Below are 111,518 nucleotides of genomic sequence, written 5' to 3'. Positions count from 1 at the left end.
TCGCCGCCGCCGATGATCAGGCCGTCGAGGCGCTCGGGCAGAGGGCGCGAGGGCGACAGCCGCCGCGGCCGACCGCCGTGGCGCCACACCGCGAACCAGTCGAAGAGCCAGGCGATCTGGCTCTTGTCGTCGGAGGTAGTGATGCCGATCAGGGGGCGGGGATCGCTCACGAGGTGCCCGCCCAGCCGCGCATGCGCAGCCACAGTCGGGCCAGCGGCGAGCGGGTGTGCTTGGCCACGTAGCCGGCGCTGCGCTTGGCCAGCAGCTCCTTGTCGGCGGCCAGCTTCTCCACCTCCAGCCAGCGGTTCCACTCCGTCACCGAGCCCCAGCCGGGCTCCGAGAGCCGGGCGTCGGGCAGCCGGTAGTGGAAGGTGGGGCGTGCCTTGACCAGCTTGTTGCGAAACAGCGGGTGGGGGTAGCCGGGGCGCAGGTGGGCAAACAGCGGGGTCATGTCGAGCTCGCGGTTGCGGGTCGGGTTGTCCTCGAGATAGTCGCCGATCAGGGTGTCGAGATCCGGCGCATAGCGGGGGTCGAGCACCTTGAGGGCATATGGCTTGGGGAAGGGGTTGGCGTGGGGCAGCACCTCGCGGGTGATGTCCACGTCGATCTGCTCGCGCAGCCACTCGGCGGTGAGCAGGTAGGCACGCAGGTGGTCGAGGAGGCTCTCCACCGAGAGGCTCGCCGCTTCGGGATTGAGGTGCAGGCCGAAGCCGTAGAGCAGGCTGGCGTCGGTGCCCTTGGCGCCGTGCTGGCGCAGGGCGTCGAAGAGGGCGTCGAGCTCGTCGAGCTCGTCCCAGGGTACCGCTGGGCAGACGATCTCGGTGGGCACCAGGCCCGTGACCACGTCGCCGATCAGCTCCCGGGTGCGGGTGTGGAAGTCGACGCGCATCTGGTGGCGCTGGCGCTCCCACTCGGTATCGTCCTTAGGACGGGCGTCGAGCACCTCGCGGTCGGGATGGGCATACTGGGTATCGAGCTCGATGACGAAATCGCCCCAGCGGGTCTCCTGCACCTTGAGACGGTGGGGGCTGATGACCGTCAGTTCGCCGCCGAACAGCTCGCGCACCAGCTCGGCGGTGTCGCGGGGCGGCAGACCGGCGAACTCGATCTCGACCCCGACGCGGCGCGTCTCGCCGTCTGGATTGCGGGGCTCGGGTGGCGGGAGAGGCGTCATGGCGGCATCCTGTGCGTGACCGATGGGCTCGCGTGGAGCCTAACATATCAGCGGCCTGCGTCGCCGACCGAACACGGAGAAACGATGTCCCTACCACTGCGCCGAACCCTCTTCACCTGCCTGGCCTGGCTGCTGCTGCTCCTGCTGGCGCTGCCCGCCCAGGCCCAGCAGCTGGGCCTGACGGGGCTGGTCGGAGGCGGGGAGGCCACCGCCGAGCATGACCCCCAGGCGTTCCAGGAATCCCTCGAGCAGGTGATTGCCACCCTGGAGGACGCCGAGCGGCGCGGCCAGCTGCTGGAGGGCCTGCGCGAGCTGCAGGCGGTGCACGGCGAGGCGGCCGAGGAGGCGGCCCTGGCGCCGCGCCAGGGGCTGCTCGGGGCCCTGGCCGAGACCCTGAGCGACCTGGGCGAGCAGGCCGAGGCAGGGCACTCGCCCGTCGACCAGTGGCAGGACCAGCTGGAGCAGGGCTGGGAGGACCTCAGCGGCCTGGTGACCGGCACCGGCAATGCCGACCTGATGCGCTTCCTGGTGGAGGGGGCCGTGCTGCTGGGCATCTGGGTCGGCCTGCTGGTGATCCTGATCGCCCTGGGGCGCCTGCTGGCCCGTCGCCGCGGCTGGCCGCTCGACCTGCCCCGGGACCCGCGGGCCTGGTTGCTCACCGTGCATTTCCTGCGCCGCATGCTGCCCTGGGCGCTGGCCTTCTTCCTGGTGCTGGGCATGGCGCAGCTGATCCCCAAGAGCTCCGGTCGCACCATGGCCCTGGTGGTGGCCTATATCGCCCTGTGTGGTCGTACCCTCTCGGTGGTGGTGGAGACCTTCGTCTCGGTGTTTACCCGCGGGCATCGCTTCGTGGCGGTGCAGATCCTGCAGCAGCGCGCGCTGCGGCCGCTGTTCGTGATCGGCGCGCTGATCGCGCTGGGCGATGCCTTCAACTCCGGACGCCTGACCGACCTGATCGGCGACGAGCTGGCCGGCCTGCTCTCGGTGCTGGCCAACATGCTGGCCGCGCTGCTCAGCATTCGCTTCATCCTGCGCTTCCAGCGCCCCATCCAGCACATCATCAGGAACCGCCCCTGGCGCGAGCGCCGCGAGAGCAGCGGCAGTGCCAGCGTGGTGGGCGTGATCGGCAGCCTCTGGCACGTGCCGGCGCTGTTGCTGGTGGGCGCTTCGCTGGTGGCGATCTTCGTCACCGGCGGCGACGTGGGCACGGCGCTGGCCCGTTCGATCATCTCCGCCTCGCTGCTGGTGCTGGCGCTGGTGGTCACCGGCCTGCTGCGTCGCCACGGCGAGCGGCGCAGCAAGCGCCACCGGCGGCGGCGCATCAGCCAGTACCGCCAGCGCCTGGAGCGCTTCGGCTATGTGCTGGCTCATGCCGCCACCTGGCTGGCCTTCGCCGAGCTCTCCACCCAGGTGTGGGGCGGGTCGCTGATCGGCATCGGCCAGCAGGGGGTGGCGAGCGCACGCATCGGCCAGGCGCTGCTGGCCGTGGCCTTTACCGTGCTGCTGGCCTGGCTGGCGTGGATCTTCGCCGATACTGCTATCCAGCGTGCCCTGACCAGCTCGACCCGCTCCCGGGGGCGGCGGGTCAACCAGGCTCGTGCCCAGACCATCACCCCGATGATCCGCAACGTCATCTTCACCACCATCGTGATCATCGCCGCCATCGTCGGGCTCGCCAACCTGGGCGTGAACGTCACCCCGCTGCTGGCCGGTGCCGGTGTGATCGGCCTGGCCATCGGCCTGGCCATCGGCTTCGGTGCCCAGACCCTGGTGCAGGACCTGATCACCGGCATCTTCATCCTCATCGAGGACTCCCTGGCGGTGGATGACTTCGTCGAGATCAACGGCCACATGGGCACGGTAGAGGGGCTGACCCTGCGCACCGTGCGCCTGCGTGACCTGGACGGGGTGGTGCATATCATCACCTTCAGCCGCATCGCCTCGATCCACAACATGTCGCGCCAGTTCGGCATCGCCCTGATGCGTATCCGCATCCCCCACGAGATGAAGATCGACGATGCCATCAGCCTGATGCAGGAGACCGCCCAGGCACTGCGCCAGGACCCGATGATGCGCCACTACATCTGGTCGCCGCTGGAGATGCAGGGCATCCAGGCCTTCGAGGAGGGTTGTCCGGTGCTGCGCATGCGCTTTCGCACCGCCCCCGAGATGCAGTGGGACGTGGCCCGCGCCTTCAACCTGCTGCTCAAGCAGCGCATGGAGGAGCAGGGCCTCGACCTGGCCATGCCGCGCCTCAACATCAGCATGCAGGGCCGCGGTGGCGGTCGCCTGGACGGCAGCGACGAGGCCATCGCCCGGGCCAGCGAGTCTCACGATGCCCCCCGCGACGCCGCCGGGCGCGAGCCCGGTGAGGCCCAGGTGGCCGACCCCGAGGGCGACACCAACCCCCGCGGTGCCTCACCGGATCCCGGCCAATGATCAGCGTGGATCGTGCGGATGCGCTCTCCCTGCGCATCTCCAGGGTGCTGCAGGAGGAGACCGCCCACCAGCTGGATCTCTACCTGTTCGTGCCCGGGGAGCTGGGGCTCGGCCCCCAGGTGCTCGCCGAGGAGGCCTTCTACCACGCGGCGATCCACGTCAAGCGCACCTACTACAGCGATCGCTACCGGCTGCCGCTGGTGCTCAGCCGGCTGGCCGAACGGGGGCGCCTCGACCCGGCGCAGTACCGCCTGGGGATGAGCCTCTACGCCTACCAGTACGTGGTGGCCCTCGAGGGCTCCAACCAGCCGCTGCTGGACGCCGCCCGCCGGGTGCGCCGGGCCGAGAAGGCCGCCGCCGGCAAGGAGAAGTCACCCGGCAAGGAGAAGGCTGTCGCTGGGAAGGAGCCAGCCGCTGCCGGCAAGGAGAGCGCCGCGGGCGCCAGGGAACCCTCCGCCTCCGGCAAGGGTAGCGCCGCCGCCCACAAGCCCGCCGGCGGCCAGGCGAAGGAGCGCGAGGGGCAGAAGGAGGAGGCCTCCCTGGAGACGCGGCTGGAGGAGCACGCGGAGCTTGCCACCGGGATTCTCAAGCGGCTGCGTCGCCAGGAGCCCGCCGAGGAGAGCCTCAGCCGCTACTACGTCACCATCGACAACTATCTCTCCTGGTTCACCGAGCAGCGCCTGCTGGCGCTGGTGGCCAACCTGCCCAGGGGCGCGCGCTTTCGCGAGATTCGCAAGCGGCTCCTGGCCATCTGCCGGGAGGAGGGCGCCCATCGGGAGGCGCAGCAGTACAACTACAACAACTCCGAGCGGGTCACCCGGGACCCGACCCGCATGTCCAACAAGATGCGGCTGCTGCGCCGCTTGATCGAGTACCCGGTGACCCTCAAGCAGAAGACCCAGGAGCTCGGCGGGGGCGAGCAGAAGGCGGTCAAGGCGCTGGCCACCGCGGTGGTGATGGTGTTCGTCTCGCTGGGGCTCTTGCGGGTGCGTGACGCCCTGTCCGATATCACAGCGCTCTTCGTGCTGGCCATGGCGGTGCTCTATGCCCTGCGCGAGGTGTTCAAGGACGACCTGCGCAACACCCTGTGGCGCCTCCTGCGCCGGGGGGGGCCCAAGTGGCGACGCCAGTACCTGGACCCCACCCGCAACGTGACGGTGGGCCATCAGCTCGAGTGGTTCGACTATCAGCGCTTCCTCAAGCTGGACGAGGAGATCAAGCGGGTGCGCAAGCGCAACGTGGCACAGCGCGAGGAGGTGGTGCTGCACTATCGCTCCCGCTCGCGGATGTCACCGACGCGCTTCCTCAGCGGCTACTAGCACACCCGCGAGACCCTGACCCTGGACCTCTCGCCGCTGGCGCGGCTGATGGACAAGGGCAGCCACCGGGTCTACCGGCTGGAGGAGGGGCAGGTGGTGCGCGAGGAGGTGGAGAAGCGCCATCTGATCAATCTGGTGATTCGCGAGGTGCAGGGCGACCGGCCGCCGACCCTGCAGCGCTGGAAGGTAGTGATGAGCCGTTCGCGGATCGTCGACGTGGAGCGGGTCCATGCCGAGGGGGCGGGCCAGGCAGACTGAACCGGGGCAAGGGTTGAAACGGCGTCCAGCAAACCCGGCCCCGGTCAATGCGTCGCCGCCGGCAAGTTGCTATCTTCAGGGTGTATTCCCATAAATCCGTGGAGAACGCCCGATGCAAGCTGCAGATGTCATGACCCAGAACGTCATCACCGTGTCGCCGGACAGCGAGGTGCGCGAGATCGCCAGCCTGCTGCTGGAGCACGGCATCAGCGCGGTCCCCGTCGTGGATGATGGGGGCAAGGTGCTCGGCATCGTCAGCGAGGGTGACCTGATGCGCCGGGTGGAGAACGACACCGCGCGCCGCAAGTCCTGGTGGCTGAAGCTGTTCGCCGGCCACGACGCCGCCGACTACGTGAAGTCACACGGACGCCGTGCCCACGAGATCATGACCAAGGACCCGATCACCATCGAAGGCGACATGCCGCTGCACAAGATCTCGCGGCTGCTCGAGAAGCATCACATCAAGCGGGTGCCGGTGGTTCAGGAGGGCAAGCTGGTGGGTGTCGTCAGCCGCTCCAACCTGCTGCGCGGCTTCTCCGTGGTGGCCACCGAGGCCAGCGTGACCGCGGATGACCGCGAGATCCGCGAGGCCATCCTCAAGGAGGTCGACGCCAACACCGGCGTGCTGGTCGACCGGATCAACGTCATGGTCTCCGACGGCAAGGTGCAGCTGTGGGGCCTGGTCGAGAACCAGCAGGAGAAGATGGCCGTGCAGGTGGCCGCCGAGAATACCGCGGGCGTCAAGGAGGTCGACAACAACCTCGGCTTCGTGCCGCGCGGCGTCGGCAGCCTCTGAGGCTCGGCGCGGCTCCGGCGCGCAACGCAAGCACGCGCTAAACAAGCACGAACTACGCAAACACGAGAGGGGCGGCCAACTGGCCGCCCCTCTTCTTATGGTGGGCTTTGTCGTTGCAGGCTGGCCCTATCAGGCCTCGCCGGGGGGTACCGGTTGCGCCCGGGCGATGGTCTCGAGGGCACCGCGCAGGTGGGCCAGGCTGCGCTCGCGGTCGTGGAGCTTCTCCAGGCCGAACAGGCCGATGCGGAAGGTCAGGAAGCCCTCGCCCTCGTCGCACATCAGCGGCACGCCGCCGGCCACCTGCAGGCCCGCCTCGGCAAACTTGCCGACCAGGCCGGCGTCATCGGTGTAGCTGACCACCACGCCGGGGGCCTCGAAGCCGGGGGCCGCCACGCTCCGATAGCCGAACTCTGCCAGCAGCTCGCGGACGCCGTCGCCCAGCGCCTGCTGCTCGTCGCGCACCTTCTCCAGGCCATAGGCCTCTATCTCGACCATCACGTCGCGAAGCGTCACCAGCCCGTCGGTGGGCAGGGTGGCGTGGTAGGCGTGGCCGCCGCCCTCGTAGGCCTCCATGATCTGAAGCCACTTCTTGAGGTCGCAGGCGAAGCTCGAGCTGGTGGTGTCGTCGATGACCTCGCGGGCCTGGCGCGAGAGCATCACCATGGCGCAGCAGGGCGAGGCGCTCCAGCCCTTCTGGGGGGCGCTGACCAGCACATCGACGCCGAGGTCCTGCATATCGACCCAGATGGCGCCGGAGGCGATGCAGTCGAGCACCAGCAGGCCACCCTCCTGATGGATGGCATCGGCCACCTGGCGGATGTAGTCGTCGGGCAGGATGATCCCCGCGGCGGTCTCCACGTGGGGCATGAAGACGATGTCCGGCTGCTGGTCGCGGATCGCCTCGATCACCTCCTCGACGGGCGCCGGGGCGAAGGGCGAGGCGGGGTTGCTCTCGTCGAGGCGGCGCGCCTTGAGCACGTTGATGTCGGCGGGGATGCGGCCCATCTCGAGGATCTGGCTCCAGCGGTAGCTGAACCAGCCGTTGCGGATCACCAGGCAGCGCCGCTCCTTGGCGAACTGGCGGGCCACCGCCTCCATGCCGAAGGTGCCGCTGCCGGGCACGATCACCGCACTGTGGGCGTGGTAGACCCGCTTGAGCTGGCCGGAGATATCGCGCATCACCTCCTGGAAGCGGGAGGACATGTGGTTCAGGGCGCGGTCGGTATAGACCACCGAGTATTCGAGCAGACCATCGGGGTCGACGTCGGGAAGCAGGCCGGGCATGTGAGTCTCCGTCATGAAGCGGGGAGCCTTCAGGTTAGCGAAGGCGGGTCCATGGACTGAGGATATGCCCATTCGCCACCCGGGGCCAGCGGCCCGGATCAGGGGCTTGAGGCGGGTCAAGTGAGACGCGAGCGCCCCGTCGGTTACCCTGACGGGGCGCTGCTGTTTTCAGAGGGCCGCCGGCTCAGTCGCCCTGGGCGGCCTGGATGGCGGTCAGCGCGATGGTGTAGACGATGTCGTCGACCAGCGCCCCGCGGGAGAGGTCGTTCACAGGCTTGTTGAGGCCCTGCAGCATGGGGCCGACGCTGACCACCCGGGCGCTGCGCTGCACCGCCTTGTAGGTGGTGTTGCCGGTGTTGAGGTCCGGGAAGACGAACACCGTGGCGCGCCCCGCCACCGGGGAGTCCGGCGCCTTCTGGCGGCCGACGCTCTCGATGGCGGCGGCGTCGTACTGCAGCGGGCCATCGATCGAGAGCTCGGGGGCCCGTTCCCGGGCCAGGCGGGTGGCCTGACGCACCTTCTCCACGTCGGCGCCTGAGCCGGACTCCCCCGTGGAGTAGCTGATCATTGCCACCCGCGGCTCGATGCCGAAGGCCTGGGCGGAGCGGGCGCTCTGCAGGGCGATCTCGGCCAGGGTCTCGGCGTCCGGGTCGGGGTTCACCGCGCAGTCGCCGTAGACCACCACCTGCTCGGGCAGCAGCATGAAGAAGAACGACGAGACCTGCTCATAGCCCGGGGCGGTCTTGATCAGCTGGAAGGCCGGACGCACGGTGTTGGCGGTGGTGTGGATGGCGCCGGAGACCAGGCCATCCACCTCGTCGAGGGCCAGCATCATGGTGCCGAGCACCACGTTGTCCTGGAGCTGGGCCTCGGCGGTCAGCTCGTTCACCTTGCCGGTGCGCCTCTCCACCATGGGCGCCACGTAGCGCGCCCGGATGCTGTCCGGGTCGATGATCTCGAGCCCCTCGGGCAGCTCGATGCCGCGCTGGCGGGCCACCTCCATGATCTCCTCGCGCTTGCCCAGCAGCACACAGCGGGCGATGCCGCGACGCTGGCAGATGGCGGCGGCCTCCACGGTGCGCGGCTCGCTGCCCTCGGGCAGGATGATGCGCCGGTCGGCCTGCTGGGCCAGCTTGACCAGCTGGTGGCGGAAGGCGGAGGGGGAGAGACGGCGGGTATAGCCGCGGCTCAGGTGGTCCTTGAGCCACTGCAGATCGATATGGGCGGCCACGAAGTTGGCCACCCGCTCGGCGCGCTCGAAGTCGTCGATGGGGATGTCGTTGCCCATCTGGCCGAGGTTCTTGGCGGTGGTGAAGCTGTCGGTGTCGACGCTGATCACCGGCAGGCCGGTCTTCAGCGCCGGGCGGCACATCTCGATCATGTTGTCGCCCGGGATGAAGCCGTTGGTAAGCAGGACGCCGGCCAGGGGGACGCCGTTCATGGTGGCCAGGGCCGAGGCCAGCACCACGTCGTCGCGATCGCCGGAGGCCACCACCAGCCCGCCGGGCTTGAAGATGTGCAGGGCGTTGGAGGCGCTGCGCGCGCAGAGGCTGGTGGAGAGCACCCGCCGTTCGGGTTCCCCCTCGTTGAGGAAGCGGGCCCCCAGGGCGCGGGCCACGTCCAGCACCCGCGGGGCGGAGAGCGCCGGGGGGTAGGGCACCATGCCGATCAGGTGGAAGCGTTCGGTGGCGAGCGCGGGGGAGTGGCGGCGCAGCTCGGCGAGCAGGGCCTCCTCCAGGGCCGGCGCGGCGGTTCCGGGGGCCAGTCCACTGGCGTCCTCGCCCCCGGGCATGTTGTGCATGCGCATCAGGATGCAGCCCAGGGTGCGGGCCGAGCCGACCCCGCCGAAGGCGCGGGCGTGCATATCGAGCTGCTCGGCCAGCGCCTGGGGATCGGCCAGGTCGCCGCTGCCCACCAGGATGATCCGGGCGTTCAGCGCGTGGGCCAGCTGGGCATTGACCTGGGCGGCGTAGCTGGCGTGGCGCGTCGGCACCAGCCCCTCCATTACCAGCAGCTCCGGGGCGCCGTCGGGGAAGGCCTCGAGGGCGGCCTCCTGGAGCTCCACCACCTGCTCCATCAGCACGTCGAGGCGGTCCTGGCGCAGCAGGCGCTCCATCTCGGACTGGGGGATCGGCGCCGGCGGGCGCAGCCCCAGGGTACTGTTGACCAGGGCGCAGGAGCGGTCCGGCCCCGAGCCGTTGAGCTCGTCCTGGCGCAGCGGCTTGAGGAAGCCGGCCTTGAGGCCGATGGTGTCCAGCGCCTGGATCAGGCCCAGGCAGGCCGAGGTGAGGCCGGCGCCCTCGCCGGTGGGCACCAGCAGGATGGCCTGGGGAGCGGGGCGGGCGGGGCGGGGCGTCATCGGGCGGTCTCTCCCAGCAGCTGGCGGGTCTCGTCGGCGATGCGGCCCTCCTCGTCGGTGGGGATCACCCACAGGGCGGGGCGGTTCGGGGCCGGCGCGTCGATGCGGCCCTCGTGGCCGCGAATCGTCTCGCGGTTGGCCTCGGGGTCCAGGGCGAGGCCGAAGTGGGGCAGCAGCGCCACCACCTGCTCGCGCACCCGTGGCGAATTCTCGCCGATGCCGCCGGTGAAGACGATGCCGTCCAGGCGGGGCAGGGCGCAGGAGAGGGCGGCCAGGGACTTGGCGATGCGGGAGCAGAACACCTCCACGGCGAGTGCCGCGCCGGCGTGGCCCGCCTCGGCGGCGGCCTCCAGCTCGCGCATGTCGTTGGAGAGCCCGGAGAGCCCGAGCAGGCCGCTACCTCGGTTGAGGACATCGTTGATGCGCTCGAGGGACCAGCCCAGCTCGCGGGCCAGGTGGGCGTGCAGCCCGGGGTCGACGTCGCCGCTGCGGGTGCCCATGACGAGCCCCTCCAGCGGGGTGAGGCCCATGCTGGTGTCGAGGCTCTGCCCCTGCCACACCGCGGCGGTGGAGCAACCGTTGCCCAGGTGGGCGGTCAGCCAGCCGCCTTCGATGCCGGCGAGGGCATCGGCGCGCGCGCTCACGTAGGCATGGCTGGTGCCGTGGAAGCCGTAGCGGCGGATGCCGTGCTCGCGATAGAGCGCCTCGGGCAGGGCATAGCGGTAGGCGCGGGGCGGCAGGCTCTGGTGGAAGGCGGTATCGAAGACCGCCACCTGGGGCAGTTCGGCAAAAAGCGCGCGGGTGGCGGCGACCCCCTGGAGGTTGGCCGGGTTGTGCAGCGGCGCGAGCGCGCTGGTGGCCTCGATGGCGGCCACCACCTCATCGTCGATCAGCGCGGCGCGGGTGAACTGCTCGCCGCCGTGGACGATGCGGTGCCCCACGGCGCCGGGCCGGCGCCCCTCCAGTCCCTCGAGGATCGCGGCGAGAGCCTCGACGTGGCCGGCGTCACCCAGGTCGCGGGTGAAGGCCTCGCCGCGGCTGTCGACGCCCTTGAGGCGGGCATCGCCGCTGCCCAGCCGCTCGGCCAGGCCGGTCAGGCGCGGCTGGTCGGCAGCCGCCGGCACCAGCGCATACTTGATGGAGGAGGACCCGCAGTTGATCACCAGCACCGGCTCGTTCATCGACGCCTCTTGTGGGATGGAGGGTGAGAGAAGGTTTGGACTTTAGTCTAACATGAGGCCGCCGCCGGTGGTCGCCTCTCGGCTTGACGCCCATCATGATGTGCTGCCCTTGTCCCCTACACTCTGCATGGAAGCCGTGACATGTCGACCCCCTCTGGCGCTTCGGTGGCCCCCGCTCCTTTCCCGCGGCCCCTCGCCCTGGCCCTGATGTGCGGCCTCGCCACCCTGTTTGCCGCCAACCACGTGGCCGCCCGGGTCGCCTTCGATGCCGGTGCCGGCCTGCTGCTGCCCATCGTGCTGCGCTCCGGCGTGGCCGCCCTGGCACTGGCGGCGCTGGTGGTGTTCCAGCGCAAGTCGTGGCGACTGCCCGCAGGCTCCGGACGCTGGCAGCTGGCGGTGGGCCTGCTGGTGGCGGTGCAGAGCCTCTGCCTCTATTCGGCGGTGGCGCGCATTCCGGTGGTGGTGGCGCTGCTTTTGATGAACACCCTGCCGATCCAGCTGGCGCTGCTCTCCTGGGCGCTGGGGGGGCCGCGGCCGACGGCGCGGGCGACGCTGGTCATGGGTGTGATCCTCATCGGCCTGGTGGTGGTGCTGGACGTGCCGACCTGGCTCGCCGACCCCGGGGCCATGGGACCGGACTGGTTCGCCGGGGTGGCCTTCGGCCTGGCCGCCGCCACCGCCTTCTCCTGCGCCCTGTGGATCACCGAACACCGCCTGGCCGGCGTCGGCAGCACCCTGCGCAGCCTGCTGACCATGCTCACCGTGCTGGCGGCCATGGTCATCGCCGGGGGCCTGGGGCTCGTGCCGGGCGGCATGGCGCCGCCCCAGTCGCTGGCCGGCTGGACGGGGCTCGCGCTGCTGACGCTCTGCTATGCGCTGGCCTTCTCGGTGCTCTTCATCACGGTGCCCAGGCTCGACATGGCGCGCAACGCCCCGGCCATGAACATGGAGCCGGTGGCGGCCCTGCTGCTGGGCTACCTGGTGCTGGGGCAGGCGCTCACCCCGGTGCAGCTGGTGGGCGGCGGCATCGTGCTCGCGGGGATCCTGTTCCTGGGCCTGTCGAAGCGGGCGTGAGACCAGGCGGCGTCGCCGCCGGGCGACGCCGCTTGGCGCACATTTGCACATTCCCACCTTGAAGAGTGGCGTTCCCGGGACCACACTGTAGGCGTTATAGAACGGTGTTCATTAACGAGGAGAGCCCCATGAAACGCATCACGCTTGCCGCCGCAACCGCGGCCATCCTGGCCGCCGGCGCGGCTACCAGTGCCCAGGCCCAGCAGGCCTTCTATCCCCAGCCCTACATCGGCGGCGACGCCATGTTCTGGGACCTCAACCCCGATGGGCCCGCCTCCAGCCGCGATAGCGTCGGCCTGCGCCTCAACGGCGGCATGCAGTTCAACGAGTACTTCGCCGTGGAGGGCCACCTGGGTGGCGGCGGCTCCGATGGCCCCGTCGAGCTCGACTACCTGATCGGCGCCTATGCCAAGGGTATCCTGCCGGTGGCCCCGGAGTTCCGCCTCTATGGCCTGGCCGGCTTCACCGAGGTGGACTTCGATATCGACCGCGAAAGCGGCTTCTCCTACGGCGCCGGCGCCGAGTTCGATGTGTCGCCCCAGCTGTCGATAGGTGCGGACTATATGCGCTACCTGGACAAGTCTGACTACACCTTCGATGCGGCAAGCGTGGGTCTTCGCTACCGCTTCTGATCGGCAGCCAGCGCCTTCCGCTCTGGTTCGGCCAGAGCATCCTGCACCCCGAGGCCCTGCGTCTCGGGGTGCACTTTTTTGGTGCGTTGCGTTGCTCCTGCGTGGTGCAGGTGAGGCCCGCCGGTGCGCGTTATCCACTCATTGCGACGCTTGGCACGCCCTGTGCAAGGTCCTGGGAGAGAGACCTGACCTGTCTGCCCCGGGAGCTGCCATGATCGATTCACCTGGAACCCCATCTGGAAAGGCGCCGGATGCCGGCCTCGACGCCTTTACCCCGCGCCTGCTGTTCACCGACCTGGATGGCTCGCTGCTCGACCACCACAGCTACGACTGGCAACCCGCCAGGCCCTGGCTTGCACGGCTCAAGCAGCTGGGTGTGCCGGTGATTCCGGTGACCAGCAAGACCCGCAGCGAGATCGTGCCGCTGCGCCGGGAGCTGGGCCTGACCGATACCCCCTTCATCGCCGAGAACGGCGCCGTGGTGGGGCTGCCGCCGGCCTGGTGCCATGCGCGCGTCGACCGCCCGGGCCCCGATGGGCTCGGGATCCGCACCCTGGGGGTGGACATCGGCTTCGTTCGCAAGCGCCTGGCGGTATGGCGCGAGCGTCTCGGGGTGCGCTTCACCACCATCAGCGAGATGACCCTGGATGAGCTGGTCGACTTCACCGGCCTGCCCGAGCCCGAGGCCCGCCTGGCGCGGATGCGCGAGGGCAGCGAGCCGCTGATCTGGGAGGAGGATGAGGCGCGCCTCGAGGGCTTCCGCGTGGGGCTCGCCGGCGACGGCCTGCAGCTGGTGCGGGGCGGGCGCTTCTGGCACGCCACCGGTACCTCCCACAAGGGCAACGCGGTGAGCTGGCTGATCTCCCGCTTCGAGGCGCTGCGCGGCCGGCGGCCGGTGACCCTGGCCCTGGGCGACGGCCCCAACGACATCCCCATGCTGGAAGCGGTGGATCAGGCGGTGGTGATCCGCGGCTGCCATGGCCTGGACGTATTGCCGGACCAGCCATCGCTCTACCGCAGCGAGGCGACGGGACCCGCCGGCTGGGCCGAGGGGGTGGCCTACTGGTGGGGGCGAGCCGACCGCCGGGTAATTCCGGCGGCACTGCGTGAGACCGTCGAGGCGGCCGAGGAGGCAGCGGCATGAGCGACTTCCATCAGAACGGCATCATCACCGACTTCCACAACCTGACCCGGCGGCCGGTGGCGGCGTTGGAGGCGGAGCTCTGCGAGTTCGGCCGTCGTCGGCCCATGAGCCTGATCCTGCCGTCGCTCTTCTCGGAGCTGGAGGGGCCCGCCCTCGAGGCGATCGTCGAGGAGCTACGTCGGGTGCCCTACCTGGCCGAGGTGGTGATCGGGCTCGACCGGGCCGACCGCGAGCAGTTCCTGCACGCCCGGAAGTTCTTCGCCCGGCTGCCCCAGCGCCATCGCATCCTCTGGAACGATGGCCCGCGGCTGCGCGCCCTGGATGCCGAGCTGGAGGAGCACGGCCTCTCGCCCCGGGAACCCGGCAAGGGGCGCAACGTCTGGTTTTGCGCGGGCTACGTGCAGGCCTCGGCCCGCGGTGCGGTGGTGGGGCTCCACGACTGCGATATCCTCACCTACGACCGGGGCCTGCTGGCGCGGCTCTTCTACCCGGTGGCCCACCCCCACTTCAACTACGAGTTCTGCAAGGGCTACTACCCTCGCATCGCCGAGGGCAAGCTCAACGGCCGGGTGTCGCGGCTGATGGTCACGCCGCTGCTGCGGGCGCTCAAGCAGATGCATGGGCCGCTGCCCTACCTCCAGTATCTGGACAGCTACCGCTATCCGCTCTCCGGTGAGTTCGCCATGCGCGCCGAGGTGCTCGACGGCATCCGCATCCCCGCCGACTGGGGGCTCGAGATCGGGGTACTCTCCGAGGTGCACCGCAACCACTCCACCAAGCGGCTCTGCCAGGTGGACCTGGCCGATGCCTACGACCACAAGCACCAGCCGGTCTCGGAGGAGGATGCCTCGGCGGGGCTCAACCGCATGAGCCTGGACATCGCCAAGGCGCTCTACCGCAAGCTGGCTACCCAGGGGGTGACCTTCAGCGCCGAGGGGTTCCGCACCCTCAAGGCCACCTACTACCGCCTCGCCCTGGACCTGATCGAGGCCTACCATCACGACGCGGTGATGAACGGCCTCGCCCTGGACCGCCACGCCGAGGAGCGCGCCGTGGAGCTGTTCGCCGCCAACCTGCTGGAGGCCGGCAACGCCTTCCTCGACAATCCCGGCGAGCGCCCCTTCATCCCGAGCTGGAACCGGGTGCGCTCGGCGATTCCCGACCTCCTGAGCCGCCTCCACGACGCCGTGGAGGCCGACAACCGCGGCGAGGTGTAGTCGGGTTGGTCCATGGCGGCACACGATAGCGAGAGGCCTGTCGCCGTAATAGCCTCGAGCCGATCTTGCTATCACTCAGGGCGTCTGGACCAGCCATAGGGTGCGGTAGGGGGCGAGGCTCTCCACCGGCGTCCAGGGCCCATTTTCCAGCAGGTCGAACCACTCCCCCTCGGCCAGCGCCGCCACCGCCAGTGGCTGGCGCTGGTCGCTGACGTTATGGATCGCCAGCAGGCGGCGGCCGTCGGCCAGCGGGCCACGCTCCACCACCAGCAGTGCCGGCGGGGCGGGCAGCACCCGCTGGGGGGCGTCGGGGTGGAAGCAGGGCTCGGCACGGCGGATGGCCAGGCGTCGCTTGAGCGCCAGGAAGACCTCCCGGGTGGGGGTATTGCGGCTGTCGAGCAGCTCGTCGAGCTCGTCCAGGTGCCAGCGGCGGCGGTTGATCGAACGCAGCCGGCCGCTGCGCTCCACGCCCTCCAGGTCGTTGAGGGTACCGGTCAGGCAGTGCAGGTAGAGCGCCGGGATGCCCTGCAGGGCCAGCATCAGGTGCTGGCTGCACAGGAAGCGCTCGATCTGCCAGGGATCACGGCCGCGCCGGGTGCCCTGCATGGCGTCGAACCAGGTGATGTTGATCTCGTAGGGTGCGTCCTCGCCGTCGGGGCGCTTGCGCATGCTGACGAAGCCGCCGAAGCGATGCATCAGCTCCAGCAGCGCCTCGATCTCATGGGGGGGCAGCCAGCCCTCCAGGGGGCGCACGCCGATGCCGTCGTGGCTGGCGGTGAAGTTGAGGTAGCTGCAGCCGGGCGGCAGCTCGGGCAGGCTTTCGAGCCAGCTGGCCAGCAGGGTGGCGTCGCCGCCGGTGAGGGTGTGCAGCAGCAGTGGCGGCAGCGAGAACTGGTAGACCAGATGCGCCTCGTCGGGCTCCCCGCCCTCTGCCAGGCGCTCCAGGCCAAAGTAGCTGAGGTTCTCGTGGTGGGGCACGTTGGTCTCGGTGAGCAGCAGGGTGCCCGGTGCCACGTGGTCCACCACGGCCCGCAGCAGGCGCACCACCTCGTGGGTCTCGGGCAGGTGAATGCAGGGGGTGCCTACCCGCTTCCACAGGTAGGCGATGGCATCGAGGCGGACGATGCGAGCGCCCTGGCTGAGGTAGAAGATCAGGATGCCGATGAACTCCAGCAGCACGTCCGGGTTGGCGAAGTTCAGGTCGATCTGGTCCTCGGAGAAGGTCGCCCAGAGATGGCGGGTGCCGCGGCGGGTGGGCACCGGCACCAGCAGCGGCGAGCTGCGCGGGCGCACCACCGCCGAGAGATCGGTCTCCGGGTCCAGCTCGATGAAGTAGTCGCGCCCGGGCTGGCTGCCGGTCAGGTAGTCGACGAACCACAGCGATTCCCGGGAGACATGGTTGAGCACCAGGTCCACCGCCAGGTCGCGCCGCTCGGCCAGGGCACGCACCTGGGGCCAGTCGCCCAGCGCCGGGTCCACCTCCCGGTAGTGGATCACCGAGAAGCCGTCGTCGCTGCTCCAGGGGAAGAAGGGCAGCACATGCACGCCGCTGAAGGTGTCGGGCAGCCGGGTATCGAGGAAGTCTCCCAGCACCGCAAGGGGCGGGCGCTCGCCGTCGAGCAGGCTGTCGCCGTAGCTGATCAGCCACTGGTCGCGCTCGCTCCACAGCGGCACGCGGGTCTCGCCCGGGGAGGGGGCCGGCGGCGCCTGATGGGCCAGCAGCGTCAGCAGCCGGCGCAGCACCTCGTCGGCGCGGGGGCCGTACAGCATCGCCAGGTGCTCACGGGCGCGGCGCTGAAAGGCCGCGGCGTCGAGCGGCGTGGCCAGGGAGGGGGTGAAGGTCGGACGGTCGGGCATGGTCGGGCTCCTGTCGGATCGGGCATTGCCCGATCCATGCAGGGAGCGTGCCAGCGCTAACGATCCGGATCGAAGAGACTCATGCGTGCCATCACGCCGTCGCGACGGATCAGCCAGTGGTAGAGCGCACCGCTGATGTGCAGGGTGATCAGGCCGAGGATCACCCAGCCCAGCCAGCCGTGCCATTCGAACAGCCGCTCCGAGAGCGCCTCGTTCACCGGCACGATGCCGGGCAGGTGCCAGTGCAGGAACTGCACCGGAAAGTCGCCGCTGGCGGTGGCGGCCCAGCCCAGCATCGGCTGGGCCAGCAGCGCCAGGTAGAGGAGGTGGTGCACCGCGGTGCTTAGGATGCGCTGGAAGGGGTGCAGCGGCGGGTCATGGTCGGGCACCACATAGAGCAGCCGCGTCATCACCCGCAGGGTCATCAGCGCGAGCAGGGCCACGCCGAGGGACTTGTGGGAGGTGTAGAGAAAGTCGGTGCCGGCCCGGCCCAGGCGCTCCATGGCCCCTTCGAAGCCGAGAAACCCCAGGGTCAGGCCGCTGGCCAGCGACAGCAGCAGCACCGCGGCCACCAGCCAGTGCAGCACGCGGTGAGGGTAGGCGTAGCGGTCCGTCTCTGACAATTCCAACTCAGACATGGGGCGTCTCCCGGAATCGAGGTGGGGCACCGCTACAGCCTAGGGAGCGTTAACAATTAGGCCAGCCATATGACGGCGGATACAAGGTTGAGTAGCGACTGGTAGTTTCTCGCCAGTCGCTCATAGCGTGTTGCCAGCCGCCTGAACTGCTTGATTTTCTGGAAGAACCTTTCTACCAGGTTGCGATCCTTGTAACAGTGCCAATCTATCTCGGGGCATTCCAAGCGATTCTTTCTCGGCGGAATCACCGGCTCGGCGCCCACCGCTCGAATGATGTCCCTCAAAGCGGTGGAATCATACCCCTTGTCGCCAAGCACCGCCGCTGGAGAAAAGCCCGCCAGTAACGCTGGGGCGGCTCCGTACTCAGACGCTTGGCCCGGTGTGAGGATTAGCCGTACCGGGTTGCCGAGGGCATCGACCGCCGCGTGGATCTTGGTGCTCAATCCCCCACGCGATTTCCCCATGGCTTCGGTGCTCTGAGCCGTTTTTTTGCCGCCCCATGCTGATGAACTTTGACGATACTGCCATCTATATCATCAGCTGCTCCATGTCGGGATCATCGGCTAATGTGTCGATAACCTGCTGCCAGACCCCCTTCTTAGACCACCGGTTATAGCGCATGTAGACAGTGTGCCAGCGACCGAAGGCGTCGGGCAGATCACGCCAGGGAGCGCCTGTCCGGGCGATCCACAGGACGGCTTCCACGAACAAGCGATTGTCCTTGGCCGTCACCCCGCGATCTGAAGCTTTGCCGGGGAGCATGTGCTCGATGCGCTCCCATTGGTCATCACGTAGCATTAGCCGAGGCATAGATCACCGAAAAATGCTGATATTCTAAATCAGCCCGATCTCCATCGGCAATTGTTAACGCACCCTAGCCAAACTCAGCGTTGAGTGCGCTGCATGCGCCTGGCTTACACCACCTTCACACCTCCTGGTAGAGCTCACTGCCCTTCTGGCGGAACTTCTCCGCCTGCTCCTCCATGCCTTTCATCACCGCATCGGCGTCGCCGGTGAGGCCGTGCTCGGCGGGGTAGTCGCGCACTTCCTGGGTGATCTTCATGGAGCAGAACTTGGGGCCGCACATGGAGCAGAAGTGGGCCACCTTGGCGGAGTCCTTGGGCAGGGTCTCGTCGTGGTACTCCCGGGCGGTGTCCGGGTCGAGGCCGAGGTTGAACTGGTCCTCCCAGCGGAACTCGAAGCGCGCCTTGGAGAGCGCGTTGTCGCGGCGCTGGGCGGCCGGGTGACCCTTGGCGAGGTCCGCCGCATGGGCGGCGATCTTGTAGGTGATGATGCCGGTCTTGACGTCGTCCTTGTTGGGCAGGCCGAGGTGCTCCTTGGGCGTGACGTAGCAGAGCATGGCGCAGCCGAACCAGCCGATCATGGCCGCGCCGATACCGGAGGTGATGTGGTCGTAGCCCGGGGCGATGTCGGTGACCAGCGGGCCCAGGGTGTAGAAGGGCGCCTCGTCGCAGTACTCGAGCTGCTTGTCCATGTTCTCCTTCACGAGATGCATGGGCACGTGGCCGGGGCCTTCGATCATCACCTGGACGTCGTGCTTCCAGGCGATCCTGGTCAGCTCGCCCAGGGTCTTGAGCTCGGCCATCTGCGCCTCGTCGTTGGCGTCGGCCACCGAGCCGGGGCGCAGGCCGTCGCCCAGGGAGAAGGCCACGTCGTAACGCTTGCAGATCTCGCAGATCTCCTCGAAGTGCTCGTAGAGGAAGCTCTCACGGTGATGGTAGAGGCACCACTTGGCCATGATCGAGCCGCCCCGGGAGACGATGCCGGTGACCCGCTTGGCGGTGAGCGGCACGTAGCGCAGCAGCACGCCGGCGTGGATGGTGAAGTAGTCCACCCCTTGCTCGGCCTGCTCGATCAGGGTGTCGCGGAATACCTCCCAGGTGAGGTTCTCGGCGATGCCGTTGACCTTCTCCAGCGCCTGATAGATCGGCACGGTGCCGATGGGCACCGGCGAGTTGCGGATGATCCACTCGCGGGTCTCATGGATGTTCTGCCCGGTGGAGAGGTCCATGATGGTGTCCGCGCCCCAGCGGATGCCCCAGGTCATCTTGTCGACCTCCTCCTCGATGGAGGAGGTCACCGCAGAGTTGCCGAGGTTGCCGTTGATCTTCACCAGGAAGTTGCGGCCGATGATCATCGGCTCCGATTCCGGATGGTTGATGTTGCAGGGAATGATCGCCCGGCCGGCAGCGACTTCTGCGCGCACGAACTCCGGGGTGATCTCCTCGGGCAGCCGGGCGCCGAAGCCCTGGCCCGGGTGCTGGTGGCCCAGGATGCGCTCCACCTCTTCGGTGCCTGAGTACTTCGCAGAGAGCGCCTGCCGCCTCTGGTTTTCCCGGATGGCGATAAACTCCATCTCCGGGGTAATGATGCCCTGGCGGGCGTAGTGCAGCTGGGTAACGTTCTTCCCTTCCTTCGCGCGCCGCGGCGTGCGGGTCAGGTCGAAGCGCAGCTGGGCGAGCGTCGGGTCGTTGGCGCGGCGCTTGCCGTACTCGCTGGTGGGGCCGTCGAGCTGTTCCGTATCGCCGCGTGCCTCGATCCAGGCGCGGCGCAGCTCGGGCAGGCCGCGGCGCAGGTCGATCTCGGCATTCGGATCGGTATACGGGCCGGAAGTGTCGTAGACCAGCAGCGGCGGATTCTCCTCGTCGGCGCCGGAGGTTTTCGTCGGCGAGAGCGAGATCTCGCGGAAGGGCACGCGGATATCGGGGCGTGACCCCTCCACATAGATCTTGCGCGAGCCGGGCAGGGGCTGGATGGCGGCCTCGTCGACCTTGGCGGTTTCGGCGAGGAAGTGGGCGGTCTTGCTCATGGCGTGAATCCTTGTCGTGGCTGTTGTTGTCGGGGGGAGTGGCCTTGGGTGTCAGGGGTGTGGTGGGGCGGCGGCGCTAGAGGGCGCGGTCCAGCCCCATCTGCCAGAAATCGATCTCGAGCCGGGTGGCGTCGCGGAACACCTGGGTGAGCTCGGCGAAGCGCGCCGGGGTGACGTCGGTCAGGCGGGCGTCGAGCCAGGCCTCCTCGGCGCGGCGGGCGGCCTGGAACTCCTCGCTCTCGTACATGGCGATCCAGGCGTCATAGGGGTTGGCATCGCCGCGGACCGTTTCGGCGCGGGCGTTGATCCAGTCGGCGATCTCGCCGTAGCCCACCAGGCAGGGGGCCAGGGCCACGTGCAGGTCGAGCAGGTCGCCGCGGTTGCCGGTATCCAGCACGTAGCGGGTATAGGCCATGGTGGCGCGGGCCTCGGGCAGCTCGGCCAGGGACGCTTCGGAGATGCCCCACTCGCGGCAGTAGCCCACGTGCAGCCCCAGCTCCAGGTCGACGATGGCCTTGAGCCCCTCATGGGCCTGACGCAGGTCGTCCAGGGTGCGGCTCTTGTAGGCGGCCAGGGCGTAGGCCCGGGCAAAGTGGATCAGAAACAGGTAGTCCTGCTTCAGGTAGTGGCGAAAGGCGCCCTCCTCGAGGGTGCCCTCGGCGAGACCGCGCACGAAGTCGTGTTCGATATAGGCGCGCCAGTCGTCCTGGCAGGCGGCGGTGAGGTCGCTGAAGCGGTAGCCCATCTTGCCTCCGATTGTCGGGTGACGATCCGGAGTGCGGGCGAGGGAGGGAGTGGGGCCTGGGGGGCGCGCTACACGGGGGTAGCCGGGGGAGGCCGCCGCTTGATTCCTACGCCGGTACTAACCGGATCAGGTTCAACGGGCCCCGCCGTGACGACCGCGCCGGTGTGGCGCACTGTCGTATAGCGATCTCAGCCGGTTCCACCGGCACCCCGTCAAGCGAAGGCCCACTCTAGCAGGCCCGGGGACATTTGCCAGCCCCGAGGCTTATCGATGGTGGTAGAGCCAGCGCACGTCCACGGCGAAGGAGAGGGTGAGCCCCGCCAGGGCGGTGGCGGCCAGCCAGGTGGCGATCAGGCCGGGCGTGGCCGGCAGCAGGGCGAGCATCAGCGCCGCCACCTGCCACACGCAGACCGCCTTGCGTCGCTGGCTGTCCGGCAGCTCGCCGGCGAGCCAGGGCCAGCGCCAGCTCGCCGCCACGAAGGCGTAGCGCATGGCGCCAATGGCCAGCACCCAGGGGCCGACGCGCTCCAGCAGCAGCAGCGCCAGGCAGAGCACCAGGATGAAGAAGGCGTCGAGCTCCATGTCGAAGCGGGCCCCCACGGCGCTGGCGCTGCCACTGCGCCGGGCGACCCAGCCATCCACGCCGTCCAGGGCCAGGGCGACCAGGGCGACGCCGAAGAGCCACTCTGTGTGGCTGGCCAGCAGGGCCGGGTCGGCCAGGGTGCCGGCCAGCAGGGCCACCAGCACGCCTCGCGCCAGGGTGACCCGGTTGGCCGCGCCCAGCCCGCCCTGGCGCATGGGGCGGCGGCGCAGGGCGCGCCACAGCAGGGCCGCCATCCCCAGGTAGGTGGCGATGGCCAGCGGCGCTACCCATGACCCCACCAGCCCCAGCGTGGCCAGAAGCCCGAGCAGGGTGAGACCGCCCAGCGCCAGCTCCATGGCCAGGCGCCAAGGCCGCGTCGCCTCGGCGGTCCCTTGCGCAGGCGGGTGGGATGAGAGAGGAGAGGGCATCCGGGCTCCCTGATGGTTGTTGATCGCCGCTGTCGATGGCCGTTGTCGATGGCCGTTGTCGACGGCCATGGTGGCGAGGCATAGCCGCTATGCTGAACGCGATGGGCTCATGACCACCACACTAGCAGTCGGCACCGCCCTGGGCCGCCGGCAGCGATAAAATTGTTCATTTGCATGTTACTGTACCATTATTGTAGAAGTATTCGCCCGCCTCACCGCTGGAGCCGCCATGTCCGTCGACACCGCCACCGCCTTCTGGACCCTGGCCCCGGGTCACGGTGAACTGCGCGCGGAGCCGCTGCCCGCCGCCGGCGAGGGGGAGGTCCGGGTGAGGGCGCTGTTCGGCGGCATCAGCCGCGGCACCGAGGCGCTGGTCTTTCAGGGGCGGGTGCCCGAGAGCGAGCGGCAGCGCATGCGCGCCCCCTTCCAGGTCGGCGACTTCCCCTGGCCGGTGAAGTACGGCTATGTCAGCGTCGGGGGGGTCGAGGCAGGCCCCGCGGCGCTGCTGGGCCGGGAGGTGTTCTGCCTGCATCCCCACCAGGACCGCTACGTGGTGCCGGCCGCCTCCGTCACGCCGCTGCCGGCGGGCCTGCCCGCCGCCCGGGCGGTGCTCGCCGCCAACATGGAGACCGCGCTCAACGGCTGCTGGGACGCCGAGCCGCGCCTGGGCGACCGCATCGCGGTGATCGGTGCCGGCGTGGTGGGCGCCCTGGTGGCCTGGCTCTGCGCGGCAATTCCCGGCACCCGGGTACGGCTGGTGGACGTCTCGCCGGGGCGGGCCGAGCTCGCCCGCGCCCTGGGCGTCGATTTCTGCCTGGCCGGCGAGGCGCCGGGGGACAACGACCTGGTGATCCACGCCAGCGGCAACCCCGAGGGGCTGCGCCAGGCGCTGGCGCTGGCCGGCGATGAGGCGCGGGTGGTGGAGATGAGCTGGTACGGCGATCGCGAGGCGAGCCTGCCGCTGGGGGAGGCCTTCCATTCCCGGCGGCTCAAGCTGATCGGCAGCCAGGTGGGCCGCCTGCCCGCCGAGCGCATGCCGCGCTGGGGCCACGCCCGGCGCCTGGCGCTGGCGCTCGAGCTGCTGCGCGATTCTCGCCTCGACGCCCTGATCAGCGGCGAGAGCGATTTCTCCGAGCTGCCCGCCCTGATGCCTCGCCTTGCCGCCGGGGCCGGCGAGGTGCTCTGCCACCGGCTGCGCTATGCCTCGCCCGACCGATTCGACGCCGACGGATCCGAATCCGACCGACTGGAGCCCTGACATGTACCGACTCACCGTTCGCGACCACGTGATGATCGCCCACAGCTTTCGCGGCGAGGTCTTCGGGCCCGCCCAGCGGACCCACGGCGCCACCTACGTGGTGGACGTCACCTTCCAGCGCCGCGAGCTCGACGACCATGACCTGGTGGTGGACATCGGCCTGGCCAGCGAGGCGCTCAAGGCGGTGCTCGCCGAGTTCAATTTCCAGAACCTCGATGAACTGACGGAGTTCCAGGGCCGCAACACCACCACCGAGTTCATGGCCCGGGTGATCTTCGAGCGCCTGGCCACGGCGATCCAGCTGGGGCGGCTGGGGGAGGGCGCCGGCGGGCTCGAGGCGATGACCGTGACCCTCCACGAATCCCATATCGCCTGGGCCAGCTTCGAGGGCCCCCTGTGATGGCGAGCGCCACTCTGGCCCGGCCCGTGACGATGCCCGTCACGATGATCGTGGCCGGCGATCCCGGCCAGCTCACCGGCGGCTATCTCTATGACGCCCGCATCGCCGAAGCGCTCAGGGCCCGGGGCTGCCGTGTCGAGGTGGTGGGGCTCGAGGGGCGCTTTCCCGTGCCGGACGACCTGGCCCGGCGCAGCATGACCCGGGCGCTCGCGGCACTGCCCGACGGTGCCCGGGTGGTCATCGACGGCCTCGCCATGGGCGGGCTCCCCGAGGTGATCGCCCGCCATGCGGATCGCCTGGCGATCATCGCCCTGGTCCACCACCCCCTGGCCGACGAGACCGGCCTGGACGAGGCGACCCGCCGCTCGCTGCTCGACAGCGAGACCCGCGCCCTGGCCCTGGCGCGTCGGGTGATCGTTACCAGCCGCTTCACCGCCCGGGGCCTTGGGCGTTTTGGCGTGGCGCCCGAGCGGCTCCGCGTGGTCGAGCCTGGCGTCGAGCCGGTGCCGCTGGCGGCCAGCGCCCTGGATCTCGAATCCCCCGGCCCCCGGCGCCTGCTCTGCGTGGCGACCCTGGTCCCGCGCAAGGGCCACGATGTCCTGCTCAAGGCGCTGGCCGGCCTCGGGGAACGCGACTGGACCCTGACGGCCATCGGCAGCGCCGAGCGCGATTCCGCTCATGCCGCCCGGCTTTACGATGCCACTCGCCGTTACGGCTTCGAGGGGCGCATCGACTGGGCCGGGGAGCGCAGCACCGCCGAGCTGGCCGCCGCCTACCACCGGGCGGAGCTCTTCGTGCTGCCCTCGCGCTACGAGGGCTACGGCATGGTGGTCACCGAGGCGCTCTCCCGCGGCCTGCCGGTGCTCACCACCACCGGCGGCGCCCTGGTCGACACCCTGCCGCCGGGGGCCGGCCTGGCCGTGCCTCCGGTTGATGCCGACGCCCTGGGTGCGGCCCTGGCCGCCTGGCTCGATGACGCCGCGCTGCGTTGCCGGCTGCGCCGCGGCGCCCGGGAGGCCCGCGGCCACCTGGGCGACTGGCAGCAGGCCGGCGACCGCTTTCTGGCGGCCCTGGAGGACGCTGCGGCTCCCACTCCCGCACCCACCCCCGACCCAACCGACGCCGGCCAGGCGCCCGAGGAGAGCCCGCCATGACGCTACCCGCCCCCCCGGTCCGGTCGACGCCGAGGCCACCCGCCCAGGCGAGCGCTTCAGCGCCGACTGGCTCTCCCGCCGCGAGGCGCTCGACGCCCGCTCGCGCAGCCACTGCCTGACGGGCCTGGCCGCCGACTGGCTCGCCGGCCGGCCCGGAGCACACGACGGCGCGCATGGCATCCTCGATCTGGGATGCGGCAGCGGCAGCAACCTGCGCTTCCTCGCGCCGCGGCTGCCGGGGCCCCAGCGCTGGCGCCTGGTGGACCACGACCCGGCGCTGCTGGCGCTGGCCCGACGTCATGGCGCCACCCTGCGCGACCCCACCGGTGGCCGGCTGACCGTCGAGGCCAGCTGCCGCGACCTGGCGCCGGTGGATGATGGCCTGCTCGAGGGCGGCGACCTGGTGGTGGCCTCGGCGCTCTTCGACCTGGTATCGCGCCCCTGGGCCGAGGCGCTGGTGGCGGCCGCGGCCGGGCGCGGCCAGGCGCTGCTCTTCACGCTGAGCGTGGATGGCGACTGGGCCTTCCTGGATACCGCTGGAGAGCGAGTCGAGGATGAGGAGGACATCGCGGTCCGGGCGCTCTTCCAGGCCCACCAGCGCCGCGACAAGGGGCTTGGCCCGGCGCTGGGCGGCGACGCCCCCGGCGTGCTGGCGGCGGCCATGACCGCGGCCGGCTACCGGGTGGAGAGCGCGGCCACCCCCTGGCACCTGGCCGCTGGGGAGGAGGCGCAGTGGTCCCTGGCCGAGCCGCTGGTACGGGGATGCCATGACGCCGCCCTGGCCCAGGCCCCGGAAGAGCAGGCGCGTCTCGCGCGCTGGTGCGAGCGGCGGCTGGCCGGCCTCGCCGCCGGGGAGCTGGGGCTGGTCGTGGGGCATCGCGACCTGCTGGCGCTGCCGCCGCTGTCGGCCAGGGGCGCCTGAGCATGGCCCTTTCCCAACGAGCAGCCCGGCGAGCGCGCCGCCCCGCACGCCAGGGCCTGCTGCGCCCGCTGGTGGGGGTGGTACTGCTGGTCGGTCTCGTCGGGTGGCTTCAGCCGGGGGCGATCCTCGCCGAGGTGCAGCGGCTCTCGCCGGGCTGGGCCCTGTTGGCCCTGGCGCTGACCCTGCCGCCCCTCTTGCTGAGCGCCTGGCGCTGGCGGCTCACCGCTCGCCTGCTGGGGCTCTCGCTGGGGTTCCGCCGCGCTCTGCGGGAGTACTACCTGGCGCTCTTCCTCAATCAGGTGCTGCCGGGCGGGGTGGCCGGCGATGCCGCCCGGGCCTGGCGCCACTCCCGCGACAGCGGGCAGCTCGGCGGCGCCTGGCGGGCGGTGATCATCGAACGTGCCTCCGGTCAGCTCGCCATGGCGCTGCTGACCCTGGCCGTGCTGGCCGCCTCGCCGCTCTGGCATGAGCTGCTGAGCCGCGCCTTCCGGAGCGCGGTCGCATCGGTCTGGCTGCCGGCCGGGGGCGCCGCCCTGCTGCTGATGGTTCTGGTGGTCTGGCAACTGGCCAGGCGCCCGCCGGCGGCCCTGGTGGGCCTCGGTGGTGATCTCAGGCGCAGCCTGCTGGCCGCCTCGGTGTGGCCCAGGCAGCTCGCCGGGTCGCTGCTGGTGGTGGTGAGCTACGCCCTGGTGTTCGTCTGCGCCGCCCGGGCGATCGGCGTCCAGCTGCCGCTTGCCACCCTGCTGGCGCTGGTGCCGCCGGTGCTGCTGGCGATGCTGATCCCGATCACGCTCGCCGGCTGGGGGGTGCGCGAGGGAGCCGCCGCCCTGGTGTGGGGGCTTGCGGGGCTGCCGCCGGCCCAGGGGGTGGCGATCTCCATGGCCTACGGAATCATCGTGCTGCTGGCGAGTCTGCCCGGCGGCCTGGTGTTGCTGCATCGGGCGCTTCACGTCGTGCCGGGGAACGCCGGTGGCGAGCCCGAGGGCTCAGGGGGCCGGGGCGCCGAGCGCGAGATCGAAGAGGGTGTCGTCACCGCAGCGGAAGGTCCGCGACGTGGGGCGGCGCGCCTCGTGGAGGGTGGCGATGGGCGTCATGACCAGCCCCGGTCGGCCGGAGCCGATCAGCAGCGGGGCCACCAGCAGGTGCAGGCGATGGAGCACGCCGGCCTCGAGGAAGCGCGACACCGTGATGCCTCCGCCCTCGATCAGCACCCGGGCGAGGCCGCGCTCGGCCAGGATGTCGAGCACCGCCCGCGGGGCGAAGCCGCCCTCGACCAGCGGCAGCGCCAGGCGCTCCACATGCGCCCCCGACGGGCCTTGCGGAGGCGCCCCCTCGCCGTGCAGGTGCAGGGTCGGCGCCACGGGGTCGCGCAGCAGGCGGCGGTCCGGCGTTACCCGGCCGCGGGGGTCGAGGATCACCCGCACCGGGTGGGGCCCGGTCACATGGCGCACCGTGAGCAGGGGATCGTCCTCGCTGGCGGTGCCGGCGCCGACCACCACGGCGTCCACCAGGGCGCGCAGCCGGTGCAGGTGCACCAGGCTCTGCGGGCCGTTGACGTAGTGGGAGTGGCCGCTCTCGGTGGCGATGCGCCCGTCCAGGCTCTGCCCGAGCTGGGCGATGGCCAGCCGGCCGGGCCGGGCGGCCAGCGGGGCCAGGCACTCGAGCAGTTCGCGGGCCTCTGGCGCGACGGGGCGCGCGGCCTGCCAGCCGGCCGCCGAGAGGCGCAGGTCGGATGCCTGTGCGGGCGGCTCGCGGTCGGGGTGAGCGGCATGCACGAGGGCCTGCCAGGCCTCCTCCAGGGAGAGCGTCGAATCGGTGGCGCCCATGGGGCCTCCTGCCGGGGAGCTGACCACCACCATGCGCAGATCTTGGGCGCGACGCCAAGCGCATCGAAACCACCAGGAGAGAGCGATGCATCAGGTTGAACGGGCCATCTTTGATCTACGACGGGGGCTGCCGGTGCTGCTGGTGGCCGGTGAGTCCAGGGTGCTGGTCCAGGCCCTCGAGGGGGCCGCCGAGGCGGCCGTCGCGCGGCTGGGCGAGCTTGCCGGCACTTCCCCGGCGCTGGTGCTCAGCCGGCATCGTCTGGCGACCCTCGGCGCGGGGAAGGGCGGCACGGCGGCGCGGCTGCCGCTGCCGGCCGGGCGGGTGCGTCGGCGCCTCGAGTGCCTGGCCTACGGGGCCACGCCGGCGGCGAGCCTCGGCGAGGCGGGGCTGGACGAGTGCCGTTCGGCCCTGGAGGCAGCGGAGCCGGCCGATCTGGCGGCCCTGGCGCTGATGCGCCGGGCGCTGCTGATCCCCTCGGCCCTGGTGGCGCGGGTCGCCGAATCCCAGAGCGAGGCGGTGAAAGCGGCGGTGGCCGACGGCACCCTGCTGACGGTGAAGGCCGAGCAGGCGGCGCGCTGCCTGGACGGGGCCGGCGGGCTGCTGCGCCGGGTCAGCGAGGCCAGGATCCCCCTGGCCGATGCCGACGAGTGCCGCTTCATCCTGTTTCGCGAGCCCGACGGGCTGCGCGAGCACGTGGCGGTGGTGATCGGCGACCCGCCCCTCGAGGCGCCGGAGGCGGCCGTGCCGCTGCGCCTGCACTCCGCCTGCCTTACCGGCGACCTGTTCGGCAGCCTGCGCTGCGACTGCGGCGAGCAGCTGCGCAACGCCGTGGCCGAGATCGAGGCCCTGGGCGGCGGCGTGCTCCTCTACCTGGCCCAGGAGGGGCGCGGGATCGGCCTGGCCAACAAGCTGCGCGCCTACACCCTCCAGGACAGTGGGCTCGACACCCTGGATGCCGACCAGGTGCTCGGCTTCGGCGAGGACGAGCGGCGCTACGGCGTGGCGGTGGACATGCTCGACGCCCTGGGCATCCGCCGCGTGCAGCTGATGACCAACAACCCCCTGAAGATGGCGGCTCTGGCCCAGGGCGGAATCGAGGTGGTGGAGCGCCAGGCGCTCTACGGCAGCCTCAACGACCACAACCACCGCTACCTGAGCGCCAAGGCCGACCGTGCCGGCCACCTGCTCGACGAGGTGTTCCGGGCGCGACGCTGAGGCGACGAACCGGCGCCGTCAGGGCCCGCCGTGGGATCGCTCGAGGCGCATCGTGCGGGTCTCCTCGAGGATCCGGGCGATGCGCGAGGCGTAGTGGTCGGTCAGACGCGCGCCCAGTTCGGCGCTGCCGAGGTGGGCGTTGCCGACGACGCCCTCCGGATGCAGGTCCTCGGCCAGCCAGGCGAAGGCCGCTTCCCCCTCCGGGCCCAGCAGCTGGCCCTCCTCCGCCATGGCCTGGCCCCGGGAGATCGGGTGGTCCAGGTGCGCCAGGCGCACCTTGTGCGGCGCCAGGTGGCGCATCAGGGCGGTTTCCAGCGCACCGCCGTGCAGCCCGTGGCGTAGTTCCTCGGCGGGCAGCGTCGCGTCCGGGAGGTCATCCGGCAGCGGCATGCGCATGTAGTGAACCTTGACCACCAGCAGGCCGTGGCGGCGGCGCAGCCGCAGGGCGGCCAGGTCCATCACCGCCTTGTTGCCGCCGTGGCTGTTGAGCCATACCAGTCGCTGGAACCCGGCCCGGGCCACGGCATCGCCGTGGGCCTCCAGGGTGGCGATGGCGAGCTCCGGCGAGAGGCTCAGGGTGCCGCCAAAGCTCAGGTGCTCGTCGCTGGCGCCCACCGCCAGGGTCGGCAGCTGCACTAGCGGGAAGCCCGCCGGCAGCCGCGCGAGGGCGGCGGCCAGCAGCCCCTCGCCGATGTCGAGGTCGGTGGAGAGTGGCAGGTGGGCGCCGTGCTGCTCGATGGCACCGAGCACCATCACCACCACGCTCGCCTCAGGCAGCTCGGCGAGTTCGGGGGGCGTCAGGTCCTGCCAGCGCGGAAAGTCCTTTGGGGCCTGGGCGGGGGAGGAGCTCATGGGGTCGTCTCCGCGGTCGAGGTATCCGGGGGCGTGGTGGCGTTCGGGGTGTCCAGCCGCGCGTAGAGGTCGCCTGAAGGGAGGCCGTCGGCGCCCTGCGCGAGCCACCCGAGGGTGGCGTCCGCCGTTCGCCACTCGGGCCAGCGGAACTGACGGCGCTCTCCCTCGATGGCGTTGAAGCGATAGTCGCCCAGCGCGGCCAGGCGTGTCACGCAGCGCTCGGCCACCTCCAGGGCGCCGGCCACGAACTCCACCGAGACCCCCTCGATGGGCTGGGAGAGCCCCGCCAGCACCTCGGCCTCGAAGCCCTCCACGTCGATCTTGCAGAAGCGCGGGGTGCCGTGCTCGGCGATCAGCGCGTCCAGGGTGGTCACCGCGACCCGCCGGCGGCTCTCCCAGCGCACGTTCTGGAAGCCGGGGTTGCGCGCCCCGATGGTGGTACGCCACTCATGAGCCAGGGTGGAGACCGTGGGGTTGGCTTCGCTCACCGCGAGCTCTGCCTCACCGGGTTCGGCCCCGGCGGCCTGGGGCAGCAGGATGACCCCGGCCCGACCGCCCACCAGCCGCGCCAGCCAGCGGAAGAGCCCGGGCTGGGGCTCCAGGGCCACCACCCGTGCGCCCAGCGCCTGGAAGGCCGCGGTGCGGTCGCCGAGGTGGGCGCCCACGTCGAAGGCCAGGTCGCCGGGACCGATGAAGTCGGCGTAGAGGCGACGCAGCGCGCGCTGTCGCCCCGGGCGCCAGTAGATCAGCAGCGAGCGGGCAATGCCGGCGCCCTGGCGCAGGCGGGCCGGCGAGAGTAGAGCCGTCATCGAGGTTCCCTATGCAGGAGTTGGGTGGGCATCTCTCCGGGACATTCGGGAGGCGGTGGCCGTAGGGCCGGCGTGTCGGCCTCGGCCGCGTCGTTGGCGGCGAGGTCGCGGCGCTCTTCCAGCAGCTCGGCATGGGCCTGGGGCTCCGGGGTGCGCAGCAGCCCCCGTCTCGCCAGCCAGGCGGCCGCCCGGCGGCTGCCGCTCAAGCGCACCAGCAGCGGAGACAGGGCCAGCCCCACCCAGACCGGGGCCAGCCAGGCGACCAGCATCGGCACCTGCCAGTGGACAAGGGCGATCCACAGCCCCCCGAGCAGGGCGAAGGGCGCGGTGTGGCGCAGCGCCTCCCGCCAGGGCACGCGACGTCCCTCGCGGACCTGGGCGCCCCACTCGACGCTGGTGCCGGTCAGCACGCCGACCACGAAGGCGCTGTGGAAGGCCATCATGATCGGGGCAAGCAGAATGGCGGCGAGCCCCTCCAGCAGGGCGCTGAGGCAAAAGCGTGTTCGCCCGCCGTAGCCGGCGGCGCGTCGCCCCAGGGCCAGCAGCAGCCCCAGCAGCTTGGGCAGCAGCAGCAGGGTGGCGGTCATCGCCAGCAGGGCGGCGATCAGCTCGGGGCGCGCCCGGGGCCAGAAGGGGAAGAGCTGCTCGCCATGGCCGAAGTAGGCGGGCTCGCTGCGGGCGATCAGCACCGCATCCAGGCTGCCGGCGAGCAGGATGGCGAGCCACAGCAGCGAGGAGACGAAGGCGGTGGCGCCGAGCAGGAAGTGCAGCCGGCTCAGGCCGTGCAGGCCCGGCGCCGCCAGCAGGCGCAGGTGCTGCAGGTTGCCCTGGGTCCAGCGCCGGTCGCGGCGGGCATAGTCGAGCAGGTTGCCGGGCATCTCCTCGAAGCTGCCCGTCAGCCGGGTCTCGAGCTGCACCTCCCAGCCGGCGCGACGCAGCAGGGCGGCCTCCACGAAGTCGTGGCTCAAGATCTCGCCGCCCAGCGGCGGGCGGCCGGGCAGGGGCGGCAGGCCGGCGTGGTCCATGAAGGCGCGCAGGCGCAGGATGGCGTTGTGCCCCCAGTAGTTGGCGGCGTCGCCCTGCCAGGCGCTCTGGCCGGCGGCCAGCATGGGGGCATAGAGGCTGGCGGCGAACTGGGCCAGGCGGCCGAACAGGGTGTGCTGGCGCACCGGCAGCGGTACCGTCTGGATCAGCGCTACCCCGGGGCGGGCCTGCATGGCCCGCACCAGCCCCAGCAGCGTCTCGCCGTCCATGCGGCTGTCGGCATCCAGCACTACCATGAAGTCGAAGGCCGCCCCCCAGCGGCGGCAGAACTCGGCGAGGTTGCCCGCCTTGCGCCCGGCGTTGTCGGCGCGGCGCCGATAGTGCACGGCCAGGCGCCCTTCGAGGCGCCGCTGAAGGGCGGCCATGGCGCGGGCCTCCGCCACGGCGATGGCCGGGTCGGTGGTGTCGCTGAGCACGAAGAGCGTGAAGTGGTGCGCCTCGCCGGTGGCGATGAGCGATTCGGCGGTGGCCGAGAGGGCAGCGTCCACCTGCTCGGGCGACTCGTTGTGGATCGGCATGGCCAGCACGGTGCGCCGGGTGATCGGCAGCTGACGCTCGTCGGCGACCCGGGGCCGGCGGGCCAGGGTCAGGGGGTCGCGGTCGGCGAGCAGCAGCAGAAGAAAAAAACCGGCCACGGAGCTCCAGAAGCCCACGGCGACCCAGGCGAAGGTGAGGGTGAAGAGCGCGAGGATGCCCCCGCGCAGCGGCGTGATGCCGCCGGGCGAGAGGATGTGCCACATGAGCCCCGTGCCGACGAGGGTGGTGAGCAGCGCCAGGCCGCCCAGCAGTGCCCGGCGCAGTGCCAGCCCCGGGAGCCGGGCACCGGCGTGGCGGCCGCGGCGGGCGGCTAGGCTAGCGCCGCTCGTCGGGGTGCCAGACATGGTTCCAGGTCTCGCTGATCACCTCGTCGCGCAGGCGGAGCCGCAGGCGCAGGTCGCTGGACTGCTGGCCGTCGGGGTCGAGGCGGAAGGAGGCGCGCCAGCCGCGGCCGTCCGGCAGCGGGCGTGTCTGCAGGTGGTGGATCTCGCCGCGGCTCGCCGTGAGCTCGGCCTCCACCGGCTGGTCGGGGGAGAGGTTCTCGAGCTCGCCGCCGGCGAAGTCCACCATGAAGTGGCGTCGGCTGCGCGGCGGCGGGCTGGGATCGCCGGGCACGCCGCCCCAGCCCTGGCGGGTGCGGATGACCCGGGCCGGTGCCGCCGCGGCGGGCTCGGCGCCGAAGGTGTGGGTGCGGTAGCGCAGCTCGCGGCGCTCGCCGGCGCGCAGGGGCGTGTTGCTGACCCAGAAGGCGACGATGTTGTCGTGGGTCTCGTCCGGCGCGGGGATCTCGATGAGCTGCACGCGCCCCGCCCCCCAGGGGACGAGCGGTTCCACCCACTGGCTGGGGCGGCGATCGTAGCGGGCCTCGAGGTCCAGGTAGCGGTCGAAGTTTCGCTCCCGCTGGGCCAGGCCGGGCCAGGCCGAAGCCACCGGGGTCGCGGTCGAGCAGCGAGGAGACGCGCAGCGAGCGCGGGTTGGTGAGCGGACGCCAGATCCATTCGCCGCTCCCGGTGTGTACCAGCAGGCCGTCGGAGTCGTGCACCGCCGGGCGGTGGTCGTCCACGGTCCGGGGGGTGGTATCGCCGTGGGCGAACATGCTGGTCAGCGGCGCCACGCCAAGCCGCTCCACATCGCGGCGGGCGAAGAGCCGGGCGGTCACCTCCACCTGGATATTGCGCCCCGGTGCGATATCGAAGCGGTAGGCGCCGGCAAGCGAGGGGCTGTCGAGCAGGGCCAGCACCGTCATGCGGCTGGCCTCCGGAGCCGGGCGCACCAGCCAGAACTCGCGGAAGGCCGGAAACTCCTCGCCCCGGGGCAGGGCGGTATCGATGGCCAGGCCCCTGGCGGAGAGGCCGTAGCCCTGGCCGCGGCCTACCAGGCGGAAGTAGGAGGCGCCGAGGAATACCGCGAACTCGTCCTGGTAGTCGGCCCGGTTGAGGGGGAAGTGCAGCCGGAAGCCGGCGTGGCCGGCGCCGGAGAGGTCCCGCTCCGGCAGGGCGGCGGCGGCGTCGTCGTAGCGGAAGCGGGCGGGGTCGAAGTCCAGCGCGGTCACCTCGCCGCCCTCCACCGCATGCAGCCGGACCGGCGATTCGAACAGGAAGCCGGTATGGAAGAGCTGCACCGAGAAGAGGCCCTCGTCTCCCCACAGGGCGGCCTCCGGGCGGAAGCGGATCTGTCGGTAGGTGTCGTAGTCCAGGTCGCGCAGCGCCTCGGGCAGCTCGCCGGTGCCGGGGTCGTGGGGGCGGCCGGCCAGCGCCTCGGCCCTGTCGGTGACGCGCTCGAAGAGGGCATCGACCTCCCCGGGGGCGGTCTCGGCGGCGGCCGGCAGGGCCAGCAGCAGCGCCATGGCCAGGCACGCCGTCAGGCGAGGGTGTCGTCTCAGGGGCATCGCGTCTCTCCCGGGCTTCCTGGCTCGTTCTCGCAGACCCGCTCGCAGACCCGCTCCTGCACAACAGTGTCGTCGCGGAGGGGGGATCCTGCACGTGTGGCGGGCGGATCCTTGTGAGACGATCCTTGTACATGGTAGGTCATATGTACACTGTTTTCCCGTGGGCTACCCTGTCAGGGTGGTGCATGTCTCCTTCCCGCCGCCCCACCCCGGCCATCCCGACTCGAGGATTCCCACGCGATGCTCCGACTGCTGGGCCTTGCCGTCCTGCTCAACCTGCTGCTGCTGCTGCCCCTGTGGCTGCGCTTCGGGGAGATCGCCACCCGCTGGGTCGCCCTGGAGGCGCTGCTGCTGGCGGCCCTGCTGGTGGTGCTGCCGGCCGGTCGACTGGGCTGGCTGCGCCCGCTCTTGACCGTCGTCGTGATGGTGGCGGTGCTCGCCGGCCTCGGCGATGCGGCCACCCACCTGGCCCTCGGCCGTTCGCTGAACCTCTATCTGGACCTGCCGCTGCTGCGTTCGGTGTTTCACCTGCTGGAGGGCAACCTGGGCACCGGGATGGCCTGGGCCACCACCCTGGCGGCCCTGCTGCTTGTCGGCCTGGTTGGCTGGGCGCTGAATCGAGCACTGCGTGCCGGACAGCGGCAGGCGACGGGCGGGGCGGTGTCGCTGATCGCGCTCCTGCTGCTTCTGGCCAGTACTACCCTGATGGCGGCCCAGTGGCATCATCAGCGCTGGCTGCCCGTGGCCCGGGCGCCGGCCATGGATACCCTGCGCTTCCAGGGCCAGCAGCTGGTGGAGACGCGCCGCGCCCATCGCGACTTCGCCGCGCGCATGGCGGCGTCGCCCACCCGGGCCACCGCGCTGCCGGGGCTTGCCGGGCGTGATGTGCTGCTGGTCTTCGTGGAGTCCTATGGCGAGTCTTCGGTGTTCGATCCACGCTTCAGCGAGGTGACCCTCCCGCGGCTGGCGGCCATGGAGGCGCGCCTGGCAGAGGCAGGGCTTGTGATGGCCACGGGGCTGCTGGACGCGCCGATCCGCGGCGGACAGTCCTGGCTCGCCCATGCCAGCACCCTGAGCGGCCTGAGGATCGACAACTCGCTCTGGTACCGGCTGATGCTGGCAAGCGAGCGGCCGACCCTGGTGGACGACTTCCGGGCCAGTGGGCATCGCACCCTGACGGTGATGCCCGCCATCACCCTGGCCTGGCCGGAGGGCGAGGCCTACGGCTTCGACGAGATCCACGCCGCCGCCGACATCGACTACGCCGGGCCGCCCCTCAACTGGGTGACCATGCCCGACCAGTTCACCCTGCACCACTTCGAGCAGCGCATCCGCGCCCCGGCCGAGGCGCCGCTGTTTGCCCAGGTCGCCCTGATCTCGAGCCACGCGCCCTGGACGCCGATCCTGCCGGTGCTCGACGACTGGGACGCGGTGGGGGACGGCAGCATCTTCTATCAGTGGGAGGACGCCGGCATCCCGCCGGACGAGCTGTGGCAGGATCTCGAGCGGGTGCGCGAGCACTATGCGCACTCGGTGGACTACGCCCTGGAGGTCAGCGCCCGCTGGGCGGCGGACGCGCTCGGCGACGAGGCCCTGCTGATCCTGCTGGGCGACCACCAGGCCGCCCCCCTGATCATCGGTGACGAGGCGGGCTTCGGGGTGCCGGTGCATGTGATCAGCGCAGACGCTTCCCTGCTTGCCCCCTTCCTGGCGCGGGGCTTCGAGCCCGGCATGATGCCGGCGCCGGGCCCTGCCGAGCACGGCCTGGAGGCCCTGCGCGGCTGGCTGCATGAGGACTTTGGCGAATGATGACTCCCGTGATCCTGGCCGGCGGCAACGGCGTGCGGCTCTGGCCGCTGTCGCGTCGGGCGCGCCCCAAGCAGTTCCTCGCCCTCGAGGAGGAGGGCAGCCTGCTGGCCCGCACCATCGCTCGCCTGGAGGGGCTCGCGCTGGCGCCGCCCATCGTCATCTGCCACGAGGCGCATCGCTTCCTGGCCGCCGAGCAGCTGCGCCGGGCCGGCGTGGAGGGGGCGACCCTGCTGCTCGAACCCGAGGGGCGCGGCACCGCCCCGGCCATCGCCCTGGCGGCCCTGCTGGCCCATGGCGAGGGGCGCGAGGGGCCGCTTCTGGTGCTGCCCTCGGACCACCACCTGGGTGACGAGACCGCCTTCCACGGGGCGGTGGCCCGCGCCGTCGACCTGGCCGAGGCGGGCTACCTGACCACCTTCGGGGTGGTGCCGACCCGCGCCGAGACCGGCTTCGGCTACCTGCAGGCGGGTGGCCCCCTGGGCGGGAAAGGCTTCGCGGTGGCGCGCTTCGTGGAGAAGCCCGACGCGGCGCGGGCCGAGCAGTTCCTGGCCGCCGGCGACCACTACTGGAACAGTGGCATCTTCGTGATGCGCCCGGCGGACGCCCTGGCGGCCCTGGCCACCCACGCCCCGATGATCCTCGCGGCGTGCCGCGAGGCCCTGGCGGGCGCCACCACCGACCTGGACTTCCTGCGTCCCGCCGAGGCGGCCTTCCTGGCCTGCCCGGCGGACTCCATCGACGTGGCGGTGATGGAGCGCACCGACCGGGCGGCCATGGTGCCGCTGGAGGCGGGCTGGAGCGACATCGGCTCCTGGCAGGCGCTCTGGGAGGTGCTGCCCCGCGATGGTGACGGCAACGCCCTGCATGGCGACGTCGTCTGCGAGGCGAGCCGGGGGCTTCTGGTTCACGCCGAGTCGCGGCTGGTGGCGACCCTGGGGGTGTCGGACCTGGTGGTCGTCGAGACCCGTGACGCCGTGCTGGTGGCCGATCGCGCCAGCAGCCAGGCCCTGCGCGGCCTGGTCGATCGCCTCGAGGCCGCGGGCCGCCCGGAGACCCGCCAAAGCGCCACGGTCTTCCGCCCCTGGGGGCACTACGAGACGCTGGACGCCGGCGAGCGCCACCGGGTCAAGCACATCACGGTGAAGCCCGGCGCCCGGCTGTCGAGGCAGCTCCACCACCATCGCGCCGAGCACTGGATCGTGGTCAGCGGCACCGCCCGGGTGACCCTGGACGACGAGACCTTCCTGGTGGGGGAGAACGAGTCGACCTTCATCCCCGTGGGCCGGGTGCACTGCCTGGAGAACCCCGGGCTGATTCCCCTGGAGCTGATCGAGGTGCAGTCCGGCAGCTACCTGGGCGAGGACGACATCGTGCGCCTGGACGACCGCTACGGGCGGGAGTGACGAGCGGGGGGAGGGAGCAGACGCTCAGTAGAGCCGGAACTCCTGATGGCGGGGGTGGCCCTGCTGCTCCTCGACCACCTTGCGGTAGCGCTTGTACTCCCACTGGTACTGGGCCGGGTCCAGGGCGATGGCGGCCTCCACGCAGGCGTTGACGCCGGTGGCGGATTCGGCCTCGTCCGGGGAGTAGACCCGCGTGTCGGCGGGGAGGAAGTGGAGCTCGAAGCCGCGGCCGGGGATGCGCCGGGCGACCCCGGTCACCACCCGCGCCTCGGTGCGCGCCACCAGCTTGGGCAGCAGGGTGGCGGTGTAGGCGGGACGGCCGAAGAAGGGGGCGAAGACGCCGCTGCCCCAGTCGGGCTCCTGGTCCGGCAGGATGCCGATCGCCTCGGAGCGCTTGAGCGCCTTGAGCAGGGCGGCGACGCCCCTGGGGTTGGTGGGCACCAGGCTCGCCCCCATGCGCTCGCGCCCGGCGCGGGTCACGGCGTCTAGCTCGGCGATCTTCGGCGGTTCGTACATGGCGGTGAAGGGGAAGTGGCTGGAGAGCCAGAAGTTGAGCACCTCCCAGTTGCCGAAGTGCGGCGCCAGCACGATCACCCCGCGGCCCTCGGCGCGGGCCTCGTCGAGCAGCTCGCGGCCGTGCACGGCCTGGATCGAGGCCTCGACCCTCTCGGGGTCGCCCATCCAGGCGAAGCCGAGCTCCAGCATGGTGGCGGTGGAGTGGGTCAGGCTTTCCCGGGCCAGGCGGCGGCGCTCGGCGGTGCTGCGCGCCGGGTAGACCTCGCCCAGGTTGATCTCGGTGACCTCGCGCTCGCGGCGGCTGAAGCGGTGCACCAGGGGGCCTGCCAGGCGCGACAGGCACCACAGGGTGGCCAGCCTGCGGCCGGCCAGGCTCTTCCACAGCCCGGCGATGGCGCGGGCCTGACGGGGACTGGACTGGGAGCGGGAGTCGGCCATGGGTGCGTCGCCTAGAACAGCCAGGTGTCCACGTTGTCCGGCGCGCGCTTCTCCTGCAGGCCGCGGAAGCCCTTCACGCAGCGCACGATCAGCCACACCGCCAGGGCGATCAGCAGCGGGATGCCGATGGCCACCAGCACCAGAATGGAGGCGATGGTGGCGTAGAGCAGGCCGATCCAGAAGGTGCGGATCTGATAGCGGTAGTGCTCGTCGAGCCACGCCGGTCCCTTGCCGCGGTAGACGTAGGCGATCACCACGCCGATCACCGAGGTGAAGCCCACCACGAAGCTGACCAGGTAGAGGGCATAGACCACCATGGGCATGGTGGTATCGGGGGGCTCGCGCCGTTCGATGATCACATTGTCGTTCTGGACTTGGTCTTGTCGGGGCCTGTCACTCTGGAAATTGTCGCTCATGGGGCGTCCCTGGCCGTGGAATCGAATCTCGGGGCGTCATGATACCGACCGGCAGATGCATTGCCAGCGCCGGCCGGGGAGCTCAGCCCTCGGCGGCCTCGGTGGCCGCCTGGCGCAGCGGGCGGCTGATCTCGATCAGGTTGCCGTCCGGGTCGCGCAGGTAGACCGATTCCAGCAGGCCGGTGGCGCCCTGGCGCTCGACCGGGCCGAGCTCCACCTCCACCTCCAGAGCCTCCAGGTGGCGGGCCACCTCGTCCAGGGGCAGCAGGCTGCGCAGGCAGATATCGATGCTGCCGGGGGTGGGGGTCGCCGCCCTGGGCTCGATATCGGTGGCGGTCCAGTGCAGGCGCAGGGCCAGGTCGCCGAGGATCAGGTCGACGCGCTCGCGGTCGCGATAGCGCACCTCCAGCCCCAGCACCCGGGAGTAGAAGTCCACGGCGCGGGAAATGTCGGTCACGGTGATGACCAGATGATCCAGACCTGACAGCATTCACATCTCCTTGGTCTTGTCCTGGAGTGGCAAGAACGTTCTGGCACAGAGGATACGACGATGCCGACCTGCCCGCTATGCGCATCTGACGACGCGGCCTTCTACCATCGCGATGCGCGGCGCGAGTACCACCAGTGCCGGCGCTGCGCGCTGGTGTTCGTGCCGCCGGCCTTCCGGCTAGGCCCCGAGGAGGAACGGGCGGTCTACGACCAGCACGAGAATTCCCCGGAGGACCCCGGCTACCGGCGCTTCCTGGGACGGCTCTTCGACCCGCTGCGCGAGCGCCTCGCCCCCGGCGCCCGGGGGCTCGACTTCGGCGCCGGCCCCGGGCCGACCCTCTCGGTGATGTTCGAGGAGGCGGGTCATCCCATGGCGGTCTACGACCCTTTCTACGCCCCCGACCCCCGGGTGTTCGAACAGGCCTACGACTTCATCACCGCCACCGAGGTGGTCGAGCACCTCTTCGCACCGGGGGAGGAGCTTGCGCGCCTGGCACAACGCCTGCGTCCCGGCGGCTGGCTGGGGCTGATGACCAAGCGGGCCACCGATCGCGAGGCGTTCGCCCGCTGGCACTACATCCTCGACCCGACTCACGTGGCCTTCTTCAGCGAGACGACCTTTCGGTGGCTTGCCGATGAGCTCGGCATGCGCGTGGAATTTCCTGCCGCCGACGTGGTGTTGCTGCAGAAGCCCTGAGGCGTGAGGTGGGGGAGGGGGTGTGGCGGATGATATTGCCAAACTGGGGGGAGCTGGCAGAAGAAAATTCCGCCTTGCTGATGCCGGGTCGGGAAAGCGATTGACTCGCCGCCAATCGGGCGTATGATTCGCGCGCTTCGATACCCTGCCGGCGCTTCAGGCGCCGTTTCCGGCCCGCCGGACAGGCGAGATGTCCCGTTTTCTGCCACTCTTTCCGTCTTTCCTTTCGCTGTGAGGCATGCAATGTCGCGGCAACTGCTGACCATGGCCCTGGCGCCGCTGCTCGGTCTCTTCATCCTCGGCATCGGTAACGGCTTCCTGGCCACCGTGATCACCCTGCGCCTGGACGCCGCCGGCGAGTCGGCGGTGGTGATCGGCTGGGTCTCCTCGGCCTACTTCATCGGCCTGGCGCTGGGGGCCATGCTCAACGACCGCCTGCTGCTGCGCATCGGCCATATTCGCGCCTATGGCAGCTTCGCCTCGCTGGTGGCGGTCACGGTGCTGCTGCAGGGCCTGGTGGATCACCCCTGGGCCTGGTTCGCGCTGCGCCTGATCGGCGGCTGGGCCACGGTGGGGGTCTACCTGGTGATCGAGAGCTGGCTGCTCACCGCCGGCGACCAGAGGGTGCGCGGGCGCCTGCTGGCGCTCTACATGATCTCCCTCTACGCCGCCGGGGTGCTTGGCCAGCTGCTGCTGGGCGTCACCGAGGCCATGGGCGGAGCGGCCTCCTTCATGGTGATCGCCATGCTGGCCTCGCTCTCGGTGCTGCCCATGGCGATGATCCCGCGGGTCTCGCCGCTGATCGAGAAGGCCGAGCCGCTGCCGCCCCACCGCCTGATCACCCTCACGCCCACCGGGGTGATGGGCAGCTTCGGCTCGGGGATCGCGGTGGCCGCGGTCTATGCGCTGCTGCCCCTCTACCTGCAGCGCATCGGCCTCTCGGTGGATCGGATCGGCCAGATGATGGCCGTCGTGATCCTGGGCGCCATGCTGCTGCAGTACCCGGTGGGACGCTGGTCGGATCGCCACGATCGCCAGATCGTGCTGATCGCCATAGGTGGCTTCTGTGCGCTGATCTCGGCGGCGATCCTGTGGCTGCCGATGTCCACCTGGTTGCTGGCGGGGCTGCTGTTCCTGCTCGGCGGCGGGGTCTTCTCGCTCTATCCGGTGGCGGTGGGCCACGCCGCCGACCGGGCGCCCGCCGGTGCCCTGGTGCGCATGAGCCAGGGCCTGCTGCTGATCAACGCCATCGGCTCGGCGATCAGCCCGCCGCTTATCTCGCCGGTGATGGCCGCCCTGGGCGATGCCGGGCTGTTCTGGAGCTTCGGCGCCCTGGGCCTGTTCCTGGTGGCCTTCTTCGGCTGGCGGCGCAGCGTGCGTCCGGCGCCGGTGCCGGTGGCGCCTTTCCATCCCACCACGCCGATGTCCGCCGCCGGTGCCGAGCTTGTGGTCACCGAGGAGCTGCTGCAGGGGGCCGCCGAGCACGAGCACATGGAGGATCTCTCCGGGGCGGTCCCCGAAGTGGACGTGGCCGAGCCCCTGGTCGGCCCGCCGCCGGCCGACGAGTCCCATGTGGCCTACTTCGACGAGGCCGAGGCCAGGCAGGAGAGCGAGCCCACCCAGGAGGAGCTGCCCGGCCTCGAGCCGCTGCCCTCTCGTAGCTGAGGCGCGGAGGGCGAGGCGGGGTAAGACCTTGGGCTAATGGCCAACGAAAAGTAGGGAATCTACTATCGTTGCTATCATTTTTCCCCGAGGTGCTTCGATGATCCCCTTTGCCGCCCCCGTTCGCGACATCCGCTTCGTCCTGGAGGAGCTGCTCGAGCATGGCTCGCTCTCGCTGCCCGGCTTCGAGGAGGCCAGCCCCGACCTGGTGGAGGCGGTGCTGGAGGAGGCCGCCAGGCTTGCCGGCGAGGTATGGGCGCCGCTCAACGCCAGCGGCGACCGCCAGGGCTGCACCCGCCGCGACGACGGCGGGGTGACCCTGCCCGACGGCTTTGCCGAGGCCTACCAGGCCTACGCCGAGGGCGGCTGGAACGGCATCGGCGTGGCCGAGGCGCTGGGCGGCCAGGGGCTGCCCGAGGTGGTGGCCAGCGCCGTCCAGGAGATGCTGCACGGCGCCAACATGGCCCTCGGGCTCTGCCCCATGCTCACCGCCGGCGCCATCGAGGCCCTGGCCCACCACGGCAGCGACGAGCTGAAGGAGCGCTACCTGCCCAGGCTCGTCGAGGGCACCTGGACCGGCACCATGAACCTCACCGAGCCCCAGGGCGGCTCGGACCTCTCCAAGGTGCGTACCCGCGCCGTGCCCCAGGAAGACGGCAGCTACCGGCTGTTCGGCCAGAAGATCTTCATCACCTGGGGCGAGCACGACGCCGCCGAGAACATCATCCACCTGGTGCTGGCCCGCAAGCCCGATGCCCCGGAGGGCAACAAGGGCATCTCGCTGTTCCTGGTGCCGAAGTTCCTGGTCAATGCGGACGGCTCGCTCGGCGAGCGCAACGACGTCATCTGCGCCTCCATCGAGCACAAGCTGGGTATCCACGGCTCCCCCACCTGCACCCTGAGCTTCGGCGAGGGGGAGGGCGCCATCGGCTACCTGGTGGGCGAGGAGGGCCGCGGCCTCAACCACATGTTCACCATGATGAACGAGGCGCGCCACAAGGTGGGGATCCAGGGCATCGGCGTGGCCGAGCGCGCCTGCCAGCACGCCTTCGCCTACGCCCTGGATCGCACCCAGGGCCGCAGCCCGCGCTCCGGACGCAGCGATTGCACCATCAGCGACCACCTCGACGTGCGCCGCATGCTGCTCTCCATGCGGGCGCGCACCGATGCCCTGCGCTCGCTGGCCCTCTACTGCGCCGCCCAGCTCGACCTGGCCCGCCACGCCGAGGATGACGCCGAGCGCGCCGCCGCCCAGGCCCGGGTCGAGGTGCTGATCCCGGTGGTCAAGAGCTTCTCCACCGACCAGGCCGTGGAGATCGCCTCCCTCGGCGTGCAGGTGCACGGCGGCATGGGCTTCATCGAGGAGACCGGCGCCGCCCAGCTGCTGCGCGACGCCCGCATTGCCCCCATCTACGAGGGCACCAATGGCATCCAGGCGCTGGACCTGGCCGGGCGCAAGCTGCAGCGCGACCGGGGTGCGGCCCTCGAGGGCCTGATCGACCAGGTGGAGGCCACCGCCGACGCCCTCAAGGCCAGCGACGAGCACGCCGCCCTGGGCGAGAGCCTGGCCGGCGGTGCCGCCGACCTGCGCGCCGCCATGGTCGCGGTGCTCGAGGCGGGCGCCGACCCGGAACAGGGCGCCGATGCCGTCCAGGCCTATGCCACCCCCTTCCTGAACCTGGCCGGCCACGTGCTCTGCGCCTGGCAGATGGGCCAGGCGGCACTCAAGGCCAGCGCCGCCGTGGCCGCCGGCCGCGATGAACCCTTCTACCGGGCCAAGCAGCAGAGCGCCGACTACGCCATCCGCCAGTGGCTGCCGGTGGGCCGCGCCCAGCGCGCGGTGATCGAGGCCGGCATGGCGAGCCTCGCCGCGTTCGACGCCGCCGCCCACTGATCTCGCATCGATCCGCCGCCGGCCCCGTGCCGGCGGCGGCCGTTCATGACATCGCATCACGACATTCCTCGGAGCCAAGCATGAGCCAGAGCATCTTCGAACAGGGCCTGCCCAAGACATCGGCCAATCATGTGGCCCTGTCACCGCTGACCTTCATCGAGCGCACCGCCTCGGTCTACCCGGACTATCCGGCGGTGGTCTACGGCGAGATTCGCCGCGACTGGGCGACCACCTGGGAGCGCTGCCGGCGGCTCGCCTCGGCGCTGTCGAAGCGCGGCGTCAAGCCCGGCGAGACGGTGGCCGCCATGCTGCCCAACGTGCCGGCCATGTTCGAGGCCCACTTCGGCGTGCCCCTGGCCGGCTTCGTGCTCAACACCCTGAACATCCGACTGGACGCCGAGGCCATCGCCTACATGCTGGCCCACGGCGAGGCGAAGGCGATCCTGGTCGACCCCGAGTTTGCCGACGTCATCGAGGAGGCGGTGGCGACGCTCGACGACAAGCCGCTGATCATTGACGTGGCGGACCCCGAGTTCATGCCCCAGGGGCGGGCCATCGGCGCCCTGGAGTACGAGGCGCTGCTGGCCGAGGGCGACCCGGCCTACCCCTACCGGCTGCCCGAGGACGAGTGGCAGGCGATCTCGCTCAACTACACCTCCGGCACCACCGGCAAGCCCAAGGGGGTGGTCTACCACCATCGCGGCGCCTACCTGAACGCCACCAGCAACATCCTGGTGTGGGCGATGCCCCACCACCCGGTCTACCTGTGGACCCTGCCGATGTTCCACTGCAACGGCTGGTGCTTCCCCTGGACCATCGCCGCCGCCGCCGGCACCAACGTCTGCCTGCGCAAGGTCGAGGCGAAGCGGGTCATGGACCTGATCGCCGACGAGGGAGTCACCCACTTCAGCGGCGCCCCCATCGTGCTCAACGGCCTGGTCAACCTGCCGGACGACCAGAAGCGCGACTTCGGCCATCCGGTGAAGGTCACCACCGCCGGCGCCGCGCCGCCCGCCTCGGTGATCGCCGGCGTGGAGCGCCTCGGCATCGACGTGACCCACGTCTACGGCCTCACCGAGGTCTACGGCCCGGTCACCTCCTGCGCCTGGCGCGAGGCCTGGAACGAGCTGCCCGCCGAGGAGCGGGCGAAGCTCAAGTCCCGCCAGGGGGTGCGCTACCACATGCTCGAGGCGCTCTGCGTGGCCGACCCCAACACCCTGGAGCCGGTGCCCAAGGATGGCCAGACCATCGGCGAGATCCTGATGCGCGGCAACACCATGATGAAGGGCTACCTGAAGAACCCGGCGGCCACCGAGCAGGCCATGGAGGGGGGCTGGTACCATACCGGCGACCTGGCCGTGTGGCATGCCGACGGCTACATCGAAATCAAGGACCGTTCCAAGGACATCATCATCTCCGGCGGCGAGAACATCTCCACCATCGAGGTGGAGGATGCCATCTACGCGCACCCGGCGGTGGAGGAGGCCGCGGTGGTGGCCAAGCCCGACGAGAAGTGGGGCGAGACCCCCCGCGCCTTCGTCAAGCTCAAGGTGGGCTACGGTGAGGTGACCGAGCAGGACATCATTGATCACTGCCGCGCGCGCCTGGCCCACTTCAAGGCGCCGAAGACGGTGATCTTCACCGAGCTGCCCAAGACCTCCACGGGCAAGATCCAGAAGTTCGTGCTGCGCGACGAAGCCCGCAAGCAGTGATCGCCCCGGCCCGACAACAACCAAGGAGAGAGTGCAATGAGTGAGCAAGCGATCGGCGTGGTAGGCGCCGGCACCATGGGCCAGGGCATCGCCCAGGTGCTGGTCCAGAGCGGCTTTGCCGTGCAGCTCTACGACGTGGCCGACGAGCAGCTGGAACGCGCCCGAGGCGGTATCGACAAGGGCCTGGGCAAGCTGGTGGCCAAGGAGAAGCTCTCCGAGGCCGACAAGGCGGCCGCCATGGCGCGCCTGGCCACCTCCACTGCGCTGGACGCCCTGCGCGACTGCGAGGTGATCATCGAGGCGGCCCCCGAGCAGCCGGCCCTCAAGGAGAAGCTGTTCCGCGACCTGAGCCGACTGACCCACGACGCGATACTGGCCTCCAACACCTCGTCGCTGTCGCTGACCCGGCTCGCCGCGGTGTGCGAGCGCCCTGAGCGAGTGGTGGGCATGCACTTCTTCAATCCGGTGCCGGTGCTCAAGCTCGTCGAGGTGATCCGCGCCGAGCAGACCTCTGATGCCACCGTGGCGCGCATCGAGGCGCTGACCGAGTCGCTCGGCAAGACCGCCGTGGCCATCGCCGACTCCCCGGGCTTCGCGGTCAACCGCCTGCTGGTGCCGATGATCAACGAGGCGGCCTTCCTGCTCCAGGAGGGCGTGGCCAGCGCCGCGGACATCGACGAATCCATGAAGCTGGGCGCCGCCCACCCCATGGGCCCGCTGGCCCTGGCCGACCTGATCGGCCTGGATGTCTGCCTCTCCATCATGGAGGTGCTGCAGGAGGGCTTCGGCGACCCGAAATACCGCCCCTGCCCGCTGCTCAAGCGCATGGTGGCCGCGGGCTACCTGGGCCGCAAGACCGGCCGCGGCTTCCACGTCTACTCCTGATCACTCACCTGGCGGGCCGGTATCTCCTGTGGGAGGCCGGCTCCGCCGGGCGAAGGCGCCCCCGGGGAGCCTCATACCCGGACTGGATCCACCAAGGAAGCATTGCCGCCCAACCAAGCGTTCGCTAGGGTTGGGCGGTAGCGTCTTCCATTTCCATCATCGAACAACAAGCCGAGGAGCCCCACCCATGAGCGAGCAGCTGATCGAGGTCGTCGACAACGCCGGCATCGTGCGCCTGACCATCAACCGCCCCAAGGCGCTCAACGCCCTGAACAGCGCCGTGCTGAGCGAGCTCGAGCGCGTCCTGGCCGAGCTGGAGGCCCGCGACGACCTGCGCGCGGTGCTGGTCACCGGCGCCGGCGAGAAGTCCTTCGTGGCCGGTGCCGACATCGCCGAGATGCGCACCAAGACCCCGGAGGAGGCCCGCGCCTTCGCCCGCCAGGCACTGGCCACCCTCAAGCGGCTGGAGACCCTGCCGGTCCCCACCGTGGCGCTGGTCAACGGCTTCTGCCTGGGCGGCGGCTGCGAGCTGGCCCTGGCCTGCGACTGGGCGGTGGCCAGCGACAACGCCATCTTCGGCCAGCCCGAGGTGCTGCTGGGCGTGATCCCCGGCTTCGGCGGCACCCAGCGCCTGCCGCGCCGGGTCGGCCCGGCCATGGCCCTGGACCTCTGCACCACCGGGCGCAAGATCGATGCCGCCGAGGCGCTGCGCATCGGCCTGGTCAACCGGGTGATGCCCCAGGCGGAACTCGAGGCCTACGCCGAGGAGCTCACCAAGCAGCTGGGCGGCAACGGCCCGCAGTCGGTGCGCGCCTCCAAGCAGGCAATCCACGACGGCATGGACCAGGACCTCGACAGCGCCCTGGCGCTGGAGACCGCGCTGTTCGCCTTCTGCTTCGCCGGCGACGAGCAGACCGAGGGCATGAGCGCCTTCGTCGAGAAGCGCAAGCCGAACTTCTGATCCTGGCGTGTCCTTCTGGTGAGACAACCGCGGCCGTGGCAGAGATGCCACGGCCGCGCTGCGTCTGGCCAGCCTTGCGCCGCTGGTGCTACTTGGCGAACAGCTGGCTCATGTCCTTGAACGCCTTGAACTCCAGGGCGTTGCCGCAGGGATCGAGCAGGAACATGGTGGCCTGCTCGCCCACCTGGCCCTTGAAGCGCACGTAGGGCTCGATCACGAACTCGGTGCCTCGGGCGCGCAGCCGCTCGGCCAGGCTCTCCCACTCCTCCCAGCCCAGCACCACCCCGAAGTGTGGCACCGGCACGTCGTGGCCGTCCACCGCGTTGGTGTTGGCCTGCTCCTGGTAGGGCATCTTCGGGTGCTCGTGGATCACCAGCTGGTGGCCGAAGAAGTCGAAGTCGACCCACTGCTCGCTGGAGCGGCCCTCAGCCAGGCCGAACACCTCGCCGTAGAAGGCGCGGGCCGCGGGCAGGTCGTGGACGGGAATCGCCAGATGAAAGGGGGAAAGGCTCATGGGGTTCTCCTGGTGTTCTCTCGTGGATGATCAGTGTCGAGAGTGGTTGTTGTCGGGCGGGGTGTCATCGGGGGTGGCCCCGGGTGCTGCAGTCTGTGTTGCATCGAGGGTTGCCGCCATCGGCTGTGCCGCGGTCGCGGGGGATGGCAAGGCGCGCCGTCGCAGCCGCAGCAGGCCGGTGGCGACGGCGGTGCCGGCCAGGGTAATCGCCATGCCGGCCAGGATCTGCAGGCTCAGGCGCTCGCCCAGCAGCAGGTAGCCCCACAGCAGAGCGCTGACCGGCACCAGGAAGGTCACCGTGGAGGTGGCGGTGGCCCCGGCGCTGGCCAGCAGGGCGAAGTAGATCAAGAAGGCGGCGGTGGTACTGAGCGCCGCCAGCGCCAGGGCGTTGGCCCAGGCCTGGCCGCTGATCGGCTCGCTGGGCCACAGCAGGAGGCCCGGCACCAGCAGCACCAGCGCCGACATGGCCGAGCTGCCCGCCGCCAGCACCCGTGCCGGCAGGTGGGACAGGTGGTTGCGAGAATAGTTGCCGGCGATGCCGTAGCAGAAGGTGGCGCCCAGCACGGCCAGGATGAACCAGCCGTCGCCGCCCAGGGCGAAATCCAGGCGGTCCGCCGAGAGCACGTAGACCCCGAAGAGGGCCAGGGCCAGGCCCAGGTACTGGCGGCGCTGGATCGGCACGGTAAAGAAGAGTGCGCCGAGCAGGGCGGTGAAGATCGGCGTGGTGGCGTTTATCAGCGAGGTGAAGCCGGCCTCCAGGCGGGTGGTGGCCAGGGCCAGCAGCGAGAAGGGCAGCACATGGTTGATCACGCCCAGCAGCAGCAGGCTGCCCTTGTGCTGCCAGACCAGGCGCAGGTAGTAGAGGCTGAGCAGCAGCGGCACCAGCAGCAGGGCACCCACGCCCATGCGCACCAGCACCAGCGAGACCGCGCCAAACTCCGGGGCGGCCACCCGCATGAAGATGAACGACAGCCCCCACAGCGAGGAGAGCAGCAGCAGGCGCAGGGTGTCGGCGGGTGACATACCGGTTCCTTGGATGGCGATATCGTTCGCGGGAAAACAATCAGATTACGGCGGCCGCGAGGCGTTGGGAAGGGCAGCCCCTTGTGCGGCATTGCGGCATGATCTTGACGTCCATCAAGGGCATAGGTGGCAAACCCCTGCTATAGCTGTAGGGCACCCTTTCCGGAATCTGGAGCCTTGCCCATGCCCGCCATGATGAAAGCCGCCGTCTTCGTAGAGCCCGGCCGCATCGAGATCGACGACCGACCGATCCCCGACATCGGCCCCAACGACGCCCTGATCCGGGTCACCACCACCACCATCTGCGGTACCGACGTGCATATCCTCAAGGGCGAGTACCCGGTGGAGAAGGGACTGATCGTGGGCCACGAGCCGGTCGGGGTGATCGAGAAGCTTGGCGCCAACGTTCAGGGCTACCACGAGGGCCAGCGGGTGATCGCCGGGGCCATCTGCCCGAGCTTCACCTCCTACGCCTGCCAGGACGGCTGCAGCGCCCAGGATGGTGGCCACCACGCCCACGGCTACAAGCCCATGGGCGGCTGGCGCTTCGGCAACACCATCGACGGCGCCCAGGCCGAGTACCTGCGGGTGCCCCACGCCCAGGCCAACCTCTCGCCGGTGCCCGACGGCCTCACCGACGACCAGGTGCTGATGTGCCCGGACATCATGTCCACTGGCTTCGCCGGCGCCGAGTCGGCCAATATCAAGATCGGCGACAGCGTCGCGGTGTTCGCCCAGGGCCCCATCGGCCTGTGCGCCACCGCCGGTGCCCGGCTGCGCGGCGCGGGGCTGATCATCGCCGTGGACGGCGTCGACGAGCGCCTCGAGATGGCCAGGAAGATGGGTGCCGACGTGACCCTCAACTTCCGGAAAGTTGACGTGGTCGCCGAGATCCTCAAGCTCACCGGCGGCCGCGGCGTGGATGCCTCCATCGAGGCGCTGGGGCTGCAGCAGACCTTCGAGCAGGCGCTGCGGGTGATCAAGCCTGGCGGCACCCTGTCGAGCCTGGGGGTCTACTCCGAGAGCCTGACCATTCCGCTGGACGCCTTCTGCGCCGGCCTCGGCGACCATCGCATCGTCACCTCGCTCTGCCCCGGCGGCAAGGAGCGCATGCGCCGGCTGATGCAGATCATCGACAGCGGCCGCCTGGACCTCGGCCCGATGGTCACCCACCGCTACCCGCTGGAGAAGATCGTCGACGCCTATGACCTCTTCTCCCACCAGCGCGACGGGGTGCTGAAGATTGCCCTTGAAGTCTCCTGAGTCCTTGCGATGGCGGGAGTTCTGGTACACTCCCGCCATCATCGAGGTAGACGGAGACACGATGGAAACGGAACTGAGTGAGTTCGAGCGACAGATGCGTCGTGAGATCAACGCCTTCATGGACAACGCGCAGGAAACACGGCGCAAGGCGGTGACGTCACCCCCCGAATGGCCCAAGGAGGCCGACGAAGAGGCCAAGGCCAAGGCGCCGCGCAACAAGCCGGCCGGTTCGCCGAAGACCGGCCACCGCGTCAAGCTGGCGGTGCGTACCAAGCCCCTCGAGCTGGACACCGTCTTCGAGCATGTCTCCTCCAGCATCTCCAAGATCGAGGCGCAGCTCGAGGCCGAAAAGGCCGCCCGCAAGGCCGGCTACCCGATCATCGGCCATGTGATCGAGACCCAGCGACTGTAACGCCTTCCCGCCCGGGCCAGGCGTCGGGCAGACCCCACCGAGGAGCCGCCCGTGAGAATCACCCAGCTTGCCATCTATCCGGTCAAGTCGCTGGGCGGCATCGCCCTCGATGACGCACGCCTGACCGCCGAGGGCCTGGCCTGGGATCGCCGCTGGATGGTGGTCGACGATGTCGGCCGCTTCGTTACCCAGCGCCAGCTGCCGGCCATGGCGTCCATCCGCGTCACCCTGGAGCCCGATGCCCTGGTGCTTGCCCACCCCGGGGTCGCGCCGCTGCGCGTGGCGCTTGCCGCCCGCCAGCAGGAGCGTCTCTCGGTCACCGTCTGGAAGGATCGCTGCGACGCCCTGGACGAAGGGGCTGAGGCCCGCGACTGGCTGGCCGCGGCGCTGGGGGATCTGCGCGGCAGCCGCCTGCGCCTGGTGCGCTTTGCCCCCGACCACCTTCGCCCGGTGGAACCCCACTACCTGGCGCCCGGCGAGTGGGCCCACACCGCCTTCGCCGACGGCTATCCGCTGCTGGTGGCCTCCACGGCGTCGCTCGTCGAGCTGAACCGTCGGCTTGCCGCCAAGGAGCTGTCGCCGGTGCCCATGAGCCGCTTTCGCCCCAATATCGTGATCGAGGGTGCCGAGCCCTTCGCCGAGGATGGCTGGCAAGCGCTCGGCCCCACCGACGGCCGCTGGCGGCTGGGGCTGCGCAAGCCCTGCCAGCGCTGCAAGATCACCACCGTGGATCAGCACAGCGGCGAGATACCGGTGCCCGGCGAGCCGCTGCGTACCCTGGTGGAGATGAACCCACGCCTCGCCCCCGGCGGCTACTTCGGCCAGAACGCCATCCTGCTGGCGGGAGAGGGCGAGACGCTCAGCGTGGGCGATGTGGTGGCGGCGAGCCCCGCCTGACCGGCCTCTGCATTCCTGGAATGATTTTTCATTAAAATCGCCCTGGGCTATGATGGCGGGTCCGATTCGTCCATCCCCCACCAGGAGCCTGCCATGAGCTTACATGTCTACCTATCCGGCGAGATCCATACCGACTGGCGTGACGAGATCGAGCGCGGCGCAAAGGCTGCCGGTCTGGACATCGTGTTCACCGCGCCTGTCACCGACCATGACGCCAGCGATGCCGCAGGCGACCACCTGGGACGCGAAAGCGACGCCTTCTGGCGCGACCACAAGTCGGCCAAGGTCAATGCCATTCGTACCAAGACCCTGATCGAGCAGAGCGACCTGGTGGTGGTGCGCTTCGGCGACAAGTACAAGCAGTGGAACGCGGCCTTCGATGCCGGCTACTGCGCAGCACTCGGCAAGCCGTACGTGACCCTTCACGGCGAGGAGATCGTCCACCCGCTCAAGGAGGTCGATGCCGCTGCCATGGCTTGGGCGACCACTACCGAGCAGGTGGTCGAGATCCTGCGCTATGTGATTCGTGGCTGAGGCTGGCGTGCGACGATTTTTTCGGTTTTTTTAGGTGTGGCTGTGCTTTCATGCCGTCATGTTCGATGGGGAGGTGATGGCTGAATGCGTACCGCCGGATACGGTGTAAACGAAGTTGGCGTACGGCTCAGGTACCACTGGCGTAGCTGGTCGCCCGTGCTCAAGGTCATGTCGGTGCTATGGACGGTACTGGCCGTCTTCATGACCGTTCCTTGGCTGGTGCTGGTCGTCGAGCGTGACCCCGACGCCCGCGCCTTCGGCCTCTCGATCATGTTGGTGATGGTGGCCGTGGCGCTGGTGTGGCTGTCCACGGCTCGCACGCGGATCGAGCTCAAGCCCTGGCAGATGTTCGTCGTCACCACCTTCAGCTGGATCAGCGTCAGCGGCTTTGCCAGCCTGCCGCTGGTGCTGGGCGCGCCGCAGCTCAGCTTCACCAACGCCGTGTTCGAATCGGTCTCGGCCATTACCACCACGGGCTCCACCATACTGGCCGGTATCGAGGACCTGTCCGATGGGCTGAAGCTGTGGCGAGGCATCATGCAGTGGCTGGGCGGCATCGGCATCATCGTCATGGGCATCGCCATCCTGCCCTTCCTCAAGGTGGGGGGCATGCGCCTGTTCCATACCGAGTCGTCGGACTGGTCGGATAAGGTCATGCCGCGTACGGGTGGCATCGCCAAGGCTACCCTGAGCATCTATTGCGGCTTTACCCTGATCGCTATGCTGGCCTACTGGGCAGGCGGCATGACGCTGCTGGATGCGGTGGTGCATGCCATGACGTCGTTGGCCACCGGGGGCTTCGCCAATTCCGATGCCTCTTTCGGTGCCTACGCCGAGCAGCCCCATCTGCTGTGGATGGCATCGCTGTTCATGCTGACCGGTGCGCTGCCTTTCGTGCTCTACATCCGTACGCTGCGTGGCTCGAGCATGGCGCTGTGGCGTGACCAGCAGGTGCAGGGACTGCTGTTTCTCCTGGCGCTGGTCATTCTGGGCCTCTCGCTGTGGCGCATCTGGCACGGTACGGCGCCGTTCGAGGCGCTCACTCACGTTACCTTCAACGTCATCTCGGTGGTCACCACCACCGGCTATGCCTCCGACGACTACAGCGCCTGGGGGCCGCTGGCCTACGTGGCGTTCTTCTATCTCACTTTCATTGGCGGTTGCAGCGGCTCCACCAGCGGCGGCATGAAGATCTTCCGCTTTCAGGTGGCCACCATCCTGCTGCGCAACCAGCTGCGTTTTCTGGTCCACTCCCAGGGCGTCTTCGCTTCGCGTTACAACGGCCAGCCGCTCACCGACGACATTACCCGTGGCGTGGTGGCGTTCTCGTTCTTCTTCTTCCTCACCATCGCCGGCCTGGCCCTGGGGCTTGCGCTGATGGGGCTGGACATGACCACGGCCCTTTCGGGAGCCGCTACCGCGGTGGCCAACGTGGGCCCGGGGTTGGGCGACATCATCGGCCCGGCAGGCAATTTCGCACCCTCACGGATGCGGATGCGGCGAAATGGCTGCTGTGCGTCGGCATGCTGCTGGGACGGCTGGAGATCCTGACCGTACTGGTACTGCTGACACCGATGTTCTGGCGCAAGTAAGGCGAGGTTTTATGAAACTTTGACGGCTGTGGCGGTTTTCGCCATCGATTCTTTACGCGGCCTCTTCCTAGCATGGCAGTGCACTCATCAGGAGGTACTTCCATGAATTCTCTGCTGTTGGTGATCGCTCTGGCCACGGGGGCCTATCTAGTGGCGGCCCTACTGTGGCCAGAGCGTTTCTAGGAGACGGCCATGAACGACATGATGCTGACGTATGCGCTCGTCATAGGAATGGCCTTGCCGTTCGGTCTGTATATGGCGAAAAGCCTTGGTGACCAGCGCTCCTATCTGGATCGATTTTTCTCTCCCATCGAAGGCGTCATCTATCGGCTGGCTGGCGTCAACCCAGAGGTTTCGATGCCCTGGCAGGCCTATGCCACTGCCGTGCTGAAATTGCATGTGCTGCTGATTCTGCTGGCCTGGTTGACTTTCATGTTCCAGGGTCGGTTGCCGCTCAATCCGGATGGCATTGCCGGAATGCGCTGGGATACGGCGCTGCATACGGCAATTTCCTTTGCTACCAACACCAACCAGCAACACTACTCGGGACAGGCGGAGCTCTCCCACCTGAGCCAGACGCTCGCCATCGTCACTCTGCAGTTCCTGACGCCGGCGACCGGCATGGCCGTGCTGGTTGCCATTGCGCGCACTTTACTAGCCAAGCATCGCCAAGAGAGTGGCTTGGGTGTTGGAAACTATTACCGTGATCTGACGCGTAGCTCGGTCCGTATATTGCTGCCATTGGCCGCTGTCGTGGCGCTGCTGCTCACCTGGCAGGGGGTGCCCGCGAATTACCAGGCTGCCCATGAAATCACTCCCCTCGATGCGCAAGTCGAAGAGACCCAGCGGATTCCTCTTGGGCCCGTTTCGGCCATGGTGGCCATCAAGCCGCTCGGCACCAACGGCGGAGGATGGTACGGACCCAACTCCAGCGTGCCGCTTGAGAACCCCACTGCCATCTCCAACGTCATCGAAACGGCAGCGATTATGCTCATTCCCGTCGCGCTGTTGGTCGCCCTAGCGGTGATGACCGGGAGGCATCGTCTGATGGTTGGCATTGGTGGGGTGATGCTGGCTTTCTCACTGGTCTCGACGGGGTTGGTCGTGTCGTCGGAGCGCATGCCCAATGCGGCCTTCGCCGAGCTTTCTGCCCCTGGCGGCAACATGGAAGGCAAGGAAGTTCGCTTCGGCACGGACATGTCGGCGCTGTGGGGCAGTTGGACCACTCAGACCTCCAACGGCTCGGTCAATGCCATGCATGACAGCTTCAACCCGCTGGGTGGCATGGTGCTGATCATGGACATGCTGGTCAATGTCACCTTTGGCGGTGTCGGGGTAGGGCTGATCGGCTTTTTGCTCTATCTGATGCTGGCGGCCTTCATCGGCTCGTTGATGGTGGGCAGGGCGCCAGAGCTGTTCGGCCATCCTCTGGAAACCCGCGAGATCCGCTGGATCAGCCTGGCCATTCTGGCGCAGCCGCTGATCATCCTCGGCTTGAGTGCGCTCGCAGTGAGCCTGCCTGGCGTGCATGGCACCACCAATCCGACCCACCACGGCTTGGCTCAGGTCATCTACGAATATACCTCCGCCTTTGCCAACAACGGCTCGGGTTTCGAAGGTCTCGATGATGCCACCTACTGGTGGAACCTGACCTGTGCGATTGCACTATTGATCGGACGCTTCCTGCCCATGCTCGTACCGTTGGCCGTGGCCTCCTGGCTGGCGACCAAGCGCACCGCGCCCGCCGGGAGAGGAACGCTGGCCCTGGACAGCGGTGCCTTCATGGCACTGACCGCTGGTGTCATCGTCATCATCAACCTGTTGGGCTTTCTGCCAGCTCTGGTGCTGGGACCGGTTGCCGAAGCCCTGGTCCTGGCTCAGTGAGGAGACACGTCATGTCAACGTCAATGCAACATGGCTCACAGCAGAAACCGGGGCAGCAAATGAGTGGAGGCAGTCGGCGAGCTGCGCGCCAGCCGCTCGATTGGGCTGCAGTCGTCAAAGGTGCATTCGTGCGTCTTGCTCCGCAAAGGCTGGCACGTAACCCGGTGATGGCCGTGGTGGGGATAGGTACTGCCGTATGCGCCCTGTTGAGCGTGCAAGCGCTGGCCCGAGGAGAGAGCGGCGGATTTGCGATAGCCATTACGTTGATGCTGCTGGTGACTTTGCTGTTTGCCACCGCGGCGGAAACCCTGGCTGAATCGCGGGGCAAGGCGCATGCCGGCAGCCTGCGCCAAACACGAGGACAGTTGAAGGCGCATCGGCTCGACAAGAACGGCAACGTGACGGTAGTGGCAGCCGATACCTTACGGCGTGGAGATCGGGTAGTTGTTGAAGCCGGCGAGCTGATCCCCGCCGACGGTGAAATCGTGGAAGGGGCCGCGTCGATCAACGAGTCAGCCGTGACGGGCGAGTCCGCGCCGGTTCTCCGGGAGGCAGGTACCGATAACAGTGGGGTCAGTGCGGGTACCAAGCTGCTGTCGGATCGCTTGGTCATCGAAGTGACCAGCGACCCGGGCGAATCGTTGCTGGACCGCATGATCGCCCTGGTGGAGAGTGCCAGCCGCCAGAAGACGCCAAGCGAACTGGCACTGTCGGCGCTGCTGGCCATGCTCACCCTGGTGTTCCTGATCGTGGTGGTGACACTGGTGCCCATGGCGGCATTCGTGGGCCTCGAGTCTTCCACCGTGATGCTGGTGGCGCTATTGGTGTGCTTGATACCCACTACCATCGGCGGGTTACTGCCTGCCATCGGCATTGCCGGCATGGAGAGGGCGATGCGTGCCAACTTGGTCGCCAAGTCGGGCAAGGCGGTGGAAATCGCCGGTAGCATCGATACTCTACTGCTCGACAAGACCGGGACCATCACGCTGGGGGGCCGTCGTGCGACGGAGTTTGCGCCTTGCCAAGGACAGCAGCGCGATGCGCTCAGGGACGTAGCTTTCCTGGCCTCCCTGGATGACCCGACTCCCGAGGGTCGCTCAGTGGTGGGGTTGGCGCGTGATCTGGGTGTCGATGCATCACTCACCGAAGCGGCCGATGGCGCGACCTTCGTGGCCTTTTCGGCTTCGACCAGGCTTTCCGGTGTCGATCTCGTCGACGGGCGCCGGTTGCGTAAAGGTGCTCCCAACGCCATCGCTCAGTGGGTCGAGGAGCAGGGTGGCCGGGTGCCTGCGGATTACACCCAGTTGGTGACGCGCATCTCTCGCCACGGTGCTACGCCCCTGGCGGTTGCCGAGAACGGGTGTCTGCTGGGAGTGATAGCGCTTTCTGACGTCATCAAGCCGGGTATTGCCGAGCGCTTTGCCAAGCTGCGCGAGATGGGGGTCAAGACGGTGATGATCACCGGCGACAATCCGGTGACGGCAGCGGCCATTGCGGCCGAGGCGGGAGTCGATGACTACGTGGCCGAGGCCACCCCCGAGCGCAAGCTTTCCATCATCCGCGAAGAGCAGGCCAGCGGCCGCCTGGTTGCCATGATGGGAGATGGCACCAACGATGCGCCGGCACTGGCGCAGGCCGATCTCGGTCTCGCCATGAACTCCGGCACCCAGGCCGCTCGAGAGGCCGCCAACATGGTGGATCTCGACTCCGATCCTGGCAAGCTGCTGGAGGCGGTGGAGATCGGCAAGCAGTTGCTGATCACTCGTGGCGCGCTGACCACCTTCTCGCTGGCCAACGACGTGGCCAAGTACTTCGTGATCCTTCCGGCGCTGTTTGCTGCCAGCCTGCCTGCCCTGGCTTCGCTCGACATTCTGAATTTGCACTCGCCGACCACGGCAGTGTTGGCCGCCGTCCTGTTCAATGCCCTGATCATTCCCGCACTGATTCCTTTCGCGCTGAAAGGGGTAAGCGTACGGGCCACTTCGGCTACGAGCTTGCTGAAGCGCAACCTGTTGATCTATGGGCTCGGAGGCCTGCTGCTTCCATTTCCGGTCATCAAGCTGTTCGACGTGCTGATGGGCATGCTTATCTAGGAGGATGCGACATGAATCGAAACACTGCACAGATTGATTCTCTCTCTTACACGCATCGCCAACTCACGACATGGTCGATACCGCTGCGGCTGGTAGCGGTCATGGCCCTGATCCTGGGGCTCGGTTATCCGCTGCTGATCAGCGCTCTCGGTAGCTGGCTCATGCCCCATCAGGCGACTGGTAGTCTGATCGAAGACAGAGAGGGGCGCGTGGTCGGCTCGGTCCTGGTTGGTCAGCGTTTCATCGATCACGCCTACTTCATTGGGCGGCCCACTGCGGCAGAGTATGATGCCTTCGAGGTCAGCGGCTCCAATCTTGGGCCTGGCAACCCGGAGCTGCGCGAGCGAGCGCAGGCCTATGCCGTTGCCATTGCCGCTCGAGATGGCGTGGCGCTGGGCGAGAGACCCGTTGAATTGCTGGCGGCCTCCGGCTCTGGAATCGATCCGCATATCACGCCGGAGGGGGCGGCCATCCAAGTCGCGCGGGTGGCTCAAGCGCGGGGCTTGTCGGAAGTGCAGGTGATGAGTCTGATCGAAGCGGCCATTGAGCAGAGAGGCAGGTTAGGGCAGCCTGCGGTGAACGTATTGCGCTTGAACCTAGCGCTCGATGAGCTGACCGGGCCGCCGAACAGTTAGGAGGAGTGAGTGGGAAGCACCATGGCCACCGACGACGAGCGGCGCCCCGACCCGGATGCTCTGCTCAGGCAAACCGTGCGCCGGGAGGCGCGCGGTGCTCTGCGTATCTTTCTGGGGGCGGCGCCAGGCGTAGGAAAGACCTATGCCATGCTGTGTGCCGCCAGGGAGCGTGTTGCTGCCGGTGAGGACGTGGTCATCGGCATCGTCGAGTCCCATGGACGTGCGGAGACCGAAGCGCTTTGCGAGGGAATGGTCCGGCTGCCATTGGCGCGGATGACCCACCATGGGCGCACCTTCGAGGAGTTCGATCCGGACGCGGCCTTGGCAAGGCGTCCCGCGATCCTGCTGGTGGACGAGCTGGCTCATCGCAACATTCCGGGGAGCCGCCATCCGCGCCGCTACCAGGACATCGAGGAGCTGCTGGATGCTGGCATCGACGTGTGGACTACCGTCAATGTGCAGCATTTGGAAAGCCTCAACGATGCCGTGGCGCGTATTACCGGCGTGCGCATGCGTGAGACCGTACCGGATGCTCTGCTCGAGCGGGCTCGCGATGTCTCGCTGGTCGATCTTACGCCGGATGAATTGCTGAAGCGGCTGCGCCAGGGCAAGGTCTACGTGCCGGAGCAGGCGCGAGCAGCCATGGAGGGCTACTTCAGCGAGCCTAATCTCAATGCGCTGCGCGAATTGGCGCTACAGACCATGGCAGAGCGTGTGGATAGCGATGTGCGCGATGCCATGGGCGCAAGCGGTGAGACGGGGCCCTGGCCCGTGCGCCCGCATCTATTGGTGGCGCTGAGTGGGGGGAGTGAGGATGCAGCGTTGGTTCGCGCCGCCCACCGGCTTGCCGAGCGCCGTCGAGCGGCGTGGCGTGCAGTCTATGTCGACCGCGGACATGACGATCCCGAGCGCCGCCTCGCGGTCGAAAATGCGTTTGCTCAGGTCAACCGTCTCGGTGGTGAGACACGCCGTCTGTATGGATACGATCGCCTGCAGGAACTGTTGGACTACGCCCGTCAACATAACGTGACCACCTTGGTGGTGGGACGGTCGCGTCCTTCGGGGTGGCGCCTCTGGCGCCGCCCCTTGGCGCGACGATTGCTGACCAGCGGTGGTGCCTTCGACCTGGTAGTGGTGGCCGAAACGGAGCGTCGCCCGCGCTGGCGGGCAAGGCACCGATTCTCTCCCGCTAGTTGGACCGCCGGCATTGTGGCACTAGGGGCTACGCTGGCTGCACTCGGTCTGGCCCTGAGTGTGCAAAACTGGTTTTCTCTTGCAGACTTGTCGTTGCTATTCCTCGGTGCTGTCCTTATCAGCGCGCTGCTGGCGGGCACCGGGGCTGCCATGTGCAGCGCTCTGCTGGGCTCTCTGGCTTTCAACTTTTTCTTCACTGAGCCCAAGTTGACGCTGGTGATGGTCGAGCGGGATCAGATCCTGACCGTAGTATTCTTCTTGGCGGTAGCGGTAGCGGTTGGCCAGCTGGCCGGCCGTGGTCGCCGCCGCCTATTGGCACTCCGTGAGAGTCGTGACCAGACCCATCGCCTGCTGGCGTATGTGCAATCGCTGGCGGTGGCGACGGATGGCGATAGCGTTCGCCAAGTCGGGCTCAAGACGCTGGAGCAATGGCTACATGTGCCCGTAGCCTTTCTGGAGCGGCAGGCCGGTGCGGAGGGGGTACGGGTCAGCCAGGCCGAGCCACCTGCCACACGGCTACCGGAAGCGGCACTGCTTGCTGCAGCCTGGAGCTGGCAGCATGCCAAGCCCCGTGGCCAAGGGACCGATACGTTGAGCGGGCAGGGTTGGCGACTGTTGCCGCTCAAGGAACACGGGCATGTTTTGGGCATCGTCGCCTTGAATCTCGAGCAACGTGAGGCCCTGTTGTCGCCAGAGGAGGAGGCGTTGCTCGCTACGCTGCTTAGCCAATTGGCCATGGCGCTGGAGCGCACCCGCCTGGTGGCAGATCTCGGGGCGGCACGGTTGTCGGAAGAAAACGAGCGCTTGCGTTCGGCATTGCTCGCATCGGTTTCTCACGATCTGCGTACGCCGCTGGCCTCCATCATCGGGTCGGCCAGCACGTTGCGGGAGCTCGAGGCACAACTGACCGAGACCGATCGGTATGAACTGCTTGATGGCATTCTGGGCGAGAGTGAGCGGCTCAATCGCTACATTCAGAACCTGCTCGACATGACGCGGCTAGGGCACGGAACCTTGAAGATAGAGCGAGACTGGGTCGCGCTCGATGACTTGATAGCCGCGGCCATCAAGCGTCTGGGGCCTCAACTGGAAGGACATGAATTGGTATGCAGCTGGCCTGATGACTTGCCGCTTCTCTATGTGCATCCGGCGTTGATTGAGCAGGCGTTCGTGAACATTCTGGACAATGCGGCGCGCTTTTCGCCAGTACATGGGCGCCTTACCATTGTTGCCGGCATGGAAAGCGATTGGCTGTGGCTACGCGTCATCGACCAGGGGCCGGGCATTCCTGCCGATTTGCGCGAGCGGGTCTTCGACATGTTCTTTACCGGTGGGGAAGGTGATCGAGGGCGCCACGGAAGTGGGCTGGGGTTGGCGATCTGTCGTGGCATGATTGGCGCACACGGTGGACAGATCCGTGCTCTGGTCAGCCCAACCGGAGAGGGCACCTGCATCGAGATTCGTTTACCCCTGGAGTCGAACACCATGGAGGCGGGCGATGGGTGAAGAGGTCAAGGGACGCATCCTGGTGGTGGATGATGAGCGGCAGATCCGTCGCTTCTTGCGTATTAGCCTTACGTCGCAAGGCTTCGAGGTAATTGAAGCCGAGACGGGAAGCGAGGGCTTGTTCAAGGCCATTGAGTGTGCGCCAGATTTGATTTTGCTGGATCTAGGGCTGCCGGATCTGGACGGCCAGGAGATTCTGGAGGCGTTGCGTACTCAAAGCGACGTGCCGGTAATTGTCGTTTCCGTACGTGAGCGTGAAGAGGAGAAGGTGCGAGCTCTGGATAATGGAGCGAACGATTATGTCACCAAACCTTTCGGCATTCAGGAGCTATTGGCCAGGGTCAGAAGAATGCTGCGTTTCAAAGCGAGTCAAAGCGGCGAATCATTGGCCATTCATTTTAGCCACGACCGACTGCATATCGACTTGGGGAAGCGTCTGGTACATCTAGGCGAGGAAGAGGTCCGTTTAACACCGAAGGAATATGCACTTCTTGAGCGCCTCTGTCGTCATGCCGGACGCGTGGTGACCCAGACTCAACTGCTAAGGGAAATCTGGGGGCCAACCCATATTGAAGATACCCATTACCTCAGAATCGTTGTCAGCCGTCTGAGGCAGAAACTCGGGGATAACACTCAAGCACCTTACCTCCTGCAAACTGAAGCCGGCATAGGCTATCGCCTGCTCGTAGAGCCGGATGGCACTCACGACTCGGTCGGTAAAAGGGAATAATTTTATGAAAATCATCATCCTGGGGGCTGGCCAGGTCGGCGGCACGCTGGCCGAACACCTGGCCCGCGAGGAGAACGACATCACCGTGGTGGACACCGACGGCGAACGGCTGCGCGAGCTGCACACCCGGCTCGACATCCGCACCGTGGTGGGCCCCGGCTCCTACCCCGTGGTGCTGCGCCAGGCCGGCTGCGAAGACGCCGACATGCTGATCGCGGTGACCAGCCAGGACGAGGTCAACATGATCGCCTGCCAGGTCGCCCACACCCTGTTTCGCACCCCCACCAAGATCGCCCGGGTGCGTGCCACCGCCTACCTCACCCGCAAGGGGCTGTTCGCCCACGAGGCGGTACCCATCGACGTGCTGATCAGCCCCGAGCAGGTGGTCACCGACCACATCCGCCGGTTGATCGAGCACCCCGGGGCGCTGCAGGTGCTGGAGTTCGCCGGCGGCCTGGTGCAACTGGTGGCGGTCAAGGCCTACTACGGCGGCCCGCTGGTGGGTCAGGACCTCGGCTTCCTGCGTCGCCACATGCCCAGCGTCGACACCCGGGTGGCGGCCATCTACCGCCGCAAACGGCCGATCATCCCGCGTGGCGACACCGTGATCGAGGCCGACGACGAGGTCTTCTTCATCGCCGCCCGGCGCGACATCCGCGCGGTGATGAGCGAGCTGCGCCGGGTCGACCGCGACTTCCGCCGGGTGGTGATCGCCGGCGGCGGCAACATCGGCGAGCGTCTCGCCGAACACCTCGAGCACAGCCACCAGGTCAAGATCATCGAGCACGGCCTGGAGCGCTGCACGGTGCTCTCCGAACGCCTCAACCGCACCGTGGTGCTGCACGGCAGCGCCACCAACAAGCGCCTGCTGGAAGAGGAGAACATCGAGGAGTGCGACATCTTCTGCGCGCTGACCAACGACGACGAGGTCAACATCATGTCGTCGATGCTGGCCAAGCGCATGGGCGCCAAGAAGGTCCTCACGCTGATCAACAACGCCGCCTACGTCGACCTGGTGCAGGGCGGCGAGATCGACATCGCCATCTCGCCGCAGCAGGCCACCATCGGCAGCCTGCTGACCCACGTGCGCCGCGGCGACATCGTCAACGTGCACTCGCTGCGTCGCGGCGCCGCCGAGGCCATCGAGGCCATCGCCCACGGCGACACCCAGTCGTCGAAGGTAGTGGGCCGCGCCATCGGCGAGATCGACCTGCCCCGCGGCACCACCATCGGTGCCATCGTGCGCGGCAAGGAGGTGCTGATCGCCCACGACGACGTGGTGGTGGAGTCCCGCGACCACCTGATCCTGTTCGTGATCGACAAGCGCCGCATCCGCGACGTCGAGCGGCTGTTCCAGGTCGGCCTGACCTTCTTCTGACAGGGAGTCAGACCTCGCCAACCGGGTGGCTTTCCTGGTCTACGCTGATCAGGAACGCCATCGAGGGCTCCAGGCAGTAGGGATGCGCATGGGGTCCGCCAGCCGCTTGCCCGGCGACCCCCGCGGCGACTGGGGCCACCCGGCGCGGATTTCTGCCGGCAGAGGAGCGTCAGCATGACCCAGGAGTACTACCACCCCATCATCTACGTGCGCGGCTTCGCCATGCGTGACAGCGAGATCGAGGCGACCATCAACACGCCCTACATGGGTTTCAACCTGGGGGCGACCCGGGTACGCCAGGGGCCCAGCGGGGCGTTCGACTCCCTGATCTTCGAGTCGCCGGTGATCCGCCTGATGAAGGATCACGGCTACCGGGACGTCTACGCCGAGGGGGCGGAGCGCGAGGACCGGCTGCCCCGCCGGACCCTGCTGATCCACCGCTACTACGAGGGGGAGGGCGGTGAGGGGCAGCGCCCCTCGATCCCCGAGGCGGCCCGGGCGCTCTCCGAGCGGATCCTCTGGCTGCGCGAGCGGATCTGCGGCGACGATGAGGAGGCGCGGGAAGCCTTCAAGGTCTACCTGGTGGCCCACTCCATGGGCGGGCTGGTCTGCCGCTGCCTGCTGCAGAACCCCGAGGCGGGCAGCGCCGAGGCGCGCGCCTGCGTCGACAAGGTCTTCACCTACGGCACCCCCCACGATGGCATCGAGATGGCCGGGTTCAACGTGCCGCGCTTCCTGGGCCTCTGGGACATCAGCAACTTCAACCGCAAGAGCATCGCCGGCTACCTCAAGCTCTCCCCGCGCGGGGGCCGGGTCAACCGCCTGGGGGGACACTTCCCGCCGGAGCGCTTCTTCTGCCTGGTGGGCACCAACCACCGCGACTATAACGCCACTCGCCATGTGGTGGGCGCACGCAGCGACGGCCTGGTGAAGACCGACTGCGCCTGGGTCGAGGACGCCCCTCGGGTGCATCTCTACCTGGCCCACAGCGGCCCCTTCGGCATGGTCAACTCCGAGGCCGGCTACCTCAACCTGACGCGCTTCCTGTTCGGCGATGCCCGCATGCAGGGGCAGCTGGTGGTCGACCACCTGCCGCTGCCGCCCTCGCTGCAGCAGGCCCGCGACGAGGGGAACGACATCGAGGGCAGCTACCACTTCGAGTGCACGGTGATGCCGCGGCTCTTTCCGCCGGTGGCGCTCTCGGAGCGCCGGGTGGAGCATGACTCGGCGATCTTCCGTCGCTATGACGAGATGTTCCATCCCGAGCGGGCCGGCCATGACCATGCCCGTCACCCGGTGCTCTTCTCCGTCTACCTGGACAGCACGAGGATCACCGTCACCCAGGGGCGCACCATGATGCTGACGGCCGACATCGCCGTGCGCAGCACCGAGTTCAAGGTGGGGGGGCGCTGGTTCGTCAGCCGCCGGGTGCCGGAGGAGAACCTCTTCCGCGAGAAGGTGGTGATCCTGGCCACCGCCGCTGCCGGGGGCGGGCGGCTGCGCTATATCCTCGGCGACGAGGACTGGGGCGAGGGGCGCGGGCGGCCGGTCAAGGAGGATGCGCGAGGGCACTACGTGCCGCTGACCAGCCGCAAGGGGTTCAAGGGGCGACTCTACCTGGGCATCGAGCCCTGGGAGTGAGCCGCCAGCGGCCTGGCCCTTGAGACGACGCCGCCCCGACGCCGCCCCGACGCCGCCCCGGCGCTGGCCGGGGCGGCGTCGAGGGCCGGCATGGCCCGCTGGCTCAGAGGGTCATGAAGGGCGAGGCCTCGCCGTCGCGGAACTGGTAGACATCCCAGTCGCCCTGCTTGGGCCCGGGCATGCCGGGGGTACCGATGGGCATGCCGGCCAGGCCGATGCCACGGGTGTCCGGGCGCTCCTCGAAGAGTTTCTCCACCGCCGCGAAGGGCACATGCCCCTCGATGGCGTAGCCGCCCATCTGGATGGTGTGGCAGGAGCCGAGGCCGAAGGGCAGGCCGACGCGCTGCTTGATCTTGCCCACCTCGATATCGTCGACGATCTTCACCTCGACCCCGCGGGCCTCGAGCTGGCGGGCGTACTCGTCGCAGCAGCCGCATTCCGGGTTCTTGAACATGGTCGCCTTGTCGGGCAGGGCGGCGTGGGCGGTGCCGGCGCCCAGCAGCAGGGCGGCGGAGAGCAGGAGGGTGGAGCCTAAGCGATTCATGGGCGGGCCTCCGGAAGGTCGCGGGACGTGGGGCGGGAGGTGAACAGGTACTTGGCGAGGGCGGCGATGCCGAGGCCGAGCAGGGTGAGCATGGCGATGGGCATGACCCAGGCCAGCCAAGGCAGGTTGCCCATCAGGGCGGTACAATGCGCGATCATGGTCTTGGTTCCTCTCAGTGGTTGACCCAGGTCACGCCGTTGGGACCCTGGCCAGTGTCGTGGCGGCTGATGACGGCGCCGGCTTCCAGGTCGATGACCGAGAGGCTGTCGTCATAGAGGCTGGTCACGAAGGCGAAGCGCCCGGAATCATCGACGCTAACACCGTGGGCACCGGCACCGACCTCATGGGTGGCCACCACCGCCAGGCTGTCGAGAGCGATGACCGAGACCCGGTTATCGGGCTCGTCCTCAGTGCCCTCATTGGCCACCAGCATGTAGCGTCCATCCGGGGTGGCGTGTACCTGGATCGGCAGCCGGCCCACCTCGATGCGCTCGACGACCTCGCGGCGGTTGGTGTCGATGACGGCCACGCGGTTCTCGTCCCGTAATGAGACGAAGACCCGGGTGCCATCCGGGGTGAAGCCCACTTGCACGGGAGCCTGGCCGACCGGCAGGCGAGCGACCTCTTCCCGCGCTTCGACATCGATGATTGATACGCTGCCATCCAGGACGTTGGCCACATAGAGCTCCTGGCCATCGGGACTCAGACGCAGTCCGTGGGGATACTCACCGGTGGCGATGGTCGCCACGCTCTCCTTTGCCTCCAGGTCCACGACCGAGACGCTGTTGTCCCCCGCATTGGTGACGAAGGCGAAGCGGCCTTCCAGGTCACTGACCACATGGGACGGGTGGCTGCCCACGTCGATGCTGGCCAGGGGAGCGCCGCTCGGGTCATGGGAGGGGTAGAGCTTGAGCTTGCCGGGGGCATCACCGTGGGCATGGCCGCCGTCATGGCCATGGCCGTGGTCGTCGGCTGCCGGCTCCCCCACGGCCATCAGGTAGCGGCCGGAATCGCTGATCTGAACGTTGTGGGGGGCTATGCCGATGGCATGGCGAGAGGCGGTGCCGTTGCCCAGGTCGATGTGGGTCAACGAGGCGCCGCGCTCGTCGGCGGTGACCACGCTGCCGGCGGGACTCTCGCCGGCGAGAGCCGGGGGGCTGGAGAGGGCCAGCCCGGCGGCCATGAGCCAGCCGAGGAGCCGGTGGTTGCCGGTGAGCGTCAATGAGGAAGGCAGGAATGCCTGGCGCGCCGTTGCGGCCGATGAAAAACGGATAGACATGATGTACTCCTGAGGAACGTAACCATAATGCGAGCGGTGTCGCAGCGAACGGTGTCGCGGTCCGACGGCCGGGCCGTCTTCGTTCGATCAGGCTCTGGGAGGGCGCCGCGGGGGCAGGGGGCGGTGGGCGATCACGGCCAGCGCCGGGGCGAGGGCCGGGAAGTGAGGGGCAGCCGTGGCCAGGTCGATGGAGGGCGGCAGCGCGGCGCAGCTGGCGCAGCGGTGCTCGTCCGGGGTATCAGCGTCGAGCAGCTGTACCTGCGCGACGAGGCCGCAATCGGCCTGGTGGCTCTCCATGGCGCCATGGCTCGACAGCGCGGTCACCGCCAACAGCAGCGCGAGCAGGAGGGCCAGCAGGCGGCCTCCTGTGCGCTGTGTTGCTGATGTCCGAATGAGCCGGTGCATGAGGAACTCCCTTGAGTCAGGCCTTCAGCTTACCTCTTGGTGGCTCGAGCTGCATTGATCCAAGGCAACTTCCCGGGCGAATCGCGAAGCGGGAACGAGGACGCGGGTCATTCATCGTTTCGGTGGCTGTGGCGGTGCATGAACAGGTGCAGGCCGAGACAGAGCCCCATCGGCAGCAGCAGCAGCCAGGTGCCGGTGCCGAAGGGGTTGCCGCGCCACAGCACGATCAGCATGGCCACCCCCATCAGCACCAGGCAGGCGGTCATCATTGCGTGGTGCAGGCGGTTCATCGGGTATCTCCTTGCGGGTTGGCGCGGGTGAAGCCCCGCTTGAGCAGCAGCGAGTTGCCGATCACCGAGAGCGAGCTGGCGGTCATGGCGATCACGCCGATCATCGGGTGCAGCAGGCCCACGGCGGCGATGGGAATGGCGGCCACGTTGTAGGCACTGGCCCAGATCAGGTTCTGAACGATCTTGCCGAAGGTGGCGCGCGAGAGGTGCATGGCCTCCACCACCCCGGTCAGCTCGCCGCGCACCAGGGTCACGTCGGCGGCCTCGATGGCCACGTCCGCCCCGGCGCCGATGGCGATGCCCACGTTGGCCTGCTTCAGCGCCGCGGCGTCGTTGATGCCGTCCCCCACCATGGCCACGTGGTTGCCGTGCTTCGCCTGCAGGGCGCGAATGGCGTCGACCTTGCCCTCCGGCAGCACCCCGGCCTGGACCTCATCGATGCCGACCTCCTCGGCCACGGCCCGGGCGGCACGCTCGTTGTCGCCGGTGATCATCACCACGTGCAGGCCCAGCGCATGCATGCCGCGGATGGCCTCGACCGACTCCTCCTTGAGGGTATCGGCCACGGCCACCAGGCCCAGGGCCTGGCCGTCGGCGGCCACGATCACCACGGTGCGCCCCTTCGCTTCGAGCTTGCCCATGGCGTCATCCAGGGCCTCGAGGCCGGCCACGCCTTCCTCCTCGAGCAGCCGGCGATTGCCGATCAGCACGCTCGCGTCGCCCACCCGGCCCGAGACGCCGCGGGCACCGGTGGAGCGGAACTCGCTGACCTCGCCGGGCGTCACATCGCGTTCCTTGGCACCGTCGACAATGGCCCGGGCGATGGGGTGCTCCGAAGCGTTCTCCACGCTCGCCGCCAGGGTCAGCAGGCGCGACTCCTCGACGCCCTCGGCGGCCACCACCTCGGTCAGCGTCGGTTCGCCGCGGGTGATGGTGCCGGTCTTGTCCAGCACCATCACCTTGACGTCCTTGAAGGTCTGGATCGCCTCGCCGGAGCGGATCAGGATGCCGCGCTCGGCACCGATGCCGGAGCCCACCATCAGCGCCGTGGGCGTTGCCAGGCCCAGCGCGCAGGGGCAGGCGATGACCAGCACCGCCACGGCGGCCAGGATCGCCAGCACCGGGGTGGCGGCCTCGGGGTTGACCCAGGGCAGGAAGGTCGCGCCCCAGTCGAGGATCGGGCGCAGGGCGTCCGGAATGAGCAGCCACACCACCAGGCTGGCCAGGGCGATCAGGATCACCGCCGGCACGAAGCGGCCGGTCATGCGGTCGGCGAACTCCTGGATCGGCACCCGGGAGCCCTGGGCCTGGTCGATCAGGCGCACCACCTGGGCGAGGAAGGTGTCGCCGCCGACCCGGGTCGCCTTGACCCGCAGGCGCCCCTCCTTGTTGATGGTGGCGCCGATCACGCTGTCGCCGGGGCTCTTGTAGACCGGGATCGATTCGCCGGTGGCGATGGATTCGTCGAGGTGGCTCTCGCCCTCGACCACCTCGCCGTCGGTGGGGACCTTGTCGCCGGGGCGCACGATCATGATGTCGCCGGGCGCCAGCTCCTTGACCGGCACCTCGACCTCCTCACCGTTGCGCTCCACCCGGGCCGTCTTGGCGCCCAGGGTCAGCAGGCGGCGAATGGCCTGGGAGGCGCGCCCCTTGGCCAGGGCCTCCAGGTAACGCCCCAGCAGGTGGAAGGTCATGATGGTGGCAGCCATCTCGATGAACGACGTCATCGGAGTGATGAAACCCACCAGGCCGATCAGGTAGGGCGGCAGGCTGCCCATGGAGATCAGCACGTCCATGTTGAAGGTGCCGTTCTTCAGCGAGCGCCAGCTCGAGCGGTGCGTGGCGGCGCCGCCGTAGAGAAAGATCACCGGGAAGGCCAGCAGGGCGACGATGGCCAGGTAGCCCGGGATCGGCTGCCAGAACATGTGCGGCATCATCAGCAGCATGATCAGGGTGGTGGGCACGGCGGCGATGATCAGGCGCTTGCGGGCCTGGGCGAGGTAGGCCTCTTCGATCTCGGCATCACCCTCGTTTGTTTCCTGCTCCTCCGTCTGCACTGCCGCCACGTCATAGCCGGCCCCCTCGACGGCGCGCTTCAGCGCCTCACCATCGGGGCCACCGGCCTCGATGGTCACACTGACGCGGTGGCTGGCGATATTGGTCTGGATCTCGCCCACGCCATCGAGGCGTTCGAGCGTCTTGCGCACGATGCCGGCGCAGTGGTCCGAGCCCATGCCGGGCACCGTCAGGCGAATCTGCTGCTGGCCACCACCGCTGACGGCGGCCACGTCATAGCCGGCACCCTCGACGGCTCCCTTCAGGGTGTTGCCGTCGGGTCCGCCTTCCTCGACCGTCACGCTGACATGATGATTGGCGATATTGGTCTGGATCTCGCTCACGCCATCGAGGCGCTCGAGGGTCTTGCGCACGATGCCGGCGCAGTGGTCGCTGCCCATGCCGGGTACCGTCAGGGTGATCGTTCTGGACCTGGTGTCACTCATCACGTGCCTCCTGCAGCTGTCGCCGAGTGGACGGCCAGGGTTGGCCGTCCTTGATGTTGCGTATTCAGTGACTCCGCCGATCAGTGATGGGCATCGTGGTCCTCGGGATCCACGTCGGCGGGCGCCGCCTGGCGGAGCTGCTCGCGCTGCTCATCGGTCATGAGGTCGTGCATGGCGTTACGCATGCGCACCATCTCGGCCATCATCTCGCCGTGCAACTCGGCCATGCGGCCGTGGAGTTCTTGCACCTGCTCAGGGTCCGGACGTTCGCCGTGCATCTCGGCCATCAGGTCGTCGCGCAGGTTCATCAGGCGCCCCTTGCGCTCGAACTGGGCCGGGCGGTGCTCCTGCATCAGTTCGCGCATCTGGCTGCGCTGATCGGAGTCGAGCATCGACATCATGCCCATGCCCTCGCCCATCATCGGGCAGGGCATCATGCCGCCGCCCATCATGCCTCCCATCATGCCGGGGCCCATGCCGCCCTGGCCGCCGCCGCCCATCATGCCCCCCATCATGCCGGGGCCCATGCCGCCCTGGCCGCCACCGCCCATCATTCCTCCCATCATGCCGCTTCCCTGACCGGGTCGAGAGTCCGGCATGCCCTGGGCGAGGGCAGTGCCGGTACCGCTGGCACCGATGGCCAGGGCGAGCCCGAGGGCGAGAGTCTGCTTGCGAATGTTCATGGTCGTTCTCCTTGCTGCCGATTGGCCCAGTCGAGGGCCACTGCTTACAGTATTCCGGCTATGTGCGGCACAGAGGTCAATGCCGTGCCTCGAGGGTGTCAGGTAAGCCACCCAGAACTCAGGAGCGGAAGCGCTGTGTCAGCAGGTAGAGGGGAACGACGTGGGGAGAGGCGGGCCCAGGAAGGGTCTGACCAAGTGCCGAGGTGAGGTGTATAGACGGCCCGGCGGCGGGGACGATCGGAGGCCACGGATCGGGGGTGACATCGGGCGCCTCGCTCCGGGGCAAAACACCTGATACAGAGCGCCAGGCGTGGTCATGGTGGCAGTGGGGCCCCGCGGGAGGTGAGGTGAGCCAGGCGTCGGGCGATGCCTCGCCAAAGGCGAGCTCGAGGCCGGCTGGTGCAACCTGGTCGCCCGGGTGGGCATGCTGCACCACGTCGGCCTTGGCCAGAGGCGTGGCCAGCAGCAGCGCCAGGATGAGCACAGCACCCAGCCAGACGGAAAGTCCGCTCCGGCCGGGTGTTGTACTCTGTTCGGTCGCCTGTGGACCCATCTCGTGGAGCTCACTTAATCTGTGCCATGTGGCTATAACCCTAGGGCCAGCGGCGCAAACTGTCCATTGATGCAAATCAAGAGTTATCTGATGGTAAACCTGCGTGCAGGACCCAGGTTGCGGGTATCCTCGAGGCCATGAAATACTCGTTCTTCCATTGGCTGACAAGGCCGTTTCACCCCATGCGTCGACTCTCCTGCCACTGGCTGCTCTGCCTGGTGATGGCCCTGTTGCTGGCCATTGCGGCGCCCGTTGCCGCGGGTGGGCATCATGGTGATGTGGCCTGCCTGGAGAGCCTGTCACTGGAAGACCCGGTGGCATGGGACACGTCGGAAACGGCCGAACCGAGCGAGTCACACTCCTCTGCAGCGTCCCCCTGCTGCCTGCCCTGTGCCCAGTGCGGAGCCTCCATGGCCCGGCTGGCCGCTGAGGGGGCGGTCTCCTCCATCCCCCTGTCCGGACCTGATCTGGGCAATCCGTCCGGGCCTCCCGCGCCCTTCGAACGGCCTCCTCGTCGCTGAACCCCCTCCCCCCATGGCGCCGCGGGCACCCCCGCGGTGAGAGTGTTCATGTCACGAGGACAACCTGATGAATCGTCGCGATTTCCTGCGCTACTCGGCCCTGGGTGGCCTGGTCCTGTCATCGACCGGCTACATGGCCTTCGCCGCCACCCGCACGCAACGCCACGGCATGGCGCCTGCCCTGCTTCCCGAAGGCGGCCAGCCGCTGCAACCGCTGCCACGTATCGCCAACCTGAGCGAGACGGCCGGCCGCTTTCATAGTGCGCTGACGCCGGCCCCCCATGCGGTGCCGCTCGGCGATGAGCTCGAGGCCAGGCTGTGGCTCTACAACGGCAAGGTGGCACCGCTGATCGAGGTCCGCGAGGGAGATGAACTGGACATCACCCTCATCAACGAACTGGAGCAGGAGACCACCGTGCATTGGCACGGCGTGCCGGTTCCCCAGGCCCAGGATGGCGCCCCCTGGGATGCCGTGGCGCCAGGCGAGTCACGCCGCTACCACTACACCTTCCCGGAGGGCAGCGCTGGCTTGCACTGGTTCCATCCTCATCCCCACCAGGGCACCGCCCGACAGGTGGCCCATGGCCTGGCCGGCGCCCTGCTGGTGCGCCCGCCCCAGGATGTGCTGCCGATGGAGGTGGAGGAGCACCTGCTGGTGGTCAGCGACCTGCGCCTGACGGCAACGGGCGAGGTCGCTCCCCACACCGCCGAGGACTGGCTGAACGGCCGCGAGGGGGAACTGCTGCTGGTCAACGGCCAGCGCGAACCGCGCCTCGATGTGGCGCCGGGCACCACCCTGCGTCTGCGGTTGATCAATGCCTGCGCCGGCCGCTATCTGCGTCTGCGCCTGGAGGAGCACGAACTGACCCTGATCGGCACCGACGGCGGGCTGATCGAGCGGCCTCAGCCGCTGGAGGAGCTGCTGATCACCCCGGGCGAGCGCGCCGACCTGCTGGTCCGGGTGAGTGAACAGGTCGAAGGGCGCTTCTGGCTGGCCAGCCACCCCTACGAGCGTGGCTGGATGGGTGATCGTCCGCCCCATCTGGACCAGGTTGCGCCGCTGCTGGCAATCCACACCCGTAACTCGGGCGTACAGCCCGCCGTCACCCTGCCTGATCGGCTGGGTAGCGTCGAGCCCCTGGTCGAGCCGGCGGTGCAGCGTCGGGTGGAGCTGACTGAGGTGATGCCGGGCCATGACGATAACGGTGCGGGACATGGCGAGGAAGGCGGCATGCCAGACGCTGGCCACGATGAGCATGGCGGCATGTCGGGCGCGTCGGATGACCATGACGCTCACGGTGGTGGCCATGGCGCTGCCCAGAATGGTCATGGAGGTGGCCATGGAAACGGTCATGGGAATGGCCACGACATGTCCGAGATGGCCGGCCGGCCGGAGGTGGACTTCCTGATCAATGGCCGCGCCTTCGCCATGGACGAGATCCTCTTCGAGGGCAGGGCCGGCGAGGTGGAGGAGTGGGAGGTCTTCAACAACTCCCATATGGACCACCCCTTCCATGTGCATGGCACCCACTTCCAGGTGGTCGCCAGCCGCGATGGCGACGGCGAGTGGCGCGAGGCGCCCTGGCTGGCCTGGAAGGACACCGTCAACCTGGCGCCCTACCAGCGCCTGAAACTCCGCATGGTGTTCCGCGAGCCAGGCGACTGGCTGTTCCACTGCCACATCATCGAGCACGAAGAGCTGGGGATGATGGCGACGATCCGCGTGAGCTGATCCTGCCGTATCGTGCTTCGGCGCCATGCGGCGGCTTCGCATGGCGCCGGCCATACCTGACGAGGGATAAGGAAGTGACGTCATGACCCATTATCGATGGCCACTCGCGATGGCCCTGCTCTTTACGCTGCTGGCGGGCTGCTCCCGAGAGCCGATCAGCATCAGTCTCGACCAGCTGCGTCAGCAGACCCACATTCACGGCCTGGCCTTCGATCGAGCCGACAGCGAACGACTGTGGCTGGCGACCCACCATGGCTTCTATGCCGTGGAGCGAGATGGCAAGGCCCGGAGGGTCTCGGAGGAGACCCATGATTTCATGGGCTTCGCGCCTCATCCCGAGGAGGCCGAGACCTTCTTCGCCAGCGGCCATCCGGCGGCTGGCGGCAACCTCGGGGTGGTGATCTCCGGTGATGGAGGTCGCAGCTGGTCACGGCTTGCGGCGGGCGTCGATGGCCCGGTGGACTTCCATCAGCTGACCGTCAGCGCGGCCAGCCCCAACGTGCTCTACGGGGCCTATGCCGGCCAGCTCCAGGTCAGCCAGGATGGCGGTACCAGCTGGCGGATTCTCGCAAAGGCGCCGGCCGGGCTGATTGCCCTGGCTGCCTCGAGTCGTGATTCCGAGCAGCTCTATGCTGCCACTCAGACCGGGCTCCTGATGAGCCCGGACGGCGGTGAGCGCTGGCGCCAGATCCATGCCGAGCGCCGCCCCGTCAGCCTGGTCGTGGCCAGCCAGGGGACGCTCTACGCCTTCATGCTGGACGTCGGCCTGCTGCGAGCCGAGGAAGCCAGCCGTGACTGGGAGGTGGTGAAGCGTGGCTGGGGAGAGCGCTATCTGATGCACCTGGCGGTGGATCCCGACAATCCCCAGCGACTGGTGGCGGCCGATGACGAAGGGCGGCTGCTGCAGAGCGACAACGGCGGTCGCGACTGGGTACGCCTCGACTGACGCCATTTATCAGCGCGCTTAGCCCGGCGAAGTCGAGACGTCAGGATAAAGAGGAGAGAGGGTTGGAGATGGAGCATAGAGCACAGGCTAGTGGGATCATGGATGAAGGGGCATCACCAACAAAAACCAAGGAGCAGACAAAGAGCTGGCACTTTGGCAAGCACTTCGCTGTCGCCCTGACCGGTGCCGCGGCAGCCGGGCTATTCTGGTTGAGCCGTATGGAGTGGGACGCGGAAATGCGCACTTGGCGGGCCTTCGGTGATGCCGCCTTCATTCTATTGGTTGTCGTCATGGCGATAGGTCCGCTGGCAAGGCTGTGGCCCCGGAGACTAGGTTATCTCGTCAATTGGCGGCGAGCTTTTGGAATCTGGTTTGCCATTTTTGCCTTGGTACACGGTTTCCTGGTGTGGGATGGCTGGGCACGCTGGTCGATCCGCGGTTTTTTAGGCTATCAGGACTTGCCGGTAGTGGGGCTTTCGGACCCAGTTCTCGTTGACCCGGGCTTCGGGCTTGCCAACATGATCGGTCTGATCGCTCTCTTCCTTGGGCTCGTGCTGTTCGCCATATCGTCCGACAAGGCCATGCGCTTCCTGGGCAGCTCAACATGGAAGCACCTTCAGAATTACGCTTACGTAATTTTCTATCTTGTAGCCCTTCATGCAAGCTACTTCCTCTTCTTGCACTATGAGCTGAGCCTCAGGAATCTGGTTTTTCAGCGTGGGGTTCCGGATCCAAACTGGTTTCGATTCTGGTTCCTTGCTCTTATCGGAAGCGTCTTGATCTTGCAATCGGCAGCTACGTTGAAAGTTTTCTTTCAAAGAAAGCGAAGAGGTGCATAAAGTAATAACGCCATGTCTGGCTGTTTTTTTAAGGTGAGATCAAACTTGATCCATATCAATGTGAGTGGCTCCAGTCCGAGCAATACTTAAAGGACTGATGCGCTAGCACGATACTCTTGAAGAATAAGGTAATTGATATGAGCGATAAAGATCGCCGCTTGGGTGTGTCCGAGATCAATCTGGTAACCCGGCATCTGAAGCTGGTGCCCTGTGATGAGGCGGCGATTCAGGCGGCAATCGCCGACATCGATCAGCTTTATGGGCTGGAGAGTGTATCGTATGACTCAAGGAAAAGTCGGCTCGACCTTGCTTATGATGCAACGCGAATATGCCTTGACTGTGTGGAGGATATACTGAGGAAGCATGCAGTCGAGGAAGCCAGCCGTGACTGGGAGGTGGTGAAGCGTGGCTGGGGAGAGCGCTATCTGATGCACCTGGCGGTGGATCCCGACAATCCCCAGCGACTGGTGGCGGCCGATGACCCTGAATCAACTGCTGATCAGCGAGAACGGTGGGCGCGACTGGTCGCGTCTCGAGTGAACCGGGAGGTACCCCATGCTGCAATATCCACAGATTGACCCGGTGGCCATCAGCCTCGGCCCGTTCGCGATTCACTGGTACGGCCTGATGTACGTGGTGGGCTTCGTTGCCGCCTGGTGGCTGGGGCGCCGCCGGGCCCACCGCCTGGGCCTGACCCACGATGATATCGGCGACCTGATCTTCTACGCCGCCGTCGGCGTGGTGCTCGGCGGACGGCTGGGCTATGCGCTCTTCTACGGCAGCGGGCAGTGGCTTGCCGACCCGCTCTGGCTGCTGCGACTCTGGGAGGGGGGCATGAGCTTCCACGGCGGCCTGGTCGGGGTGCTGGTGGCGGCCTGGCTGTTCGCGCGCAAGAAGCGGCTCGGCTTCCTGTCGCTGACCGACTTCATCGCACCGCTGGTGCCGATCGGCCTGGGGGCGGGGCGGATCGGCAACTTCATCAATCACGAGCTGCCGGGCCGGGTCAGTGAGCTGCCCTGGGCGATGCCCTTCCCGCATATGGGGCCTGAGCCGCGCCACCCCACGGCGCTCTACGAGTTCGCCCTGGAGGGGGTGGTGATGTTCGCGGTGCTCTGGTGGCTCTCCCGCGAGCCGCGCCGCACCGGGCTGATCTCCGGGCTCTTCCTGCTGCTCTATGGTGTCTTCCGCTTCGCCGTTGAGTTCGTGCGCCTGCCCGATCCGCATATCGGTTTCATCGCCTTCGGCTGGGTGACCATGGGCATGACGCTGACCCTGCCGATGATGGTGGCAGGCGCGGCGCTGATCGGCTGGTCGCGGCGTCAGTCGGTGGATGAGCCGAAACAGCAGGCACAGACCAGGAGCCAAAAAGGAACTTGATCTGTATCAGCGCGATCGACAGTAGCCGCGCCCATACTGAGCTTATCAGCTGGATTGGCGCACGGACGGAAGGCAACTTCCAAGAGGCATCATGAGCCTGTACGGATTACGCAGATCGCTGTTCGCCCGGTGGCCGGGCATGTTCGTTCTCTGGCTACTGGCCTGGTCGGTGGGAGCGGCCTACGCCTGCTCGCCCCAACTGGAAGTGGGCGAGCCGGAGAGCCAGGTGATTCTTGCTGTGGTAGATGAGTCGCCGTCTCAGCATCCGGAGAACTGCGACGATCCCTCTCCCGGAATCACGGCCAGCCTCGGCAAGGTGCCGGCAGAAGACCTGCGCAACCCGGCGGCTGCCGCGGGGTTACCCCTCGAGCTTTTTTCCTCTCCTTTCCTCCTTGCTACACGGGGCGAAGCATCGCACCTGTGTGGCCTCGCTACGTACTCATCTCCCCCCGTTTATCTCGCTACGGCACGGCTGCGTATCTAAGATCAATCGCTTTCAGCGACGTCTTCCGAATTTTGCGTGTTCCATGAGTCTGGCTCCAATCGGGCCGACTTACGAGCCATCCGAGGTGAACGATGAAACTCGACAAGCACTCTGCCGACTCCGGCGGCCAGCAGCCAATACGTTTCTGGCTGCCACTGGGACTTTTTCTCGCCTTCGTGGTGTATCTGCTGTGGGCTGAGCATAGGGTTCACTTTATACAGTTTCTTCCCTTTCTCATCTTGCTGGCCTGTCCGCTGATGCATGTGTTCATGCACGGCGGTCACGGTGGCCACCACGGCAAGAGCAAGAACGAGGAGGATCAGTGATGAACGCGGATCACAGCGCCTATGGGCTGTGGATACTGGTCGTCCTGAACTCGGCCGTATTCATCTTTTTCGCGTTCAGCTTCATCAAGCCACGCAGTAAGACGGACTGGCGGAGCCTGGGTGCCTTCTCGGCATTCGTGGTGGCGCTGTTCGTGGAGATGTACGGGTCCCCCCTGACCATCTACTTTTTGGCCGGCTGGTTGGCCTCGCGCTTCCCCGATCTTGATCCCTTCTCTCACGAGAGCGGTCACCTTCTCCAGACTCTCCTGGGGGTTGAGGGAGACCCTCATTTCAACGTTTTGCATATCGCCAGCAGTATCATCATCGTGGTGGGGTTCCTCATTCTGGCGTCTTCCTGGCGTGTACTTCACCAAGCCCAGCAGCATGGCGAACTCGCTATGACCGGCTGGTATGCGCGCTGCCGACACCCGCAATATGCCGCCTTTATCCTGATCATGCTCGGGTTCCTGCTGCAATGGCCCACGCTGTTGACCCTCATCATGTTCCCAATCCTGGTTGTGGTCTATGTACGCCTCGCTCGCCGCGAAGAAGAGATGGCTATGAAAGAGTTTGGCGAGGAATACAGAACCTATATGAAGAAAATTCCGGGGTTTATACCCCGAGTCAATCCCAAATCCCCTGCTCATTCCAAGGGGGAATGAAGCATGCCGTCTGACACCGATGGCTGATCGATTCTGTGTACGAAAAACTTGGTAGAATAGGAGAATATCCCATGAAAACTAAAGATCATCGTCTAGGCGTATCCGAGATCAACCTGGTGACTCGGCACCTGAAACTTGAGCCCAGCGAGGAGGAGGACATTCGCGCTGCTGTCGCCGACATCGACGAGCTATACGGGCTGGATAGTGTTGCCTTCGACCCCAAAAAACGGAGGCTGGACCTGGATTACGACGCCTCGAGACTGTGTCTCGACTGCGTCGAGGAAATTCTGGAGAGGCACACTGTGAAAATCAGCCAGGGTTGGTGGAATCGATTCAAGGAGGAACACTATCGGTTTGTTGATCAGAACGTGAAGGACAACGCCAGACAGGAACCGTGGAGCTGTCATCAGACGCCGCCAGGTGGTAAGGGAAAACGATAAGAATGTCGAGAGGAGGGGCGAAACGACCAAGCAGTTAATGGACTACCCGCGAGCAGCACCTGATCGTGACGCTGACTGACCAAGAAAGTGGCCAGCGGATCGAGGATGCCGATGTTACCGCACGCCTGGTTCATGAACGGCATGCGGGCTCCTTCAGACCACTCGAGCCGATGGACATCGCCGATACGATCATCTATGGCAACTTCTTCAGATTCCCGGCAGAAGGCGGATACAGTATTCAGCTACGCATCAACCGCGCTGGAGAATCGATTACCGAAGTCGAGTTCCGCCACCAACATGTGATGGAGTGAGTGACTCAGCTCTGTATCCGTCGGTAAATTCAACCCTGTTCCCTGCCTCGGCGGGGAGCACGGCACGGGTTGCCCTATGCGTTATGCTCAGGCTCTGACATCTCTCGCCCAGGTATTTCATCAGTCTTGTCCTGCCTGCCACTCTTCGGAAAAGATTGCGGCGATGCTCAACAAAATGAGCATGATCCCACCCAACTCCTGCCGCGTAATGGGCTCCGCATAGAGGACCCAGGAAAATCCAAAGCCCACGGCTGGTACCGCATAGAAAAACAGTGACAGACGCCCGAGATCACCATGACGAAGCAACCAGTACCAGGTGAGTGTCAGGAGGGCCGTGCCGGGAATCCTGCGTATTCCGAGCCATCGTGACCGCCCGTTCCGATCTATCGTGACCGACCATTCCGGGCCAACGTGACCGGCCATTCCGTTTCATCGTGACCGATTTCGGCCTCTTCCCCGGAATCCGTGGTCACGATGCCGGAATCATCGGTCACGTTCCCGGAATCTCATCTAACTCGCTGGAATGATTCGGACTTTTACGGCATACCCCTCCTTTTGCCTTTGGCCCCGGAGGGGACGATGCCAGCACCGAGGATTCCCATGCGAACCATCACCGAGGTGTTGCGCCTCAAGTACGACGCCGGCCTCAGCCACGAGAAGATTGCTCGGGCCTGCGGCCTCTCCAAGGGCGTGGTCAGCAAGTACGTCAGCCTGGCCCAGGTGGCCGGCATCCGCTGGCCGCTGCCCGACGGCACCGACGAAGCGGCGCTGGAGGCGCGGTTGTTTCCCGCCAAGTCGCCGCCGGTGCGCTTCTCGGCGCCGGACTACTTCCAGGTCCACCAGGCGCTCAAGCGCAAGGGCGTCACCCTGCAGCTGCTGTGGGCGGAGTACGTCGAGGTCCATGGCGACAAGGCCTACCGCTACAGTCGGTTCTGCGACCATTACCGCGCCTGGCGGAATCGCCAGCGGCGCAGCATGCGACAGGTCCACCGTGCCGGCGAGAAGCTGTTCATCGACTACTGCGGCCCGACCGTGCCGATCATCAACCAGGCCACCGGCGAGGAGCGACGGGCCCAGGTGTTCGTTGCTGTGCTGGGCGCCTCCAGCTACACCTACGCCGAGGCGACCTGGAGCCAGGCGCTGCCCGACTGGATCGCCTCTCACCAGCGTGCCTTCCAGTTCCTGGGCGGTGTCCCCGAACTACTCGTCCCCGACAACCTGAAGAGCGCCGTGACGCGGGCGTGTCGCTACGAGAGCCAGCTCAACACGACCTATGCCGAGATGGCCCGGCACTACCAGGTCGCCGTACTGCCGGCGCGGCCTTACAAGCCCAAGGACAAGGCCAAGGCGGAAGCCGCGGTACTGCTGGTGGAGCGCTGGATCCTGGCCCGCCTGCGCCACCACACCTTCTTCACGCTGGCCTCGCTGAATCAGGCCATCCGCGAGCTGCTGGAGGATCTCAACCGCCGACCCTTCCAGGGCCGCGAGGAGAGCCGGCGGGACCTGTTCCAGGCGATCGACCGGCCGGTGATGCGCCTGTTGCCGGAGACGCCCTACGAGTACGCCGAGTGGCGCAAGGCCAGGCCCGGCATCGACTACCATCTCGACCTCGACAAACGCTTCTACAGCGTCCCACACAGCCTGGTGGGCCAGGTGCTGGAAGTGCGGCTGACCCACGCCATGGTGGAGGTGTTCCACAAGGGCCACCGCGTGGCGGCGCACCCGCGCCACGCGCCGGGTCGCTTCTCGACCCTGGCCGAGCACATGCCCAAGCGCCACCAAGCGCACCGCGACTGGTCGCCAAGCCGCTTCCTGGACTGGGCGAAGGACATTGGCGTCGCCACCCTGGAGATGACCCAGCGGCAGCTGCAGGACCGCCCCCCTCCCGAGCATGGCTATCGTGCCTGCCTGGGCCTGCTTCAGCTCAGCCGGCGCTACGGCAAGGACCGCCTGGAGCAGGCCTGTGCGCATGCCCTGGCGATCCCCGCCACCCGCTACGCCAGCATCGCCTCGATCCTCAAGCAGGGGCTGGATCAGCAGCCGATGCTGACGCTCCCCGAGGCGCTTGACGACCTGCCGCCCCACACCAACGTGCGCGGTGCCGAGTACTACCACTGACCCGAGGAGACGACCGATGATGACCCAGCCCCTGCTCGACACCCTGCGCCGCCTCAAGCTGACCGGCATGCACGACGCCCTGGCTCACCAGCTCACCCAGCCGGACACCTACGACCTGCCCTTCGAGGATCGCCTGGGCATGCTGCTCGACCGAGAGGTCCTGCATCGCGATAACCGTCGCCTCGACCGGCTGCTGAAGGCCGCCAAGCTGCGGGTGATGGCCTGCGTCGAGGACATCGACTACCGCCACCCCCGCGGCCTGGAGCGGGGCCGCATGGCACCGCTGACGAGCGGCGAGTGGATTGGCCAGTCACTCAACCTGTGCATCACCGGCCCCACCGGGTGCGGCAAGACCTGGCTGGCCTGCGCGCTGGGCAACCAGGCCTGCCGGCAAGGGTACTCGGTGCGCTACCTGCGGGTGCCGCGCCTGTTCGAGCAGCTGCGCATCGCCCAGGGGGACGGCTCCTACGCCCGGCTGATGGGCCAGCTGCAGAAGACCGATCTGCTGATCCTCGACGACTGGGGGATGCAGAAGATGACCGCGCCGCAGCGCCAGGACTTGATGGAGGTGATCGAGGACCGGCATGGTCGGGGCTCGACGCTGATCGCCAGTCAACTGCCCATCGAGCACTGGCACGACTACATCGGCGCCGCGACGGTGGCCGATGCCATCCTGGACCGGCTGTTGCACAGCGCCCACCGCCTGACGCTCAGAGGAGAATCGATGCGCAAGAGCGCCGCCCCGCAAGCGGCAGAAGTTGTTGACCCCATCGTGACCGGTCAGCTTACAAAACCAGAACCAGCGAGAGAGGGGTGAGCAAATCGGTCACGATCCCCGGAATGACCGGTCACGTTCGCTGGAATATGCAAATCCCGAGGAACAGCAATAGGCTAATGAACTGTAACGACCATGTGATCTTGGGATCGGGCTCCAGTGCCAGCGAGAGAAGGAACAATGGAACACTGCTGAGCACCAGTGGCCAAGCGGCCAGCATAAGCCGAGACACGCCTGGGCCGACGTGCTTGACGATCAAACTGGCTGTGACGAGCCCTACACTTGACGCCAGTGCGAGTAATGGGCCGATTTGACCACCCACGGCCATCTCAGATGTCGCCGGAAACGCCACCAGAACGACGCCCACAAGGCCTAGCAACAAGGCAAGCAAGCGCATCCGGGTCAGTCGCTCGCCAAGCAGCCAGACACCCAGTGCAACCGCCAGCAAGGGTTGGCTGTTACCCAGTACCGACGCAATCCCGGCTCCCGTGTATCCAAGGCTGATAGCCATGGTGCCGTAGGCAAAGGCTGTGACGGCAATGCCCAGTACGATGATCCATGGCCATAGATCGCGACTGGGTACGAGCCGAATGCCCATCACAGGAAACAGCGCGAGCAGCATGGCGCCACCAATTAACAAGCGCAGCGCTACCAGGCGCAACGGCGGTGCCTGCTCAAGGGCCGCCTTGAGTGTTACAAAGCAGGTGGCGCTTGCTAGCACAACAGCCACAAGGGCGATAAGCCGTAGCCATCGAGGTGGTACTGTCATTGGTCCACCTAGCAACGTCGCATATCCGCAACATATGGCTGGATAGCCAAGCTAATTCTCTCAGCTGCGGCCCTGATTACCCATACGCTTTCGCCACTCTTCCACTTCAGCGGCATTCGCCCTTTTGTCATCCTGATCTCTTGGCCTTAGCTGGTGAATTATGAGGGGTCAACAACCGAGTTATCCAGCAGGCATCATGAAAATGGTTGCATACCGTGGCGAAGGCGATCGTCAAGGGAACACCCATGAAGGCGCCGGGGATGCCCCATAGCATGCCCCAGAAGAAAATGGAAAAAACGACGGCGAAGGGGGAGACGGCAAGGGCGCGTCCTTCGAGCCTGGGGTCAAGCAGGTTGCCGATAGAGAACTGGATGAGTGTCATGCCGAGGAGAACCAGTGCCGGGGTCTGCCATGACTCGAACTGGACAATGGCGAAAAGGACCGGAGGAAAGACCGCGAGAATGGAGCCGACAAAGGGGATGTAGTTCAGCGCGAAGGCGAGTATGCCCCAGGCAATGGCAAAGTCGAGCCCCGCCATTAGCGCAAATATCCAGGTCAACAAACCGGTCAGTACACTGACAGCGGTCCTGACGAGCATGTAGCGGCGAAATTTCCACCCGAGAATATGGAATGCCCTCAACAGCCGGTCGGCTGCATCCGCGCCAAGTGCATGAGGAAGGCGATGCTGAAAGGCACTGGCTTCCAGCAGGCCCAGAATCAGAAAGATCAAGGTCAATGCCACGAAGCCCATGATCGCATTGATGCGCAGCACGGCCTCATGAACCAGGTGAAAGAGTCCGTTGGGGCTGAACGGATCACCGGCGGTGGGCCAAAGGCCAACCCCCCTTCCTTCGAGCCATAGCCCGATGGCGCGATAGGTCTCCTGTGCACGTTCGCCATACAGGGACAGGCCGACCGCAACGGTACGGGCGCCGTAGCCGATCAGCAGGAGAAACGCAGCCGTGGCAACCAACACGAGCATAACCGAAACGATGAGCGCCAATCCGCGCAGTGCTCGCCTTCCCTTGAATGCTCTGTGTTGGTACACAGGCCACACCAGCGCCATCAGAAACAGCGAGAATGCCATGGGCGCAGCGAGAACCCGTAGCCAGTAGAGGGCGGCGACGATAAGGATGATCGCGATCACCCAGAGGGGATTCAGTATCGGTGACCCATGGTGGTCATACATGATGTATACCTTGTTGGTAACTGTTTAGCTCACGCCGCCTGATCCGTGGCTGTAGGCTGCATGAAGGATGGCACATCACCCGCAAACAGTTGCTCCAGTGCGGTATGCGCCGCCACCCCTTGCTTGACGGCGGTCGAGAGGAAGCTGCGCATCCGGCAGAAGATCTCCGCCCCCTCCCAGGAGCGGAAACAGCCCGAGATTTTCTGCTGGACCTTGGTCATTCGCAGATCGCGTTCCCCCTGGTTGTTGGTGAAGGGAGCGGCAGGGTCGTCGAGGAAGCGCAACACGTCGTCCCCGTACGCCTGGAGGCGTTCCAGGAGGTTGCGCGACTTGGTGCGCTTGGCCCGGCCTCGCGTTCCAGGTGGCGGTTTCACCGGCGGGGGGCACTCGGCGTCCCCTTTCGCCAGGCAATCTCGATAGCGCTGCCGCCAGGCTCGGGTCTCATCGGCCGAGAGGCAGCCGTCGGCCACCTCCACGGCGCGATGCATCTCCAACAACAGGTCATGCAAGGCCTTGGCCCATGCCTGGCCATCGTTCTCCCAGGCCGCTGTCAGCTCCCGAAGGTGGTGCGCATTACAGAGCGCGTGCCGGCAATCCGGATAGCGGTAGTAGGGCTTCCAGTGATCATGCACCAGCACGCCACGCACGAAGGGCAATACGCCGATGGCGTCCATCGCTTCCTGGCCGCGCTTGGGGTGCGGGTCCCACCAGGCCCTCGCAGTCGGCGGCGAGCAGAGCGATGGCCCAGCCCGCCTGACAGTTGCCGTAGAGCACCGGCGGCTTGCCAGGGTGGCGTTCGGCTACCGTTTCGACGAAACGCCGCAAGACATCCAATACATCACCCAGCGTCTGCCCGGCCACGGGCTCCGGAAAGAAGGCGACGAAGTAGACCGGGTGGCCTTCGTGGAGCGCCATCCCGACTTCGGAGTCGCGCTTGAAGCCGCCGATGCCGGGGCCGTGGCCGGCGCGCGGATCAACGATGACTACTGGGGGCTTGGTCGCGTCGAGGCAGTCCTCCAGGCAGTCATCGCCCCCCCGGGTGATCCGCAGCAGCGCATAGTTAGCGGGGCGTTCCAGCCGGCGGCCGTCGAGGACTGTCTCGTAGTCGAAGTCGAGCAGCGGCGGCTTGCCGGCCCGCTCGTGCTCGAGCATGTTGTTTGCGCGCTCACGCAGGGTGTCCAGATGGAGCACGCTGCGCTGCCAGAGATCGGTCTGGTAGCTCAACAGGTTGAGCATCATTTGGTTGGCCACCGTAGCCGGCCACAGCCGATCCGTCGCCGTAGTGGAAGGTTGCTGAGCCATATAGAGGTCCTTGGAGCGGTTGGTCTGGTGGACCAGGCGCATCGCTTCATGCTCTTCGAGCTTCAGGAGCTCACCGATCAGCTTGCGCGTCTCGGGAATCTCGGTACGCCCTTCGAGATAGCGATAGAAGCCGATGACCTGCTCATGGAGGTCGAAGACCTCCTGGCAGATCTCGTCGAAGCTCATCTCCGCATAGGGTGCGCTGCATGACAGGTGGGGCTTGATGGGCGCGTAGGCAATGTAGTCGTAGAGCCAGGTATTCAACGCCTTGGTGGCGGCCTGCTTCTTGAAGCTAGTGACGGTTTTCTCCAGTGCCGCCTCATGATCCGCTAGATATTCCAACAGCCACTTGGCGCGCTCCTCCTCCTGCCGCGTTGAACAGTGCTTCAGGCACCTGGCCAGATGCTCATGCAGGGCCCGAGTCCACTCGACCACATCACGAAAGGTTTCAACGTTCATGGCAATCACTCACTTTACTGGTGTGTATCAACACATGAGACCAAGTATCGAGATCTCAGTTAGGACACCGGTGACCGTAGCACCAAACCGACAACGTTCGTGGGTATGCCCGTGCCGCGGCTCCGAGTAGAACGGATGTACGGCTTACAGGCGCAGGCGCTGGGTGAGCAGATAGATGGGAACGCCGGAATTGGACGGCTGTTTTCGAGGTGTGCCGGAGACGAAACTAGGGATGGGGGCAGGCGTCGGTTCGGTGGTGACCGTCAGGGCATCCTCGTACTCGATTTCCTGCTGATCGACACGCAGGACTCCCTTAGGCAGGGTGAACTCGCCATGACCGTGCCGGCAAAGTGGCCCTTCTTCATGCCGCGCTTCAGCAGCCACCGTGGTGGAAGCGCCCTCAAGCACCATTACCACGTGGTGCCCGGGATCACCGGCCTCGGGATCCGGGGCCTCGGCATGGGCCAGCGCGAGCCCACTCAGCAGCAGCGCAAATAGCCCGACCAGCAATAGCCTTGCCCACTTCACGGGAACATACGGCGCTTGGCGGTTGAATAAGCTGTGAGAGTGCATGGCGCATCGTTGCCTGACGCTGAGGGATCCTATTCACCATAGCTCACTGGCATCCAATGTCGCTTGATCGACATCAAGTGATATTGAACTGGTCTAATTGGAGCGGACACCCCGGTAAGCCTCATACTGGAGGCATTGGAGGTGTTCATGACCAAGAAGACGCGACGTCGTTACTCCGACGAATTCAAGGCTGAGGCGGTCAACATGGTTCGAGGAGAGGGCTATGCCATCTCCGAGGCCGCCAGGCGGCTGGATATCGATCGCAGCCTGCTGGATCGCTGGTGCCGCCAGCAACGTGACCGAGAGGATGGTGTGACTGACGACCAGGTGGATGAGCGGGATGCCGAGATCAAGAAGCTTCGCGAAGAAGTTCGTAAGTTGCGGATTGAAAAGGAGGTTTTAAAAAAAGCCACGGCCTTCTTCGCGAGAGAGTCGAGCTGAGATACCAGTTCATCGAGTCGGAGAAGGCCTCCTTCCCAGTGGCGGTGCTGTGCCGTGTCATGGACGTCAGCCGCAGTGGCTTCTATGCCTGGCGTCAGCGTGAACCCGATGAGCAGCGCCAGTGCCTGCACCGGGAGGTCAAGGACATCCACGATCAGAAACGAGGTAGCTATGGGAGCCGGCGAATGGCCAAGGAACTCCGTCGCAGAGGTCATACGGTCGGTCGTTATCAGGCGCGTAGCCTGATGCAGGAAGCGGGTGTCGCCTGCCGACAGCGTCGCCGCTACCGGCATACGACGGACAGCGACCACGGGCTGCCAGTGGCTCCCAACCTGCTCAAGCGGCAGTTCACGGTGCCTGAGCCCAATCAGGCGTGGGTGGCCGACATCACTGCCATTTGGACCTTGGAAGGCTGGTTGTACCTGGCGGCCGTGCTGGACCTCTACGACCGACAGGTCATCGGCTGGGCCATGGCCGACCATATGAAGACGTCACTCACCCTGGACGCCCTGGAGATGGCAATTGGCCGCCGACAGCCTCCCCGAGGCGTGCTTCACCACTCGGATCGCGGCAGCCAGTACGCCTCTCGTGCGTATCGCGAACGACTGGCAAAGCACGGGTTCCAGGCCTCCATGAGCCGCAAGGGGAACTGTTGGGACAATGCGGTCATGGAGCGCTTCTTCGGCTCTCTGAAGAGCGAATGGCTGGAGGGACAGCGGTATTGGACCCGCCAGTCAGCGAGGCGCGACGTCGTGACCTATATCGAGATGGAGTACAACAGCTGCCGGCTCCACTCGACCCTTGGCTACCACACGCCGAGGGAGATCGAGAAAATCGCGGAGAGTTATTGTCAAATCCTGTGTATAGCCGGTCAGGCGGCAGACCTGTCTGACTGATCGGTCAAGGGCTCGCCATCCTGGAACTGGACGTTGTTCACGACCAGCTCCAGCTTGTTGAACCCCTTGATCCGCTTCCAGCGCTTCTGGGCGCTCTGAAGCAGCTTGAAGACCATCGCCAGGGTCGTCGCTCTGGAGCCGCAATTCCGGCTCCGCTTGCTCCGCAGGCGGACCGTGGCGAAGGTCGATTCGATCGGGTTGGTGGTGCGGATATGCACCCAGTGCTCTGCCGGGTAGTCATAGAACGCCAGCAACTCCTCCCGATCCTTGGCCAGGCACTCCATGGCTCTGGGGTACTTGGCCTCGAAGCGTTTCACGGTGCGATCGAAGGCCTTGTGTGTGCTCATCGCGGGTCTCGGCCATCCAGATCTCGTGAAGGTCGGCCTTGACCTTGGGCTGCACGGATTTCGGCAGCTTATTCAGTATGTTGGCGGTCTTGTGGACCCAGCAACGCTGGTGATCGGTCTCCGGATAGACCTTGCTCAGTGCAGCCCAGAAGCCCATGGCGCCGTCGCCGACCGCCAGCTTGGGGGCAGTGGTCAGTCCGCGCTCGCGTAGACCCGTGAGCAGCTCTTTCCAGCTGGCCTCCGACTCGCGTTGCCCATCCTCGACAGCCACCAGCTCCTTGCGACCCTGCTCGGTGACGCCGATGATCACCAACAGGCACAGGCGGTCATCCATGCGCACGTTGCTGTACACGCCGTCCGCCCACCAGTAGACATAGCGCTGCTCTGCCAGGTCACGCTTTTGCCAGTCGGCATGCTCGTCCTCCCACTGCTTCTTGAGCCGCGACACGGTGTTGGCCGAGAGACCCTTGGCCTGGTCACCCAGCAGGGCCGACAGGGCCTCCTGGTAATCGCCGGTGGAGACTCCCTTCAGGTAGAGCCAGGGGATCAGCTCATCGATACTGCGGGCCCGCTTCAGGTAGGGCGGCAGCAGCACGCTGCTGAAGGTCACCCCGTCGCCACTGCGGTCACGGACCCGGGGCACCTTGATCTCGACATCGCCGATACCGGTCTGCACGGTGCGCTCCGGCAGGTAGCCGTTGCGGACGACGGCTCTCGACGGCCGTCTTCCAGCGTCTTGTCGGCATATAGCTCCAGAAACGTGCTCAACTCCGCCTCCACGGCCTTGGCGATCAGGTCTCGGGCTCCCTTACGCAGCAGTTCATGCAGCGGATCGGTGGCACCTGCGTCTGGCTGCGTCACGGCTTGGAGAGTAGAATCGGTCATGGCGTATCCGTCCTATGTTGGTTGTGATCTAGCGAGATCAATCAACAGGATACGCCACCCTCTCTACTGCCCTCCATACACAAGAACTGAGCTTAACTCAATCGCGGAAGCAGCTTAATAAAAGTGTCCGCTACGACTTGACCAGAACAATCTGCTCTGGCGGCAGGCTGGCGTACTCGGGGCGGTGGCACACGTCGAGGATCTCCTGTTCTTCGGCCGGTGTTAGCGCGTTAGCCGGCACCGGCCGGCCGACCAAAGGGCGCTGGTCCTCGTGCAGCTCGCCGCCGCGCGTCCAGCGCTGGTACGTCCTGGCGGTGATGCCCAGCTCTCGGCAGGCGGCCTCCAGGCGGGCCCCCTGGGCCCTGGCCTCTTCGATCAGCGCGATGGCGCGTTGGCGATCTGGGGTGCTGATCATGCGTCCTCGTCCCCCCAGATCGCCCTCGCCTTTTTTCTGAGGGCCAGTAACGCTGCGGTCTCCGCCAGGGCCTCGTTCTTGCGGGCGAGCTCCTTTTCCAGCGCCTTGATGCGCTTGCGCTGTTGCTTGGCCTCGTCGGCTTCACGCTGGCGTTCCGAGTGCGAGAGGCTGGCGGCTTGCTCGCAGTCATGCCGCCACCGCCCCAGCTGTTCGGGGAAGATGCCCCGACGGCGGCAGTATTCCGCGGTCTCCTGAGCATTCATCGAGGCGGTTTCAAGCACGGCGTTGAACTTGTCCTTGGACGACCAGCCATCGGTGCCTTTGCCCAGCGCGTCCGGCAGGCAACGTCCCTCGGCGCGGGCTTGCTTGCGCCAGGTGTAGACGGTGCCCAGCGAGATCCCTTCCTGCTCCGCGATCACCTGCGGGGAGAGGTTGTGGGGAGGCAGCAGCTTGGTGACCACGGCTTGCCGGCGCTCCTCTGAGTAACGAGGCATGAGTGTCTCCTTTCGCCCCCTGATCGGTTTATAGGAACAGGGTATCAGAGGGCACGACAGTCATCCTGACACTGGGGGTTGGCACGGCGTATGGGTGTCTGACGCCGATTGGTCTTTTCACCATAGCTCACTGTCCAAGGAGATCGCTTGACCGGTATCAAGGAACGATGGCTGCTCGAGCTGTAAGCATGGCAGCGGTTGCCTGGCTTCGAATGGCGTGAAACACTGTCTCAAGCTGTTGCCCAGCATCGCCTTCTCTCTGTTCTGGAGCCCTGATAATGGCGGGAGCACGAGCCGGATACAGCAGGTCTAGCCGGCTATTGGCCATCCCGGAGTTCAACGTGGCGCTATTTGCGTTTCTGTTGAACTATCCGTGGGAATTCCTGCAAGTTCCCTACTTCGTCGCAATGCCTGAGATGGCTCACTGGGATGCGGTCATCTTTTGCACCCGGGCAACCATGGGCGATGTGCTTATTGCCCTGGTGGCTTTCTGGGTCGTAGCGATGTTTCGGCGCCAGCGCTCTTGGCTGCTCCGGCCCGATGCGCGAGCGATCTTCGCCTTCATTGCCACTGGTATCGTGATTACAGTCGGTCTCGAGTGGCATGCCACTGAGCTTCAGCAGCGTTGGCAGTACGCCGAGCGGATGCCGACACTGCCTCTTGTGGGCACCGGGCTGACACCTCTGCTGCAGCGGCTCGTGCTACCGCCGATAATCGTGTGGTTGGCACGCCGCCAGATGCTCGGAGAGCGCTATCTGATGCACCTGGCGGTGGATCCCGACAATCCCCAGCGACTGGTGGCGGCCGATGACCTGAATCAGCTGCTGATCAGCGAGAACGGTGGGCGCGACTGGTCGCGTCTCGAGTGAACCGGGAGGTACCCCATGCTGCAATATCCACAGATTGACCCGGTGGCCATCAGCCTCGGCCCGTTCGCGATTCACTGGTACGGCCTGATGTACGTGGTGGGCTTCGTTGCCGCCTGGTGGCTGGGGCGCCGCCGGGCCCACCGCCTGGGCCTGACCCACGATGATATCGGCGACCTGATCTTCTACGCCGCCGTCGGCGTGGTGCTCGGCGGACGGCTGGGCTATGCGCTCTTCTACGGCAGCGGGCAGTGGCTTGCCGACCCGCTCTGGCTGCTGCGACTCTGGGAGGGGGGCATGAGCTTCCACGGCGGCCTGGTCGGGGGCTGCTGGTGGCGGCCTGGCTGTTCGCGCGCAAGAAGCGGCTCGGCTTCCTGTCGCTGACCGACTTCATCGCACCGCTGGTGCCGATCGGACTGGGGGCGGGGCGGATCGGCAACTTCATCAATCACGAGCTTCCGGGCCGGGTCAGTGAGCTGCCCTGGGCGATGCCCTTCCCGCACATGGGGCCTGAGCCGCGCCACCCCACGGCGCTCTACGAGTTCGCCCTGGAGGGGGTGGTGCTGTTCGCGGTGCTCTGGTGGCTCTCCCGCGAGCCGCGCCGCACCGGGCTGATCTCCGGGCTCTTCCTGCTGCTCTACGGTGTCTTCCGCTTCGCCGTTGAGTTCGTGCGCCTGCCCGATCCGCATATCGGTTTCATCGCCTTCGGCTGGGTGACCATGGGCATGGCGCTGACCCTGCCGATGATGGTGGCAGGCGCGGCGCTGATCGGCTGGTCGCGGCGACAGCCGGCGGTGGAAGCCGCTTCCCGATGACGCTTCAGGCAAGGCGACGCCGCCCCTGGCGCCGGATTCTGCTGGTGATGGGCATCGCTCATCTGGTGGGCCTGGCCTCATCGCTGGATGCGATGATGTCGAGCCGGACCTCCCAGGGGGCCATCGCCTGGATCGTCTCCCTCAACACCGTGCCCTATGTGGCGGTGCCCACCTACTGGGTGTTCGGTCGCGCGCGGTTCCAGGGCTATGTCTCGGCGCGGCGCGACGAGGACTCGGCGCTGGGACAGGCGCTGGCCGACAAGCTGGCGGAGCTGCGCGCCCACGGCGTCTCCGCCGCCCACAGCGACAAGCACCTGGTAGGCGTCGAGCAGCTGGCCAAGCTGCCGTTTCTCGGCGGCAACCGGGTGGAGCTTCTGATCGACGGCGAGGCGACCTTCGAGAGCCTGTTCGCCGGCATCGAGTCCGCCGAGCGCTATCTGCTGGTGCAGTTCTACATCGTGCGCGCCGACGAGGTGGGCAGGGCGCTGCAGGCGCGGCTGATCGAGAAGGCGCGGCAGGGGGTGGAGGTCTTCTTCCTCTATGACGAGATCGGCAGCTATGCGCTGCCGGGGAGCTATCTCAGGGCGATGCAGGAGGCCGGGGTCCAGGTGCACCGCTTCCACTCCACCCGCGGCACGGGCAACCGCTTCCAGCTCAACTTCCGCAACCATCGCAAGATCGTGGTGGCCGACGGCGAGCGGGCCTGGGTGGGCGGTTTCAACGTCGGCGACGAGTACCTGCACGGCCATCCGCGCATCGGTCCCTGGCGCGACACCCACCTGATGATCGAGGGGCCGGCGGCCCTGGCGCTGCAGCTGGTGTTCCTCGAGGACTGGCACTGGGCCACCGAGACACTGCCCGAGCTGCCCTGGGCGCCGGTGGTGCCGAGCCACCACGGCATGCCGGTGCTGATCCTGCCCACCGGGCCCGCGGACCGCTTCGAGACCGCGAGCCTGATGATCCAGCAGGCGATCCACGCCGCCCATGAGCGAATCTGGATCTCCAGCCCCCACTTCGTGCCCGACGAAGGCGTGCTCTCGATGCTCAAGCTGGCCGCCCTGAGCGGCGTGGACGTGAGGATCCTGATTCCCGAGCGGCCGGACAACCCGCTGACCTACTTTGCCGCCTACGCCTTCCTCGATTCGCTGCTCGAGGCGGGGGTCAAGGTCTACCGCTACGAGGGGGGCTTCCTGCATGGCAAGGCCTTCCTGGTGGACGATATCGGCGCGGCGGTCGGCACCGTGAATCTCGACAACCGCTCCTTCCGGCTCAACTTCGAGGTCACCGCGCTGGTGATGGATCCCGGCTTCGCCGCCGAGGTCGAAGCCATGTTCGAGCGTGATTTTGTCCAGTCGAGAAGGATGCGTGCCGATGAGATCGATCACCACCCGCTCTGGCACCGGGTCGCCGCTCGTGCCTCGTACCTGCTGGCGCCGGTGCTGTGAGCCAACGTGCCGAGACGTCGCGTCTGGTACCGGGCGTCAGGGAGCCCGGTGACAAATCTCAACACTCTTGCTGCTCCGGGACGGGGTGCTCCCCGTTACACTACGGACACGATAATGATCCCGAGGCCTTGCGGCCGAGGCTGCCTTGACGAGGTGATATAGATGGCAATGACAAGTTGTAAGCCGGATAGCTCGAGGGAGGGCCTGAGGTGGCTGGCCCTTGCCAAGAGCGGGCTTCTCGCCGGTCTGCTGGCGTTTACCGGCGCCGTTCAGGCCGACGAGGAGCGCGAATGGCCCCGTGGCCACTACCCGCTGCCCGAGGAGGGCAACGTGATCGGCGAGGTCTACACCGTGACCGTGGACGACCACGAGGACACCCTGATCGACATCGCGCGCCGCCATAACGTTGGCTACGAGGAGATCGTGCGCGCCAATCCGGACGTCAGCATCTGGATTCCCGGCGAGGGCACCGAGGTGACCATTCCCGGCAAGTTCATCCTGCCCGATGCCGAGCGCACCGGGGTGGTGATCAACGTCGCCGAGCTGCGCCTCTACTACTACTTCCCGAGGCGCGCAACGGCGAGACCCCGCGGGTCGAGAGTTATCCGATCGGCATCGGCCGCGAGGGCTATGACACCCCGCTGGGCATCACCAAGACCACCATGCGCCTGGAGGACCCGGCCTGGTATCCGCCGCGCTCCATGCGCGAGGAAGCCGCCGCCCGCGGCGAGCCGGCCCCGGCCGTGGTGCCGCCCGGCCCCGACAACCCCCTGGGGCGCCATGCCGTGCTGCTCGATATCCCCGGCTACCTGATCCACGGCACCAACGATCCCGACGGCATCGGCATGCGCGCCAGCCGCGGCTGTATCCGCATGTTCCCCGAGGATATCGAGTCGGTGTTCCACACCGTGCCGGTGGGCACCCAGGTCAACATCATCGACCAGCCGATCAAGGTGGGCTGGCGGGACGGCCAGGCCCTGGTGCAGGTCTTCGAGCCCCTGGAGTCCCAGGAGCACGGCATGTCGGCCCTGATCGACACCATCTCCCGTCTCAACGCGGGCAATGCCAACGGCGCTGCCTTCGACTTCGAGCAGCTGCGTGGCCTGCTCGAAGAGCCCAGCGGCCAGGTGGTGGCGTTGCAGGCGCCCCCCGAGCCCGAGCCCGACGAGGCGCCGGCGCTGAACGGCCTCTTCGAGGAGCTGGCGCTCAGCGACGACTGACGCGAGCCAGGCTCACGGAACGGGCGCCCTCGGGCGCCCGTTCTCGTCAGTGGCGGCCGTGGTCGCCGTGGTCGTGCCAGGGGCGTTCGCCAGGCTGAAGCGGCCGGCGGTGCCGCTCAGGCAGTGGCCGGCGGCCGCGACAAGGCGCCGGGACGCCTCGGCGGGCATCAATCGGCGTCGACTTGACCCCGGTCAGGCAGCGCCTCCACCAGCTCCAGCGCCACGCAGAGCCGCACCAGCTCGGCGAGGCTCGACGCTCCCAGCGCCTTCATGGCGCGCAGCCGGTAGACCTCCACGGTCTTGGCGCTGATCCCCAGATGCTCGGCGACCTCGCGGCTGGTCATCCCCTCCGCCACGTGCACCAGGATCTGCCGCTCCTTGGGGCGCAGCGCCGCGTAGCTCGCCTGCAGGTCGTCGTGGCGCTCCCGCTCCCGGCGCTGCCGCTGGTGGGCCTGCCGCGCCTGCTGCACGGTATCGATCAGCTGCTGGTGGTTGAAGGGCTTCTCGATGAAGTCCAGGGCACCGGCCTTGAGGGCCGCCACCGCCATGGGGACGTCGCCGTGGCCTGTCATGAAGATCACCGGGAGCTCGTCGCCGCGCTCGTTCAGGCGCTGCTGGACCTGCAGGCCGGAGAGGCCCGGCATGCGCACATCCAGCAGTACGACGTCGAAGGCGTCAGGGTCGGCGGCCAGGAAGGCCTCGCCGTCGGCGAAGGCGCGGCTGGCCAGGCCCACGGAGTCGAGCAGCCAGGCCAGCGACTCGCGCAGGTCCTGGTCGTCGTCGACGACGGCGATGCAGGCGTCGGGTGTGTCGGTCACGGGTGTCTCGCGGCAGCCAGGGGAGCGGGTTCGGCCAGCAGTGTAGCGGCAAAGGTGGCGCCGCCGGAACCGTTGGCGGGCAGGAGGCGCAGGTCGCCCCCCATCGCCTCCATCAGCGAGTGGCTGATAGCGAGCCCCATGCCGAGCCCCTCCGGTCGCCCGGAGTGGAAGGGCGCGAAGATGCGCTCGGCGTCGCTGGCCGGCACTCCGGGCCCCTGGTCGCTGACCGTGAGGGTGACCTCACGGCGACCGCTCTGGCGGGCGCGCAGACTGACCCGTTCGGCGCCGGGGTGGTCGCGGCTCGCCTCCAGGGCGTTGAGCAGCAGGTTGACCAGCACCTGCTCCAGGGCCACCGGGTCGACGATGACCCGCGGCAGGGTCTCGGGCAGGTGGTGCTCCAGCGCGATGCCGGCCTGCTGGAACTGCCACTCGCAGAGCCGGCAGGCGGCGTCCACCACCTCCAGCAGGACAGCCGGCCGCGGCCGGGTCTGCCCCTTGCGCACGAAGGCGCGGATATGCCGCAGGCGTTCGGCCAGGCGGGCCACCTGGTCGCTGATCCGGGAGAGCGGCAGGCGCAGCGCCTCGGCCGGCAGGTCGGGGTCGGCGTCGAGCTTGAGCAGGGCGCCGCTGGCGTAGTTGGCGATGGCTCCCAGGGGCTGGTTGAGCTCGTGGGCGATATTGGAGGCGAGCTCGCCGGTGGTGGCCAGGCGGTTGGCGTGGGCGATCTGCTCCTGGTGGCGGCGGTCCTGGGTCTCGGCGGCCTTGCGCAGCCCGATATCGCGGTTGAGCAGCGACACATGGCCCGGCTCGCTGCCCAGGCCCCGATGGGCCATCACCACGCTGAGCACCGGCACCGGCCCGTCGGGGCCGCGCATGGCCAGCTCGCCGCTCCAGGAGCCATAGCGGGCCACCGCGGGGAGCACGATATCGCGCAGTTCGGCCAGCGACTCTTCGCCGTAGGCGTCCGACAGGCGGGCCTCGCCGCCCTCCCGAGGCAGGCGCAGCAGGCGGCGGGCGGCCTCGTTGGCATCGAACAGCCGCTCGTCGTCATCCATGAAGAGCACATAGTCGGTGGTGGACTCCACCACCCGGGCCAGGCGCTCACGGTTGGCCTCGGCCTGGATGCGCCGGCCCACGTCCCGGGAGACGCAGAGGATGTCCAGAAGCTCGCCGGTAGCCGGGTCGCGGCGGGTGCGGCTGGTGGTCTCGAACCAGACATAGTGGCCGCCCCTGGCTCGGAAGCGGTAGGTCTGCTGGTAGAAGCCGTCGTGGTAGTAGACCCGCGGCGACTTGTTGAGCAGGTCGGCCAGGTCCGCCGGGTGGAAGAGATCGTAGGCGGAGACCCCGATCAGCTCCTCGGGGGCGTAGCCGAGCAGGTCCCGGGCGGCGCGGGAGGCGTAGAGGAAGGTGCCGTCCCGGGCGTGCCGGCTGATCAGGTCGGTGGTGCTCTCGGCCAGCCACTGGTAGTGGTCGCGCTCGTCCTGGAGTGGCTGCAGCTGGTCCCTGAGCCGCCGGTTCTCTGCCTCCAGCTCGGCGCAGCGCGCCGCCAGCCCCTCGGTCCTTTCGTTTTGCCCCGTCATCAGCGCGCCGGGTCCACCCGGCCGCCCAGGGAGGCGTTGCGCCGGAACCAGCCGGCGATGCTGGCCCGCGGCAGGCGGGTCGGCAGCACCTCGTGGGGAACCGTTTCGGCGAGAAAGCAGGCGAAGGTGCCGGCGCTGGGCCGCACCCGGGCCACCTCGCGCTCGGGCTCGTCGGGGGCGTAGAGCACCATCTCGCCGCCGCCGTCCTCGGGCCAGTCGGGGTTGAGGTAGCCCACGGTGGAGACCACCCGGTTGGCGCGGCCGCGGAAGCTGTCCAGGTGCCGGCGGTAGAAGGCGCCGGGCGGGTAGTGGGCGAAGTGGGCCTCGTACTCGAAGAGCCCCAGGAACAGTGCCCGGTTCAGTGCCTGCTGCACCTCGCCCATGGCCTCCAGATAGCGGCGCTGGGCGAGGCTCTCGCGGTCGAGCCAGTGGATGGCGTCGCCGCGGATATCGCGACGCAGCTGAAGCTCCTGGCCGCGGCCGATGCCGGCGGCCTCCAGGGCGTCGCGTTCGGCCAGGGCGGTGAGTTCGGCGTGAAGCTCCGCGCACAGGTCGGCGTCCAGCACCCCCTCGCCCAGGTACCAGCCCTGTTCCACCAAGGCATCGATCAGGCGGGGCAGGGCCTCGGGGGCCAGCGCGGGGGGCAGGGCGGAGGGCAGGCTCAGTGTCGTGGTCTCCTGGGTCGAACGGGTCAGCGGCTCGCCTGCTGCTGGATGCGCAGCAGGCGGTCGGGAAAGTAGCAGAGCCGGCCGGGGGGCTTCCTGTCCAGACTCACCGGGCAGCCGAACCCCTCGGCCAGCAGCTCCACCAGCATCATCGCCGAGAGCCCCCAGATCACCTGGCCGTCTACGTGGTAGTTGGGCACATAGAGGGGCCGGCCGTCCACGGGGATGACGTCGGTATGGTGGCGGCGATCCTCCAGGAAGTGGGCGAGGGGCACCTCGAAGATGGCGTCGAGCTCCGTGGGGTCGGGGATCAGGGGCAGGTCCGGTGGAATGAGCCCCACGTAGGGAGTGACGCGCAGGCCGTGCAGCGAGACCACGTCCGACAGCCGGCCGAGCAGCTCCACCCGGTAGGGGGGCAGGGCGATCTCCTCATGGGACTCCCGAAGGGCGGTGGTCAGCAGGTCAGGGTCGCCCGCCTCGCGCTTGCCGCCGGGGAAGGCCACCTGGCCACTGTGGGTGTTGAGGTGGGCGGCGCGGCGGGTGAGCAGCAGGGTCGGCTCGGGGCGGTCGACGATGGGCATCAGCACCGCCGCCTCCGGCAGCTGCAGCAGTGACCGCCGGGGGCGGTGCGCTTGCAGGCGTTCGCGAAGATTCTCTAACATGGGGTTTCCATCGGGTTTGATTCCTTCTACCCGGCCGCCTTCCGCGGCGTCAAGCCCGCCAGCCTGCCCGGGAGCCCCATGAACTTCTGCAGCCACTGCGGCCACACCGTGCGCTTCGCGATTCCCGAGGGGGATGACCGCCCCCGCCACCTGTGCGACGAGTGCGGCACCGTCCACTACCAGAACCCGCGCATCGTGGCCGGCACCCTGCCGGTGAGCGGCACCCGGGTCCTGCTCTGCCGCCGCGCCATCGCCCCGCGCAAGGGGTACTGGACCCTGCCGGCGGGCTACATGGAGAACGCCGAGACCACCGTGGAGGCGGCCGCCCGGGAGACCCGCGAGGAGGCCTGCGCCGAGGTCGATATCCACGGGCTCTACACCCTGATCAACCTGCCCCACATCAACCAGGTCTACATGATCTTCCGGGCCGATCTCACCGGCGGCTTCGGCCCCGGCCCCGAGAGCCTGGAGGTGGCGCTGTTCGAGGAGCACGAGATCCCCTGGGAGGAGCTCGCCTTTCCCACCATCGAACGCACCCTGCGCCACTTCTACGCCGACCGCCGCGATCAGCGGTTTCCGCTGCACGTCAGCGACATCACCCCCGAGGATCGCGAGCGCTACTTTGGCTCAGCCTGACGGTGGCTCTGCCTGACATTGGTTCTGCCTGACGCTGGTTCCGCCTGAGCGTCAGTCGAAGGTCTCCAGCTTCCAGACGTCATAGGCCGGCTCCTCGTAGGGGTGGGCCAGCCTGAGCGCGGCCACGGCGGCCTGGATGCGGTCGTCCTCGCAGACCAGCTCCACCTTGAGCTCCTCGACGCGCTCCAGCTCGCCGACGCGGCCGATATGCGGGTTGGCGCCGGCCAGCGGGCGGAACTGCCCGGTGCCCGGCGTCTGGAAACAGCACGCCTCGTAGTCGCCGATGCGCCCGGCGCCGGTGGCGAATACGGCTTCCTTGACCGCCTCGGCGTCCTCCACGGGGACGAAGAAGGCCAGCTTGTACATGATCAACCCTCCTGTAGAAAAAAAAGTGCTCGGGCCGTGAACTTCTTGTTCACAAGGTGTACAAATAATCTGTCGCGTACAATAGCGATACCCCTGACGAACTGCCCCCGGGCAGGCATTCGAGGAGCAAGACCATGACAAGCTTCAAGGCAGTAACCCGCTGGATGAGCATCGGTGCGACCGGTCTGATGATGGCCGGCGCCGTTCAGGCCGGCAACCATGATCACGGCCATCCTGACATCGTCGACACCGCCGTGGCGGCGGGGGAGTTCGAGACCCTGGTGGCCGCCGTCGAGGCAGCGGGCCTGGTCGACACCCTGAAGGGCGAGGGTCCCTTCACCGTCTTCGCGCCCACCGACGAAGCCTTTGCCGCCCTGCCCGAGGGCACCCTGGAGGAGCTGCTGCTGCCCGAGAACCAGGAGACCCTGCAGGCGATCCTCACCTACCATGTGGTGGCCGGCAAGGTGATGGCCGAGGACGCCATGGGGCTGGAGAGCGCCGAGACCGTTCAGGGCCAGGAGATCACCATCACCACCATGGACGGCAGCGTGATGATCAACGAGGCCAACGTGATCCAGGCCGACATCGAGGCCAGCAATGGCGTCATCCACGTGATCGACGCGGTACTGTTGCCCGAGTGACCCCCCTTTCCGCGCTTCCTCCAGTCCCTTGCTCTTGCCGCCCCGCCCCGGGCGGCTTTTTTGTGGAGGGCCCTTCGCGGCGGGCCGCGTCAGCGGGTGAGGAAGGCGCGCAGCGGCTCGACCTGCTCGGGGCGGTCCAGCATCGGGGCATGGCCGCAGCCGGGGGCCTCGAGGGCGACCAGCCCGGGCTGGGCCTCGGCCATCCTCTCCACGGCACCGGCGCTGAGCAGGGGCGAGTCGGCGCCGCGAATCACCATCAGCGGGCAGGCGATGGTGGCCCAGTCCGCCCACAGGTCCCGGGGTGTGTCCTGGGCAAACTGCTCGGCGATGCGCGGGTCGAAGTGAAAGCTCCAGCCGCCGTCGGGGAGGCGCCGGGCGCTGCCCAGGGCCATCTCGCGCCAGGCCGCATCGCTCTCCAGACCGAAGCCGGCGTAGTGGCGACGCAGCTCCGCCGCCAGGTCGGAGAAGCTGTCGAAGCGGTGGGGCCGGGCGAAGTAGGAGGCGATATCGGCAAGCCCGGCGGGCTCGAGCTCCGGGCCGATATCGTTGAGCACCAGGCGTTCGATGCGCGAGGCGGTATCGGGCTCGGCGGCCAGGCGCATGCCCAGCAGGCCCCCCATGGAGGTGCCGACCCAGGACACCCGCTCCAGCCCGAAGTGGTCGAGCAGGGCGACGGCCAGCTCGGCATAGCGGGCGTAGCGGTAGTCGTGGGGCGGCTGCGGCGACCAGCCGGAGAGGCCGCGGCCGGGGGTGTCCGGGGCGATCAGTCGCCACTCGGGACCGAGGCGGCGGGCCAGGGCGGCGAAGTCGCCGCCGTGCCGTGCCAGGCCGTGCCAGGCCACCAGGGTTCGGGGTGCGTCGGGGTGCCAGATCCGGGCGGCAAGCTCCAGCCCGTCCAGGCGAACCAGTTCCAGGGCATCCATCTCATCTCTCCGGGGGGGGCTCCACGAAAACTCCTGGAGGCAGGTTAGCGACGGGGCGAGGTGGGGTCGAGGGCATAAAGCTATACAAATGTTGAAATATGGATAACCGTGGTCCAATATTGCTGGCGAGGGTGGTTCGCCCTCCACTTGAAATGACCTCTTTTTTCTCGTTTCAAGTCCCGTCTGTACCCACCCTGCCTTGCCGCCCGCCCCGGGCGGTTTTTTTTTTTACGGCAGCGGGTGCGGTGGGCGAAGTCGGGTAGTATACATACACGAATGTAGCTACAATCCCGCGCTGCAGCGCCCACCGCAGAAGTTGGCGCCCTCGCTCTTCCCGTGCGACACCACCCTGACAGGAGACTTCCATGCGATTGGCACCCCTGAAGAGGCACAGGCCCCTGAGAATCCTTGCCCTGGCGGGCCTGATGGCCGTCGGGCTGTCCGCCTGCGGTCAGGACAACGATCAGGCCGGAGCGCCCGGCGGCGGTGGCGGCGACCGCCCGCCCCCCCCGGTCGTCGTGGTGGGCGTGGAGCCGCGCAGCGTGGAGGTGATCGAGGAGTATGCGGCCCGCGCACGGGGTTCCCGGGAGGTGCAGGTGCGTGCCCGGGTCGACGGCATCCTCGAGGAGCGCCTCTACACCGAGGGCCAGATGGTCAGCGAGGGCGACGCGCTGTTTCGCATCGACCGCGAGCCCTACGAGATCGCCCTCAAGCGCGCCGAGGCCGAGCGCGCCAATGCCCAGGCCGAGCTGAACCAGGCCAATCGCGAGTGGCGGCGCATCTCGACCCTGTTCAACCAGAACGCGGTCAGCGAGCGCGAGCGCGACAGCGCGCTGTCCGCCCGGGAGCTGGCCGAGGCGCGCTATGCGCTGACAGAGGCCGGGGTGGCCAGCGCCGAGCTCAACCTCAGCTACACCCAGGTAGAGGCGCCCCTGGACGGCCTGACGGGGCTTGAGAGCTTCCCCGAGGGCAGCCTGATCGAGCGCGGTACCCTGCTGACCACGGTGACCCAGCAGGACCCGATCCATGTGCGCTTCTCGCTGCCCGAGCGCGATGCGGCCCTGCAGCGCGCCGCGCGGCGGGCCATGAGTGACGCCCAGGCGGAGGCGCCCCGGGAGGCGTGGCTGACCCTGCCCGACGGCAGCGAATACGAGGAGCGCGGCCAGATCGACTTCACCGACAGCACCATCGACCCGCGCACCGGCAGCGTTTCGGCGCGCGCCGTCTTCCCCAATCCGGAGGGGCTGGTGGTGCCAGGGCAGTTCGTGCGCGTGCGCGTGCTGGTGCAGGAGCTCGACGACGTCTTCCTGGTACCCCAGGAGGCGGTGGGCCAGGGCCCCGGCGGCCCGCGTATCTTCGTGGTCGCCGAGGACCGGGCGCATGCCCGCGATGTGGCGCTGGGGCCCATCGTCGACAATCGCCAGGTGGTGCTGAGCGGCCTCGAAGCGGGTGATCGCATCATCGTCAGCGGCCTGGTGATGCTGCAGGATGGCATGCCGGTGCAGGTCAGCGTGGCGGATTCCGCCGAGGACGTCGTGGAAGACGAGACGGCCGCCGAGGTGTCGCTCGACGCCGCCGACGTCGACGACGAGGAGGCGTGATGCTCAGGTTCTTCATCGATCGGCCGATCTTTGCCTCGGTCATCTCCATCATCATCATGCTGGTCGGCCTGGCGGCGCTGCGGGCCCTGCCGGTGGAGCAGTACCCCGACGTGGTGCCGCCCCAGGTGGTGGTCGAGGCCGCGTATCCCGGCGCCAGCTCCACGGTGATCGCCGAGGCGGTGGCCGCACCGCTGGAGCAGGAGATCAACGGTGTCGACAACATGCTCTACATGGAGTCGACCTCGACCGATGCCGGCAGCCTGCAGATCACCATCTCCTTTGCCATGGGCACCGACCCCGACCAGGCGGCGATCAACGTCAACAACCGTGTGCAGGCAGCGCTTTCCAGGCTGCCCCAGCAGGTGCAGACCCTGGGGGTCAGGGTCGAGGCGCGTTCCAACAACATCCTGATGGTGCCGGTGCTGTTCTCGCCGGACGGCAGCCGCGACGTGCTGTTCATGTCCAACTATGCGCTGCTCAACGTGCTCGACGAACTGGTGCGCCTGCCCGGCGTGGGCGATGCCTCGCTGTTCGGCGCCATGGACTACTCCATGCGCGTGTGGCTGTCGCCGGACAAGCTGGCGCAGTTCGATCTCACTCCCTCCGATGTGGCCGCGGCGATCGAGGAGCAGAACGCCCAGTTCGCCGCCGGCAGCATCGGCGCCGAGCCCGCCCCGGCGGGGCAGGCCTTCACCTTCGCCGTCTCCACCCAGGGCCAGCTCTCCGAGGCCGAGGAGTTCGAGGCCATCATCCTGCGCGCCGAGCAGGATGGCAGCACCCTGCGCCTGGGGGATGTGGCCCGCGCCGAACTGGGCTCCCAGAACTATGCCTTCTCGGCCACCTACAACGGCCAGAACGCTGTGCCCATGGGCATCTACCTGCAGCCGGGCGCCAACGCCCTGGAGACCGCCACCGCGGTTCGCGAGGCCCCGGAGGATCTCTCCTCCCGCTTCCCGGAGGGGCTCGCCTACACGGTGCCCTACGACACCACCGAGTTCGTCGAGATCTCCATCCGCGAGGTGTTCATCACCCTGCTGATCGCCGTGGCGCTGGTGGTGGCGGTGACCTTCGTCTTCCTGCAGCACTGGCGCGCCACCCTGATTCCGGTGGCGGCGATCCCGGTGTCGCTGATCGGCACCTTCGCCGGCATGCTGGCCTTCGGCTTCTCGGTCAACCTGCTGACGCTGTTCGGCCTGGTGCTGGCCATCGGCATCGTGGTGGACAACGCCATCATCGTGCTGGAGAACGTCGACCGCCTGATCAAGGAACAGGGCATGAAGGCCCGCGAGGCGGCCATCGAGACCATGAAGCAGGTGGCCGGTGCCGTGGTCTCCTCGACCCTGGTGCTGGTGGCGGTATTCGCCCCGGTGACCTTCCTGGGCGGCCTGACCGGCGAGCTCTACCGTCAGTTTGCAGTGACCATCGCCGTCTCCGTCGTGGTCTCCGGCGTGGTGGCCCTGACCCTGACGCCCGCCATGTGCGCTCTGCTGCTCGACAAGCAGTCCCACACCGTGGCCAAGCCCTTCCAGTGGTTCAACGCCGGCTTCGATCGGCTGACCGCCGGCTTTACCTGGCTGGTCGGCAAGCTGCTGCGCCATGCGCTGGTCGGCGTGGTGCTGTTTGCCGGCGTCCTCGCCGCCACGCTGTTCACCATGTCGCGCCTGCCCCCGGGGCTGGTGCCCCAGGAAGATCAGGGCGTGGCGCTGGTGGTATACCAGTTGCCCCAGGTGTCGGCGCTGCCGCGTACCGAGGCGGTGCGCGACCAGGTCTCGGCGATGCTGCTGGAGATGGACGAGGTGGATGAGTTCACCTCCGTCGCCGGCTTCGACATCATTGCCGGCGCCCTGCGCAGCAATGTCGGCGTGGGCTTCGCCAACCTGGCCGACTGGAGCGAGCGCGAAGGCCCCGGCCAGGATGCCCAGTCGCTGACTGGCCCGATCATGGGCATGGGAGGCGGCATTCCCGAGGCCTTCGTGATCGCCTTCACGCCGCCGCCGATCATGGGGCTCTCGCTGACCGGTGGCGTGGAGGGCTACCTGCAGGTCCGCGGCGACGCCAGCACCGAGGAGATCGCCGAGCTGGCCGGCCGGCTTGCCGCCGCCGCCAACGAGCGCCCGGAGCTGACCAACGCCCGCACCACCCTGGATGCCTCCATCCCGCGCTACCGGGCGGAGCTGGATCGGGAGAAGGCCCGTGCCATGGGGGTGCCGATCAACGAGGTCTTCGCCAGCATGCAGAGCACCTTCGGCTCCATGTACGTGAACGACTTCACCCTGGCGGGGCGCAACTGGCAGGTGAACCTGCAGTCGGAGGGCGAGTTCCGCAGCCAGCCGGAGGACCTCAACAAGGTCTTCGTGCGCTCCCAGAGCGGCGAGATGATTCCGCTCAGCTCCCTGGTGACCCTGACCCGGGAGGCCGGGGCGGATATACTCAACCGCTACAATGTCTACTCGGCCGCCAAGTTCCTGGCCGACGCGGCGCCGGGCTACACCACCGGCCAGGCCAAGGAGGCCATGGAGGCGGTGGCCGCCGAGGTGCTGCAGGGTGGCGATGCCTCCCTGGGCTGGACCGGTGAGGCCTACCAGCTCGACGCCGCGGCCGGCGCCGGCGGCCTGGCCTTCGGCCTGGGCCTGCTGATGGTGTTCCTGATCCTGGCCGCCCAGTACGAGCGCTGGTCGCTGCCCCTGGCGGTGGCCACGGCGGTGCCCTTCGGGGTGCTGGGGGCGTCGCTCGCCGCCATGCTGCGGGGCTTCCCCAACGACATCTACTTCCAGGTAGGCCTGCTGGTGCTGATCGGCCTGGCGGCCAAGAACGCCATCCTGATCGTGGAGTTCGCCGCCCAGAACCGGCGCGAGGGCAAGAGTTCCGCCGAGGCGGCCCTGGCCGCGGCCCAGCAGCGCTTCCGGGCCATCCTGATGACGGCGCTGACCTTTATCATCGGCACCCTGCCGCTGGTCTTTGCCACCGGCGCCGGCGCCAACAGCCGGCAGGAGATCGGTACCGTGGTGGTGGGCGGCATGCTCCTGGCCAGCTCCCTGGCGCTGATCTTCGTGCCCCTGGCCTACAAGCTGCTTGACGATCTCACCACCTGGCTGCGCGAGCGCAAGGCGGCTCGGCAACGGAAGGAGTCAACCCATGCGTAAGGTACTCCCTGCCCTGCTGCTCTCCACCGCGCTGATCGCCGGCTGTGCCGTGGGGCCCGACTATCGGGCCCCCGCGCTGGACCTGCCCGACGAGTGGCCCGAACATGTGCTGCTCTCCGACGAGGCCCGCGCCGACTGGCAGCAGTGGTGGCGCCAGTTCGAGGACCCGCACCTGGATGCCCTGGTGGCCAGGGCCGTGGATGACAACCTGGAGCTGCGCCTGCAGCTGGCGCGGATCCAGGAGGCGCGAGCGCGCCTGGGCCTGGCCCGGGCCGAGCAGCTGCCGTCGGTGAATGCCCAGGCCGAGGCGGCCCGGGAGCGCACCCCGGGGGCCGCCTCGCCCCTGGGGCAGAGCAGCACCGACAACCTCTTCTCCCTGGCCGGCGTGCTGGACTACGAGCTGGACCTCTGGGGCCGCCTGGCCCGGGAGCGGGAGGCCTCCGAGGCGCTGCTCGAACAGAGCCTCTTCGCCCACGATGCGGTGCGGCTCAACGTGATCGCCGATGTGGTGGCCACCTACTTCGACCTGCGTAGCGCCGAGCGCCAGCTGCGCATCACCGAGGCGACCGTGGCGTCCCGGGAGGAGACCTTCCGCCTGGAGCAGCTGCGCTTCGACGTGGGGGAGAGCGACGAGCTGGCCCTGCGTCAGGCCCAGTCGGAGCTGGAGTCGACCCTGGCCCAGTTGCCAGGCCAGCGTGAGCGGGTGCGCATGCTGGAGGGCGCCCTGGCGCTGCTGGTGGGCATGAGCCCCGCCGAGCTGATGGGCGAGCTGGACTATGGCGACAACGACCTTGAGGCGATCGCACTGCCCGATGGCGTGCCGGCGGTGCTGCCCTCGGAGCTGCTCTCGCGGCGCCCCGATATTCGTTCCGCGGAGGCGGGGCTGGTCGCCGCCAACGCCGGGATCGGCGTGGCCGAGGCGAGCCGCCTGCCGCGCTTCAACCTGGGCGGGCTGCTGGGCACTGCCGCCGGCGACGCCGGGGACCTGTTCACCTCGGCGGCCGGCACCTGGGGGCTCTCCGCCACGGTGATGGGGCCGCTGTTCGACTTCGGGCGCAGCGCGTCGCGCATCGAGACCGCCGAGGCCCTGGCCGAGCAGGCGGAGGTGCAGTATCGCGCCACCGTGGCCCAGGCCTTCAACGAGGTGCGCAATGCACTGGTCAGCTACGAGGCGAGCGGGGAGCGGGTGGAGGCGATCGGTCGCCAGGTGGCGGCCTTCGAGCGCACCCTGGAGCTGGCCGAGGTGCGCTACCGGGAGGGCTTCGTGGGCTTCATCGAGCTCCTCGACGCCCAGCGGGCGCTGCTCGCCGCGGAGCTGGCGCTGTCTGAAGCGATGCGCGATCGCCTGACCGCCACCGCCACCCTGTTCAAGGCGCTGGGCGGCGGCTGGCAGGTCGAGGGCTGACACGGGCGCGACCCATGGAACCTGGGCGGCCCAGGGTGGCCGCCCGAATCACTGGAAGGGAGAGATCTCATGGCAACCCGCATCACCGCGACACGGCGCAACGACGGCATCATGGTGTTGCAGATCAGCTGCCCGGAGCGGCGCAATATCCTCGACGAGGCCAGCTACGCGACGCTGATCGAGGCCCTCGACAGCGCGGAGGCGGACGACGGGGTCAAGGTGCTGATTCTCACCGGCACCGAGAACTGCTTCACGGCGGGCAACGACCTGGCCAACTACCGGGCCCTGGCCGAGGCCGACAGCGTCACGGCGATCACCTTCCTGCGCCGCCTGCACGCCTTTCCCAAGCCGGCCATCGCGGCGGCGGAGGGGATCGCCATGGGGCTTGGGGTCTCGATGCTGCTGCACTGCGACTTCGCCTATGCGGGGCTCTCGACCCGCTTCCAGCTGCCCTTCACCCGCTTCGCGCTGAGCCCGCTGGGGGCCACCACCTGGCTGCTGCCGCAGCTGGCGGGCCACAAGGCGGCGGCACAGATGCTGCTGCTGAGACAGGCCTTCTCCGCCGGCGAGGCCCGGGAGATCGGCCTTCTGACCGATACCGCGCCGGATGGCCGAGCGCTGGAGCAGGCCTTCGACTGCGCCGCCAGGCTGCTGGCCAAGCCCGGCGAGGCCGTGCTGGCCACCAAGGCGCTGATGCGTGAGGGGCAGGCCGAGGCGGTCAAGGCGGCGCTGGATCGCGAGGAGCAGATGCTGCTGGCGCGCTGTCGCACGCCCGAGGCCCAGGGGGCCATCGATGCCTTCTACGCCAGAAGACGCCATCCGTGACCTGACCGGAAGGGCAGGGCGCCGGGCCGGATCAGGCCTGGCGTCTGAACAGCCCGAGCTGGGTCTCCACCAGCAGGTTGCCCTGTTCCAGGATGGAGAGCTGCTCGTGATTGCGCAGCCAGTCGTGGAACAGCCCGCCGAGCATCGACTGCAGCAGCTTGGCGGCCACCTCCGGCGCGAGATCCTCGCGCAGTTGGCCGAGTCTGGCGGCGCTCTGCAGGTAGTCACGCAGGGCGCCGCAGGACTCCTCGGCCATCTCGTTCTGCATGGCGAGTGGGTCGATGTCGCCGAACACCTCGCAGTGGTGGATCAGGATGGCGTGGACACGGCGGTAGCGCGGCCGCTCGAGGCGCGCAAAGCCGCTGACGCAGGCCAGGCGGATCGCTTCCAGGGGGGCGTCGGCAAGGCTCGGGTCACCGATCTCCTCCACCAGCTCCTGGAAGGGCATGCGTACCCGGTTGAGCATGGCCTGGAAGAGGTCGGCCTTGTTCTTGAAGTGCCAATAGACGGCTCCCCGGGTCATGCCGGCATGGCGGGCGATCTGCTCCAGGGAGGTGCGGGCCACGCCCTTCTCGAGGAACACCTCCTCGGCGGCGTCGAGCAGGGCCTCGCGGGTCGCGGCGGCCTCGGCCTTGGTCTTTCGCGCCATGTGGGGCGGACTCCATCAAGCGGTGGGGAAGTGATTCTAACCGATTGTCGCGACTTTTACATTCGTCAATGTATGGTTGGTGGGCGGCCGTCGCCGCCCTCGCCAACCCCCTGATGACACGGGTATAAAGGAAACCTCGCCCCGTCACAGGATGACTCGCCATGGCCCGCGCTCCCTTCGACCTCGCCGGCATACGGATTGCCCCCGGCAGTCGCACCCAGATCGATGTGCCGGTAGCCCGGCTCTACACCCATGCGCCGCTCTATATACCGGTGGAGGTGGTGCATGGCCGCCAGGCGGGGCCGACGCTGCTGGTGTGCGGGGGCATCCACGGCGACGAGATCAACAGCGTGGAGATCGTGCGCCGGCTGCTGCGTTCCAAGCAGCTCCAGGGCCTGCGCGGCACCCTGGTCGCCGCACCCATCGTCAATGTCTTCGGCTTCGTGCAGCACAGCCGCTACCTGCCCGACCGGCGCGACCTCAACCGCTGCTTCCCGGGCAGCGAGTCGGGCTCCCTGGGCGGGCGGGTGGCGGCGCTGTTTCGGGAGCAGATCGTCGACCACGCCACCCATATCATCGACCTGCACACCGGCGCGATCCACCGCACCAACCTGCCCCAGATCCGCGCCCAGCTGGAGAGCGGCAGTGAGACCGAGCGCATGGCCAACGCCTTCGGCGCGCCGGTGATTCTCAACGCCGAGCTGCGCGAGGGCAGCCTGCGCCACTATGCCCAGACGCGCGGCATCCCGGTACTCACCTACGAGGCCGGCGAGGCGCTACGCTTCGATGAGTGGGCGATCACCCCCGGGGTGCGCGGCGTGCTGCGGGTGATGCGCCGGCTCGGCATGCTGACCGGCGAGCACCGCCGTCGCGCGCCGCCGGCGGCGGAGGGCCGCCAACGGCTCCAGTTGGGCCCGGGCGCCCATCGACGGCATCCTGCGCCCTCAGGTGCGCCTGGGCGACCGGGTGGCGAAGGGGGAGCTGCTGGGGCGTGTCGCCGACCCCTTCGGCAACGCGGAAGGAGAGGTGCGCTCCATGGCCGACGGCATCGTCATCGGGATGAGTCGACTGCCCCTGGCCAACGAGGGGGAGGCGCTCTTCCATATCGCCCGCTTCGACGCCATCGAGGAGGCGGAGAGCGCCATCGAGGACTTCCACTCCAGCCTCTCGCCCCCGCCCGACCCGCTCTACTGAAGGCGGCGGCTCAGCTCTCCGCGACGGCGTCGCGTTCGGGGACCAGGCTCAGGGCGTCGTCGAAGACCCGCAGGCAGGCCCCGTCGAGGTGGCCGTTCTCGGAGAGGTGGCGGCGGAAGCGCCGGCCCCCGGGCTGGCCCTGGAAGAGGCCCAGCAGGTGGCGGGTGATGTGGTTGAGCTTGGCGCCCTCCTCGAGGCGCCGGGCGATGTAGGGGCGAAAGGCCCGTGCCGCCGCGTGTCGGCTGACCGCCGGGCCGGGCTCGCCGTAGAGCGCCTGGTCCACGCCGGCCAGCAGCCAGGGGTTCTGGTAGGCCTCGCGCCCCACCATCACGCTGTCCACCTGCTCGAGCTGCGCACGACACTCCTCGAGGGTCCTGATGCCGCCGTTGATGCCGATATGCAGTGCCGGGCGGCTCGCCTTGAGGCGGTGCACCCGGGGGTAGTTGAGCGGCGGGATATCGCGGTTTTCCTTCGGCGAGAGGCCCTGCAGCCAGGCCTTGCGGGCGTGCACGATGAAGGTGTCGCAGCCGGCGTCGGCCACCGTGGCGATGAAGCGCTCGAGATCCGCGTCCTCATCCTGGTCGTCGATGCCGATGCGGCACTTGACCGTGACCGGGATCGACACCGCCTCGCGCATGGCGCGCACCGCCGCGGCCACCTTCTCGGGGTGGGCCATCAGGCAGGCGCCGATCAGGTTGTTCTGCTCCCTGTCACTGGGGCAGCCCACGTTGAGGTTGACCTCGTCATAGCCCCAGGCCTCGGCGATGGCGGCGCACTCGGCGAGCTCGCCGGCGTCGCTGCCGCCAAGCTGCAGGGCCAGCGGATGCTCCACCGCATCGAAGCCGAGAAAGCGCTCCCGGGGGCTGCCGTGAAGGATGGCGCCGGTGGTGACCATCTCGGTATAGAGCAGGGCGTGGCGGGTCAGGGTCCTGGCGAAGGCGCGGTAGTCGCGGGTCGTCCAATCCATCATGGGGGCCACAGAAAATCGGCGGGCCGCGTCTGCTGGGGTTGTTCCTACCATATCAGGCGTCTAGCCTCCCTCCTTTGGGGGATTGTCGTCACGATTCGGCCTGCTGCTTCACCTGTTGCACCGCGTCGGCCTTGGCCGCCGGTCAGTGCCCGGGCTGTAAGCCGCTCTCGGCGGCGGCCCGGGCGATGGCCCGGCAGTCTTCCAGGTAGTGGTCGACAGCGGCGCGGAAGGCGGCCTGCAACTCGGCGGCGCGCGCGCTGTGGAAGCTGATGCGGTCGGCGATCCCGAGGACGTGGCCGACGAACACCTCGTCTTCGGCGTCGAACTCGATGCGGGCGGCATAGCCCTGGTATTCGAGGGCGCGAGTCACACCGAAAACCCGTGATGGGTGCCGTCGGGCAGCTCGATGTCGAGACGCACTTTGCCGCCGATGGCCTCGACGTAGCGCTTGAGGGAGCTCAGGCGGAGGTCCTGGCCGCCCTTCTCCATGCCGGCGATGGTCGGTTGCTTGACGCCGAGGGCCTCGGCCATCTCTGCCTGCGTCATCTCGACCAGGCGGCGAACCTCCGCCAGGCGCAGCTCGAGCAGCATCTCGTCTGCCTTCTCCTTGGCCCGGCTGACGACCTCGGGTCGCTCGCTGGCGAGCAGTTGGTCCAGGGTGCGGGTCATGGCTATCACCTCACTTCAAGGATTCCAGGTGGGCGGCGTATTCCCGGTCGGCCACTGGGATCAGGTCATCATAGAAACGCTTGTTGCCGGTCTTGTCTCCGGCGCATAGCACGATGCCGGTTCGCCGCGGGTCGAAGGCGAAGAAGGCCCGGAGCGGCCGGCCCTGGCTCTGAATCCTCAGCTCTTTCATGTTGCGATACTGCGAGCCGTTCACCGTGTCGGCATGCGGCCGGGGCAACATCGGCCCTCGCTCCCTCAGCATCAAGAGCGCGGCCAGTACGTTCTCCCGGTCGGCATCGTCGAGCGAGAAGTACCACTCTTCAAACGTCCTGGTCTGCTCGATTTGCCACATAGGGTCATCCTTCGGCTATAGGGTAAAGCCTATATAGGCGGCGCCCTATAGTCAAGGCGGGGCAGCGCCACCTAAGAACCAGGGGCCGGGCTCGGTTATGCTCTGATACGCCATGCCGTCGGCGGCAATTTCGGCTTCATGTTGCTGCGAATTTGCTACTGAGTCGCTGAAATGCCCGTCATTGCTGGCGTGAGCTCCAATCCATCATCGGGGCGACGGAGAAGGTGCGGTCGAGCTGGGGCATCGGGCATCACGGGGTTGTTCGGAGAGGCCAGCATTCTACCAGCCCCCGGCGCGGGTTGCCCATGGCGGACATGCTGCGGCCCGTCGGGCCGGTCTGGGAGAAGGCGGTCGGCGCTTCGCGGTTGCCGCACTGCCGGCAGATCAGGGTCAGGCCTTGTACCCTGTGGGTGAGGGCGATCCTTCAAGCGCGAGCGACGCTAACCCTGGAACCTTACTCTGCGAGATGACGGCCATGTCCCACGAACTGACCGACCACCAGCTGGAGCTGCTGGCCCGCTTGCTGCAGCATGGCGGGGTCCTCTCCTCGCCCTTCGGCTACTCAGACGAGGACGCCCTGCTGCCGGCGCTGCGTGAGGATATCGCCGCGCTCGAGGAGAAGGGGCTGATCACGGTGACGCCCCATGCCGGCCGGGAGGGGGAGACCCTGACGCTGACCGAGGAGGGCTATGCGGCCCTCGACATGACCTGACGGGCCCGCCTGGTCGGCACGCGCTCAGGCGGTGAACACCGTGTAGAGCATCTGCAGCGCCAGGAGCATCAGCATGACCGCGAATACCCGCTTGAGGAGCGCCACCGGCAGGCGGTGGGCGAGCCTCGCGCCGAGGGGGGCGGTGAGGATGCTGAAGGGCGCCATGAGCAGCAGGGCGGGCAGGTAGACATAGCCCCAGGCGGCATCCGGCAGGCCGGCGGTGCCCCAGCCGTTGATCAGGTAGCCCAGCGCCCCGGCCAGGGCGATAGGCAGGCCCACCGCGGCGGAGGTGCCGATCGCCTGGGGCAGCCGGACGTTGCACCAGGTGAGGAAGGGCACGGTGAGCGAGCCGCCGCCGATGGCCACCAGCGCGGAGATGCCGCCGATGCCGAACCCCGCTCCGGAGAGGCCGACGGCGCCCGGCAGGGTGCGCGATGGCCTGGGCTTGAGGTTGGCGAACATCTGCAGCGACATCAGTACCATGAAGCAGGCGAAGAAGACCGCCAGGCCGCGGGTCGGTATCAGGGCCGCGATGAAGGTGGCCAGGAAGGTGCCGGCGAGGATCGCGGGGGTGATGAGGCGAACGACATGCCAGTTCACCGCGCCATGCCGATGGTGCGACCAGAGGCTGGCCGAGGCGGACGGCACGATGGCGGCCATGGCGGTGCCCAGGGCCAGGTGGGCGAGGTGCTCATGGGGGACGCCCTGGAGCACGAACAGGAAGGTCAGGATCGGCACCATGATGCCGCCGCCACCGATGCCG

The 111,518-nt window shown here is 67.9% G+C and carries 100 protein-coding genes, 10 pseudogenes and 1 riboswitch (2 of these 111 cut by a window edge); of the genes and pseudogenes, 60 read left to right on the top strand and 50 right to left on the bottom strand.

Features of this window, described 5'->3' with window-relative positions:
* Both B6N23_RS05665 and B6N23_RS05660 read right to left on the bottom strand, forming a co-directional pair.
* Window positions 1–170, bottom strand: the 5' portion of a protein-coding gene (locus B6N23_RS05665; RefSeq protein ID WP_302141578.1) for a gamma-glutamyl-gamma-aminobutyrate hydrolase family protein. The gene continues 523 nt to the left of window position 1, outside the view; 170 of the gene's 693 nt are visible here — the first part of the coding sequence; the start codon lies at window positions 168–170; the stop codon falls past the left edge of the window.
* On the bottom strand, window positions 167–1,174 hold the full coding sequence (locus B6N23_RS05660) for an amidoligase family protein (RefSeq protein ID WP_305502692.1): 1,008 nt from the start codon (window positions 1,172–1,174) through the stop codon (window positions 167–169). Before B6N23_RS05660 ends, B6N23_RS05665 begins: the two co-directional genes overlap by 4 nt.
* Before the next feature lie 84 nt (window positions 1,175–1,258).
* Here B6N23_RS05660 and B6N23_RS05655 point away from each other — a divergent pair, with 84 nt between their 5' ends.
* The 4 genes from B6N23_RS05655 (at window position 1,259) to B6N23_RS05645 (ending at window position 5,986) form a co-directional block, all read left to right on the top strand.
* Entirely contained in the window at window positions 1,259–3,613 is a 2,355-nt protein-coding gene (locus tag B6N23_RS05655) for a mechanosensitive ion channel family protein (protein WP_305502690.1), read from the top strand.
* Window positions 3,610–4,932, top strand: coding sequence for a hypothetical protein (locus B6N23_RS05650; protein WP_439649836.1), 1,323 nt, complete (start codon window positions 3,610–3,612; stop codon window positions 4,930–4,932). The genes B6N23_RS05655 and B6N23_RS05650 overlap by 4 nt, the downstream gene beginning before the upstream one ends.
* Window positions 4,933–4,980: 48 nt before the next feature.
* Complete coding sequence (locus B6N23_RS17100; protein ID WP_439649835.1) at window positions 4,981–5,190, top strand: hypothetical protein; 210 nt, start codon at window positions 4,981–4,983, stop codon at window positions 5,188–5,190.
* Between the two features lie 112 nt (window positions 5,191–5,302).
* A complete protein-coding gene (locus B6N23_RS05645; RefSeq protein ID WP_305502687.1) occupies window positions 5,303–5,986 on the top strand; it encodes a CBS domain-containing protein in 684 nt (227 codons plus the stop codon).
* Window positions 5,987–6,115: 129 nt separating this feature from the next.
* Here the strand turns inward: B6N23_RS05645 and B6N23_RS05640 are convergent, their stop codons facing one another.
* The 3 genes from B6N23_RS05640 to B6N23_RS05630 form a co-directional block, all read right to left on the bottom strand.
* The gene (locus tag B6N23_RS05640) at window positions 6,116–7,270 is read right to left on the bottom strand and encodes an aminotransferase class V-fold PLP-dependent enzyme (protein WP_305502680.1); all 1,155 of its coding nucleotides are present in this window, start codon (window positions 7,268–7,270) and stop codon (window positions 6,116–6,118) included.
* Between the two features lie 184 nt (window positions 7,271–7,454).
* Window positions 7,455–9,629 carry a phosphate acetyltransferase gene (gene pta, locus B6N23_RS05635; protein WP_305502677.1) on the bottom strand — a complete coding sequence of 725 codons (2,175 nt, stop codon included), beginning with the start codon at window positions 9,627–9,629 and terminating at the stop codon, window positions 7,455–7,457.
* A complete protein-coding gene (locus B6N23_RS05630; protein WP_305502675.1) occupies window positions 9,626–10,810 on the bottom strand; it encodes an acetate/propionate family kinase in 1,185 nt (394 codons plus the stop codon). Before B6N23_RS05630 ends, pta begins: the two co-directional genes overlap by 4 nt.
* Window positions 10,811–10,951: 141 nt before the next feature.
* On the opposite strand from B6N23_RS05630, the gene B6N23_RS05625 reads away from it, so the two are divergent.
* From B6N23_RS05625 to B6N23_RS05610, 4 genes are all read left to right on the top strand, one after another.
* Window positions 10,952–11,884: an EamA family transporter gene (locus B6N23_RS05625; protein ID WP_305502673.1), complete on the top strand. Its 933-nt coding sequence runs from the start codon at window positions 10,952–10,954 to the stop codon at window positions 11,882–11,884.
* 128 nt (window positions 11,885–12,012) lie between these two features.
* Window positions 12,013–12,516: a porin family protein gene (locus B6N23_RS05620; protein ID WP_305502671.1), complete on the top strand. Its 504-nt coding sequence runs from the start codon at window positions 12,013–12,015 to the stop codon at window positions 12,514–12,516.
* Window positions 12,517–12,727: 211 nt separating this feature from the next.
* Window positions 12,728–13,660: an HAD-IIB family hydrolase gene (locus B6N23_RS05615; RefSeq protein WP_305502668.1), complete on the top strand. Its 933-nt coding sequence runs from the start codon at window positions 12,728–12,730 to the stop codon at window positions 13,658–13,660.
* The gene (locus B6N23_RS05610; RefSeq protein ID WP_302141602.1) at window positions 13,657–14,877 is read left to right on the top strand and encodes a glycosyltransferase family protein; all 1,221 of its coding nucleotides are present in this window, start codon (window positions 13,657–13,659) and stop codon (window positions 14,875–14,877) included. Before B6N23_RS05615 ends, B6N23_RS05610 begins: the two co-directional genes overlap by 4 nt.
* Window positions 14,878–14,952: 75 nt before the next feature.
* Here the strand turns inward: B6N23_RS05610 and B6N23_RS05605 are convergent, their stop codons facing one another.
* From B6N23_RS05605 to B6N23_RS05580, 6 genes and pseudogenes are all read right to left on the bottom strand, one after another.
* A complete protein-coding gene (locus B6N23_RS05605) occupies window positions 14,953–16,734 on the bottom strand; it encodes a sugar phosphorylase (protein WP_305502666.1) in 1,782 nt (593 codons plus the stop codon).
* Window positions 16,735–16,790: 56 nt separating this feature from the next.
* Window positions 16,791–17,372, bottom strand: a complete 582-nt coding sequence (locus B6N23_RS05600; RefSeq protein WP_249322276.1) for a cytochrome b — start codon at window positions 17,370–17,372, stop codon at window positions 16,791–16,793.
* Window positions 17,373–17,428: 56 nt separating this feature from the next.
* Window positions 17,429–18,182: pseudogene (locus B6N23_RS05595) on the bottom strand (IS5 family transposase).
* 115 nt (window positions 18,183–18,297) lie between these two features.
* A complete protein-coding gene (gene thiC, locus B6N23_RS05590) occupies window positions 18,298–20,202 on the bottom strand; it encodes a phosphomethylpyrimidine synthase ThiC (RefSeq protein ID WP_305502663.1) in 1,905 nt (634 codons plus the stop codon).
* 76 nt (window positions 20,203–20,278) lie between these two features.
* On the bottom strand, window positions 20,279–20,947 hold the full coding sequence (tenA, locus tag B6N23_RS05585; RefSeq protein ID WP_169957737.1) for a thiaminase II: 669 nt from the start codon (window positions 20,945–20,947) through the stop codon (window positions 20,279–20,281).
* A gap of 86 nt (window positions 20,948–21,033) precedes the next feature.
* Window positions 21,034–21,169: riboswitch (TPP riboswitch) on the bottom strand.
* 42 nt (window positions 21,170–21,211) lie between these two features.
* Complete coding sequence (locus tag B6N23_RS05580) at window positions 21,212–21,958, bottom strand: CDP-alcohol phosphatidyltransferase family protein (RefSeq protein ID WP_305502659.1); 747 nt, start codon at window positions 21,956–21,958, stop codon at window positions 21,212–21,214.
* A 229-nt stretch (window positions 21,959–22,187) separates the two neighbouring features.
* Between B6N23_RS05580 and B6N23_RS05575 the strand changes: the two genes are divergently transcribed.
* From B6N23_RS05575 to B6N23_RS05555, 5 genes and pseudogenes are all read left to right on the top strand, one after another.
* A complete protein-coding gene (locus tag B6N23_RS05575; protein ID WP_305502657.1) occupies window positions 22,188–23,216 on the top strand; it encodes a zinc-dependent alcohol dehydrogenase in 1,029 nt (342 codons plus the stop codon).
* A gap of 1 nt (window position 23,217) precedes the next feature.
* The gene (locus B6N23_RS05570; RefSeq protein WP_169957740.1) at window positions 23,218–23,616 is read left to right on the top strand and encodes a 6-pyruvoyl trahydropterin synthase family protein; all 399 of its coding nucleotides are present in this window, start codon (window positions 23,218–23,220) and stop codon (window positions 23,614–23,616) included.
* Window positions 23,617–23,648: 32 nt separating this feature from the next.
* The gene (locus tag B6N23_RS05565) at window positions 23,649–24,770 is read left to right on the top strand and encodes a glycosyltransferase family 4 protein (RefSeq protein WP_305502654.1); all 1,122 of its coding nucleotides are present in this window, start codon (window positions 23,649–23,651) and stop codon (window positions 24,768–24,770) included.
* Window positions 24,697–25,692, top strand: a complete 996-nt coding sequence (locus B6N23_RS05560) for a class I SAM-dependent methyltransferase (RefSeq protein WP_305503711.1) — start codon at window positions 24,697–24,699, stop codon at window positions 25,690–25,692. The genes B6N23_RS05565 and B6N23_RS05560 overlap by 74 nt, the downstream gene beginning before the upstream one ends.
* Window positions 25,693–25,694: 2 nt before the next feature.
* Window positions 25,695–26,594, top strand: a pseudogene (locus tag B6N23_RS05555) (lysylphosphatidylglycerol synthase transmembrane domain-containing protein); the annotation flags it as partial.
* 84 nt (window positions 26,595–26,678) lie between these two features.
* Here the strand turns inward: B6N23_RS05555 and B6N23_RS05550 are convergent.
* Window positions 26,679–27,518 (bottom strand): RibD family protein, encoded by an 840-nt coding sequence (locus tag B6N23_RS05550; RefSeq protein WP_305503705.1) that lies wholly within the window; start codon window positions 27,516–27,518, stop codon window positions 26,679–26,681.
* 85 nt (window positions 27,519–27,603) lie between these two features.
* Between B6N23_RS05550 and B6N23_RS05545 the strand changes: the two genes are divergently transcribed.
* A complete protein-coding gene (locus tag B6N23_RS05545) occupies window positions 27,604–28,734 on the top strand; it encodes a GTP cyclohydrolase II (RefSeq protein ID WP_305502652.1) in 1,131 nt (376 codons plus the stop codon).
* Between the two features lie 18 nt (window positions 28,735–28,752).
* On the opposite strand, the gene B6N23_RS05540 is transcribed toward B6N23_RS05545, so the two are convergent.
* The 5 genes and pseudogenes from B6N23_RS05540 to B6N23_RS05520 all read right to left on the bottom strand — a co-directional run.
* The gene (locus tag B6N23_RS05540; protein ID WP_305502650.1) at window positions 28,753–29,586 is read right to left on the bottom strand and encodes a creatininase family protein; all 834 of its coding nucleotides are present in this window, start codon (window positions 29,584–29,586) and stop codon (window positions 28,753–28,755) included.
* A complete protein-coding gene (locus B6N23_RS05535; RefSeq protein WP_305502647.1) occupies window positions 29,583–30,395 on the bottom strand; it encodes an FkbM family methyltransferase in 813 nt (270 codons plus the stop codon). The genes B6N23_RS05540 and B6N23_RS05535 overlap by 4 nt, the downstream gene beginning before the upstream one ends.
* A complete protein-coding gene (mdoH, locus tag B6N23_RS05530) occupies window positions 30,392–32,320 on the bottom strand; it encodes a glucans biosynthesis glucosyltransferase MdoH (RefSeq protein WP_305502644.1) in 1,929 nt (642 codons plus the stop codon). The genes B6N23_RS05535 and mdoH overlap by 4 nt, the downstream gene beginning before the upstream one ends.
* Window positions 32,292–32,906, bottom strand: coding sequence for a glucan biosynthesis protein (locus B6N23_RS05525; protein WP_305502642.1), 615 nt, complete (start codon window positions 32,904–32,906; stop codon window positions 32,292–32,294). Before B6N23_RS05525 ends, mdoH begins: the two co-directional genes overlap by 29 nt.
* Before the next feature lie 52 nt (window positions 32,907–32,958).
* Window positions 32,959–33,822 (bottom strand): annotated as a pseudogene (locus B6N23_RS05520) (glucan biosynthesis protein); the annotation flags it as partial.
* Window positions 33,823–34,104: 282 nt separating this feature from the next.
* On the opposite strand from B6N23_RS05520, the gene B6N23_RS05515 reads away from it, so the two are divergent.
* Window positions 34,105–35,673 carry an alkaline phosphatase family protein gene (locus tag B6N23_RS05515; RefSeq protein WP_305502640.1) on the top strand — a complete coding sequence of 523 codons (1,569 nt, stop codon included), beginning with the start codon at window positions 34,105–34,107 and terminating at the stop codon, window positions 35,671–35,673.
* Window positions 35,670–37,076 carry a mannose-1-phosphate guanylyltransferase/mannose-6-phosphate isomerase gene (locus tag B6N23_RS05510; RefSeq protein WP_305502638.1) on the top strand — a complete coding sequence of 469 codons (1,407 nt, stop codon included), beginning with the start codon at window positions 35,670–35,672 and terminating at the stop codon, window positions 37,074–37,076. Before B6N23_RS05515 ends, B6N23_RS05510 begins: the two co-directional genes overlap by 4 nt.
* A 24-nt stretch (window positions 37,077–37,100) precedes the next feature.
* Here B6N23_RS05510 and B6N23_RS05505 read toward each other — a convergent pair whose 3' ends face one another.
* The 3 genes from B6N23_RS05505 to B6N23_RS05495 form a co-directional block, all read right to left on the bottom strand.
* Window positions 37,101–38,030: a lysophospholipid acyltransferase family protein gene (locus B6N23_RS05505; protein WP_305502636.1), complete on the bottom strand. Its 930-nt coding sequence runs from the start codon at window positions 38,028–38,030 to the stop codon at window positions 37,101–37,103.
* A gap of 11 nt (window positions 38,031–38,041) precedes the next feature.
* Entirely contained in the window at window positions 38,042–38,446 is a 405-nt protein-coding gene (locus B6N23_RS05500; protein WP_302141631.1) for a DUF4870 family protein, read from the bottom strand.
* Between the two features lie 82 nt (window positions 38,447–38,528).
* Window positions 38,529–38,936 (bottom strand): VOC family protein, encoded by a 408-nt coding sequence (locus tag B6N23_RS05495; protein ID WP_110068314.1) that lies wholly within the window; start codon window positions 38,934–38,936, stop codon window positions 38,529–38,531.
* A gap of 60 nt (window positions 38,937–38,996) precedes the next feature.
* Here B6N23_RS05495 and B6N23_RS05490 point away from each other — a divergent pair, with 60 nt between their 5' ends.
* The 6 genes from B6N23_RS05490 (at window position 38,997) to B6N23_RS05465 (ending at window position 46,746) form a co-directional block, all read left to right on the top strand.
* Window positions 38,997–39,632, top strand: a complete 636-nt coding sequence (locus tag B6N23_RS05490; RefSeq protein WP_305502632.1) for a class I SAM-dependent methyltransferase — start codon at window positions 38,997–38,999, stop codon at window positions 39,630–39,632.
* 243 nt (window positions 39,633–39,875) lie between these two features.
* On the top strand, window positions 39,876–41,297 hold the full coding sequence (locus tag B6N23_RS05485) for an MFS transporter (protein WP_305502625.1): 1,422 nt from the start codon (window positions 39,876–39,878) through the stop codon (window positions 41,295–41,297).
* Window positions 41,298–41,394: 97 nt separating this feature from the next.
* Window positions 41,395–43,188, top strand: a complete 1,794-nt coding sequence (locus tag B6N23_RS05480; RefSeq protein WP_305502622.1) for an acyl-CoA dehydrogenase — start codon at window positions 41,395–41,397, stop codon at window positions 43,186–43,188.
* An 80-nt stretch (window positions 43,189–43,268) separates the two neighbouring features.
* Entirely contained in the window at window positions 43,269–44,900 is a 1,632-nt protein-coding gene (locus B6N23_RS05475; protein ID WP_305502619.1) for an acyl-CoA synthetase, read from the top strand.
* A 36-nt stretch (window positions 44,901–44,936) separates the two neighbouring features.
* Window positions 44,937–45,785 carry a 3-hydroxybutyryl-CoA dehydrogenase gene (locus B6N23_RS05470; RefSeq protein ID WP_305502616.1) on the top strand — a complete coding sequence of 283 codons (849 nt, stop codon included), beginning with the start codon at window positions 44,937–44,939 and terminating at the stop codon, window positions 45,783–45,785.
* Window positions 45,786–45,972: 187 nt separating this feature from the next.
* The gene (locus tag B6N23_RS05465; protein ID WP_305502614.1) at window positions 45,973–46,746 is read left to right on the top strand and encodes an enoyl-CoA hydratase-related protein; all 774 of its coding nucleotides are present in this window, start codon (window positions 45,973–45,975) and stop codon (window positions 46,744–46,746) included.
* Window positions 46,747–46,834: 88 nt separating this feature from the next.
* On the opposite strand, the gene B6N23_RS05460 is transcribed toward B6N23_RS05465, so the two are convergent.
* Complete coding sequence (locus B6N23_RS05460; RefSeq protein ID WP_305502611.1) at window positions 46,835–47,260, bottom strand: VOC family protein; 426 nt, start codon at window positions 47,258–47,260, stop codon at window positions 46,835–46,837.
* Window positions 47,261–47,290: 30 nt separating this feature from the next.
* Entirely contained in the window at window positions 47,291–48,283 is a 993-nt protein-coding gene (locus B6N23_RS05455) for a DMT family transporter (protein WP_305502609.1), read from the bottom strand.
* A 183-nt stretch (window positions 48,284–48,466) separates the two neighbouring features.
* On the opposite strand from B6N23_RS05455, the gene B6N23_RS05450 reads away from it, so the two are divergent.
* The 13 genes and pseudogenes from B6N23_RS05450 to B6N23_RS05395 all read left to right on the top strand — a co-directional run bounded on the left by B6N23_RS05450 (window position 48,467) and on the right by B6N23_RS05395 (window position 64,042).
* Complete coding sequence (locus tag B6N23_RS05450; RefSeq protein ID WP_305502607.1) at window positions 48,467–49,546, top strand: NAD(P)-dependent alcohol dehydrogenase; 1,080 nt, start codon at window positions 48,467–48,469, stop codon at window positions 49,544–49,546.
* 61 nt (window positions 49,547–49,607) lie between these two features.
* Entirely contained in the window at window positions 49,608–49,958 is a 351-nt protein-coding gene (locus tag B6N23_RS05445; protein WP_169957762.1) for a hypothetical protein, read from the top strand.
* A gap of 51 nt (window positions 49,959–50,009) precedes the next feature.
* On the top strand, window positions 50,010–50,855 hold the full coding sequence (locus B6N23_RS05440) for an MOSC domain-containing protein (protein WP_305502604.1): 846 nt from the start codon (window positions 50,010–50,012) through the stop codon (window positions 50,853–50,855).
* 93 nt (window positions 50,856–50,948) lie between these two features.
* Window positions 50,949–51,389, top strand: a complete 441-nt coding sequence (locus tag B6N23_RS05435; protein ID WP_191225012.1) for a YtoQ family protein — start codon at window positions 50,949–50,951, stop codon at window positions 51,387–51,389.
* A gap of 84 nt (window positions 51,390–51,473) precedes the next feature.
* A pseudogene (gene trkI / locus B6N23_RS05430) lies at window positions 51,474–52,981 on the top strand (Trk system potassium transporter TrkI).
* Window positions 52,982–53,053: 72 nt separating this feature from the next.
* A complete protein-coding gene (gene kdpF, locus B6N23_RS17030; protein ID WP_369424969.1) occupies window positions 53,054–53,164 on the top strand; it encodes a K(+)-transporting ATPase subunit F in 111 nt (36 codons plus the stop codon).
* Between the two features lie 9 nt (window positions 53,165–53,173).
* Window positions 53,174–54,865, top strand: coding sequence for a potassium-transporting ATPase subunit KdpA (kdpA, locus tag B6N23_RS05425; protein ID WP_305502601.1), 1,692 nt, complete (start codon window positions 53,174–53,176; stop codon window positions 54,863–54,865).
* Between the two features lie 11 nt (window positions 54,866–54,876).
* Entirely contained in the window at window positions 54,877–56,958 is a 2,082-nt protein-coding gene (gene kdpB, locus B6N23_RS05420; RefSeq protein ID WP_305502599.1) for a potassium-transporting ATPase subunit KdpB, read from the top strand.
* Between the two features lie 11 nt (window positions 56,959–56,969).
* Window positions 56,970–57,593, top strand: coding sequence for a potassium-transporting ATPase subunit KdpC (gene kdpC / locus B6N23_RS05415; protein WP_305502596.1), 624 nt, complete (start codon window positions 56,970–56,972; stop codon window positions 57,591–57,593).
* Window positions 57,594–57,614: 21 nt separating this feature from the next.
* Complete coding sequence (locus B6N23_RS05410) at window positions 57,615–60,293, top strand: ATP-binding protein (RefSeq protein ID WP_305502594.1); 2,679 nt, start codon at window positions 57,615–57,617, stop codon at window positions 60,291–60,293.
* Window positions 60,286–61,023 (top strand): response regulator, encoded by a 738-nt coding sequence (locus B6N23_RS05405; protein WP_305502592.1) that lies wholly within the window; start codon window positions 60,286–60,288, stop codon window positions 61,021–61,023. The genes B6N23_RS05410 and B6N23_RS05405 overlap by 8 nt, the downstream gene beginning before the upstream one ends.
* Before the next feature lie 4 nt (window positions 61,024–61,027).
* Entirely contained in the window at window positions 61,028–62,401 is a 1,374-nt protein-coding gene (gene trkA, locus B6N23_RS05400; RefSeq protein ID WP_305502590.1) for a Trk system potassium transporter TrkA, read from the top strand.
* 174 nt (window positions 62,402–62,575) lie between these two features.
* Window positions 62,576–64,042 carry an esterase/lipase family protein gene (locus B6N23_RS05395; RefSeq protein ID WP_305502588.1) on the top strand — a complete coding sequence of 489 codons (1,467 nt, stop codon included), beginning with the start codon at window positions 62,576–62,578 and terminating at the stop codon, window positions 64,040–64,042.
* 103 nt (window positions 64,043–64,145) lie between these two features.
* On the opposite strand, the gene B6N23_RS05390 is transcribed toward B6N23_RS05395, so the two are convergent.
* The 7 genes from B6N23_RS05390 to B6N23_RS05360 form a co-directional block, all read right to left on the bottom strand.
* Window positions 64,146–64,586, bottom strand: a complete 441-nt coding sequence (locus tag B6N23_RS05390; protein ID WP_305502586.1) for a DUF411 domain-containing protein — start codon at window positions 64,584–64,586, stop codon at window positions 64,146–64,148.
* Window positions 64,583–64,744 carry a hypothetical protein gene (locus B6N23_RS05385; RefSeq protein ID WP_305502584.1) on the bottom strand — a complete coding sequence of 54 codons (162 nt, stop codon included), beginning with the start codon at window positions 64,742–64,744 and terminating at the stop codon, window positions 64,583–64,585. The genes B6N23_RS05390 and B6N23_RS05385 overlap by 4 nt, the downstream gene beginning before the upstream one ends.
* Before the next feature lie 14 nt (window positions 64,745–64,758).
* The gene (locus B6N23_RS05380; protein WP_305502582.1) at window positions 64,759–65,865 is read right to left on the bottom strand and encodes a YncE family protein; all 1,107 of its coding nucleotides are present in this window, start codon (window positions 65,863–65,865) and stop codon (window positions 64,759–64,761) included.
* Between the two features lie 87 nt (window positions 65,866–65,952).
* Entirely contained in the window at window positions 65,953–66,270 is a 318-nt protein-coding gene (locus tag B6N23_RS05375; RefSeq protein WP_305502580.1) for a hypothetical protein, read from the bottom strand.
* A 107-nt stretch (window positions 66,271–66,377) separates the two neighbouring features.
* A complete protein-coding gene (locus tag B6N23_RS05370; RefSeq protein ID WP_119022638.1) occupies window positions 66,378–66,560 on the bottom strand; it encodes a hypothetical protein in 183 nt (60 codons plus the stop codon).
* Window positions 66,557–69,061, bottom strand: a complete 2,505-nt coding sequence (locus B6N23_RS05365) for a heavy metal translocating P-type ATPase (protein ID WP_305502577.1) — start codon at window positions 69,059–69,061, stop codon at window positions 66,557–66,559. The genes B6N23_RS05370 and B6N23_RS05365 overlap by 4 nt, the downstream gene beginning before the upstream one ends.
* Before the next feature lie 80 nt (window positions 69,062–69,141).
* On the bottom strand, window positions 69,142–69,744 hold the full coding sequence (locus B6N23_RS05360; RefSeq protein WP_305502575.1) for a Spy/CpxP family protein refolding chaperone: 603 nt from the start codon (window positions 69,742–69,744) through the stop codon (window positions 69,142–69,144).
* A 1,141-nt stretch (window positions 69,745–70,885) separates the two neighbouring features.
* On the opposite strand from B6N23_RS05360, the gene B6N23_RS05355 reads away from it, so the two are divergent.
* The 10 genes from B6N23_RS05355 (at window position 70,886) to B6N23_RS05310 (ending at window position 77,935) form a co-directional block, all read left to right on the top strand.
* Window positions 70,886–72,550: a multicopper oxidase family protein gene (locus tag B6N23_RS05355; RefSeq protein ID WP_305502573.1), complete on the top strand. Its 1,665-nt coding sequence runs from the start codon at window positions 70,886–70,888 to the stop codon at window positions 72,548–72,550.
* An 82-nt stretch (window positions 72,551–72,632) separates the two neighbouring features.
* A complete protein-coding gene (locus B6N23_RS05350) occupies window positions 72,633–73,496 on the top strand; it encodes a F510_1955 family glycosylhydrolase (RefSeq protein WP_305502571.1) in 864 nt (287 codons plus the stop codon).
* 98 nt (window positions 73,497–73,594) lie between these two features.
* Window positions 73,595–74,335 (top strand): ferric reductase-like transmembrane domain-containing protein, encoded by a 741-nt coding sequence (locus tag B6N23_RS05345; RefSeq protein WP_305502569.1) that lies wholly within the window; start codon window positions 73,595–73,597, stop codon window positions 74,333–74,335.
* A gap of 137 nt (window positions 74,336–74,472) precedes the next feature.
* Entirely contained in the window at window positions 74,473–74,913 is a 441-nt protein-coding gene (locus B6N23_RS05340) for a hypothetical protein (RefSeq protein WP_305502567.1), read from the top strand.
* On the top strand, window positions 74,891–75,712 hold the full coding sequence (gene lgt, locus B6N23_RS05335; RefSeq protein WP_305502565.1) for a prolipoprotein diacylglyceryl transferase: 822 nt from the start codon (window positions 74,891–74,893) through the stop codon (window positions 75,710–75,712). The genes B6N23_RS05340 and lgt (B6N23_RS05335) overlap by 23 nt, the downstream gene beginning before the upstream one ends.
* A 91-nt stretch (window positions 75,713–75,803) precedes the next feature.
* Window positions 75,804–76,196: a hypothetical protein gene (locus B6N23_RS05330; protein ID WP_305502563.1), complete on the top strand. Its 393-nt coding sequence runs from the start codon at window positions 75,804–75,806 to the stop codon at window positions 76,194–76,196.
* 92 nt (window positions 76,197–76,288) lie between these two features.
* Complete coding sequence (locus B6N23_RS05325) at window positions 76,289–76,522, top strand: DUF2933 domain-containing protein (protein WP_305502561.1); 234 nt, start codon at window positions 76,289–76,291, stop codon at window positions 76,520–76,522.
* Window positions 76,522–77,184, top strand: coding sequence for a methyltransferase family protein (locus B6N23_RS05320; protein WP_305502559.1), 663 nt, complete (start codon window positions 76,522–76,524; stop codon window positions 77,182–77,184). The genes B6N23_RS05325 and B6N23_RS05320 overlap by 1 nt, the downstream gene beginning before the upstream one ends.
* A 71-nt stretch (window positions 77,185–77,255) precedes the next feature.
* Window positions 77,256–77,624, top strand: a complete 369-nt coding sequence (locus tag B6N23_RS05315; RefSeq protein ID WP_305502557.1) for a cation transporter — start codon at window positions 77,256–77,258, stop codon at window positions 77,622–77,624.
* 65 nt (window positions 77,625–77,689) lie between these two features.
* On the top strand, window positions 77,690–77,935 hold the full coding sequence (locus tag B6N23_RS05310; protein WP_305502554.1) for a hypothetical protein: 246 nt from the start codon (window positions 77,690–77,692) through the stop codon (window positions 77,933–77,935).
* A gap of 120 nt (window positions 77,936–78,055) precedes the next feature.
* Here the strand turns inward: B6N23_RS05310 and B6N23_RS05305 are convergent, their stop codons facing one another.
* Window positions 78,056–78,358: an EamA family transporter gene (locus tag B6N23_RS05305; RefSeq protein WP_305502552.1), complete on the bottom strand. Its 303-nt coding sequence runs from the start codon at window positions 78,356–78,358 to the stop codon at window positions 78,056–78,058.
* Between the two features lie 156 nt (window positions 78,359–78,514).
* Here B6N23_RS05305 and istA point away from each other — a divergent pair, with 156 nt between their 5' ends.
* The gene (gene istA / locus B6N23_RS05300) at window positions 78,515–80,053 is read left to right on the top strand and encodes an IS21 family transposase (RefSeq protein ID WP_305502550.1); all 1,539 of its coding nucleotides are present in this window, start codon (window positions 78,515–78,517) and stop codon (window positions 80,051–80,053) included.
* A gap of 16 nt (window positions 80,054–80,069) precedes the next feature.
* Window positions 80,070–80,870 (top strand): IS21-like element helper ATPase IstB, encoded by an 801-nt coding sequence (gene istB, locus B6N23_RS05295; protein ID WP_305502548.1) that lies wholly within the window; start codon window positions 80,070–80,072, stop codon window positions 80,868–80,870.
* Between the two features lie 31 nt (window positions 80,871–80,901).
* Here the strand turns inward: istB and B6N23_RS05290 are convergent, their stop codons facing one another.
* The 5 genes and pseudogenes from B6N23_RS05290 to B6N23_RS05270 form a co-directional block, all read right to left on the bottom strand.
* The gene (locus tag B6N23_RS05290; protein ID WP_439649834.1) at window positions 80,902–81,597 is read right to left on the bottom strand and encodes a DMT family transporter; all 696 of its coding nucleotides are present in this window, start codon (window positions 81,595–81,597) and stop codon (window positions 80,902–80,904) included.
* Between the two features lie 127 nt (window positions 81,598–81,724).
* Window positions 81,725–82,786 (bottom strand): AI-2E family transporter, encoded by a 1,062-nt coding sequence (locus B6N23_RS05285; protein WP_305502543.1) that lies wholly within the window; start codon window positions 82,784–82,786, stop codon window positions 81,725–81,727.
* A 29-nt stretch (window positions 82,787–82,815) separates the two neighbouring features.
* A pseudogene (locus tag B6N23_RS05280) lies at window positions 82,816–83,496 on the bottom strand (IS66 family transposase); the annotation flags it as partial.
* Window positions 83,411–83,938 carry a DUF3141 domain-containing protein gene (locus B6N23_RS05275; RefSeq protein WP_305503704.1) on the bottom strand — a complete coding sequence of 176 codons (528 nt, stop codon included), beginning with the start codon at window positions 83,936–83,938 and terminating at the stop codon, window positions 83,411–83,413. The gene B6N23_RS05275 and the pseudogene B6N23_RS05280, both read right to left, overlap by 86 nt.
* A 753-nt stretch (window positions 83,939–84,691) precedes the next feature.
* On the bottom strand, window positions 84,692–85,120 hold the full coding sequence (locus tag B6N23_RS05270) for a hypothetical protein (protein ID WP_305502541.1): 429 nt from the start codon (window positions 85,118–85,120) through the stop codon (window positions 84,692–84,694).
* A gap of 147 nt (window positions 85,121–85,267) precedes the next feature.
* Here B6N23_RS05270 and B6N23_RS05265 point away from each other — a divergent pair.
* Window positions 85,268–86,457, top strand: a pseudogene (locus tag B6N23_RS05265) (IS3 family transposase).
* Here B6N23_RS05265 and B6N23_RS05260 read toward each other — a convergent pair.
* The 3 genes and pseudogenes from B6N23_RS05260 to B6N23_RS05250 all read right to left on the bottom strand — a co-directional run bounded on the left by B6N23_RS05260 (window position 86,433) and on the right by B6N23_RS05250 (window position 88,598).
* Window positions 86,433–87,689 (bottom strand): annotated as a pseudogene (locus B6N23_RS05260) (IS256 family transposase). The pseudogenes B6N23_RS05265 and B6N23_RS05260 overlap by 25 nt on opposite strands.
* A gap of 130 nt (window positions 87,690–87,819) precedes the next feature.
* Complete coding sequence (locus B6N23_RS05255) at window positions 87,820–88,104, bottom strand: helix-turn-helix domain-containing protein (protein WP_096655370.1); 285 nt, start codon at window positions 88,102–88,104, stop codon at window positions 87,820–87,822.
* Window positions 88,101–88,598: a transposase gene (locus tag B6N23_RS05250; RefSeq protein ID WP_119022644.1), complete on the bottom strand. Its 498-nt coding sequence runs from the start codon at window positions 88,596–88,598 to the stop codon at window positions 88,101–88,103. Before B6N23_RS05250 ends, B6N23_RS05255 begins: the two co-directional genes overlap by 4 nt.
* A gap of 341 nt (window positions 88,599–88,939) precedes the next feature.
* Here B6N23_RS05250 and B6N23_RS05245 point away from each other — a divergent pair, with 341 nt between their 5' ends.
* From B6N23_RS05245 to B6N23_RS05230, 4 genes and pseudogenes are all read left to right on the top strand, one after another.
* Entirely contained in the window at window positions 88,940–89,467 is a 528-nt protein-coding gene (locus B6N23_RS05245) for a hypothetical protein (protein ID WP_305502535.1), read from the top strand.
* Between the two features lie 15 nt (window positions 89,468–89,482).
* A pseudogene (gene lgt, locus B6N23_RS05240) lies at window positions 89,483–90,279 on the top strand (prolipoprotein diacylglyceryl transferase).
* Complete coding sequence (cls, locus tag B6N23_RS05235) at window positions 90,276–91,724, top strand: cardiolipin synthase (protein WP_439649833.1); 1,449 nt, start codon at window positions 90,276–90,278, stop codon at window positions 91,722–91,724. The pseudogene lgt (B6N23_RS05240) and the gene cls overlap by 4 nt, the downstream one beginning before the upstream one ends.
* 162 nt (window positions 91,725–91,886) lie before the next feature.
* Window positions 91,887–92,944 (top strand): annotated as a pseudogene (locus B6N23_RS05230) (L,D-transpeptidase family protein).
* Between the two features lie 167 nt (window positions 92,945–93,111).
* Here B6N23_RS05230 and B6N23_RS05225 read toward each other — a convergent pair.
* The 4 genes from B6N23_RS05225 to B6N23_RS05210 are packed head-to-tail and all read right to left on the bottom strand — an operon-like array spanning window position 93,112 to window position 96,669.
* Window positions 93,112–93,762: a response regulator transcription factor gene (locus B6N23_RS05225; protein WP_305502532.1), complete on the bottom strand. Its 651-nt coding sequence runs from the start codon at window positions 93,760–93,762 to the stop codon at window positions 93,112–93,114.
* The gene (locus B6N23_RS05220) at window positions 93,759–95,342 is read right to left on the bottom strand and encodes an ATP-binding protein (RefSeq protein ID WP_305502529.1); all 1,584 of its coding nucleotides are present in this window, start codon (window positions 95,340–95,342) and stop codon (window positions 93,759–93,761) included. The genes B6N23_RS05225 and B6N23_RS05220 overlap by 4 nt, the downstream gene beginning before the upstream one ends.
* Window positions 95,342–96,007, bottom strand: coding sequence for a 2OG-Fe(II) oxygenase (locus B6N23_RS05215; protein ID WP_305503700.1), 666 nt, complete (start codon window positions 96,005–96,007; stop codon window positions 95,342–95,344). The genes B6N23_RS05220 and B6N23_RS05215 overlap by 1 nt, the downstream gene beginning before the upstream one ends.
* A 26-nt stretch (window positions 96,008–96,033) precedes the next feature.
* On the bottom strand, window positions 96,034–96,669 hold the full coding sequence (locus B6N23_RS05210; protein ID WP_110068286.1) for a CoA pyrophosphatase: 636 nt from the start codon (window positions 96,667–96,669) through the stop codon (window positions 96,034–96,036).
* 78 nt (window positions 96,670–96,747) lie between these two features.
* Between B6N23_RS05210 and B6N23_RS05205 the strand changes: the two genes are divergently transcribed.
* Window positions 96,748–97,305, top strand: coding sequence for an NUDIX hydrolase (locus tag B6N23_RS05205; RefSeq protein WP_169957781.1), 558 nt, complete (start codon window positions 96,748–96,750; stop codon window positions 97,303–97,305).
* A 51-nt stretch (window positions 97,306–97,356) separates the two neighbouring features.
* Here B6N23_RS05205 and B6N23_RS05200 read toward each other — a convergent pair whose 3' ends face one another.
* Entirely contained in the window at window positions 97,357–97,671 is a 315-nt protein-coding gene (locus B6N23_RS05200) for a YqfO family protein (RefSeq protein WP_305502524.1), read from the bottom strand.
* 134 nt (window positions 97,672–97,805) lie between these two features.
* Here B6N23_RS05200 and B6N23_RS05195 point away from each other — a divergent pair, with 134 nt between their 5' ends.
* On the top strand, window positions 97,806–98,312 hold the full coding sequence (locus B6N23_RS05195) for a fasciclin domain-containing protein (protein ID WP_305502522.1): 507 nt from the start codon (window positions 97,806–97,808) through the stop codon (window positions 98,310–98,312).
* Window positions 98,313–98,401: 89 nt separating this feature from the next.
* On the opposite strand, the gene B6N23_RS05190 is transcribed toward B6N23_RS05195, so the two are convergent.
* Window positions 98,402–99,235 carry an alpha/beta fold hydrolase gene (locus tag B6N23_RS05190; RefSeq protein ID WP_305502519.1) on the bottom strand — a complete coding sequence of 278 codons (834 nt, stop codon included), beginning with the start codon at window positions 99,233–99,235 and terminating at the stop codon, window positions 98,402–98,404.
* Window positions 99,236–99,660: 425 nt separating this feature from the next.
* On the opposite strand from B6N23_RS05190, the gene B6N23_RS05185 reads away from it, so the two are divergent.
* The 4 genes from B6N23_RS05185 to B6N23_RS05170 all read left to right on the top strand — a co-directional run bounded on the left by B6N23_RS05185 (window position 99,661) and on the right by B6N23_RS05170 (window position 106,209).
* Window positions 99,661–100,836, top strand: coding sequence for an efflux RND transporter periplasmic adaptor subunit (locus B6N23_RS05185; RefSeq protein WP_305502515.1), 1,176 nt, complete (start codon window positions 99,661–99,663; stop codon window positions 100,834–100,836).
* Complete coding sequence (locus B6N23_RS05180; protein WP_305502513.1) at window positions 100,836–103,979, top strand: efflux RND transporter permease subunit; 3,144 nt, start codon at window positions 100,836–100,838, stop codon at window positions 103,977–103,979. The genes B6N23_RS05185 and B6N23_RS05180 overlap by 1 nt, the downstream gene beginning before the upstream one ends.
* Entirely contained in the window at window positions 103,972–105,384 is a 1,413-nt protein-coding gene (locus B6N23_RS05175; RefSeq protein WP_305502511.1) for an efflux transporter outer membrane subunit, read from the top strand. The genes B6N23_RS05180 and B6N23_RS05175 overlap by 8 nt, the downstream gene beginning before the upstream one ends.
* A 69-nt stretch (window positions 105,385–105,453) precedes the next feature.
* Window positions 105,454–106,209, top strand: a complete 756-nt coding sequence (locus B6N23_RS05170) for an enoyl-CoA hydratase-related protein (protein ID WP_305502509.1) — start codon at window positions 105,454–105,456, stop codon at window positions 106,207–106,209.
* Between the two features lie 31 nt (window positions 106,210–106,240).
* On the opposite strand, the gene B6N23_RS05165 is transcribed toward B6N23_RS05170, so the two are convergent.
* Window positions 106,241–106,858: a TetR family transcriptional regulator gene (locus tag B6N23_RS05165; protein WP_305502507.1), complete on the bottom strand. Its 618-nt coding sequence runs from the start codon at window positions 106,856–106,858 to the stop codon at window positions 106,241–106,243.
* A 161-nt stretch (window positions 106,859–107,019) separates the two neighbouring features.
* Between B6N23_RS05165 and B6N23_RS05160 the strand changes: the two are divergent.
* Window positions 107,020–108,052 (top strand): annotated as a pseudogene (locus B6N23_RS05160) (succinylglutamate desuccinylase/aspartoacylase family protein).
* 10 nt (window positions 108,053–108,062) lie between these two features.
* Here the strand turns inward: B6N23_RS05160 and dusA are convergent.
* The 4 genes from dusA to B6N23_RS05140 form a co-directional block, all read right to left on the bottom strand.
* Window positions 108,063–109,073, bottom strand: a complete 1,011-nt coding sequence (dusA, locus tag B6N23_RS05155; protein ID WP_305502505.1) for a tRNA dihydrouridine(20/20a) synthase DusA — start codon at window positions 109,071–109,073, stop codon at window positions 108,063–108,065.
* Window positions 109,074–109,164: 91 nt separating this feature from the next.
* Complete coding sequence (locus tag B6N23_RS05150; RefSeq protein ID WP_305502500.1) at window positions 109,165–109,392, bottom strand: hypothetical protein; 228 nt, start codon at window positions 109,390–109,392, stop codon at window positions 109,165–109,167.
* Entirely contained in the window at window positions 109,389–109,691 is a 303-nt protein-coding gene (locus B6N23_RS05145; RefSeq protein ID WP_253444181.1) for a helix-turn-helix domain-containing protein, read from the bottom strand. Before B6N23_RS05145 ends, B6N23_RS05150 begins: the two co-directional genes overlap by 4 nt.
* Before the next feature lie 10 nt (window positions 109,692–109,701).
* Entirely contained in the window at window positions 109,702–110,043 is a 342-nt protein-coding gene (locus tag B6N23_RS05140; RefSeq protein ID WP_305502494.1) for a type II toxin-antitoxin system RelE/ParE family toxin, read from the bottom strand.
* Between the two features lie 475 nt (window positions 110,044–110,518).
* Between B6N23_RS05140 and B6N23_RS05135 the strand changes: the two genes are divergently transcribed.
* Window positions 110,519–110,755 carry a hypothetical protein gene (locus tag B6N23_RS05135; RefSeq protein ID WP_305502492.1) on the top strand — a complete coding sequence of 79 codons (237 nt, stop codon included), beginning with the start codon at window positions 110,519–110,521 and terminating at the stop codon, window positions 110,753–110,755.
* A gap of 24 nt (window positions 110,756–110,779) precedes the next feature.
* Here the strand turns inward: B6N23_RS05135 and B6N23_RS05130 are convergent, their stop codons facing one another.
* Window positions 110,780–111,518, bottom strand: partial view of a sulfite exporter TauE/SafE family protein gene (locus B6N23_RS05130; protein ID WP_169957795.1) — the 3' portion only. It continues 89 nt past the right edge of the window; only the last 739 of its 828 coding nucleotides appear in the window; the start codon falls outside the window, past its right edge — the gene reads right to left on this strand; it ends in the stop codon at window positions 110,780–110,782.

The organism is Halomonas alkalicola (assembly GCF_030704205.1).
GTDB lineage: Bacteria > Pseudomonadota > Gammaproteobacteria > Pseudomonadales > Halomonadaceae > Halomonas > Halomonas alkalicola.
This window is presented reverse-complemented; position numbering and strand designations above follow the sequence as displayed.

Excerpts from the sequence above, each read along its gene's own strand:
- mdoH (WP_305502644.1), bottom strand. The coding sequence starts at position 32,320 with ATGTCTGGCACCCCGACGAGCGGCGCTAGCCTAGCCGCCCGCCGCGGC.
- B6N23_RS05565 (WP_305502654.1), top strand. The coding sequence starts at position 23,649 with ATGCCCGTCACGATGATCGTGGCCGGCGATCCCGGCCAGCTCACCGGC.
- pta (WP_305502677.1), bottom strand. The coding sequence starts at position 9,629 with ATGACGCCCCGCCCCGCCCGCCCCGCTCCCCAGGCCATCCTGCTGGTG.
- B6N23_RS17100 (WP_439649835.1), top strand. The coding sequence starts at position 4,981 with ATGGACAAGGGCAGCCACCGGGTCTACCGGCTGGAGGAGGGGCAGGTG.
- B6N23_RS05375 (WP_305502580.1), bottom strand. The coding sequence starts at position 66,270 with ATGCACCGGCTCATTCGGACATCAGCAACACAGCGCACAGGAGGCCGC.
- kdpA (WP_305502601.1), top strand. The coding sequence starts at position 53,174 with ATGAACGACATGATGCTGACGTATGCGCTCGTCATAGGAATGGCCTTG.
- istB (WP_305502548.1), top strand. The coding sequence starts at position 80,070 with ATGATGACCCAGCCCCTGCTCGACACCCTGCGCCGCCTCAAGCTGACC.
- B6N23_RS05365 (WP_305502577.1), bottom strand. The coding sequence starts at position 69,061 with ATGAGTGACACCAGGTCCAGAACGATCACCCTGACGGTACCCGGCATG.
- B6N23_RS05305 (WP_305502552.1), bottom strand. The coding sequence starts at position 78,358 with ATGGCCGGTCACGTTGGCCCGGAATGGTCGGTCACGATAGATCGGAAC.
- B6N23_RS05385 (WP_305502584.1), bottom strand. The coding sequence starts at position 64,744 with ATGATCGCGCATTGTACCGCCCTGATGGGCAACCTGCCTTGGCTGGCC.
- trkA (WP_305502590.1), top strand. The coding sequence starts at position 61,028 with ATGAAAATCATCATCCTGGGGGCTGGCCAGGTCGGCGGCACGCTGGCC.
- B6N23_RS05550 (WP_305503705.1), bottom strand. The coding sequence starts at position 27,518 with ATGGGCGCCACCGATTCGACGCTCTCCCTGGAGGAGGCCTGGCAGGCC.
- B6N23_RS05360 (WP_305502575.1), bottom strand. The coding sequence starts at position 69,744 with ATGAACATTCGCAAGCAGACTCTCGCCCTCGGGCTCGCCCTGGCCATC.
- B6N23_RS05480 (WP_305502622.1), top strand. The coding sequence starts at position 41,395 with ATGATCCCCTTTGCCGCCCCCGTTCGCGACATCCGCTTCGTCCTGGAG.
- B6N23_RS05180 (WP_305502513.1), top strand. The coding sequence starts at position 100,836 with ATGCTCAGGTTCTTCATCGATCGGCCGATCTTTGCCTCGGTCATCTCC.
- B6N23_RS05275 (WP_305503704.1), bottom strand. The coding sequence starts at position 83,938 with ATGCTCGAGCACGAGCGGGCCGGCAAGCCGCCGCTGCTCGACTTCGAC.
- B6N23_RS05165 (WP_305502507.1), bottom strand. The coding sequence starts at position 106,858 with ATGGCGCGAAAGACCAAGGCCGAGGCCGCCGCGACCCGCGAGGCCCTG.
- B6N23_RS05485 (WP_305502625.1), top strand. The coding sequence starts at position 39,876 with ATGTCGCGGCAACTGCTGACCATGGCCCTGGCGCCGCTGCTCGGTCTC.
- B6N23_RS05545 (WP_305502652.1), top strand. The coding sequence starts at position 27,604 with ATGCATCAGGTTGAACGGGCCATCTTTGATCTACGACGGGGGCTGCCG.
- B6N23_RS05185 (WP_305502515.1), top strand. The coding sequence starts at position 99,661 with ATGGCCGTCGGGCTGTCCGCCTGCGGTCAGGACAACGATCAGGCCGGA.
- B6N23_RS05470 (WP_305502616.1), top strand. The coding sequence starts at position 44,937 with ATGAGTGAGCAAGCGATCGGCGTGGTAGGCGCCGGCACCATGGGCCAG.
- B6N23_RS05285 (WP_305502543.1), bottom strand. The coding sequence starts at position 82,786 with ATGTATGACCACCATGGGTCACCGATACTGAATCCCCTCTGGGTGATC.
- B6N23_RS05610 (WP_302141602.1), top strand. The coding sequence starts at position 13,657 with ATGAGCGACTTCCATCAGAACGGCATCATCACCGACTTCCACAACCTG.
- B6N23_RS05465 (WP_305502614.1), top strand. The coding sequence starts at position 45,973 with ATGAGCGAGCAGCTGATCGAGGTCGTCGACAACGCCGGCATCGTGCGC.
- B6N23_RS05325 (WP_305502561.1), top strand. The coding sequence starts at position 76,289 with ATGAAACTCGACAAGCACTCTGCCGACTCCGGCGGCCAGCAGCCAATA.
- B6N23_RS05395 (WP_305502588.1), top strand. The coding sequence starts at position 62,576 with ATGACCCAGGAGTACTACCACCCCATCATCTACGTGCGCGGCTTCGCC.
- B6N23_RS05380 (WP_305502582.1), bottom strand. The coding sequence starts at position 65,865 with ATGTCTATCCGTTTTTCATCGGCCGCAACGGCGCGCCAGGCATTCCTG.
- B6N23_RS05575 (WP_305502657.1), top strand. The coding sequence starts at position 22,188 with ATGTCCGTCGACACCGCCACCGCCTTCTGGACCCTGGCCCCGGGTCAC.
- B6N23_RS05200 (WP_305502524.1), bottom strand. The coding sequence starts at position 97,671 with ATGTACAAGCTGGCCTTCTTCGTCCCCGTGGAGGACGCCGAGGCGGTC.
- B6N23_RS05600 (WP_249322276.1), bottom strand. The coding sequence starts at position 17,372 with ATGTCTGAGTTGGAATTGTCAGAGACGGACCGCTACGCCTACCCTCAC.
- B6N23_RS05535 (WP_305502647.1), bottom strand. The coding sequence starts at position 30,395 with ATGACGGCTCTACTCTCGCCGGCCCGCCTGCGCCAGGGCGCCGGCATT.
- B6N23_RS05515 (WP_305502640.1), top strand. The coding sequence starts at position 34,105 with ATGCTCCGACTGCTGGGCCTTGCCGTCCTGCTCAACCTGCTGCTGCTG.
- lgt (WP_305502565.1), top strand. The coding sequence starts at position 74,891 with ATGCTGCAATATCCACAGATTGACCCGGTGGCCATCAGCCTCGGCCCG.
- B6N23_RS05475 (WP_305502619.1), top strand. The coding sequence starts at position 43,269 with ATGAGCCAGAGCATCTTCGAACAGGGCCTGCCCAAGACATCGGCCAAT.
- B6N23_RS05435 (WP_191225012.1), top strand. The coding sequence starts at position 50,949 with ATGAGCTTACATGTCTACCTATCCGGCGAGATCCATACCGACTGGCGT.
- B6N23_RS05445 (WP_169957762.1), top strand. The coding sequence starts at position 49,608 with ATGGAAACGGAACTGAGTGAGTTCGAGCGACAGATGCGTCGTGAGATC.
- B6N23_RS05320 (WP_305502559.1), top strand. The coding sequence starts at position 76,522 with ATGAACGCGGATCACAGCGCCTATGGGCTGTGGATACTGGTCGTCCTG.
- B6N23_RS05345 (WP_305502569.1), top strand. The coding sequence starts at position 73,595 with ATGGATGAAGGGGCATCACCAACAAAAACCAAGGAGCAGACAAAGAGC.
- B6N23_RS05355 (WP_305502573.1), top strand. The coding sequence starts at position 70,886 with ATGAATCGTCGCGATTTCCTGCGCTACTCGGCCCTGGGTGGCCTGGTC.
- B6N23_RS05620 (WP_305502671.1), top strand. The coding sequence starts at position 12,013 with ATGAAACGCATCACGCTTGCCGCCGCAACCGCGGCCATCCTGGCCGCC.
- B6N23_RS05135 (WP_305502492.1), top strand. The coding sequence starts at position 110,519 with ATGTCCCACGAACTGACCGACCACCAGCTGGAGCTGCTGGCCCGCTTG.
- B6N23_RS05615 (WP_305502668.1), top strand. The coding sequence starts at position 12,728 with ATGATCGATTCACCTGGAACCCCATCTGGAAAGGCGCCGGATGCCGGC.
- B6N23_RS05510 (WP_305502638.1), top strand. The coding sequence starts at position 35,670 with ATGATGACTCCCGTGATCCTGGCCGGCGGCAACGGCGTGCGGCTCTGG.
- B6N23_RS05205 (WP_169957781.1), top strand. The coding sequence starts at position 96,748 with ATGAACTTCTGCAGCCACTGCGGCCACACCGTGCGCTTCGCGATTCCC.
- kdpB (WP_305502599.1), top strand. The coding sequence starts at position 54,877 with ATGTCAACGTCAATGCAACATGGCTCACAGCAGAAACCGGGGCAGCAA.
- B6N23_RS05255 (WP_096655370.1), bottom strand. The coding sequence starts at position 88,104 with ATGATCAGCACCCCAGATCGCCAACGCGCCATCGCGCTGATCGAAGAG.
- B6N23_RS05145 (WP_253444181.1), bottom strand. The coding sequence starts at position 109,691 with ATGACCCGCACCCTGGACCAACTGCTCGCCAGCGAGCGACCCGAGGTC.
- B6N23_RS05220 (WP_305502529.1), bottom strand. The coding sequence starts at position 95,342 with ATGACGGGGCAAAACGAAAGGACCGAGGGGCTGGCGGCGCGCTGCGCC.
- B6N23_RS05405 (WP_305502592.1), top strand. The coding sequence starts at position 60,286 with ATGGGTGAAGAGGTCAAGGGACGCATCCTGGTGGTGGATGATGAGCGG.
- B6N23_RS05625 (WP_305502673.1), top strand. The coding sequence starts at position 10,952 with ATGTCGACCCCCTCTGGCGCTTCGGTGGCCCCCGCTCCTTTCCCGCGG.
- B6N23_RS05580 (WP_305502659.1), bottom strand. The coding sequence starts at position 21,958 with ATGCCCTCTCCTCTCTCATCCCACCCGCCTGCGCAAGGGACCGCCGAG.
- B6N23_RS05410 (WP_305502594.1), top strand. The coding sequence starts at position 57,615 with ATGGCCACCGACGACGAGCGGCGCCCCGACCCGGATGCTCTGCTCAGG.
- B6N23_RS05650 (WP_439649836.1), top strand. The coding sequence starts at position 3,610 with ATGATCAGCGTGGATCGTGCGGATGCGCTCTCCCTGCGCATCTCCAGG.
- B6N23_RS05210 (WP_110068286.1), bottom strand. The coding sequence starts at position 96,669 with ATGTTAGAGAATCTTCGCGAACGCCTGCAAGCGCACCGCCCCCGGCGG.
- B6N23_RS05495 (WP_110068314.1), bottom strand. The coding sequence starts at position 38,936 with ATGCTGTCAGGTCTGGATCATCTGGTCATCACCGTGACCGACATTTCC.
- B6N23_RS05390 (WP_305502586.1), bottom strand. The coding sequence starts at position 64,586 with ATGAATCGCTTAGGCTCCACCCTCCTGCTCTCCGCCGCCCTGCTGCTG.
- B6N23_RS05190 (WP_305502519.1), bottom strand. The coding sequence starts at position 99,235 with ATGGATGCCCTGGAACTGGTTCGCCTGGACGGGCTGGAGCTTGCCGCC.
- B6N23_RS05350 (WP_305502571.1), top strand. The coding sequence starts at position 72,633 with ATGACCCATTATCGATGGCCACTCGCGATGGCCCTGCTCTTTACGCTG.
- B6N23_RS05630 (WP_305502675.1), bottom strand. The coding sequence starts at position 10,810 with ATGAACGAGCCGGTGCTGGTGATCAACTGCGGGTCCTCCTCCATCAAG.
- B6N23_RS05290 (WP_439649834.1), bottom strand. The coding sequence starts at position 81,597 with ATGACAGTACCACCTCGATGGCTACGGCTTATCGCCCTTGTGGCTGTT.
- B6N23_RS05250 (WP_119022644.1), bottom strand. The coding sequence starts at position 88,598 with ATGCCTCGTTACTCAGAGGAGCGCCGGCAAGCCGTGGTCACCAAGCTG.
- kdpC (WP_305502596.1), top strand. The coding sequence starts at position 56,970 with ATGAATCGAAACACTGCACAGATTGATTCTCTCTCTTACACGCATCGC.
- istA (WP_305502550.1), top strand. The coding sequence starts at position 78,515 with ATGCCAGCACCGAGGATTCCCATGCGAACCATCACCGAGGTGTTGCGC.
- B6N23_RS05140 (WP_305502494.1), bottom strand. The coding sequence starts at position 110,043 with ATGTGGCAAATCGAGCAGACCAGGACGTTTGAAGAGTGGTACTTCTCG.
- B6N23_RS05490 (WP_305502632.1), top strand. The coding sequence starts at position 38,997 with ATGCCGACCTGCCCGCTATGCGCATCTGACGACGCGGCCTTCTACCAT.
- B6N23_RS05450 (WP_305502607.1), top strand. The coding sequence starts at position 48,467 with ATGCCCGCCATGATGAAAGCCGCCGTCTTCGTAGAGCCCGGCCGCATC.
- tenA (WP_169957737.1), bottom strand. The coding sequence starts at position 20,947 with ATGGGCTACCGCTTCAGCGACCTCACCGCCGCCTGCCAGGACGACTGG.
- thiC (WP_305502663.1), bottom strand. The coding sequence starts at position 20,202 with ATGAGCAAGACCGCCCACTTCCTCGCCGAAACCGCCAAGGTCGACGAG.
- B6N23_RS05655 (WP_305502690.1), top strand. The coding sequence starts at position 1,259 with ATGTCCCTACCACTGCGCCGAACCCTCTTCACCTGCCTGGCCTGGCTG.
- B6N23_RS05605 (WP_305502666.1), bottom strand. The coding sequence starts at position 16,734 with ATGCCCGACCGTCCGACCTTCACCCCCTCCCTGGCCACGCCGCTCGAC.
- B6N23_RS05315 (WP_305502557.1), top strand. The coding sequence starts at position 77,256 with ATGAAAACTAAAGATCATCGTCTAGGCGTATCCGAGATCAACCTGGTG.
- B6N23_RS05505 (WP_305502636.1), bottom strand. The coding sequence starts at position 38,030 with ATGGCCGACTCCCGCTCCCAGTCCAGTCCCCGTCAGGCCCGCGCCATC.
- B6N23_RS05195 (WP_305502522.1), top strand. The coding sequence starts at position 97,806 with ATGACAAGCTTCAAGGCAGTAACCCGCTGGATGAGCATCGGTGCGACC.
- B6N23_RS05330 (WP_305502563.1), top strand. The coding sequence starts at position 75,804 with ATGAGCCTGTACGGATTACGCAGATCGCTGTTCGCCCGGTGGCCGGGC.
- B6N23_RS05500 (WP_302141631.1), bottom strand. The coding sequence starts at position 38,446 with ATGAGCGACAATTTCCAGAGTGACAGGCCCCGACAAGACCAAGTCCAG.
- kdpF (WP_369424969.1), top strand. The coding sequence starts at position 53,054 with ATGGCAGTGCACTCATCAGGAGGTACTTCCATGAATTCTCTGCTGTTG.
- B6N23_RS05370 (WP_119022638.1), bottom strand. The coding sequence starts at position 66,560 with ATGAACCGCCTGCACCACGCAATGATGACCGCCTGCCTGGTGCTGATG.
- cls (WP_439649833.1), top strand. The coding sequence starts at position 90,276 with ATGACGCTTCAGGCAAGGCGACGCCGCCCCTGGCGCCGGATTCTGCTG.
- B6N23_RS05170 (WP_305502509.1), top strand. The coding sequence starts at position 105,454 with ATGGCAACCCGCATCACCGCGACACGGCGCAACGACGGCATCATGGTG.
- B6N23_RS05460 (WP_305502611.1), bottom strand. The coding sequence starts at position 47,260 with ATGAGCCTTTCCCCCTTTCATCTGGCGATTCCCGTCCACGACCTGCCC.
- B6N23_RS05645 (WP_305502687.1), top strand. The coding sequence starts at position 5,303 with ATGCAAGCTGCAGATGTCATGACCCAGAACGTCATCACCGTGTCGCCG.
- B6N23_RS05455 (WP_305502609.1), bottom strand. The coding sequence starts at position 48,283 with ATGTCACCCGCCGACACCCTGCGCCTGCTGCTGCTCTCCTCGCTGTGG.
- B6N23_RS05340 (WP_305502567.1), top strand. The coding sequence starts at position 74,473 with ATGAGCGATAAAGATCGCCGCTTGGGTGTGTCCGAGATCAATCTGGTA.
- B6N23_RS05175 (WP_305502511.1), top strand. The coding sequence starts at position 103,972 with ATGCGTAAGGTACTCCCTGCCCTGCTGCTCTCCACCGCGCTGATCGCC.
- B6N23_RS05270 (WP_305502541.1), bottom strand. The coding sequence starts at position 85,120 with ATGCACTCTCACAGCTTATTCAACCGCCAAGCGCCGTATGTTCCCGTG.
- B6N23_RS05540 (WP_305502650.1), bottom strand. The coding sequence starts at position 29,586 with ATGAGCTCCTCCCCCGCCCAGGCCCCAAAGGACTTTCCGCGCTGGCAG.
- dusA (WP_305502505.1), bottom strand. The coding sequence starts at position 109,073 with ATGGTAGGAACAACCCCAGCAGACGCGGCCCGCCGATTTTCTGTGGCC.
- B6N23_RS05570 (WP_169957740.1), top strand. The coding sequence starts at position 23,218 with ATGTACCGACTCACCGTTCGCGACCACGTGATGATCGCCCACAGCTTT.
- B6N23_RS05640 (WP_305502680.1), bottom strand. The coding sequence starts at position 7,270 with ATGCCCGGCCTGCTTCCCGACGTCGACCCCGATGGTCTGCTCGAATAC.
- B6N23_RS05660 (WP_305502692.1), bottom strand. The coding sequence starts at position 1,174 with ATGACGCCTCTCCCGCCACCCGAGCCCCGCAATCCAGACGGCGAGACG.